Here is a 115,343-nt window from a genome sequence, read left to right as displayed (position 1 = left end):
GCGCAACAGCATTGTTGCTGGCATTGCTGTTTTTTGGAATTGGAGTTCCGGCTATCCATGGGCTGACAAGCGATACAGCCGTACGAACAGTAGCGCAGCAATACCTGCCATATGCCTGCGCTTATATTTTGTTTTCCTTTTATGCCTTCCAGCTAGATGGCGTGTTTATAGGAGCGACTAGAAGCCGTGAGATGCGCAATGCCAGCGTTTTCTCTTTGATGGTATTTATCGCATGCAGTGCCGTATTGACGGCACATTTCGGCAATGCAGGCCTATGGCTGGCATTTATCAGCTATGTGCTGGTTCGTGGGCTCAGTTTGGCGTATTATTTGCCCCGAGTGGCGGCACGCTTTGCAAAACGATTGCGAGACAATTAAAACGTCCATCATTGACGTTTAAAAAACTAATCTGCTAAATATGTTAAATCATACAGTACGAGTATTTCAGAAACCCCCAACTCAACCCTTCCCCAAAAAAGGATTGACTGGAGGCGTCTCGTCTTATCAAATGATATCATTCGGCTTCCAATGTCACCTGTACGTTCGACAACCAGGGTGCTGAACACGTCACGGTGATCGCTCCGGCTTGGCCGGTGGTCATTAGGTAGGCAAGCAACCTGCCGCGGTACGCCCGATGAGTAGCGTCGGTGTAGTCGCTCATGTCGGTATTGTTGCTGCCCTCCAACCCCAGTAGCTGGGCGGGGCCGTCGATTTCAACCGTGATGTTGTCATCGGCAAGGGCCACGGGGACGCCTGCTGCATCGACCACTTCAATGGTGATATGGGCGACTTCACGATTGCGTGTTAGCTGTTGCCGATCGACGGTGGCGAGGAGGCGGGCTGACCGCCCGGACGTCTGGATTGCGTATCGGGCGGCTTCGGCTCCGCTACGAAGGCCCACGGCCTCCAGTTTACCGGGTTGGTAGGGTATATCCCAATAGTGCACACCATTCACGGTATCAAAACCGGCTTCAGCGCTAACCGGTTGACCGTCGAGATACAACTTTACCGCATCGCAATTCGAATAGCTCACGACCCGGATGGTATCGCCAGCAGCGTAGTTCCATACGGGCCAAGCATCTACCGATGCACGTTGCGACGGCCCACGGCCCTGGCGGGGATAGGTGCCGATGTAGACCATCGGTTCGTCCGCCCAGAGTGACTGACGGTAGTAGCCGCGGGGTTTGATGAAACCGCCGAAATCGAGTAAGCCCGAGTAAAAGCCACGGGAGGGCCAACGGCCGGATTCACCGAGGTAATCGATGCCGGTCCATAGAAACTGCCCGAAGATGTATTCGCTGTCACGCACGGCTTTCCATGCGGCCAGGTCATGGCGATTTTCGCTGCCGTAGATAATCCGCTTGGGGTAGCGCTTGTGATCTTCCTGGTAACGAGTTTCGGTATAGTTATATCCGGCGATGTCCAGCGCATCGGGGTAGGCCGTTTCGTTGGACATGGCAACACCCGCCAACCCGGCTGTGACGGGGCGGCTGGTATCGTACTGCTTCACGACGGCCGCCAAGCGCTTGGCGATATCGCCAAGACGCATCGCATCGGGTGCATCGGGTTTGTAGCCACCGAACGTCGCTTGGGTAAAACCACCCTCGCGATGCCCGCCATCCAGGATGGGGTGCGAATACGGGTCATTGGGATAATCGACCTCATTGCCGATACTCCAGGCAAAGATGGAAAGGTGGTTGCGGTCGCGTTTTACCAGATCGGCTAGGTCCCGCTCACCCCATTCGGCAAAGAAATCGTAAGCGCCTTGGAAGCCGGGTGTGCCGACATTCCAACCTTCCAGCCACTTGCGTTTCGGGAATTCCCATTCGTCATACGCTTCATTCATAACCAATAAGCCCAGTTCGTCACAGAGCGCGTAAAGGGAGGTTGCTTGTGGATTGTGGCTGGTGCGGATAGCATTGACACCCAGTTTTTTGAGCGTCAGCAATCGGCGTCGCCACACTTCGGGATACATGGCAGCTCCCAGTACACCGGCATCATGGTGGATACACACACCTTTGACTTTCATCCACTCGCCATTGAGGGCAAAGCCCTTATCGGGATCGAAAGTGAACGTGCGGAACCCGGTCTTCACCGTCGATCGGTCGATCGGTTTGCCTGCTTGCAACACGACGGTTTCCAGCGTATACTGGGTGGGATTATCCAGGCTCCACAAGCGAGGAGCTTTGACATCTAACGCCAGCTGGATTTCGTTGCGATCGTTGGCGGGTACCGAAGCGTTGGTTGTCCGCTGGGCTACGGTTGTGCCCAAGGGATTCTTGAGTGTGGCTTGGATCGAAACTTGGGCTGATGACGTGGTGGAGTTGGCCAATGCAACCTGTACGTGCAGGGTGCCCTTGTTCTTAGCCAACGTGGGATAGGCGTATACGCCCCATTGCTCCAGGTGCACGGGTTCGGCAGGCACGAGCCAGACATTGCGGTAAATCCCCGATCCGGTATACCAACGGGAATCGGCATCCTGGCTGTGGTCTACTTTTACGGCCAGGACATTGTCTTCGCCATACCGGAGGTAGGGGGTAACGTCATACTGGAACGAGATATACCCATTGGGCCGTTTTCCCAGCGAGGTGCCATTGATGAATACTTCACTCCGATTATATACCCCTTCAAAGTAGATGTAGTACGTTTTCCCGTTTGGTGTTTCAGGCACCGTCAGGTGTTTGCGGTACCAGCCGATGCCGCCAGGGAGATAGCCGGTAGCACTGGCGAGTGTGGGGCTAAGCTGGCTTTCCACGCTCCAATCGTGCGGGAGCTGGACGGCCTGCCATTTCGTATCGTCGGTGGCGATAGTAGCTCCATTTTCGAGGTCACCCCGATGGAATTTCCAGCCGTCGTTAAGGAGCGCGGCCTGCTCCGTGGGTTGTCCGTAAAGGAGGTGCATGGCACCGACCACCAGCGCAATTAGGGTGGTAAGGAAGGGCACTTTCTTGATCGTCATGTCGTCGTTTTACGTGTTGGTTTAATGCTTAACTAATAATCGGCGTTCTGTTGCAACTGGTTGTTTGAGGCCAGGATTTCCTCACGCGGAATCGGCAACCAATAGTGCTGGGGCAAGAAGTGTCGGCCATCTAGGGCGACCTTGCGCATGTAAGCTAGCGTATTGCCGTTGCGTGTGATTTCGATGCCGTACGCCGGCACGTTGCCCGTTTCCTCAGCGATAAGCCACCGCCTCACATCATAGAACCGGTGCTCTTCGAAAGCGAGTTCCACCTGCCGTTCGTTGCGGAGCAATGTTCGGAACGCCGCTGCGCTCATCCCTTCAGCCACGGCGGGCATCGCGACACCCGCCCGTGAGCGGATCAGGTTGAGCGCTTCCCGGGCACTCATGGTCGCGCCCGCAGGGGTGGCATCCGGTCCGACCAACTCGTTTGCTGCTTCGGCAAAGTTAAGCAAGATTTCCGCATACCGGAAGTAAATCCAGGGCTGTAGCCCGGCGATGTTCCATGGGTTGTTGATTGGCATATCTTCATCGATAAACTTGTACAGGTAGTAACCCGTCCGGCTCGTGTTCCAGTTATCCGGGCCCTCGCGGCTGTCGCGACCACCCGGAACGAAGGTTTCCAGTGCCCGACCGCGGTAGGTGGCGCCGTTGTACAAGATTGTTTCGTAGAAGCGCGGATCGCGGTTTGCATAAGGATGCTGCGCATCGTACCCTGAGCCTTCTTCATCGATGGCTTTGCCGTTGGTCATCCGATAGGCATCTACCATATTTTGCAAGGGTACGTTGCCACCCCAGCCGCCATGGCCATTGGGCCCGTTGGCAATCTCCATCGGTACGTGGCGTGCGCCGACCGAGTAATAGCGGGCAAAAATAATCTCATTATCAGTAGAAGCCTTGCGGAACAGTGCACCATAGCCGCTTTGCGAAATGCTGTATTTGTTGAGGCTGATGACCGCAACCGCCGCGTTGAGTGCCTGCTCCCAGCTTCCGGCATGGTAGAGCGGGCTGGCCGCATAAAGCGTCAATCGCGATTTCAATGCTAGGGCAGCTCCAGCGGTGGCACGCCCCAATGCCCATGACGAACCGTTGTCGGCCGGCAGACCCGCCACCGCTTCATCCAGCTGAGTCAGCGTATAGGTGATGCAGGTACCGAGGTCCTGACGTTCAAACAAGGCAGGGTCGGCCATATCGTCGTTGAGTCCGTAGACCCTGTCGCCCAGCAGGGGCACACCACCGTAATTGCGGATCAGGTCGTGGTAGCGGAATGCCCGGATGAACTTCAGCTCGGCGATAAGCCGATTTTTGCGTGCAGTACTCATGGGCACCTGCTCGATATTGGCGAGTGCATAGTTGCATTCCCGGATGCTGCGATAACTCCGTTTCCAGATTGTGCCTGCGATTCCGGTGTTTTCCGGCGAGAGTTGCCCACGCTGGACAAGCCAGGTGTTGTCGTCGTTGTTGTACACCGATTCATCGGTGAGGGATGACCACAAGGCGTATTCGAAGCCACGGCCAAAGCCCGGTGGTGTCCCCTCGGCTTCTTTGTCCATGAGCCGCACGCCCATGTAACGATTTACGACGAATGATTCGAATAATATCGAATCGGAGAGGATGGCGGCATCCGACACGCGATCGGTAGGAACCACATCCAAAAAGCCTTTGTTGCATGCGGCGATTGCCGCGAAGCCCAACAGGCCGATCATATAGCGTTTTTTCACGAGTTTCATATGTTGTAATGAGTTAACTAACTGTCCAATGATTTAAAAACCTACGTTTATGCCGAGATTGAAGATGCGCTGCTGGGGGTAGAACTGCCCGCTTTCGCTTGACCCCTCGGGGTCAAAGTCTTTCAATCCCGTCAGGGTAAACACGTTGAAGCCGCTGGCATAGACCCGGAGGCGTCCCAATCCGACACGCTGGATAACCGTTTCGGGTAGGGTATAGCCTAGTTCGATATTCTTCAGGCGTACGAAGGCCGTGTTGAATAGCCAGAAATCATTGCGATAGAGCCCGCCACTGATGGCCGATGAGGCCCGTTCGTTGACTTTCGGGTAGGAGCCGTCGGTATTGGATGGACTCCAGCGGTTTTCTGCCCATGTATTGAAATAGTTGCCGATCGTGCCAGCTTCCGAAAGGATGTATTGCCGCGATTTCCCCTGTCCGGCGAATACGGCCGAGAAATCGAAATTTTTATAGCTTGCATTCAGTGTAAGCCCGAAAGTTAGCTGCGGGATGTTACCCAGATCGGTGCGGACCATGTCGTCTGCCGTGATCTCGCCATCTTGATTGTAGTCTTCGAAAATCAGGTCGCCTAGGCCTGCACCGGGCACGTGCGGGTAATTCGTGAGGTCTTCTGTGGTACGGAAGATACCGAGGGTGCGGTAGAGTAGGTACGTGTTGAGGGGACGGCTGGTTTCGCGCTGATGCGCAGGTATTCCAGGCGCTTCATCCCGGAACACGACATTGCTACGTACTAGGGTAATGTTTCCGGCAATACCGAAATTGACAGGACCGCGATGTTGGTAGCCCACCGTAGCCTCGATGCCTCGGTTGTCTACCTTGCCGATGTTCTCAGAAGGTACCAACGGATTGTTGGCATCGAAGGGGTTTACGATACCGGTGACGCCGGGTATCGAGGCGTTGCGCGGCAGGAGGATTCCCGACCTGTTTTCATTGAAGTAGATAAATTCCAGGTCGAACCGGTTGAACAACCGTGCGTTGAGGCCGACGTCGGTTTTCCGGGATACTTCCCAGGTAATGCTGGGATTGGCCAGCTTGGCGAGATCGATGCCGGCATAAATGCTGTTGCCGATGGTATATGCGTTGTTAAAGACGTAATTGTTGATGAACTGGTTGGCTCCCACGTTGTCGCCGCCCAGTTCGCCGTAAGACGCCCTGAGCTTCAGTTCATCGATAAAGTTCGCATTGAACCAGCTTTCGTCCGAAAGGCGCCAACCGGCAGAAACTCCCGGAAAGTAGCCGAAGCGGCTGTTTTGGGGGAAGATGGACGACCCGTCTACCCGCAGCTGTACTTCCAGCAGGTACCGTTGCTTATAGTCGTAGTTGGCGCGGCTGATAAAACTCACCCGGCTCTCGCGCCAGCTGAGGCCTGCATTCGTGCGGTCTTCGAGTGCTGTACCGCCCTGGGAAAGCTCGGGAGTGAGCGAGGACGGGAAATTACGCCTGCCCGCCTCCATGCGCGCCAGTTCACGCTCGCTTTGTTCGTAGGCAGCAAAAGCCTTGACGTTGTGGTCGCCAAACGACTGTTCGTAGTTGAGCTTGATATGCGCGGTGGTGAGCGACGTGTTTTGCTGGAATTGCTGGAGCTGGGCGCGCGCTTCACCCACGGTCCGGGGGTCGTAAGCGCCGGTGGTGGCATCATGGCTGTAGACCAGGTAGGGCGTGATGAAATTTTTGCCGGATTCTTGCGACCGGTCGACAGCAAGGAAGCCATCTACCATCAATCCCGCAAGGAAGGGCAGCTCGTAAGACGCCCGCAGGATGCCGTTGAAGACTAATTTTGGATTCTGGTTTATACCCCCAGCGTCGGTGACCATCATGACGGGATTGTTGTTTTCAATGCCGGTGCTGGGCAGGCCGTTTGCATAGCGGGCCAGCTGGGTGGGATAGGCGCGGTAGATGCTGCGGAAAATGTCGCCAGCACCTACCGTGGGAAAACGCCTTTTTTCCTCCCTGCCGGCCAGCGAAAGGCCAGCCTTGAACCGTTCGGTCACGTCCATGTCGATATTCGAACGGAAGTTGTATTGGTTGTATTTCGTAACGCCCTCCTTAAACAAGCCATCTTGCATCAGTGTACCGGCGGAAACGAAATAGCGTGTGCGCTCGGTGCCGCCCGAAACGGAGAGGTTGTGCTGGTTTTGGAGTGCCGTGCCGGCGAGGACTTCCTGCTGCCAGTCGGTGTTGGGGTAGCGATCAGGGTCTGAGCCGTCCCGGAATTTCTGGATGTCCGCTTCGCTGTAAAATTGATTCATGCCTCCACTGGGATTACTGTAGTAATCGATCTCGTTGCGGATGGCTGCATAGGTGGCGGCATCGGCCATTGACGGTAGGCGAGTGGGCGATGAAAACCCTTGGTTGAAGGAGTAGGATACGGTGGGTTTGCCCACGTCGCCTTTCCGCGTGGTAACCAAGATCACGCCATTGGCCGCCCGGCTGCCGTATACAGCCGCCGCGGCGTCTTTCAAAATCGTGACGCTTTCGATATCATTCGGGTCGAGCCGTTCTAAACCGCCTACCTGGCCCGGAATACCGTCTACCACTACCAGTACATCCGTGTTGCCGGTCGTAGAGGCCCCCCGGATGCGCAGTTGGGAACCATCGTAGCCGGGCTCACCGCCCCGATTGGTGGCTACGAGTCCCGAAAAGCGGCCAGCCAGTGAGTTGGATAGGTTAGGCTGTGGGCTTTTGACCAGATCGGCGCCTTTGACGTCGGAAACCGACCCGGTAACCGTGGCCCGGCGCTGGGTGCCGTAACCAACGACCACCACCTCGTCCAGCGCTTGGGTGTCTTCCGCCATGATGGCATCTTGGGTGGTTTGGTCGTTGATGGCGATTTCTTGGGTAAGGTAGCCCACAAAGCTGAAGACCAATAGGTCGTTATCCGTGCCCAATGTTAGCTGATATCGGCCGTTATCGTCAGTAGTGGCGGTCGTTCCGGCACGTTTCAGGCGTACGGTGACCCCAGCCATCGGACTCCCATCGGCATCACGCACGATGCCGGAAATGGTGGTTTGTAACCGAACGTCGGCATGCGGACTGGTGTGGGGGGTGGATAATGGGCTGTTGGCCGACGACATTGCCGGAACGACCATGCAGCCCGTGAGCAACAGACTGGTTAGCCGTTTGATGTTGGTGTTGCATCGAAATGCACGCTGTACATGTTGAGCCATAGTGTTTAAAAGACTGGTTAGCAATAGCTCTACTGGAAGTGATTTCCAGCGGATGCGGATTTATAATTCCTTACAAAACTCCGCGTTATCCGACATCAGGCGTGAGGGGTAAAAACGAAAATAAGGGGGGTGATTTTTAAAATTTCGGTGAAATCAATTCGAATGAATCGTTTCGTGGAAGGGTTTGCGGTATTTCCTGACGAATTCCGAAGGATTGAGGCGATAAAGTTTGAAGAACTGCTCGCGGAAATACTTGAGGTCTTTGATACCCACTTGGTAGGCGACTTCGTAAATGGTGGCGTCTGTGGTGAGCAGTAACTGGGCGGCCTTGTGCAGGCGTACCGTGCGGACCAGGATGTTCGGGGTCTGTTGGTTGATTTCCTTGATCCGGTTGGAAAGTGTCGCGTAGGTCATCCCGCATTCACTGGCCAGCACCTGTACGCTAAAGGCGTCGTTATCGAGATGGGATTCGATGATGGTGATGCATTTATCGAGTAGCACTTTGTCTTCTGCTGCGATTTTTTGGTAGCCCATCACGTCCGTGACATGGTTGAAGAAATAATCGCGGAGGTGTCGGCCACGTTGCAGTAGGGCTTTGACTTTGGCCTGCAATATGCCCTTGTCAAACGGTTTGGCAAGAAAATCGTCTGCTCCATTTTCGATACCGTCGATCTGTATTTCATTCCCTTTTGCGGCCGTCATCAGCAGGATGGGAATGTGCTTCCACCGGCTATCTTGCTTTACGGCCTGGCAGAAATGGAGGCCATTTCCGTTGGCCAGTGTGATATCGCACGCAATGATATCGGGCATTTCGTGGGCGACGATTTCCAAGGCTTCGGGTTCATTATCGGTAATCCAGACATCGTGGTCGGCTTCGAATATGGATTTGAGGTATAGGGCAAGGTCCAGATCGTCTTCCACAACCAATATTTTCGAAGATTTGGCGGCATTCATGATTTTTCGGGCCAGTTTATCGGCGGCTAGCACCGGACGGGCTTGCGGCGCAGGTTTGAGAGGCGGCACCACGGGTTTCAGGGGTAATTGGATGGTGAATGTGGTACCATGTCCCTGCTTGCTTTCGTAGGTGATTTCGCCGCCAAGGAGTTCTACCAGTGACTTGACCATCCAGAGGCCTACCCCGAAACCTTTGGGAAGATGCGGGTCCGCGGCAGATAGGTGGTAGTACTGTTCGAAAAGGCGCAAACCTACGGGTGCTGCGATACCGCACCCGGTATCGGCCACAGCGATTTGCAGGCTATCTTGGTGTACTGATCGAATGCGTACGCTGACCCCGCCCGCATCGGTAAATTTGACCGCGTTGAATAGCAAGTTGAACACGATGATTTCCAGCTTTTCGCGATCGGAATGGATCAAGACGTGGTCGTTGTCACTGTGCAGGGTGATTGCAATGTTCTTTTTCGCCGCTTGGTTGGTAAGGCAATCCATCACCTCTCGAGCCAATTGGACGACGTCCAACTCATCCAACGATATGTTTTCGCTGACTAAATCGTCTTTCCGGAGGCTAAGCGCTTGGTCGGCAAGACGCAGCAGCCGCGATGTATTGGCGTGCAGCGTGCTTACATACGGTTCAAGTTGCGGGGAGGGGTTGCTGTCGAGCAAGTCCTTCACGGGGTTGAGGATGAGGGTCAGCGATGACCGGAATTCGTGCGACAACCGCGTGTAGAAGTTATGCTCGATCGTGGCGATGGCCAGTTCGTATTTCAGTTGCTCTTTCTGGCGACGATACCGGCGATAGTGGTAGAAAACAAAAACTAATATCGCCAGGTAGCTTAAATAAGCCCACCATGTACGGTACCAGGGTGGGAGAACGATTACGTTCAGGCTTTTGATGCTATTTTCAGATACGATGCCTCCGTTTTCTATCCCTACGGAAAACGTGTATTCGCCGGGCGATAGGTAGCGGTAAGTCGCTGACCGCTGATTGCCGACCAGGTTCCACTCGGCATCGAGACCCGAGAGCTTGTAGGCGAAGCGGAGTTCATCCGCGTGGCCGTATTCGAGCGACGAATAATTGATGGTAAACGTAGACTGCGAAGGGTTGAGCCGGATGGCATGGGTTTCATTCAGTGCGCGGGCCAAAATTGGGTATTCGGCGGGTTGGCCAACACGTAGGGGTTGGCCGAAGATGTCGATACCCGTAAGGGTCACGGGGCTGGTAAAGGCGTGCTGGGTAACGGTACGGGGGTTGAAGTACGTCAGCCCACCGGTTCCACCGAAAAAGAGCTGGTTGCGATGCTGGCTGAAGAGGGTGGAATTGGGATTGAAGATGCCCGACTGAATGCCCGAGGAATGGGCGTAGTTGAATAGGGTTTCGCTTTGCGTAATGATTTTCGATAGGCCTTTGTTGGTACTTACCCAGCAGTTGGCCGATCCGTCGAACTGGATGCCCAGCACCGTGTTGCTGGATAGCCCGTTGCGCTCGTCAAATAAGTGGATGATCCGACGGCTGGCCAAGTCATAGACAAGCAACCCCATGCTTTCCGTGGCAATCCATAATTTCCGGTCGGCGGTGACGCGAAGTGCGAAGATGACTTCATTCCCTAACCGCTCGTAGAGGTCTTCGTGGTGCGGAAGGCCAAACTGTTCTTTTTGCGGATCGAAAAAGGTGATTCCCGCGCCATAAGTGCCGATGATCAGGTGGCCTTCGCCATCTTCTGCCACAGCGCGGATATCGTTTGCGGGAATATTGCTGTTGGCCTGTAGGTATCGGGTGAATTTGCCGGTGGTTTCATTTAACTTATTCAAACCTCCCCCGTTTGTACCGATCCATAGCAGCCCTGAATGATCCTCGAAGACCACGCGCACGTCGTTTCCACCGGCAAAGCCCTCCTGAGCCGCATCAAATCGGTAAGCCTCGAAATCATCGCTTTTTGGGCGGTAGCGCAACAATCCACCATTGTACGTGCCAAACCAAAGGCGGTTTTCCCGATCGCGGTAGGCATAAAGGATGGCGTTGTCCGTAATACTCCCGTTCCTGCCATCCATGGTATACCGTTTAACGAAGCGGTCTTCCCGGTCAAATTTGAAAAGGCCGTGGCCGTCTGTGCCGATAAATAAGTTTCCTTCGCCGTCTTCCGCAAGGCCATAGTACCTGATGTTGTGGTCAGCACCGGGCCAGGCGTATGCCTGACTGAATTGGGTGAAATTGTATTTAGGCTTCGCCGAAAGGAAAAGCCCTTCACCCGATGTACCTGCCCATAGGTTGCCGGCGCGATCGACAAAAAGGGCAGGGACCGAGCGCTCGGTGAGCTGCTTTTTATAGTTGGCATCGGTGACCAATGGTGTAGGCAGCAAATCCGCCGGGCGTCCGGCGATGATGTTGAAACGGTAGACCCCGCCGTCCTGCATGCCAATATAGAGTTGATGGCTGCCATCTGCGACGACGGTTAGAAACCGGTTGCTGGGCAGGTGGAGCTGGCTAGCGTGAAACCATCGGTGGCTCTTGGTGCGTAGATCGTAGCAAAGCAACCCAGCGTCCGTGGCAACCCATACCCTGTTGGCAGGGTCTTCGTAAATGTGATGTACGCGGGAATAGCGATTTTCATCCTGTAATGTCGCCAGGTGCTCGCTTGGCGAAAGCGTGCTGCCCTGCAAGGTAAATACTTGCACGCCATTATCTTGCGTACCTACCCAAAGCTGGTTGTTGCTGTCTTCGAACACCCGTGTCACCATGTTTGAACCGAGTCCGGGTAGGTTTTCGGTGGTATATCGCTGGAAATCGCCCGACGCAATATGGAAACGATAAAAGCCGAGACCATTCGAGGAAACCCACAATTCCAGGTCGTTTGCCGATCGGCTGATGGAGCTGACATCGGATTTAAACCGGCTGTTGCGGTTGGTTACCAACTCGTGGTGTATGAAAGATTCGCTTGATGCATCATATTTGCTGATGCCATTTCGGGACGTGACCCAAAGATTTCCCCTTGCGTCGGTATGAAGTTGAGCAATGTAGTTTCCCGTCAAACCCTGCGGCGACTGGGCATCGTACTTAATGTTGTGGAAGTTTTTTCCATCGAATCGGCTTAGCCCGTCTTCTGTCGCAATCCAGATAAACCCGGTACGATCTTGCGTAATGCTATTGACATTGTCGAAAATGAGGCCCTGCTGGCTCGTATAGTGATGGGGGATGAGGGGTGCAGGCCGGGCGGTTTCTTTCCCAACGGAGGAGAGCAAGATAGCCGAAAGAAACATGAGTAATGCCATAGCCGCGATTCAAGACAGGCTAAGTTAGTAAAAAATTGCGATGCGCTGTTTTCCAAAAATATGCTAATTTAGGGGATTCATTGACCCTTACCTATGAATGGTACTAAGAAATACCCGACGCTTTCGCTGCTGGTGATGTGCCTGCTGGGCATGCCTATTGTTCGGGCACAGCTGGGCGAAGCCGCGACCATACAGCGGTCGTTGGGCTCGATAAGCGATAGCATAGCTTATGTGGATGCACTCAATCGCCTCGCGATGCTTTCATACGAAATGAGTGCAGATACGACATTTCACTATGCGGTGCGTGCGCGCCAGATTGCGGATCGCCTGCAATACGACAAAGGTAAGGCAGACGCTATTAATAACTTAGGTGTCGTCTATGACATCAAAGGGAACCAACAGTTGGCGCTAAAGTATTACAACGATGCGCATATGGCTTACGGCAGGCTTAATGATACCATGAATCGCGTGCAAACTGCTATGAACATCGCAGGGGTGTATAAGCAATTGGGGAAAGACGAACGATCAGTTGAACAGTTCGATGCTGCACTCAGCTTGGGGCACAAGCTTAGGCACGACTCAATCCTATCATTGGTTATCTATAATTACCTATTGCTATTCCCGGATCGTTTTACTCCTGACGAAACCCTCCGTTATATCCAGGAAGCGAAAATGATCGCAAGCCGGTATGACGATGTACGCACCCTGATTGCCATAGACCACTTGGTGGCCGGAGAGCTCCTCAAACAGGGTGAACGGCAAGCCGGGATTGCGCTGTGGGATAGCACCATTAATTCGGCCGTGCAGAAGCAACTTTATTACGTGAGCATGGATATGCTCATCGGGATTGGCGATTACATGGTGCCCGATGATGTGCAACAGGCTATTGCTTATTACCGCAGGGGCTTGGAAATCGCGGATGAGCATAGTTATCTTTTCTATAGCCGCGTAATGGCACGAAGACTTTTTGACTTGTATACTGCCCGCAATGAGCAGGCAGAGGCGGCGGCTTATGGCCGCATGCTGGTCGAATTGTTTGATGAGCAGGAACACTTGGATAATACCGCTAGTATCGATTACTTGGATTATGCGATAAAAGAACAGCAGGTTGAACGGTTGGCTGAAAAATCCCGCTACCAAACCTTTTTTTTGGTATTGGCGGTATTCGGTTGCTTGTTGGCCGTGGGGATTATCATCATCATCCGGCGGTCGCTGCGGACAACGAGACGGCTGAATGCGCAGATTGTGGAACAAAACCAACAGATGCGCAAAACCCTCGATGCACTGGAGCAAAGCCAAACCGAAAATACCCGGATGATGCAAATCGTGGCACACGACCTGCGTAATCCTATCGGAGCCATCGGGTCGGCGGCTTCCCTGATGCTGGAAGCGGTAAATCGTCCGCCGGTTGAGCAAAAAATGCTGGAACTGATCCGTAAATCGGCGAGGGATTCGCTCGATTTGGTGAGCGATCTCTTGCAGGTGCACAAGCAAGCGGACGATCTACCCAAAGACGTGGTAGACCTGGATCGGATACTGCATAATTGCGTAGACCTGATGGAAAATAAAGCAACGGCCAAAAGTCAGCGGATCGAGCTGCGCAGCCAGCCATCAGTGGTTTTTGCGAATCGTGAGAAATTGTGGCGTGTGGTGAGTAACCTAATCGCCAATGCCATCAAATTCAGTCCAATTGGCGAACGGATTTCCGTGGTGCTTGAGGTCGCGTCCCATCACGTCGTGATCAGTGTAAAGGACCGTGGAATCGGTATACCGGAGTCGCTGGGCACAAAAATATTTGATATGTTTACGGAAGCGCGGCGCCCGGGAACGGATGGAGAACAGCCGTTTGGCCTTGGATTGGCGATCTCCAAGCATATTGTGGAAGCTCACAACGGCCGGATATGGTTTGAAAGCCACCCGGAGCGGACACCGGGTACCACATTTTTCGTGGAGCTGCCTGTGTAGGAACTGCCTGCACCGCAAAAGCAAAAACAATAGGGCCTGGCTGCTGTTAACCCCCCAAAACATGCCGTCCGGATGACCGCGCAGCAGTAGCTCCCTGAGGTCTCCTGAGGCGGCCAACATCATATTAGTTTAAGCAATTAAATACATGGCATATTTGAACGACTTATGGCCTGATGTTCCGGATATCGTTTGGAACGTTACGCTGCTGATGGTGGCTATTTTAGCCGGTTTATTACTCAAATTTATATTGGTTCCGTTCGTCCGGTTGAAGGCGATCGATGATGGAAATTATTCCTTGTTCCGATCTGCCATCAGGCACCTGAATAAGGTGGTGAATGTCGTGTTGCCGGTATTACTTTTCAATGCGCTTATTCCTTTTCTACGGATTACTCCTCGCGTATATCAAGTAATTGGCAAAGTGGTGGAAATTGTATTGATCTGTTGTTTTGCTGTAGTGATTATCCGGATCATCCGGATTGCCGAAGATTATTTGAATCATCAATTCGACTACAATGTAGCGGATAACCTGCGGGCGCGGAAGGTGCGAACGCAGATGCAGTTTATCCGGAAAATATTGGTGGCGATTATCGCTATCATTGCGGTGGCCATCATATTGCTGAGTTTCGATAACCTGCAAAAAATTGGCGCAGGATTGCTCACGGGTGTAGGACTTGGTGGCGTTATCATCGGCTTTGCTGCGCAAAAATCACTTGGAAACCTACTGGCGGGATTCCAAATCGCGTTTACACAGCCTATCCGTATCGACGATGTGGTAATCGTGGAAGGGGAATGGGGAAAAGTTGAGGAGATCAACTTGACTTACGTAGTGGTCAATATCTGGGATAAACGAAGATTAGTTCTTCCCATTCAGTATTTTATTGAAACACCTTTTCAAAATTGGACGCGCACAACGGCTGAAATTTTGGGTACCGTGTTCATTTATACCGATTATACCGTACCTGTGCAAGAATTGCGCGCCGAACTGAGTCGCCTACTTCATGGGCACTCACTCTGGGACGGAAAAGTGGACGTCTTGCAAGTGACCGGCGCGAATGCACAGTCCCTCGAAATACGGGCGCTGATGAGTTGCAGGAACTCGGGCGAGGCATGGGACTTACGGTGTTATATACGTGAGAAATTGGTGGATTTTGTGCAGCGAAACTATCCGGATAGCTTGTCAAAGACACGCGTGGAATTGGCGGAATAATAAAAAGAAAAGATTATATTTCGCTGAAATTTAGGAATAATGACTTAATTATGGTGAAACAGCAAATCACGCATCCTGATAGGGATACAGACTTTATAACGGGCGCCTATTCGGACGGCGTCATCGCTGGCGGTTTTCTCTTCGTAAGCGGCCAGGCATCTGTCGATTTCAAGACCTCACAGTTTGTACTCGGCTCCATCGAGGAGGAGACTCGCCGTACATTGGATAACATCAAAGCAATTGTAGGGGCCGCAGGTGCCGACCTAAGCGATGTGGTGAAGTGCACAGTCCATCTGACGGATATTGGTGAGTTCAGCCGTTTCAATGCGGTGTATGCTACTTATTTTTCCGGTGTGCGGCCCGCGCGGACAACGGTGCAGTCGGCATTGGCCGAAGGTATCCGCGTGGAAATTGACTGCATCGTTAAACTACCATGAATGTGAAATAAATGATGAAAGAGCAAGGGTGCATTTTCTTTGCTATTCGGAGGAAACGGCTTCTTTAAGTGTGGATATCGTGCGTTTCGGGACGTGCATTTTTTTTGTATCCAGCCGTATGCGGTATACCGCGATTAAACCGACGATACCGATAACCAACCAAAGTAAATCAATCAGAAAAATATCGAGTGCACCAGTTAGATACGTTTTCCACATCCAGTTGCCCGTCTTCACACCGTTAACGATCGGAACGCATAACCCCAACAATGCCCCAATCAGTAGTGTTTCTTTATTCGTAACACGCAAATTCCGGCGTGCAACATAAAGCAATGATAATGCCAGCCAGCTATAGAAGTACACGCGATAGATAAACGCTTGGTCTGCCGCGGGATTGAGCTTGATGGCAATGAACGTGAGGGCTGTAACAGGTAGCATGGTGAGGCATATGGCTATGAATACGTTGGATGCCCAAAAATTGAACCGGCGTTTGTGGAGTGGAATATTCTTCTTGTCACGGGCTACCAGCCAGATGAGGATGCCAGAGATAATCACCACGCATCCCATGATGCCGAGTACGAAAAACGTTGCTTTTACAGGATACCCGCCGAAATCGCCGAAATGTAGCCGGTAGATAAGGGCTTTGACACGATCGAGATAAGTAACGGATGTTGTGGGAGACTTTTCGTAAATAATGGATTGCGTAGCGGGATGAAAGGTGATTTTGCCAGAACCGGCAAAGTTCGTTTTGACGCTGGGGACGGCTTCGAGGGTAACGTGCATGCTTTCATCACCGTAGTTTTTGATATAAACGCGGTTGACGCGACTTCCCGGCCAACGCTCGTTAACTTGCTTGAGGTAAGGGTTTAGTGCGACACGATCGCCCAGAGGCTGGTAACGGTATTCGTAAGTACTCGCATCGTTGTAGCCAAGGGCGGCGTAGAGCTTTTCGCTATTTCCGTCGTATAACACTTTGCTGAAGGGAAGGATAAGTGCAGTATTGACAATGAGTACGATACCGGTGACCGCATACATCAGCTGGAAAGGGAAGCCGATGACACCCAGTGCGGTATGCATGTCCGTCCATACGGTTTTCCATTTGCTCCACGGCCGAAATGTGAAGAAATTGGAAACTAGCTTGTCCCAGTGCAACAGCAGGCCGGTAATGAGTGCGAACAGAAACAGAAACGATACGATGCCCGCGACCAGATAGCCAAACGGGGTGCCGATACGAATGGGTACTTGATTGAGCTGTGCGAGAAAATGCAGTCGGTACAGGAATTCGCCCATGTCGTAGGATTCGGCATAAGAGCCGGCTTTATTTTGCTTGAAGTCGTATTGAAAATATGCCGAGTCGTCGTTTCCGCGGCCTCGCCGTCCGCGTCGTTGAACTTGCTGGCCGTTCGCTTTTTTCTTGATTGTGGTATCTTGGGATGTGCCCATACTGACGTAGGCTTGCACGTTGTTATCTTGGACATAAAAGGTGATATCCCTACCCTGGAGGTTATGTGCGACGTGCAACGAATCAAGCAGGTAATCGTAATCATTGGCCGAGGCTTGGTGGGCATAGGCCGACCGATTCTTCTGCCATGCGGATATCTCATCACGGAAAAATGAAAATGAACCGGCAAAGAAAATGACGTAAAGGAGCGCGCAAATAATAATGCCGCTAATGGTATGCGTGTTGAAATAGATGTTGTAGTTTCTGATATTCATGGCTTCAGTGGTTTAGCAAGTGAAAAAGCCCATAGAACGTGATGGATAGCGCGAGATAGATACCCCAGATTTTCCAGCCACTTTTGCACAAGAACGCCAGTAGGAGCAGTACGGCCCAAAGGATGTAGCCGGTGATAAAAGCGGTGATGATAACCTGCTCTTGCCGGAATAAGTAGGTGAGTAGCAGGTGAAGGGAAAGCATGACGAAGTAGCCGCCTACAAAACCTGCGGTGATTTTGAGGAAGCGTTGCACGGGCGTGCTAAGGTATTTTTTATTTGCGGGCATGGATCAGAAGACGAAAATTTCTAAAAGGATTGCCGTGAGGGCAACGATGGCTAGGCGTGTGGCGTTGAAATAGCGCAACGGTCTAAGTAATACCACGAGGCAGTAGCTGGTCATGAGGTAACCCAATAGGGCAAAAGAACCGGAACCAGGACCTTGTAGGTAACTAACGGCGATCCAGCAGATTAAGAAAATTATAGTGCCGAGACTCCGCGCTAGCACCGATTTTTGAGCGAACCGCTGGGCCCATGCGGGTTTGTTCTCAGGTTTTACCTTGTCTGAGGCTGCGTAAAAAAGCAATGTGCCGATGACAATCAGGATGAAGAGCGTAGTGTACATTGATAATTTCTTAAGGCTTCCCAGGAATCAGGATGCGATTCGCCGGGAAGCCGTGACACAGTGTTTCTAATCAAGGTGTTCGATGGCGGTAATGGTACCGCCGTCTACCCGCAGACCCTGTGACGCACTCGCATTATCTGAGTCGATTTTGTAAACATAGCCTACTCCCGATTTCAGGTTAACACCCACGTATCCGTAGCGGCCATCCTCGGCACTGTAATTGCTCATGTTAGTCAACGAATTGATATCATCGACATCCGGCATACCCGTAACCAATTTGAATGACTTGTCTACCACATTGATCACCCCAAGCCTTTTGCCTGCTGCATATTGCCCCTTTTCTCCTTTTGTGGTAACCAGTACAACAAATTTATTGTGCCCCACGTAAAGCCAATCGGTGATATTATAGCCATCGGAAGCCTGTTCTACATTGAAAAAGTAAGACTGGTCGAACTCGGTGGTTCCGGCGGGGATTTTAACCACGGCCGATGGTTTGGTGGACGACATCTTGCCATCGGTAACCGCTACCGATGCGGAGAATGCATACACATCGCCGTTTTCGACTACGCCCAGGCCATCCACGAAATAGCGACCAATGTAACTGGTTCGGTTGTCTTTGATGACCTTTTCCAGTTGCATATCCGGATATGAGTATACCGCAATCCAGGCACTGTCGGGGTAGGCCGTTTCAAACGAAGCGCTGCAGCACGCCTTGATGGAGAAATAAGGGGCAAACACCTTATTACCCACCTGTTTGATCCAGCTGAAATGGGCAAGTTCGCCATTGTTGGATGGTGCGGCCGTATTGACCTTGCCTTCACTTTCAATCTGCAGGGTGTTGGTGTTAATGCGGTACCAGCTTGCAAACGGGTTGGTGATATTGCGCGATATTTTCATCAGCAACAGATCGTTATTTACAGGAGCAAACGCTTGCACGGTCTCCGTTTGGAAATTGGATAGTTTGTTGAGCCTGCCGTCGAGGATGTTGTAGGTAGTTACCGCCCCGGGGTTTCCCTGCCCGTAAAGCATGCTGAAAAATTTATTGTTATGGGTGACGTAATAGCGGTAGGTGCCGTCCTGCTCCACACCTTGCCCTGTCGTCGAAATGCGGCCTGTATCGAGGCCGCTAGCGGTCAAAAGGTAATCGGCCACGCCGGTGCTCGCCGCGGGTGTGACGGCAATGATGAAATTACCTGGATTATCAGGTTCACGGTCGCTTTTGTTGCAAGAAGCCAACAGTGTGGCGGTGGCAATGCCTAGAAATAGGGTGTTTGATTTGATATTCATGTTATTTGATTTTATTTTTTGTTAATGAAATAACGGAGATTGAGGTAAAAGCCCCGACTGGGCTTCTGTAGACTAAAATTGTCATACATCCGGGTATCGGTGAAGTTCTTGGCTTCCAGTGCGATGTTGTATCGGCCGTCCTGTACGGAATAGACTACATTGAAATCATGGCTGAGTTGCTGTGGTATATCGAGCTTGTCTCCACCCCGGCTGGGCCAATAGAGGTAAAAATCATGTACAAACAGTAAGTTGTAGCCGATGTTCAGCGTGTTTCCTTGTCGGCCGACATTCTGGAGCACAACAGCAACATCGGCATTTCCAAAGAGGTAGGGGATATTGGGCATCTGATCCCGGTATACGGGGCTGATTCCGCTATATCCTTCTTCATACTTCTGGGTGTTCATGATGTGCTGATACGTGAGGGTCGCTCCGGCCATCAGCCAGTTTTTGAACGAATACCGCAACTCTGCATCGCCGCCGAAGGTTTCTACGCCATCGCGGTTGTCGGCTACGGTTTTCGATTGGTTATTATTGAGTCGGTAATAAATGTAGTCGTAAGCACGCCGATAGATGAGGTTGGTATGCAATGAAAAGCGGTGATCCTCACGGAGCGCGAAGTCATAGGCCGCCCCAAGGTTCACATTATTGCTTCGCTCCGGGTTGAGTTGGAAATTACCTTCCTGATTTTCTACATCGCCGAATATTTCATAGGCCGTGGGCATCCGGTTGGTCAGTTCATAGGAGGCTTTGAGCTGGAAACGAGGAGTGAGGTAATAGGCTGAAGCAAGGCCATACCCCAATTTGTCCATGGCGTTACGGGCATCTGCACCATCACGGTTATTTTGATGAATGTGTTTAAGGAAGACGGTCGTGCTCCATAGGTCTTCGATGTCGTAATTATAGCCGAAACCCAACACATTTTTATACGTGCGTTTCTGACGTTCGTATTGTGCATTGGTGGGGTTGAGCTCATCGCTGCCCTCGCGGCGGAAGGTAGAAAAATTGTTGTTGAGCGACAAGGAGTGCCTGTTGGCGATGCGGTAGTTGAATGACGCCGTGGAAAGCCCTTCATTATTACGGTATTTGTATAAGCTCCTTGAGCGCTCACCGCTGTTTGTGCCAGTAGGCTTCGAATTGCCAAACCAGTCGAACCGCGCATTGACGGTATCGATATTTTGCTCCGAGCCTAGATTGTAATTGGCATTGACGATTACGTCAAGACCTTTGATGAGGTTCTCTTTCTTATATTTTAATGTCGGCATGATGGTTGTGCCCCGGCGGTGCCATCCACCAAATACAGAAACCATCCGCGCGCCGGTTTGGATTTCTTTGTAATTTTTACCCAGGGTAATGCCGACGAGCAGTTGATCGGCAAAGGACTTATCTACTACCCCGACATTGGTGATGAGAGCTTCGTTGTGATAGGTGTCATGGAATCGACGGATCTTTGTTCCGGGTGCATAAGCGCCGGTATTAATATCCGCAGCATCAACCATGACCTTATAATTATTGTCCGAATAGTTCTGGTAAGCGTTGAGGCGCACGGTAAAACCTCCCTCGCTGGTGTAAGCGGTATTGATGACCGTGCGGTGGGTATTGAACGAACCGTAGGAATAGGAGGCATCGACAAAATTGCGATACCGATCGCCGGTGACGATGTTGATCGCTCCGCCCAACGCATCCGAACCCAACCACATCGGCACGACACCCTTGTAGACCTCTATGCGTTCTGCCGTATTAATGGGAATGTTGTTGATCTGGAAGGAGCTTCCAAAATTATCCATCGGGATGCCATCGATGAAGTAGCGGATATGGTTGCCCGTAAAGCCGTTGAGCGACAGGTTGAAGTTAGAACCAACGCCGCCGGACTCTCGTACTCGGATGCCAGCTACGCGATCCAATGCGCCGGAAATATCCATTGTGGAGTTGTAAAGCTTAGTGGCATCGATTGCCGTGACATTGTATGCCTGCCGGTTTACCTCCTGGGCCTTAGTGAGGCCCATTACCTCGACTGTGGCGAGCTCATTGGTTTGCGGGTTAAGCATAATATTAAGCGTATTTGCACCCTGTGTCAGTGTCCGTGTGCCGGTGTACGATTCAAAGCCCACTGCGGTGACAGCTACCTGCACCTGTCGTTGCCTGATGTCGGGGAAATGATATCGACCGTCTGCATCGGCGATGGCGGTAAGGCTGTTAATCTTGACGGTAGCGCCATGTAGGGGTTGGTGCCCGGCGTCGGTGACGAATCCGCTAAGTTCGAAATGGTCTACTTGGGCGTGGCAGCACAAGGCACCACAAAAAGATAATACGGTTACGTAAAATTTAATATATTGCATTGCTTTTAGTGTTCAATTAAAGGCTGGCCGTTGTACCTGCTAAAGTGATGGCCAAAAGTTTTTGCAGCCAGTTACCGCTGATTGCAAAACGACAACTGCCGCACCTGGAGATTGCCGTCTCAGGTGCGGCCTTTTTTTCTTTTAGTACTTAGTATAACTCATATCAAAACTCATCGGCTGTTTTCGATTAACGTGTTTTTTGCTTTGTTTTCTGTGTCCTGCTTCAAATTGCATATGAAGAATGTTTATTTAGACTTTGTATAAATAAAGTGATGCAAATGTAAAAATAGTATGCACAATTCAACTAAATTATTTTAAAAATATTTGTGCCTAGGATTTAGTTTACACCATAGCTTGACCGCCCGCAATCGTTTATCGACAAAAACCTTGTGAAATTCTGTTGGGGTGATGTGGCTTTTTTCGTTTTTATAAAAATTAGAACAATCGATTGACTAAGCAATTTCCTTGGGGAAAACACGACAATAACCTGTTCACGATCGTGACAAGCTTGCTATCCCATCTTATTTTTTTAATATTTGCGACATATCGCACCAATGATAGCCTTAATGGTCAGTAAGCAATTCGCAAATTATATCCATCCATATGAACTATACAAGAAGACGATTTTTAAAAACCGCCGGACTGACGACGATAGCGGGCGCCGTAGCTGCTGATTACGCGCTGGCGTCCAATTCGATTTGGTCGCTGAATTCAAAAACATTGAAAGTCGGCCTTATCGGCTGCGGAGGTAGGGGCACTGCAGCAGCGATGGAGGCCTTGAACTCCGATCCGAACGTTATACTTTATGCTATGGCTGATGCGTTCGAGGACCACCTCGAACAGTCATTCAATACATTAAAAGAAAATTTCGGCGATAAAATCCAAGTTTCGAAAAGACGCAAATTGGTTGGCTTGGATGCCTATCAGAAATTAGTTGAATTAGACGTTGATGTGGTTTTACTGGCTGCTCCGCCCGCCTTTCGCCCATCACACCTGGAGGCGACAGTGAATGCGGGAAAACACGTATTCTGCGAGAAGCCTTTTGCTGTTGACGGTCCGGGACTACGGCGGGTAATCGAGGCCTCTCAGAAAGCAAAGGCAAAGAATCTTTCCTTGGTATCGGGGTTTTGTTGGCGGTATCATCTTCCGAAGCGCGAAACATTCGGCAGGGTATTGGACGGTCAGATCGGACGGATACTTGCCGCGGAATGCACCTACAATACCGGTGAGCTATGGTATAAAGAACGGCAGCCTAACTGGACAGATTTTGAATACCAATTGAGGAACTGGTTGTATTACAATTGGCTTTCGGGCGATCATATTATTGAGCAGGCAATTCATAGCCTGGATATGTTACAATGGGCGATGGGCGATCAGTTGCCTATAAGCGTGACGGGAAGTGGTGGCCGCCAGAAGCGGGTGGACGAACGATTCGGGAATGTTTACGACCATTTCGCTACGGTTTATCAATATGAGAACGGCACCAAAGCGTATTTTTCATGCAGGCAGCAAAATAATACGGCACCCGCCTATGCTGTGGAACTGGTGGGTGATGAAGGTCGATGTGTGGTGGATTGCCGGACAGGGACACATGATATTACGGGTAAAAAACCATGGAAGTATGATGATACGACTAAGTTTACCGATGAGAACGCCTATAAGGAAAGCAATTCTCGGAGTATGTATCAGCAGGAGCACGATGAGTTGTTCGCATCCATCCGGAAGAATACGCCGATGAACGACGGTGATTGGATGGTAAAATCGAATCTCGTGGCGCTGGCAGGCCGGATGGCTGGTTATACCGGTGCAACGGTCTCCCTGGAGGAAGCGTTGGCTTCCAATGAGGTACTGTTTCCCGAGCAAGTGTCGTGGGATATGAAGTATGACCTTCCGATTGCAATACCGGGAGAGAAAACATTGGTATAGGAAATTATGAACAGGAAAGACTTTATAAAATCCGCGTCATTATTGGCAGGGGGAGCCGCGATCGCTCCCGCAGCGGTCCGCGCAAACCCGGCTTTTGCTAAAATGACTGGCAATGCGATGAAGTTGAAGAAAGGCGTGGGGTTCGGTATGATCAAAGAAGATCTTCCTTTGGTCGATAAATTCAAACTGGCTAAGGATTTGGGTTTTGATGGTATCGAGTTTAACAGCCCGGTTGAATTTTCAATTAAAGAGCTAATGGACGCCAGAGACAAATCGGGTATAGTTATACCTAGTGTCGTGAATAAAGATCACTGGTCGAAGCCGCTGTCCGATCCCGATGCTTCAGTGAGGCAATTTACCATCGATTCAGTCGCTACATCGCTAAATGACGTGAAGGAGTTGGGCGGTGACACCGTACTGGTGGTGCCGGGCGTGGTAAATGAAAAAGTCTCGTACGAAATTGCTCATAAAAACGCATTGGAGTCGGTGCGGAAACTTATTCCGCATGTGGAGAAGACAGGAATGAAGATCGGACTGGAAAATGTCTGGAATAATTTTATACTAAGTCCGATTGAGGCGAAGCAGTTTGTGGACGAAATTGGTCATCCGTTGATTGGATGGTATTTCGATATCGGGAATATATTGCGTTATGGCTGGCCGGAGCACTGGATTGAAACATTGAATACGCGGATTGTAAAGCTACATGCAAAAGAATTCAGCCGGAAGAAAATGAACGACGAGGGGCTTTGGAAAGGATTTGAAGTGGATTTATTGGAAGGTGATAATAACTGGCCGATCGTGATGAAAACGCTGAAGGAGGTCGGCTATAAAGGAGAATGGTTAACCGTTGAATTGAATGGCGGCGACCGGGACTATCTTCAGAAAGTGTCTGGCCAGCTGGATCGGATATTCAGCTTATAGCTGAAACTAAAGGAGCGTTATGACAAGCCATATCCAGCTGGATATGGCTTTGTTTTTGGTTAAAAGGACGGCGTTATCGGTGATAATCCTCGGACACCTAGAATATTGCCAAAATCGACCATGGCTAATCAAACCGACCATACCAAAAGAAAAACCCCTTGTACAAATCGTATAAGGGGTTTCTTGTGGTACCAGCTGGATTCGAACCAGCGACACAAGGATTTTCAGTCCTTTGCTCTACCAACTGAGCTATGGTACCCTGTTTTTAAACAACACAATTCGTTGTTTTGGGAATGCAAATGTAGCGCCTTTTTTCGTTTAAGAAAACTTTTTTTGAAAATTATTGGATAGCAGGACACAAGCGGCTGACTGCGTTGGGAATAAAATGACAGGATAGAAACATGGCGTAATAAAAAATAGCTGTACCTTTGCACTTTTAATCGATACGAATGAGTAAGCGAGATAATAAATGAGTAAGCGAGGAAGAGTATTGGTAGCGATGAGCGGGGGAGTGGATAGCTCGGTTGCAGCAGTGATGCTCTACGAACAGGGATATGAAGTAATCGGTCTAACGATGAAAACCTGGGACTATGCATCTTCGGGCGGATCTTCCAAAGAAACGGGCTGTTGTAGTCTCGATAGCATCAACGACGCACGCGCATTGGCGGTGTCATATGGCTTTCCGCATTATATATTGGACATTCGGGATGAATTCGGTGACTTTGTCATCGATAATTTTGTGGATGAATACTTAGCCGGACGAACGCCGAACCCCTGTGTACTTTGCAATACCCACATCAAGTGGGAAGCATTGTTGAAGCGTGCAAACAAACTGGATTGTGAGTTTATTGCTACAGGCCACTATGCCAACATCCGGCAATTGGAAAGCGGTCGCTATGTAATTTCTAAGGGAAAAGATACGCATAAGGACCAGTCGTATGTGCTGTGGGGAGTATCACAGGATAATTTGGCCCGTACCCAATTCCCATTGGGTAGCTATACCAAAGCGGAAATCAGGGAGATGGCGGCAGCAATGGGGCAGCTGGAACTCGCAAACAAGTCCGAAAGCTATGAGATTTGCTTTGTGCCGGACAATGACTATCGTGCGTTCCTACGCCACCGCGTATCGGATATCGATGAACGTATTGGGCAGGGGAATTTCGTGCTTACAGATGGTACCGTGGTTGGCCGGCACGAAGGATATCCATATTATACCGTAGGCCAGCGAAAGGGACTGGGCATTGCGTTGGGGCGACCGATATTCGTGACTGAAATCTTACCCGAAAGTAATACGGTAGTATTGGGTGACGAACATGAACTGCAACGGCAGGAAGCGTACGTGAAAAACGTGAACCTTGTTAAATATGCTGCCATTGAGCAGCCTATGGAGGTCGTTACAAAAATACGCTATAAAGATGCCGGAATGGCTAGTACCATCGTGCAACAGGATGGAAAAATGAAAGTAGACTTCCATCATGCGGTAAAAGGCATTGCACCGGGACAGTCGGCTGTTTTCTATGAGGGCGAAGACTTACTCGGTGGAGGTTTTTTAATGTAGCAGACCGTTACAAAACAAAAGGCTTCGGTAAACACCGGAGCCTTTTGTTTTGCTCAGTTATTTGTAAGCGAGGGGCGTGTCTTAGACTTTGCCCACCAACTCAACCAAATCCACCAGTTTGTTGGAATAGCCCCATTCGTTGTCATACCACGATACGACCTTAACGAAGTTGTCATTGAGTGAAATACCAGCACCGGCATCGAAGATCGATGTACGGGCATCGCCGCGGAAATCTTCCGATACGACAGCATCTTCAGTATATCCAAGGATGCCCTTCAATTCGCCTTCGGCAGCTTCTTTGTAAGCTTGCTTGATCTCATCGTAAGTAGCAGGCTTTTCGAGCCGTGCAGTAAGGTCTACTACCGAAACGTCAGGCACAGGTACACGGAAAGACATGCCGGTAAGCTTACCTTTTAGCTCAGGTAACACTAAACCGACAGCTTTGGCCGCTCCCGTGGAAGACGGAATGATATTTTGGTAAGCACCACGGCCACCACGCCAGTCCTTTGCCGATGGGCCGTCCACCGTTTTTTGTGTAGCAGTAACCGCATGGATGGTACTCATCAGCCCTTCAACAATGCCGAATTTGTCGTGAAGTACCTTAGCCAGTGGTGCAAGGCAGTTGGTGGTACATGAGGCATTGGACACGATGGTTTGGTCTGCTTTTAGTGCCTTGTGGTTTACACCGATTACGAAGGTGGGGGTGTCGTCTTTTGCCGGAGCAGACATTACCACCTTTTTGGCACCCGCATCGATATGTTTCTGCGCAGTGTCTTTAGTTAAGAACAGTCCGGTGGATTCGATGATAACCTCGGCACCTACATCACCCCATTTAAGGTTAGCGGGATCCCTTTCAGCGGTTACGCGAATGGTTTTTCCATTTACGACAAGATGACCGTCTTTTACTTCAACGGTACCGTCAAATTTTCCATGGGTAGAGTCATATTTCAGCATGTAAGCCATGTAATCGGGCTCCACGAGGTCATTTATCCCAACAATTTCGATACCGGGGCGGTTTACCGCTGCCCTGAATGCTAATCGGCCTATTCGGCCGAAACCATTGATTCCAATTTTCATTTTATATTAGTTTTTATTTAAATAGTATTTCAGTAAGTTATGTATGGGCTCCTTGATTACGGTGCCGATAACGATGTCGTACCGGCTAGCAACATCTCGCAACCATTCTTCATACCCGGCTGCTACGCTTCCTGTAAAGTTAACGGCCATGCCGGGGTATTGTTTTGTGAGTGGCAGCATATACGTTTCGATATACAATTTGAAGCCGTGATATATGATTTTTTTAATGAAACGATGCTTGTGATTTTCCATCACAAAATCTGCAAACGAGGTTAGGAACAATGTTGGGTTTGCTTGATTGTAAACTTTGTCTAGGATGATTTTGCGGTCGAGTGGATAGCGCGCAATGAATTTTTCCTGCAGGTCCTCAGGCATAGTTTCATTGAGAAAGCTTTTCAGTAGCATGCGGCCGATCCAATTGGCGGACCCTTCATCGGCGAGGATGTAGCCCAAGCCGAAATGATTGTCTGCCGTCCGCTTTCCACTGAAATAAGCTGCGTTTGAACCGCTGCCTAATATACCGACTAGCCCTTTTCCATCGCCAAATGTGGAGAGGGCAGAGGCTTTGACATCATGATCTACATTTATCCTTGCATGTTTGAAAAATTGCTTAAAAACCGATGCAATTTTTTCTTTCCGCTCCGGCGAAGATGACCCAGCCCCAAAAAAATAAATCCGGCGGATTTGTTCAGCATAATTGATGAGGTTATTGTTCTTGTTCAATAGTTGAAGGATGAACCGCTCATCGTGCAGGTAGGGGTTGATACCCATCATCCGGAAGCCGGTGATGATTTTCCCCTTCTCTGCCAACCTCCAGTCCGAAAACCTAGAACCGCTGAATACAACCGCTATCATATCGACAACACTTCCATCATTTCGAGCATATCCTCGCTCAGTTTGAATACTTTCTTGTTCAATACTTCTTCGAGGGGTGTGGTCTTGATTTCATTACCCCTTAGTCCTACCATGATGCGCGTTTGGCCGGCCAACAAATGCCGCACGGCAGCGTAACCCAAACGGCTGGCCAATACGCGGTCAAAGCTACTTGGCGACCCGCCCCGTTGTAGGTGCCCCAATATGGTTACCTTCGTGTCGTAAAAATCGAACCTTTGTTTGACTTCCTTGGCCACATTGTATGCGCCGCCGTTTTCCTCGCCTTCGGCGACAATAACGATGGTGGAGGATTTCTTGCTCTTGGCGGCACTCTCGAGTTGACTGCATAGCGCCTGAATACCTGTTGCTTTCTCAGGCAGGAGTATGGCTTCGGCACCTCCTGCGATCCCTGCATTTAACGCGATGCAGCCGGAATCTCGGCCCATCACTTCCACGAAAAAAAGTCGGTCATGCGAAGCCGCAGTATCCCGTATTTTGTCAATGGCTTCAATGACCGTGTTGGTGGCCGTATCAAATCCCAGCGTAAAATCCGATCCATACAGGTCGTTGTCTATTGTGCCGGGTATGCATACCACCGGAATGGTAAACTCGCGCGAAAAAATTTCGGCACCACTGAATGTGCCATCGCCCCCAATAGCTATCAACGCATCGATGCCGGCCGCCTTGACATGATCGTAGGCTTGCTGCCTACCCGCAGCCGTACGAAATGCTTCGCATCTTGCCGTTTTGAGAATGGTACCACCCAGCTGGATGATGTTGCTGACCGATCGGCTGTTCATTTCCTCGAAATTGGCATCAATCATTCCTTGGTAGCCTTGGTATATACCCACCACTGATTTGCCAGCGTGCAGGGCTGTACGAACAACCGCCCGGACACACGCATTCATTCCCGGGGCATCCCCACCTGAAGTAAATATCCCTACTTTCGTTATGCTTTGCACTTTTTTAATAATCTTTTGTAAATTAGCAGCACGAATATAGTGTGTATTTGTTACACTATTAAATTTTTCAAGAATTATTTTTTATACTTGAAAGGTCTAAGTGAGCAAATTTAGCAAATTAAAATCAATTAATAACAAATAACTCAAGGCTTTGCAATCAAGTTTACCACATTTACAATCTACATTTACTACAGACTGCGTGATTTTTGGTTTTCACGAAGGGGAACTGAAAGTGCTGTTAATCGAACGCAATGAATATCCCTTTAAGGGGTGGTGGGCACTTCCGGGATTTTTTGTAGAACATAATGAAACCATCGACGATGCGGTAAAGCGGATTTTGTACGAACACACCGGTTTGCGCGGCATTTACATGGAGCAGTTATATGCCTTCGGCGATCTGAAACGCCATCCTCAAGGTCGCATTATTACAGTAGCGTATTACGCATTGCTGCGGCTGGATGACCTCAAAGATCGACTGGAGCCGATAACAGATTATGCTCGGCAAGCCATATGGCACCCGCTGAATGACTTACCGGAACTCGCTTTTGACCACCGTCATATCATCGATAAGAGTATTTTGAAGGTAAGGCGCAAGATAAGTTATAGCCCTATAGCATTTGAATTATTGCCCGAAAAATTCACCCTTACGCAGTTACAACAGCTCTACGAAGCGATTTGGGCACGGAAGCTGGATAAGCGTAACTTTCGCAAGAAGATGTTGAATTACAATATCCTAAAGGAACTGCCTGAATTTCAGCGTGGCGTGTCTTACCGTGCGGCTAGACTGTATAAGCTTGACAAGCGTAAGTATGCCAAGGTGTTCCAAAATGAGCTCACCTTTAGTAAATGACGCTAAACCGATAAAGTCTAAAATTACAACCCCCTGCCATAGGGTTGTCACCGATGGTCTTTTTCTTTGACTCCGAAAGGAATGGATTTGTAAGCGCTGTGTCATAAGATAGCGGAGCGGCTTGCTTCGGAAGATTTTTTTTTGCGATTTATCAGTTATGCTGTACTTTTGACCAAAATTTTAAAATAGTCAAATAGTAAAAAGGTAAGATGAGTACAGTGGATGACAAACGGAAACAGATTATAGGCGCAGCATTACGGCGATTTTCGCATTTCGGAATTGCTAAAACGGCCATGAGTGAAATAGCGGAAGATCTGAGGTTGTCAAAGGCTAATCTATATTATTATTTTCCGGATAAGTTTTCATTGATCGAGGCGATAGTCTATCAGATTATCGAAGAGACTGATATTGCCATTGGCAATGCCTTGGATAGCATACCTGGTACATTGGATCTGTTGATCCGGATGCTGGATATTAAGAAAGAGTATTTCGAAAAATATTATATGCTGGTGGTTGATCTGCACGAGATGAACATCAATGAGGAGAAATGGGCTGCATTGGCGAAAGCGATGTTTGAACGGGAAGTGGGCACCACTTCGCGGATTTTTGAACATGGAATAAAACGTAACGAACTTGTAACATTTGATGTTCCTGCTACGTCTGAGTTGTACGTTGCCATGATCCGAGGGCTGGCCATGTTTTGTGACCACGCCACACCACACACACTGGTAGATAGGGAAGAGCTGGCACGGATCATTGAAAAACAAAAGCAAGCGGCCACTATCTTTATCAATGGTATCAAAAAATAATATCCCGAAACAAAATAACATGAACATTGCAAAAATGAGTATACGATTAATGATAACGGTGCTGTTCGTTGGCCTGATAGGACCAAATATTGTCACAGCTCAGGAAAAGCTTACCTTGAAGGATGCGCTCGATTATGCGCTTGCGCACAGTGAGTCTATCAAAAAGGCGCAATTGGATATCCAAGGAGGGAAGCATCAGGTAGCTGAAGTACGGGCATCCGCGTTGCCACAAGTTGAGGGTACCGGTGCATTGAATTACAATCCAGTAATCGGTAAGCTGGTATTTGCAGGGCAATCGGTAACAATCGGGCAGCCTTGGGATTCGCGTATTGGGGCCCAACTTAGCCAGCAGGTATTCAATCAACAGGTGTTTACCGGGTTAAGGGCGGCGAAGACAACCAGTGATTTTTACGAAATAAGCGCAGAGCTTACCGAAGAACAGGTCATCGAATTGGTTGCGACTAATTACTATCAAGTATTGGTAAACCGCGAGCAGTTGAACGTGATTGATACCAACCTGAAAAACATTCGGGTAATCAACGAGATTGTATCCAACCAGTACAAAAACGGCCTCGCAAAGAAAATCGATGTGGACCGGATTAAGGTCAATATAACGAATCTGGAAACGCAGCGCCACGAATTGGTGAATGGTATTGTGCTATTGGAAAATCAATTGAAATTTTCGATGGGGATGCCGATTGAAACTGCGATTGTCTTGCCTGACACCGAATTGAAGGAAGTGCCGAACGCGATCGACTTTCCGGACAATCCTGGCCGGATGGAGAATTTGGTGGAGCTGCGATTAATGAACAAGCAATTGGAATTGTTGGACCTCCAACATAAAGCCTATAAGGCCGAGTACTATCCGACGTTATCGTTGGTCAGCAATTACAGCTATACTGCCATGTCGGATCGATTTAATTACCTTTATAAAAGTTCAGAAGATCCGATGGCTGCCCGGTTCGGCTCGATGCTGGTCGGTCTTAATTTGCGTATTCCGATTTTCAACGGGTTTGCCACCCGCGCACGGATGGGAAAAGCCAAGGTGGACTACCTCAAGGCCGAGCAGGATCTTTGGAATACCAAGCAGTCACTCAACCTGGCTAATGAAAATGCAAAAATTCAATTAAAGAATGCGCTGAACACCATTCTATCCCAGCGCGAAAACGTAACGCTGGCACAGGAAGTATACACGAGCACCCAGAATAATTACAATAACGGATTGGCACCATTGACCGATCTGCTGGATACCGAGAATGCATTGACACAGGCTCAAAACAGCTATACACAGGCGTTATTGAACTACAGGATTGCGGAAATCCAACTCAAAAAAGCAAACGGACAAATCAAATCATTAATAAACGAGTAAATCATCATCACCAAATAGTATATGAAACGGATAATTGTTACCATCGTTGTAGTCGCTGGGCTACTCGCCCTCATCGGATGGGTATTAACCAATAACAAAAAGGAGAACGAGGCAAAGACTGCCGTAGTCGCCGAAACAGGTGGAGCGACTGTCGTCAAGGCAGCTACGGTAAGCCGGCAACCGATCGTGCTCGACTTTTCCGCAAACGGAAATTTTGCGGCAAATCAGGATTTGAAACTGCTTTCTGAAGTAAGTGGCCGGATCACCAAATTGTTGGTAAGGGAAGGAGCACGGGTAAACCGTGGGCAGGTACTAGCACTCGTTGATCCTGAATTGACTAATCTGGATAAGCAAGTTGCGGAAGAAAACCTGCAGAAATTAAAGACGGACTATGCCAGGTATAAGAGTTCGTATGAAACTGGTGGGGTAACAAAATCTCAACTGGACGACATCGAATTGCAGCTGCGGAATGCAGAGATCAAGCTGCAGCAAGAAAGCAGACGGGTAGCCGATGCCAATATTAAAGCACCGATAAACGGCACTATCAACAGCCGCAGTGTGGAAATAGGCACTTATTTATCGCCCGGTACGGAACTCTTCGAAATCGTGGATCTTTCTCAGTTGAAGCTGAAAGTTACAGCCAATGAAACACAAGTAGTGAACCTTAACGTTGGCGACGAGGTAACCATCACGAGTACGGTTTTTCCGGCAAAGGAATTTACGGGTAAAGTTAGCTTCATCGCCGCTAAGGCCGACAATACGCTCAATTATCCCGTGGAGATCATTATCAATAACAGCGCTACTTCTGAATTGAGAGCCGGGATGTATGGTACCGCACACTTCAAGTTCCCACAACAAGAACCGACGATATTGATTCCGCGAGGTGCGTTTGTAGGCGGCGTCAACAGTAATCAAGTATACGTCCTTGGAGCTGATAGCGCCGCAGCAATACGCAAGGTGATAGCCGGAAGAATTTTCGGTGAACAGGTGGAAATTGTGAAGGGCCTTGAAGAAGGCGAAACGGTCATTACAAGCGGTCAAATCAATTTGGTAGATGGTGCAAAAGTTGATGCACAGGTTGATTCAACGAATAGCCAAAGATAACGCCTCGGATCCAATGTCTCACATCTCATATCTTAACTAATGAAGATAGCAGAAATATCAATAAAACGCCCATCCATTGTCATCGTGATATTCACCGCGCTGACCTTATTGGGCATCATGAGCTATTTCTCGTTGAACTACGAGTTGCTCCCCAAATTTACGCCCAGCGTGGTGTCGATTACCACGATATACCCTGGTGCGTCACCCAGCGAAGTTGAAAATACCGTAACCAAGAAAATCGAGGATGCGGTAGCTTCGTTGGAAAACATCAAGAAGCTAGATGCGACCTCGTTCGAGAGCCTGTCTATGGTGATTATTGAGTTGAATAGTGGTACCGATGTGGACTATTCGCTCAATGATGCCCAGCGCAAAGTAAATGCAATTTTGTCTGAGCTGCCAGATGATGCCGAGGCTCCGTCTTTGGCTAAATTTTCCATGGATGACTTGCCGATCCTATCGTTAGCCACTACGGCAAATATGGATGATGCAACGTTTTATGATCTGGTTGATAAGCGTATTCAGCCCGTGTTGTCACGCGTGCCGGGAGTAGCACAGGTAAATCTTATCGGCGGACAGGAACGCGAAATCCAGGTCAGTATTGACGCTTCCAAGCTTGAAGGGTATGGATTGTCTATCCTCCAGGTGCAGCAAGCTATTTTAACCTCCAACTTGGATTTTCCGACGGGTAGCGTAAAAACCCAAAACCAAGATATTTTGGTGCGATTGGCAGGCAAGTACAAATCTGTTGACGAACTGCGGAACCTGGTTGTAGCCACAACCCCTACCGGTGCACAGGTTCGAATACGCGACTTCGCCGATGTACAAGATACCCAGAAGGATGTGGAGAAGATTGCTCGTGTAAACCAACGAGGTGCATTGCTTGTACAGGTGCTAAAGCAGTCTGACGCGAATGCCGTGGAGGTAAGTCGCGGTACGCAGGAAATCATTGCCAATTTGATGGAAACCTACAAAAAAGAGAATCTGAATATCGAAATTGCAAATGACAGCTCTACGTATACGCTGGAGTCGGCCAATGCCGTTATATTCGACTTATTCCTAGCCATCGTGCTTGTCGCTGTGGTGATGTTGTTCTTCCTCCACAGCTTGCGTAATGCGGTGATCGTGATGGTGGCGATTCCCGCTTCTCTGATCGCAACGTTTATCGGTATCAGTCTCTTCGGATATACGCTCAACCTGATGTCGCTTCTTGGCCTATCGCTGGTAGTGGGGATCTTGGTGGATGATGCCATTGTAGTGATTGAAAATATCTACCGGCATATGGAGATGGGCAAAAATAAAGTGAGGGCATCTTATGACGGAGCAAAGGAGATTGGATTTACCGTTGTCTCGATCACCATGGTTATTGTGGTCGTTTTCCTTCCCATAGCGATCAGCACGGGCATGGTGTCTGACATCCTACGGGAGTTTTGTGTGGTGGTCGTGATCGCAACGTTACTGAGTTTGGTGGCATCATTTACCATAGTGCCCCTGCTTACGTCACGTTATGGAAAGTTGGAACGGGTGTCAAATAAGAATATTTTCGGGCGATTCGTACTGTGGTTTGAGAATCAGTTACATCGGTTTACGGGCTGGATTACCGGTGTGCTGAAGTGGTCGCTTAACCATAAGATCATTACGCTCGGCGCGATTACTGTGCTGCTATTTTCATCGTTTGGATTAATCATAGGTGGTTTTATTGGGGGTGAGTTCTTTGCCCAGGGCGATCGGGGTGAGTTTCTTGTTCAGATAGAGATGCCGAAAGACGCATCCATTGAACAAACCAACCAGATGACACAAAAGGCGGAAGAATTTCTCAGTACCAAACCCGAAGTGATATCAGTAATCTCAACGGTGGGTCAATCCAGTGATGGTTTTGCCGGTACCCAGGCTACCGCGTATAAGTCTGAGATCACTGTGAAGCTCGTTGGACGGGAAGATCGAGCGGACCCCAGCAACATTTATGCAGCTAAATTGAAGCGGGAGATGGAAAAGGTGTTGGTAGGTGCAAAAATAAAGACTGTACCGATCAGTATTGTGGGGTTTGCTGAGCAGGCACCTTTTGAATTGGTGGTCATCGGATCTGACTTGGATAGTGTAATGACCTACGCTGAAGGAATACTGGATCGTTTACGGAAAATTCCCGGCACTTCAGAATCAAAGCTTTCCGTAGAGGGCGGTACGCCAGAGATCACCGTAGAGGTAGATCGTGACAAGATGGCTGCACTTGGTTTGAACCTGCAGACAGTGGGTGCAAGTATGCAAACTGCCTTTAACGGTAATACAGACGGCAAATTCCGTTCAGGTGAATACGAATATGATATTAACATCCGTTTTGATGATTACGATCGTAAAAATGTGGAGGATGTGAGCAATTTGCAATTTGCGAACAGCGCCGGCCAATTGGTGCGGTTATCGCAATTTGCCTCCATAGGTGAAGGCTCCGGCCCCAGCCAGTTGGAGCGACGCGACAAGAGTACCTCGGTAAAGGTGCAGTCTCAGGTTGTTGGTCGTCCGGTAAGCGCGATAGCGGCAGACTTGGAAGGACAACTCTCCGAGATTCCAGTACCGAGTGGCGTTAGCTATGTGTGGAGCGGCGAGATGGAACAGCAATCCGAGGGTTTCGGTACACTTGGCATCGCATTACTCAGTTCCATTTTGCTGGTATATTTCATCATGGTGGCTCTGTATGACAGCTTTGTGTATCCGCTTGTGGTGATGTTTGCTATCCCATTAGCGGTCATCGGAGCATTTCTTGCGCTGGCACTCACCAATAATACGCTGAATATATTTACGATTCTGGGTCTGATTATGCTAATCGGTTTGGTTGCAAAAAATGCCATTATTCTGGTAGACTTTACCAATCACCTCAAGGCGGAAGGTAAGTCAACGCGGGAAGCGTTGATATTGGCTAACCATGCTCGGTTGCGTCCGATCCTGATGACTACTATCGCCATGGTGTTTGGGATGTTTCCCATCGCTATTGCCACCGGTCCAAGTGCAGAATGGAAGAACGGACTTGCTTGGGTAATCATAGGTGGCTTATTGAGCTCACTGTTCCTTACCCTTATCGTAGTTCCGGTGATCTATCAGATTGTGGATAACATTCTGCATTACTTTGGGCTTGACAAGAAAGGAAAGCCCATTGAGGAATTGATGGTGGAAGAATATGTGCATAAGGAAGTTAAAGAGTATGAGGAAGAGGCTATTTAGTGAGTAACGCCTTTCCTGAAGTAATTGAGGTCTTTTGCCCGCTGGAGTTCAGCGGGCATTTTTTTTAAATGATCCCACTGAAAGAACTGGTATGGTAGTTACTAACATTCTTGTCGGGTGTGGATTTTTTTATCCGCCAACGGCCATGAAATCTATGTATCTTTACTCGCGAAAAGGAAGGATTTACGATGAAGCAATACCTCGATTTGATGCGCCATGTGTATGAAAATGGCACTGATAAGCACGACCGTACAGGTACCGGTACACGTAGCGTTTTTGGCTACCAAATGCGGTTTAACCTAAAGGCTGGTTTTCCGTTGGTGACTACCAAGAAAGTGCACCTGCGCTCCATTATCCATGAATTGATCTGGTTTCTCAGAGGCGATACCAACATCCAATACCTCCAGGAAAATGGAGTGAGCATCTGGGATGAATGGGCCGACGAACAGGGAGATCTCGGTCCGGTATATGGATCGCAATGGCGCTCGTGGCCTACACCCGGCGGGGAACATATTGATCAAATTAAGCAGGTAGTCGAGCAGCTAGAGACTAACCCAGATTCCCGCCGTATCATCGTGTCGGCGTGGAATGTGGCTGAAATCAAACACATGGCGCTACCGCCATGCCATGCGTTTTTCCAGTTTTATGTGGCACCGGCTGATCCCCGAAATGGATTGTATAAACCGCAGCTTTCTTGCCAGCTTTACCAACGTAGTGCCGATATCTTTCTCGGCGTACCCTTTAATATTGCCTCTTACGCGCTGCTTACCATGATGATGGCCCAGGTGTGTAACATGGAGGCCGCAGACTTTGTGCATACATTTGGCGATGCCCACCTCTATAGTAATCACTTCGAACAGGTGGAGCTCCAATTGAGTAGAACACCGCGGCCATTGCCTACCATGACTATTAATCCGACAGTTGCCGATATTTTTTCCTTTCAATACGACGATTTCCAGTTAACGAATTACGATCCCCATCCACGTATAAAAGCGCCCGTGGCGATATAGATCACTAACAGCACCATGGAACGTCCCTTTGTATCGGCCATCGTGGCCGCAGCTGAAAATAATGCGATTGGTAAAGATAACCAGTTGTTGTGGCATTTACCCAACGACCTCCGGTTTTTCAAGCGCACGACGTCGGGCCACCCGATCATCATGGGCCGTAAGACTTTTGAATCGGTCGGAAAACCTTTACCCAACCGTCGTAATATCGTTGTCACGCGCCAGCCCGACTATGCCGTTGAGGGGGGCGACGTTGTCCACTCTATCCAGGCAGCATTGGCGCTGTGCGCCGACAATGCGGAGGTTTTCATTGTAGGTGGTGCGGAAATCTACAAGCAGGCATTGGCGATTCTGGGGCGTATTTACATCACCCGCGTGCATACCGAGGTGGCAGGTGATACCTTTTTTCCGGATATTGATGAACAGGATTGGGTTTTGGTTTCTGAAGAGTTTCACGCGCCCGACGAACGGCATGCATATGCTTATACCTTCATGGTGTACGAGCGTATGTGATCGATTTAGACAGAATTACGTGTTTTACTGCTATGACATATGAGTCTGATATAGCCAAAAGGAAAGCCCTGGGAAGATGGTTTTTTTTCGCCCTGAAAGTAGTGCTTTGGGTTATCATTGCCTATTCTTTTACGTCCAACACCGTGTTGTATCGCGACTATCCTCATTTGGCACAGCTGGCCTATGCGGTCAATACATTTCTTACGGGAAGTATCTTTATCTCGATCGGCCAGTTTATTTTCATAGCGCTGTATCGGAGGCGAAATAAAAAGAATAATCGAGTTAGGGGTAATTATGTGTTGGGAATCAACCAGATTGCTACCTTGCTGAATGTGGTGTTTGCCATCCTTGGGCTGATGCTGGCCTTTGGTATCAATCCAAAGGAGTTTTTGACCAGCATTACCATCGTAGCGATGGCCATTGCCCTATTATTCAAAGATTATATTACCAACATGATCAGCGGGTTGCTGATTATGTTTTCCGACCAATTTACCATCGGTGATACGGTACGCATAGGTGAATACCAAGGCAAAATAATGGATATTACCTTGGCGAATATTATGGTGAAGAACGACGATGATGATGTCGTACTGATTCCGAACAATACCGCATTTACCACGAATATCATCAACCAATCGCTTCAGAACTCCCGAAAGCTCACCATTGAATTTGAGCTCGCGCTGGCCAATGCTTACCAACACGGCGCGTTGGAGAAGCAGCTTCATGCGACTTTGCAGCGACATGGTGCCAATATTGTTCAGGGTAGCTTTCAGCTAAGGGTGGTAGGGATCGGCAAGGATTTCGTTCACTACAAACTGCAGTTCTCAACAGCAAAAAAGGATACACCTTTACGAAGACAATTGCGCAACGAACTCTATTTGCGCATTCTGACTTTTGAGGCTGAACAAGCTGCAGAGCAGCCCGGAAAAAGTTAGACTTTTCTGACTTTTACACTTTTTACGAAATGATGACTGCCCTTTTCGAGGATTAGATCCGCGCGGAATCGGGTCGGCAAGATGTTTTTGATAAGGTTAGGTTTGTTGATTTCATTCCAGATGTTAGCCGCCATTGCGGGGCTCTCTGCTTCGTTGAGATCAGCATAACGATGGAAGTATGAACCAGGGTTTTGAAATGCAGTCTTACGGAGCCATTCGAAACGCTGAGTGTACCACTGTTGAAGATTATCTGGAGAGGCATCTACGTATATGGAATAATCGAAAAAATCCGATACGAAGACCCGCGGACCGCGGTGCTTGCCTTTCACATTCACCTGCAGTACGTTGATGCCCTCCACGATCAATATATCGGGTTGTGCTACCCATTGCAGCTCATCAGGGAGGATATCGTAGGCCAAATGGGAGTACACCGGTGCTGATACCAGTTCCCTGCCCGATTTGATGGCCGATAGAAAGCCGAGCAGTTGCCTCGTATCATAGCTCTCTGGGAATCCTTTGCGATTAAGTATTCCTTTAGACTCCAGGTAGCTGTTCGGGTGTAGGAAGCCATCGGTAGTGATTAAGTCTACCTTTGGCGTGCCGGGTAATAAGGACAATACCTTTTGCAATACCCGTGCCGTGGTACTTTTGCCAGCCGCAACGCTCCCGGCGATGCCGATCACGAAAGGCAGGTGTTTGGTGTGGTTGCTGAAAAAGGAATTAGTCTGTCCGTGCAGTTGCCGGTAATTGTCGATGTGTATGCGTAATAGCTGACTCAATGGGAAATATACCTCCTCGATTTCCTGCATGGTCAGCGGTTCATTTAATGCATTCAGCTTTTGGATATCTTCGTCAGCGATGAGGTAAGATGAATGGCCGTTGAACGCTTTCCATTCCTCGCGCGTCACATGGCGAAAGAGCGAATACGTTATGCCGTTGTCCGTTTTTACCATACCTGTCGGATTGGTGGAAACCGCAAAATTAGATAAAATGCATGGTATTTGCGCATGTGAGTTGAATAAAGTAATAGTTTGGCCAGTTTAAAGTGTGCCTTTTAGGATAAGCTCGCCAGTGGCAGGGTTGGTGGCCAAAGGTACATTGTACACATCGCAGACCCGCATCAGCATTTGGATATCCGGTTCGTGGGCATGTTTGCCCAGTGGATCTCTGAAAAAAATGATGGCGTCGATTTTACCCTCGGCAGCCAATGCAGCTATCTGCGCATCCCCGCCTTTAGGGCCACTCAATTTTAATTCTACATCCAACCCGGTCTGTCTGATGTACGCGCCTGTAGTTCCCGTTGCTACCAGCTTTGCATTTTGCAATAAAGCGATGTTGTCTTTCACGAATCCAACCATCTCGGGTTTTTTACCGTCATGTGCAATTAGTGCTATTGTTTTTTGTTCCATGGATTTATATAAAGTATGAAATTGGATGTTCTGGATTTGTTAAAATTACCCTTTCGAAGACAAAAACCGCCAGGGCCCCTTTGGTAGCGAATTTTCTTTATCGGCTACCAATTGCTTGACGATCCGACTAAGCAACTCATCGTTTTCGCTGACCATTCGGTCGCCCAAGGCGATCAGCTTTTGGATGTTGTTATGACTTGCTGCATCGAGTTCTTCGTGGATGCTATGCAAGCTGCTGGGCTCTATCCGGATGTATTGTTCGGCCTTCCCAGTTGATCGGTACAATTGCTGCAAGAAGAAATCGCTACTTTCGGCAGCTCCGCTCATCATGATGTCGATCAATGCAGGGCCTATGGATATGGCGCGGCTCTCTTTGAAATGTTCGTAGTCATAGGCTTTCCTCGACCGTCCGGTGCCCAACGACAGGATGGAGATGTCATTGATTTTGGTTTGGTTAAAAGCTTTTGTGACTTCCACCAATGCGCTCATGGAAGGGTTTGGTGCAAATACGCCACCATCGAGCAGCGGATAACGTGTGCCGCTCATTGAATAGATCTCGGCGACACTGAAATATGTCGGGGCGGCGGAGGTAGCCCTGCAAACATCGCGCAAATAGAAGTCGCGCGGGTCACCTCGAACAATGGCGGTCTGTTGCCGGAAAAAATGTGTTTTCCGTAGTTCGATGTTATAGGCGGTGATGATGCAGGGTTTTAGCAATTGGCTGAGCTTGTATTCGCCGAAATAACTCTCCAGCACATGTTCGAGGGTCGTGCTTGGGTAGCGTTCACTCAGCAGTCCAAATTTTGCTACGAGTCTTCGGAAGAAGCCTGCCTTGAAGATGTCGCTACCGTGGGTAACATAAATATCCAACGCTTCTTTTGCCGAATACTTGGGACGGGAAGGATCTTGTTCGTGAGGGCATAGCAATAGGCATGTAAGGATGCCACCTGTGCTCGTTCCGGCGAAAAAGTCAAAGTAATCCACTATCGCTGCGTCTGGATTTTCGCTTATGCGTTTCAGTCTCCGTTCCAAAGCCGCCAACAGCATGCCGGGGATAATTCCACGGATACCACCGCCGTCAATCGAAAGAATTTTCTTCATCGTTTCTGCTTTGCCGGTAAAAATAGGTTTTTTTCCGATAAGGATTCACGTAGAGCTATCGAGCCACCCTAATATTTCAATCTTATTGTTAATATTTTTATATTACACGTTAAGGATTCCTGTTGGGTGCTACCTTAAACCAATGCCCACAATCTTTATAGCGATAACAAAATCTTGTTTTAGGTGAATAGATAGTGTTTCTTTTTTATTAAATAATAGATTTAATTTATTTTAGAGGAAATGATGCTATTTTTTATTATAAAATGATGTATTATTATAATTATGATTTAAATATAAGGTATCTGTTAGTATTAGTTTGGTCTTTTTGAATAAATATCATTAATTTATTTGTATTTTTTTGATTTTTTCAATAGAAAAATTGTTTTTATCAAATTTTTATACATATTTGCATTGATGATTGTATTAATGTTAAACTATAACCGCATTTCTAACTAATTTTTGAGTATTATGGAGTTATTTACTTTGGATTTTTCCGTTTTGTCTGATTTATTCGGTGTGGGTTCAGCGCTGCCGCTATTGTCGGTGATGACGCAGGATGCTGTTACCGAGGGGCCAACCATTACCGATGTGTTGTTGACGGCTAACAACATTTGGATGATGTTGGCCGCAGCGTTAGTGTTCATTATGCACTTAGGCTTCGCCAGTGTAGAGGCTGGTTTTACGCAATCCAAGAACACGGTCAATATTTTATTCAAGAATACGTTGACGCCCGTTCTTGGCATTGTAACCTATGCACTATTGGGATTTTCGTTGATGTATCCCGGAGATTTCAATGGATTTCTGGGCTTCAGTATTGAAAGTTGGGACGTGATTTGGCTCAACCCTGGCGCTGCGGACATCAGCGCGGGGTATGCGGATGGGGGATATACGTTTTGGACCGATTTTGTCTACCAGGCGATGTTTGCCGCGACGGCAGCCACCATTGTATCCGGCGCTGTTGCTGAACGCATCAAGTTAAGCGCGTATCTTACGTTTACGTTGTTTTTCGTAGGGTTAGTTTATCCGATTATTGGTAGCTGGAAATGGGGTGGCGGCTTTTTGGATGAATTAGGTTTTGTCGACTTTGCCGGCTCCACATTGGTTCACTCTGTTGGCGGATGGGGTGCTTTGATTGGTATTTGGCTATTAGGCGCGCGTATCGGTAAATACGATAATGGAAAAACAAGTGAAATTGCCGGTCACTCGGTTCCGTTGGCTACAATCGGCGTGTTTTTGCTATGGCTAGGATGGTTTGGTTTCAATGGTGGGTCCGTGCTTTCCGCAAATCCCGGGTTAGTGTCCCTGGTGTTGACCACTACGGTATTGGGGGCCTGCGGTGGGGCCATCGGCGGGCATTTCACGAGTATGCTTGCAATGAAGCGTATTGACTTCGGCATGGTGCTGAATGGCGTATTGGCAGGATTGGTGGGTATTACAGCAAGCGCCGATATCATCACCCCGCTGGAAGCGCTGATTATAGGCGGTGTGGCGGGCGTTTTGGTAGTGTTTTCGGTAATGCTGTTGGATAGATTGAAACTGGATGATTGCGTAGGTGCCGTATCTGTTCATCTTACCTGCGGTGTATGGGGTACATTGGCCACAGGGATTTTTGGTGAAGGAGCCTCATTTATGCCTCAACTCTATGGTGTTTTGGCCTGCGGAGCCGCTGCAGCGGGTGGTGCCTTTATCATCTTTGGCATACTGAAAGCTACGGTGGGTTTGCGTGTCAAACCCGAAATCGAAAAACACGGCCTTGATAGTGAAGAGCACGGTATTCGGGGATATACGATTTTGGTGGAAGACTAATCTAGGTTTTCCCTTTGCACAATAGTGAACTAACTAAGGTTTATATAAAAAGGCTTCCGAGATAACGTGCGTGTTTCCACAACACGTTATCTCCAAAAGCCAATCGTTTCATCACTCTTCCTAAAAAGACTGGAAATCACACTTGGAAGAGGCAAAATTACTACAAATATGAAAAAAATTTTTATCGCAGGAAGTATGCTATTATCAGCGCTGCTGGCCTCTGCCCAGGATGAATCGCTGACGATTTCAGGATCGGTGGATGCCTATTACAAATATGACTTTTCGGGGTATAAGGATGACGCCGGGCTTGGCAACATCCCAACCTCGTTTGCCAATGAGCAAAACTCGGTTTCATTGGGGATGATTAACCTCATTTTAGGAAAGACCGTAGGCAAAGCGTCGTTCGTTGGAGACGTGTCTTTTGGGCCGCGTGGGCAATACCAATCCCTGCTCAACGGACATGACGGCAATACGTTCAACATCCAGAACTTGTACATGAGCTATGCCTTCACCGACAAGTTTTCGATGACCGCGGGTTTTATGGGCACATTTGTCGGTTATGAGATCATCTCACCTACGGGCAATTTCAATTACTCCACTTCATACCTCTTTTCTGCCGGACCGTTCCAGAATGCCGGTATCAAGGCTCAGTACGAGTTTTCAGACAAAGTAGGGCTGATGGTCGGTTTGTTTAACGACTGGAACGTCTACCAAGATTTCAATGGGGTGTCTGATTTCGGCGCGCAGTTGCGTCTTTCGCCAGTTGAAGGCTGGGATGCCTACATCAACTTTCTTGACGGCCACGAAACAGGGATGATTTTTGATTTGACGACCTCCTATCAAATCACCGATGCCTTCAAGCTGGGGTTGAATGCCGCGGATTTCGCTGCTGAAGGGGAAGATGCAGGTGGGTATCAAGGTGGTGCATTATATGCACAGTACGGCTTCACGGATGCCTTTGCACTCGGCGCGCGCGGCGAATACTTTAAATACAAAGATATGGGTAGTGGCGCTGATATGATCGAAGGTAATTCCGTTTTCGGGCTTACGCTTTCTGCAAACGTAAAAGCAGGTCCGCTTACGGTTATTCCTGAGCTTCGTTTTGACAACAATTCGGAAGAAGTGTTCTTCAAAAATACAGATTTGGATCTGTCAAAAAGCGCCTCGCAATTTTCATTGGCATTGGTATACGCGTTTTAACGCCTATCGAATATACTGCAAACACATGGATGAGCTCAACGGGTTGCACAGCCCGTTGGGCTTTTTTGCTTGCGTATATTGCGGCGCTTGTGTGAAAAGCAAGCGTTCCGTTTTGCTGTGGAAGCACGTAGAATCGTTGCACAAACCTAACACAATTGTTGCTTAAAAAGCATGCTTGATTCATAGTAATTTGTTGTAGAATTGGTTTCGATTTCCTATATTTATGGCTGTGGGCTATCTTGGGAGGATAACCCGTATAGTTATGTATTATTAAATTGAAGGAGTTATGGTTAATTTAGTAGCAATTTTTGTTGCGGGTATTGCCATTGGGCATGGCAACCCGGTGAAGGACGATGTGGGTAGGGATGCTGGACAATTTGCAGTGGACCAACGCGGAAAGTTTGTGGTGTATAAATCCAACGCGTTGGCAGACGAAGTCAGTTTTCCTGCTGTGCAGGAGCAGCTGACAGCATTTTTAGATGCAAAAGGGAACGAAACCACAACCAAATCGGCAGGGCGTTTGGAAAGTACAGGTAGCGTTTCGATGAAGAAGCATGCAGGTATAGGCAATTACGTAGCCGGAAAAATCAACTATACCCTAGTACTAGAAAACAGCGAAGGGGAACTAAACTATTGGTTTACCGACCTAAGCTACCAACCGTATCGCAATGATCGCTATGGAAAGCGGATCAAAGCAACGGTCGCTCCCATCCCGTTGGAAGATCAGTTCAGCAAGCTGAACGAACGGATATGGGCAAAACAAAAAAATTACGCTTACGAGGCCCTCGATGAGTTGGCCAACCAGGTGCTTGGTCAGCTGGAGGCAGCAGGAAGGCCGAAGGTCGTAACCACCAATATGGAATGACGGTCGATCGACTGTTTTTAAGAAAAACTACGGCGGGGCGCTTTGGCAAAGCGCTCCTTTTTTTGTCATAATGTCCTGCCATCCTGACGGAACGAGGTATTGGAACGTATATTGTTCACGCTGGACACGACGAAGTATTAGTTAACGTTATACGATTTACATCCTTACAATATGAACGAAAAAGGCAACATATCCATCCATACCGAGAACATATTCCCGGTGATTAAAAAGTTTTTGTATTCAGACAATGAGATTTTCTTGCGGGAGCTGGTTTCGAATGCCGTGGATGCTACCCAGAAAATTAAGCGATTGGCTTCCTTGGGTCAGTATAAAGGCGAATTGGGAGACATAACCATTGACGTGGCGTTTGATGAAGAGGCTAGAACCATCACGATTTCGGACAATGGAATTGGCATGACGGCTGAGGAGGTTAAGAAGTATATTAATCAGATCGCATTTTCCGGAGCTGCGGAATTTGTTGAAAAATTTAAAGAAGCGAAGGATGCCAATGAAATTATCGGGCGTTTCGGGCTGGGTTTCTATTCGGCATTTATGGTTGCCGATCAGGTGGAAATTCAGACGCTGTCTTATCAGGAGGGCGCGGAAGCCACCCGTTGGGTTTGTGATGGTAGTACGTCTTACGAGATTTCTGAAGGAAACCGGACAACGCGCGGCACCGATATTATCCTGCATATCAATAATGATTCGGAAGAGTTTTTAGCTAAAGGAAAGTTGCAGGATATACTGGAAAAGTATGGTAAATTTCTACCGGTACCCATCCGCTTCGGTACGCGTACCACGAGTGAGCCCGATGGAGACGACGACGAGGGAAAGCCAAAGTATAAATCAATCGAGGTAGACAACATCATCAACAACACCACTCCGGCTTGGACGAAATCGCCTTCAGATCTGAAGGATGAAGATTACCTAGCGTTTTATCGGGAGCTATATCCTTACTCGATGGATGAGCCGCTTTTTTGGATACACCTCAATGTCGACTATCCGTTTAACCTGACGGGGATTCTCTATTTTCCGAAAGTCAAAAATGATTTCGAGATTCAGAAGAACAAAATCAAGTTGTATTCGCGTCAAGTATTCATCACGGATGAGGTGAAGGATATCGTTCCGGAATTTTTGATGCTACTTCATGGGGTCATCGATTCCCCGGATATCCCATTGAACGTGTCGAGGAGCTTCCTGCAGGCCGATAGTAACGTAAAGAAGATCAATGCGCATATTACCAAAAAGGTAGCCGATAAGCTGGCTGAGTTATTTAAAGGGGACCGCAAGGGTTTTGAAGAAAAATGGAAAGATATTAGCCTTTTCGTCAAATACGGTATGCTCAGTGATGATAAATTTGCCGAAAAGGCAAATGACTTCTGCTTGGTGAGAAATACCGATCAAGAAGTCTATACGCTTAAGGAGTATGCGGAGAAGGTAAAGGACATTCAACAGGATAAAGACGGAAACGTCGTGTACCTCTACACCAACGATATTGCACAGCAAGACAGCTATATCTCAACGGCCAAAGATCGGGGATATGACGTATTGATGATGGACTCGCCAATAGATGCTCATTTTGTAGGTTATTTGGAGCAGAAGACGGAAAAAACGCAGTTGAAACGTGTGGATGCTGACGTGATTGACAAGTTGATCAAGGCAGCGGATTCCAAAGAGCTGCAATTGACGGAAGACGAAAGCAAAACGGTGGTATCTCTTTTTGAAAAGGCCATCAGTCGCGATAATATGAAAGTGGAAGTGGATGCCCTCGGCGAGAATGAGTTGCCAGTGACAGTGACGATCGATGAATTCATGCGTCGTATGAAAGATATGGCACAAACCGGAGGAGGCATGAGCTTTTATGGTACAATGCCTGACAATTATAAGGTGACGGTAAACGGGAACCATCCGTTAATTAAACGTGTTCTATCGGCTGAAGACGAAGATCAGCGGGAACAACTGGCTAAACAAGCGTTTGATTTAGCGTTGTTATCGAGGGGCTTGCTTACCGGAAACGAACTGACGAATTTCGTGAAACGAAGTGTCAGTTTGATCGGTTAAGGTTTTTTTTAAAATTGTTGTTGGATTGTTGTTTAATTGCTACTTTTGCAATCCCATAACACGGTAGGTATAGCTCAGTTGGTTAGAGCACTAGATTGTGGTTCTAGGGGTCGTGGGTTCGAGTCCCATTACTTACCCAGATAAAGATACAAGGCACTTACAGATTGTAGGTGCCTTGTTTGTTTGATTTATAGTGCGATTTGCGCTGTAGCCTTTTCCAGTCCTTCAAGAAAATCCTTCCCCCAACGTTGTACGTCATAGTGCTTTACGGTTTCAAACAATCGCTGCATGCGGAGCTTCCTTTCCGGGGCTTCCAAAAGTAATGCATTTTGTAAGCTTTCCTTCAGGCTGAACATATCGTAAGGGTTTGTACGAATGGCATGTGGGAGCTCCACGGATACACCTGCAAATTCGGAGATCACCAGTACGCCGACTGGATTCTTTTGTAGTCCTTGCACCGCCACATATTCCTTTGCAACGAGGTTTAGCCCATCGCGTAACGGTGTAATCCATGCGACTTCGGCAATCGCATAGTAGGAGATAACTTCTTCAAAAGGGACGGATCGGAAGAAAAAGCGGATGGGTGTCCAATCCATATCGGCATATTTCCCATTAATCTTTCCAACGGCCTGTTCCAGCTCCTCTTGTATTCGTTCATATACCTTCATGCCTTGGGACGGTGGCGTACAGATATTGATTAACTCGAGTGTGCCATGATACTCGGGGTGTTCTTCCAAAAACTCACCGAAAGCTTGAATTTTCTCCAGCGGACCTTTTACATAGTCCAGCCGTTCCACCGATAATATAATACGCTTTCCTGCGGTCTGTTTACGAAGGGTTTGAATGCGCTTTTTGGTTTCGGAGCTTCGACAAATCCGGCGAATATTATCCATGTTTACCCCAACAGGCTGAGCACCCAGTCTGATGGTTTTTCCACCCACGGCAATTTGTTTGGTCATCTGGTCTATACCAAGCGCGCAGCTGTAGGTTAGAAATTGCTTTGCGGCATTTACACGACTAATAACCTTTACCGGGGCGTGGCTTTTTACTACATCCACAAAATTCTCAACGTAGCGCGGTATGTGGAAACTGATGAAGTCGCATTGCAGCAGACTGCCAATGATTTCATGTCGCCATGGGATAATATTGAAGATATCTGCCGGCGGAAATGCAGTGTGGTGGAAAAATCCGATTTTCAGATCGGGGCGTAGTTGACGCAGGTAGGCAGGTACCATCCACAGATTGTATTCATGTATCCATATATATGCGCCTTGTTCAGCCTCGGCGGCCACACGGTCGGCAAACAGTTCGTTGATGCGAAGGTAGTGCTGCCAGTGATCATGATTAAACTGAGCTTTGTTGATGAATGAGAAAATAGTGGGCCAGAAGGCTTCCTTCGAGAAAACACGGTAGAAAAGATCAATATCCTTTTGCGGTAGAGGAATGATTGATGCTTTCAAGTTGGGGTAGTTTGGTTTGTCAATGTATGGATTGAGTTCTGGGTTTTCGCCCAGTAGTCCAATGGCTTCTTCGCCAACCCATACTCCCGGTCGACCAGTATCGAAGAAACCGAGCAATGAGGGAATAATCCCGTTGGGACTACGTGGCGGGATCCGCTTGGTTTTTCCTTGTGATACCTCGATGTCAAATGGCAGTCGATGGTAAACCATCAGTAGTTGCTTATTATTGATGTCTTTTTTGGCTATTGTTTTTTTCCGTGCAACACGATAACTACGAAAGCATTCAAAATGCTCCATTGCCTCCAATATCCCGCCGGCACCTTCTTCGGTAGCCCGGTAGACGCTGGGCATTTTTTTTACCGCCTCCATCAGGGCGGGCTCCGACTGCCCCACAGCCACCCCCCTGTAGCCTGTTGTAAAAAGGGAATAATCGTTGTAGGTATCGCCCGCAACCAAGATCTTATCTTCTGGAAAACCGATGAATTGGATGAGCTGCATAAGTGTCGTTCCTTTGTTGACGCCCCCGGGTAGTATGTCGAGGTATTTGCCAGCAGATAGCAATACGTCGCACTGGTGTGCATCGGCTATCCCTTTGATGGTGTGCAAATCGGCGCTATCATCGTAATAAAATGAGCAGCGTCGTTGCTGGGGCACTTCTTGGGGATGTAGCCCCGGTATATTGGCGAAGTGTTGTTTGAGTAGGTATTCATCAGGCCATCGCCGCTCAATATCGGACTGGATCGAGACCACGGGTTCCCTAGAGTGGCCATCGACGATAGTTGCTCCCACATCACTGATGATATAGTCGGGAATGGGCATCATCGGATCGTGCAGCAAGGGGAGAACTGTTTCCATCCCCCGGCCGGTTACGAAGACCAGTTTGATATCCCCGCGGTCTCTTATCAAACTATAAAGCTGTTGTTTTTTTGTTAACGAACCTCCTAGAAAGGTGCCGTCAAGGTCAGTAGCCAATAACATCATCGTTTTTTCTTTTTTCAAGCGCACCACATTCAGTCATCTGGCGATGCAGTTACACTTTGTTAGACAAATACGGGAGATTGATATTTACACAGGTGACCCAATACCTGCCCCTTCGCGTTAGGGCATTAAAACCGCATAGAAAGGGATTTTTCAGATCGAGAAGGGACCAATGCTTAATCCCAGGCGGTGCAAAGGTAGTTAAAAAAGGTCGTAAACCCAAATGCTATTAATTCCACATGGGGTTCTGGGGGAAATTTGCGACGTGGGCATATCGAGGTCCTAGTGAAACAATGGCTTCCTTCCATAGGTTTTCGCTGTCGTTGCCAAAGGTAATGTCCGCATTATAGTGATTGCTAACCACCCAGGCATTCTCCTTGAGCTCTTCGTCGAGTTGGCCGGGGCTCCAGCCGGAGTAACCCAAGAAAAATTTAATCTCATCATTTGTGATGCTGCCATTCCGTATTAGGATTTGTAAGCTTTCAAAATTGCCACCCCAGTATATGCCGTTTCCCAAACCTATCCCACTATGCAACTTGTCGTAGCATTTGTGTATGAAGTGGATACTTTCCTGTGCTACGGGCCCGCCGAAAAATAGGGGGAAATCAGCTTCCGGGAAATCAAGCATGACATCGCTAAGCTGTATTGCCGCAGGCTGATTAAGTACATAACCAACAGTGCCGTCTTCGGAATTATGCTCGCACAATAAAACAACCGCGCGTTGGAAGTTGGGGTCGAGCATAAAGGGTTCGGACATTAGCAGGCTTGCTGCTTGGGGAACGTTTTTGTTGAACATAGCGGAACCTCCATTCCTGTTAAGACAGGTAAATATACGAAAAATCAGATGTCATATCCCAATCGGTGCAAAAGTTTGGGGAGGGTGTCACCGGGTGCGAGTAAATGAGCTTGCAGGCCCAGTGTGTTGGCCGCCTCAATGTGTTGGGGACTGTCGTCTATAAACAGGGTTTGTTTCGGGTTCAGTCCGTGTGTGTCCAACACGAACTGGAATATCTCGTTGTCGGGCTTCCGCATCCCCATGAGGTGGGAATAATAATCCTTTTCAAAGAACATCGTATTTCCGACGATGCCGAACTCACGGTCTAGGTAATCCATGATCCAATTGTAGTGGATTTCGTTGTTGTTGCTTAATAAAAATGTACGATAATGCGCTTTTAATTGGTGGAGCAATTCATGGTGGTGTGGCCGCACACCGATAAGTAGGCTGTTCCATGCATTGTCAATGGCCTCATCGGTTAGCTCACCATTACCGGTAGCCTTCCGTATTTCATTACGGAATTGTCCAGCCGTAATGATACCTTTATCAAAGGCATCAAATAGTGCGTGTTGAGCCCGGTGACCATAAAATTTATCCACGTCCTCGATGCCCAATTCAACTAGCGATTGTCTTAATACGGAGAAATCGATATCAAATAACACGTTGCCGTAATCGAGGATAATGTTCTTGATATTTTGCATAAAAATTTCTAAATCTGTATGCAAATATGTACATTTGCACCCGCAAAACAATAATTATTTGCACTGCGCCTATAGCTCAGTTGGTTAGAGTAGAAGACTCATAATCTTTTGGTCCCTGGTTCGAGCCCAGGTGGGCGCACAAAATATGACGAAAGGAGGTATAACAGGATATGATCATTGTGAATGTGAAAGACGGAGAATCGTTGGATCGGGCATTGAAGCGTTTCAAGAAGAAGTTTGAAAAGACCGGGGTATTGAGGGAGCTGCGTTCCCGTCAAGCGTATGAGAAGAAATCCGTTACCCGCCGTACGCAAATTAAAAAGGCAATTTATAAACAAGGCCTTAACCAGGATATCCTCTAAGGATATTTCCAATATAGATAAGCAATTTATTTGTAGCATCGGAAAACTATCCGTATATTCAGCATGTAGAATATATGGATAGTTTTCTATGTTTGTAGACCGGTTTATTCGTTTTATCGCGTATGAAAAGCGCTTTTCTGAACATACACTTACCGCCTATGGTCATGAAGTGCAACAATTTGTTGATTATTTAACAGCACTAGATACCGGTGTTGATAAAGTGACACACCGCCAAGCAAGGGCGTATTTGGCCACGCGATTTGAACGTGGGCGCAGCCCAGCAACAATCAATCGAAGCCTCGCCGCACTCCGTACCTATTATAAATTTCTTATGCGCGAAGGCGCGGTGCTGCAGAATCCCTTTGCATTGGTAAAGGCATTGAAGACACCGAAGAAACTTCCGGTAATTGTAGATAAAGAAAAATTGTCGTTACTGCTGGATGCGGAAAATGTTTTTGCTGATACATTTGAAGGCCTGCGGGACAAAACGGTTTTGGAGCTGTTGTTCGGTACAGGTATCAGGCTTTCAGAGTTATTGCAAATCCGTGATGAACATATCGATTTTTACAATGGGAATATCCTTATCTTTGGTAAGCGGAACAAGGAAAGACTCGTACCGTTGAACAAAGCGTTGATCGTGCTGCTCCAACATTATATCAGTGAAAAAAAAGCACAGCATTTTGACAACAATTCGACCCATCTTATCGTTACTAAAGAAGGGAAGAATGCTTATCCCAAATTGATCTATGACATCGTAACACATTACCTTAGTATTATATCTTCGCAGCGAAAAAAAAGCCCGCATGTGCTGCGGCATACTTTCGCTACTGCGCTGCTCGATAACGGGGCAGACCTGAACGCGATTAAGGAATTACTAGGGCACGCTGGGCTAGCTGCCACCCAGGTGTATACGCACAATTCGGCCGAACGGCTTAAATCGATTTATAAACAAGCCCATCCAAAGGCTTAAAAAAAGGAGGAAACATGAATATTATTGTGCAATCTATTCGTTTTGATGCAGACAAAAAGTTAATCCAATTCATCCAGAAGCGGGTGAACAAACTCGATCAGTTCTTTGATCAAATCATAGACGGGGAGTGTTATCTCAAGGTGGAAAATGTAGAAGATGAAGCAAACAAGGTAACGGAATTCAAACTTAATATTCCGGGTAACCAATTATTTGCAAAGGCACAGGCTAAATCCTTTGAAGAAGCCACAGACCTCGCAGTCGAATCGTTACGTAGGCAAATTAACAAACATAAAACCAAGACACGAGCAAAAGCGAGCAACCACAAAGAATTACTCTCACAAACTGATGAGTATGTAGCATAGCATTGATTTGCTCTGGAAAGATAGTGCTGACCTGGTGGGTAAAACGCCCACCAGGTTTTTTTTGTTATCTTTGAATGCCAGAACCTTAGGAAATGAGATGTATAAATGGTTTGAAAAGTATTTTGCTTTTAGTCGCAGGGAACTAAATGGCATTTGCCTATTAAGTGTGTTCTTGTTGATGCTATGGCTGATTCCTCGTATATATGCTTTACGGGATAACAATGACGGTAGCGATTTGTCGGCACAAATTGCTGATATTGATCATTTTCTGGCTACTGTTGATGCGCGTAGATCAGCGGTGGGTAACAAAAAGCCTGTTTCAATTCCGGAAACGCCGATGGTGGAAGTCGAGTATTTCAGGTTTGATCCAAACGGGCTTGCTGTTGTGGATTGGAAACGGCTGGGGCTTTCCGATAGGCAGATACGGATGATCAAGAATTATGAGGCAAAGGGCGGGCAATTCCGAAAGAAAGAAGACTTCAAAAAGATTTATGCAATCAATGAAGCTGACTATGCCCGTCTCGCGGCGTATATCGATATCGAGGAAATCCATGCCCCCAGCCCTGCAACACCGGGCCGTTCGTCTGATAGAGATGGTAACGCGGTAGTTGAGCGCGAGGAAAGGAGTACATTATTCCTTGACCTGAACACAGCGGATTCACTTGAACTACAATTCCTGCCTGGTATCGGGCCAGTGTTTGCGTCCCGTATCGTTCGATTCAGGGATCTTTTGGGTGGCTTCCACAATATCTCGCAGTTGATGGACGTGTATGGGTTTGACTCCTTGCGGTTTGATGGGGTGAAGACTCAAGTATACGTCGATACGGGAAAAGTAAAGAAAATAGCTGTAAATTCCGCCGACTACGATCATCTGCGGAGCCATCCCTTTATCAGCCATAAACTGGCCAATGCTATTGTACAGTATCGTAAACAACATGGTCCCTACCAATCGCTCACCGATTTATTGGATATCGTCATCATGGATAAGCGTATTTTTCGTAAAATTGTGCCTTATTTAACAGTATCCAATGATTGATCAGCAACTCAAATCCGTCATCCGGGACATTCCTGATTTCCCTAAGCAAGGAGTTGTCTTTAAAGATATTACGCCAATCCTTAAAGACCCGAAGCTATGCGGGGCGGTTGTGGACGGTTTACTAGCGAGCCTACCCGCGAATCCGATCGATGTGGTGGCGGGTATTGAAAGCCGGGGTTTTCTATTTGGTCTGACACTAGCCCAGCGGTTGGGAAAGCCATTTGTTCCGATACGGAAAGTGGGTAAACTGCCCTATCATACGGTCAAACAAGAATACACCCTGGAATACGGCAATGCTACGATTGAAATCCATGAAGACGCTTTTGCGGCAGGGGCGCGGGTACTTGTCCATGATGACTTGCTGGCCACTGGCGGCACGGTAATCGCTACCAGCAAACTCATCCAGAAGCTAGGGGGGAGCATAGCCGGCTATGCTTTTATCATCAGCCTGGATTTCCTTAAGGGTCGGGAACAGCTCCATGCATTCAGCCCGCATATCAGTAGCTTGGTGAGCTACGGCTAAAAAGCAACGGGGGATGCTTGCAACACCCGCGAAGTTAAGGCAAGTTACAGCTTTTGGCCCGTGATGGTGATGTCCGAGACGATAGACATCGGTATTTGCATGCCCTGAATTTCTAAACTCCCGCTGATATCTTGCTTCAGCTTGGTTTGAACGGGTAAGCCCGACGCAATATCCACTTCCATGGTACCCTGCTGTGTGCCGTTGAGGTTGAATTCTGCGCCTTGCAACATTGGGTTGCCGCCGCCGGTGAGTTTCGAAAACTTCATCTGGCCATCTACTTCCAATACGGCAACGTCACCCGTTACTTGTGAAAGTGCAAAGTTGGACGTGGCTTCCGATTGCATCATGCCCGCGATAGGGCCGGAAAAAGTCTTTACCCATGTGTCGCCGATATTTACCTTTTGATTTGGGTAGATATTTGTGATTTGACTCATGTTCTGGATCATGGACGAATCGCCGAAACTTTGCTTAAGCAATTCGGATTGCGGACCTTCCACACCGCCGATGATTTCGGCAAGACCTTCCACTTTTTTCACACTCCCCTCTTCGTTGATATACATCAGGAATGATTTGCCTATTAAGTTGGACATTACCTTCAGTTCGTTCGTTCCGGCATCGGGATTGGCTGAGTCGTATGATAGCTGCTGCATACCTGCAACATCTGTGTCCATTTTTACGGCGCTGAATGTAACATTGATTGTTGTGACGCCCTCTTCCACGGATTTGACATCGTAGATGTAATCTGTTGCGATATCTTGCGTGGTGGTTATTTGCTGACCCATTGCTTCTTGGACAATGTGTTGCTTTACCACAGAAGAAAAGCGATATTGATCTCCTGGCTTGAGGTTGAATTTCAGAAAGACTTCCTGTTTGTATGAAAAAGAATCTTTCTCTTTGCGTGGGGGTTTTTCAGCGACTGCCGGGCCCGATACCAAGAAGAGGACAGACAAAAGTCCCAATGCGATCGTGTGCTTCATTTCCGTACTTTTTTAGCGTGCTTATGTTTCTTCCAAAGGTAGGTTTTGCAATGAATTAGGTGTAGATTTTTTAAAAAATATTTTATTGTACATTAAAATTGAAAAATGCGGGCAAGACGAATTAACCGAATAGAAATTCATACTAAAAACCATTTTATTCTATATTATGCGATATTTTGTTTGGTTGTTATTGCTATTCGCTTTGCTTATAATTGTGAAAAACCAATTGGTTATGCACACTGAATTGACAACAATGGGGGATGAAAACCGCGAAATGATGCGACAGATGGTTCGCGAATTTGTGGAAAAACAGGTCTGTCCACATGTAATGGAATGGGATGAAGCGCAAGTTTTTCCCGTCGATACATTCAAAGCCATGGGACAGCTAGGTCTTATGGGGGTTCTCGTGCCGGAGGAGTATGGTGGAGCGGGATTGGGTTATGATGAATATGTCGATGTTATTGTCGAGGTAGCGCGTGTTTGCGGGTCGGTAGGTCTTTCGTTGGCCGCCCATAATTCGTTATGCTCCGGACACATCCTGGCATTCGGTAATGACGAACAGAAGCAGCGCTGGTTACCGAAGCTTGCTACCGCTGAATGGATAGGTGCATGGGCACTTACCGAAGCAAACACCGGATCTGATGCGCTGCGTATGGGCACCGCGGCGGTATTGGATGGTGATGAATACGTGGTAAACGGGGCGAAGAATTGGATTACCCACGGTAAAAGCGGCGATATTGCCGTGGTGATGGTGCGCACGGGTGAAAAGGCCCGTTCCCACGGCGTGTCGGCCTTAGTGATTAAAAAAGGTACACCGGGGTTTACGCACGGAAAAAAGGAGAATAAACTGGGTATGCGGGCTTCAGAGACAACGGAGCTCATCTTTGATAATTGTCGGGTACCCCGAGAAAATCTGCTCGGCGAAGAAGGTGATGGATTCAGGCAAGCGATGAAGGTATTGGATGGAGGACGTATTTCCATCGCCGCATTAGCGTTGGGTATTGCTAAGGGTGCATTAGCCGCAGCAACCAAATATGCAAAGGAGCGCCACCAATTCGGGCAGCCGATCGCTAATTTCCAAGGAATATCATTTAAGTTGGCAGACATGGCTACCGAGGTTGAAGCCGCGGAGTTATTGATCCGGCAGGCTTGCGCATTGAAGAACCGCGGGGAGGATGTAACCAAGAATTCCGCAATGGCCAAATATTACGCGTCGGAAGTAGCCGTGCGATGCGCTACCGAAGCGGTACAGATTTTTGGCGGCTACGGGTACACCAAGGATTTTCCGGTCGAGAAGTATTACCGCGATTCCAAGTTATGCACCATCGGCGAGGGCACCTCGGAAATCCAAAAACTGGTAATCGCGCGGGAAGTGCTGAAGTAAATTAAAGTGAATTGATCAGCGCCCAATAACGGAACCCTAAGATGGCTTGCTGCCCCTTGGTAAGTGTAGCCGGATCTTTGCCGGTATAACTCGGCAAGAGTTTGTTGTTGACCTTGACAAGTAATTTGAATATTCTTTTCTTCATAAGCCGTTGAGTTTGCTCGGCAACCGGGGCTTCCATACCCACAAATATTTCATAGATTTGTACGTCGCCGATTTTGTTCACAACTTCATAGTCAAAAATAACATGGCAAAGGCAAAAAAAGAAGAGAAAAAGCATATTCCTGTCGTCACTCCCAAATCGCTTAATTTTTTTGAGCGGTATATAAACAACCCTTCTCCCACTGGTTTTGAATGGAGTGGGCAGCGTTTGTGGTTAGACTACCTGAAACCCTATGTAGACGACACCTTTACCGATCACTACGGGACGGCTGTTGCCGTCATCAATCCCAATGCCGAGTTTAAGGTGGTTATTGAGGCACATGCGGATGAAATATCGTGGTTTGTGAATTATATTACGAAAGACGGGCTGATTTACGTCATCCGAAATGGCGGCTCAGATCATCAGATAGCGCCTTCTAAACGTGTAGATATCCACACGGACAAAGGCGTGGTAAAAGCTGTGTTCGGATGGCCGGCCATACATACGCGCTCTGGCGAGAAAGAGGAAGCTCCGACATTAAAGAATATCTTTTTAGACTGTGGCTGTACCAGCAAGGAGGAAGTAGAAGCGCTTGGGGTCCATGTTGGTTCTGTGGTGACATACGAGGACCAATTTATGGTGTTGAATGACCGTTATTACGTGGGTCGCGCGCTCGATAATAGGGCAGGGGGATTCATGATCGCCGAAGTCGCACGATTGCTCAAAGAAACTAAGAAAAAATTACCCTTCGGCTTGTACATTGTTAATTCGGTTCAGGAGGAAATCGGTTTGCGGGGAGCAGAAATGATTGCACACCGCATCAAACCCAATCTGGCTATCGTGACAGATGTAACCCACGACACGCAAACGCCGATGATTAACAAGATTACGCAGGGTGATCTGGCGTGTGGCAAAGGTCCAGTAGTATCATATGCACCTTCTGTACAGATTAACTTCAACAAACTGCTGATCGATACGGCATTGAAAAAAGAAATCCCTTTCCAGCGGCAGGCTTCTTCACGCTGGACAGGTACTGATACCGATGCATTTGCTTATTCGAATGAGGGCGTACCTTCCGTGCTGATATCACTGCCGTTACGTTATATGCACACCACTGTTGAAATGATCCACAAGGAGGATGTCGACAATGTTATCCGCCTGATATACGAAACGTTGCTGGCTATCAAATCCGGGCACGATTTCCGGTCATTTGCAAAATAATAAACGGAGTAGTATATTGCCATTATGCTGCGCCATACCGGTCCAAAACGGACATATGCCCATAATCTTCGCTTGGCGATATTGCTTTGCCTTACGGCCGGTTTTGTCAATGTGGCTGGGTTATTGGCGTTTTCGATCCTGACGACCAACGTTACGGGGCATGCGGCGTTGTTGGCCATAGACCTCGAGAGCGGGGATGTGAAGGAAGCATTCGTTGCTTTGGGATGGCTACTTCTGTTTTTATTCGGTGCCACGTTTTCAGGATGGTATATCGGATTTATGGGTAAACATAGGCGATACGTGTATACGATTCCGCTTTTTATTGAACTTAGTGTCCTCTGCTTTGTTGCTTACTATGGGGCATCATCTGACGAATATACGGGACAGGCTCCTTATTTTGCCGGCAGTTTGTTGTTTGTAATGGGTATGCAAAATGCACTGGTAACAATGATCTCCAAGTCGGTAGTGCGTACCACGCATCTGACCGGATTAATGACGGATTTAGGAATATCGCTGTCCAGCGTTATTCGTGCAAATTTTCGGTTGAATAAAGGGTTAAGCGAACGGCTGATTTTACAAGGAAGTATTGTGCTGTTTTTTCTAATCGGCGGCATACTCGGCGCGTTCTGTTTCCAACATTATCGACACTACTCTTTTTTTGTACCGGCCGCACTTTTAGTGGTGACTATTTTTTTTGATGCATTCCGAATGGAATACTTAAAAATAAGGCACCGTTATAAGGGATGGAGTTAAATAATCGATAATCGAAAATTTCTTCGCACATTTGCGAAAAGTGAAATGCTTCCGAGTCCCAATATAAAGTATACGGATCAAGAAAACGAATAATGGCAGACAAGAATGAAAATCAATTAAATATCGAGCTCGCTGAGGATGTGGCCGAAGGTACCTACTCTAACTTGGCTATTATCACCCACTCCAATACGGAATTTGTGCTCGATTTTATACGAGTGATGCCCGGTATCCCAAAGGCGAAAGTTAAATCAAGAATAATCCTTACTCCCGAACATGCCAAACGGTTACTGCACGCGTTGGATGACAATATTGCCAAATACGAATCCGCGAATGGCAAAATCGATGCGCACGATGAACCGCCGTTTCCCATGAATTTTGGTGGTCCGACAGCTCAGGCGTAAATCAAGTTCTTCGAGGCCTATTGAAAATGGCAATAATGAACGCAATGGCGGCTAAAACAACAACGATGTTGAATAAACCCTTCAATGCATAAAAAAATACACCGATTCCCCAACCAACTAACAGGACCAAGGCTAAGATAAAAAGAAAGCTTCTCATTTAGTTTTTCATAGAATAACCCATAGCCGGCCATTTTGTTTGCCGGGGTAGAAACGTCGCGGAAAAAACGACCAAATCCCCGGATTTCTCTAAGGCTTTTTGAACCTGCTGATACGGAATTCGAACCTTTGGGTTGTAAGATTTGAACCAACAGCTCGCCGTCCAGCATCGATTCCAGCAGATGTTTCATCAGTGGTGCGAAAACTCCGTCAATGCCGCCGGCCTTCTTGCCGGCGTACAAACCTTCCATCGCTTCCTGTTTGAAGCGCTCAAAGTCAAATGGTTCTTTCTCTTTCATTTGTCACTCGGATTTACGAATCTATTGTTTTTTATCCGTTTATCCAGTGACACAGTTAAAGTTACACTCTCTCAAAAACACGTTTTTAAGCCATTCGAATTAATTACTCCATCCAAATCTTTCATTGTACTCTTTTAGGTCGGTAAGATTGATACATTTGACACGGTCAAAACTGTTTCGAATTTTTAAATAACATTCTTCATCACAAACGAGATCGTGAACCGCGATATCTTTTAACTTAAAGATGTTAAAATCTACCTTTTCCTCCTTTAGGGCTATTTTTTCATAAGCTTTAATATTTCCAAAATAGTCTCCTGTACTTTTAACCTGTTCGATGGTCAACCCTCTCATTTTTATCATATCTTCATTTAAAAAGAACAATGACTTTGGATAATCCACAACATCCTGAACGGAATGACGCATATCAAGGAAAAAATACTCGCCCTCATTAGAAATCCGTTCCCCTTTTATGTTGAGTACATTCAGGCGGACTGATTTGTATACAGGGCACCGCAAGATATCTATTAATTCTTTAAATTCTCTGCTAACAATGTAGCCATCCCAAAAACTTGCGTAATCCAGTTTAAAAATGCCTCCCTTAAAAATATAATTTAATTCCGATGGATAAACACGGTTTAAATCTCTCGGTTTTGTCCAGGAATATTTCATGGGAGGAAAAGGATTTTTCTGATCATACCCTTCTGCTAAAACACCATCAGAGGTAAAGGTGGTTTGTAATCGATAGTTATTAGATAAAATATAATAGTTCATTGTAAAAATTTTTTTAGTGAAGATGAGCTACTTATATACTCAACCCAAGATTTTATGATTTCCTTTAACCATTTAAGAATCACGTTATCTACCTTCGAAATGATGGGTGTCTTACTGTTGTTAGTATTTATTCGGCGATTCATTTTTAATTTTCCAATATCTTTTGTGTAGCATCTAAGGTGCTTTAATCTAATTCAGCTCTTGAAAATACATCCTGTATTAAAGTTTCGTTTTCGCAAGCTTCTTTAAATGCGATTATAAAAGTTTTCAGCGCATCGGGATCTGAAGAATACGCACAGAACATAGCGGCTTCAGGATCAAATTTGACTTTATCCGTCAGATCAGCATACCGCTCATCCAAAAATACTTTTGCTAAGGATGTCCAGTCATAACCGTTTCCTTCAAAGCCTTCATCTGCTCTTGTTTCGAAAATCTCCGGCTTAAATGAACCTGTATTCAGGCATACGGACGTACTGCTTATGTTTTCTACCCAAAAGAACGGTTTGATATTTTCTTTGAAATCTCCCATTGGTCTACGCTATATTTTTAGTCCTCCAAAAAATCAATTGAGCGCTTCAATCACTTCTCCTCAATTTTTTTTTTGCAATTACCCTTATAAAAGCATATTCATTTTAATGTAACATGATGCTGATAACTGCTCCTGTTTGTAAATCAAATTTCCTTTTTTCTGCCCTATCTATTAATTGCGCTTTCAATGGGAGTTTTCTCTTTTAAATTACGGTTTCCAGTATTTTTTTAAACCTTCGAGAATCTTAATCCCCGATTCCTTTATTTCTTCACGGAATTTGGCTGGTATTTTAGCGCTATTGCGTTCATGCCAAGCTAAAAATATTGTCCTGATATTTTCCAGATCTAGTTTGTATATCCTGTCCTCGGCTACGGAGGGATATCTTTCAGACAATAGCAATAATACGTCCAGATGAACCAAAAGCGGCTGAGTTGGTCCTTTGGCATCTTTCATCCATTCGATTATCTGCTCCACCTGTTCTATGCCAAGATTAAAGAACCTTGCAGGTTCCAGACTTGCCATTTCGTTTCCTTCCGGAAGTGCATTGTATATTTTCATTCTTCTAGCTTTTAATTGCCATTTTTGTTTTTACCAATCCCTGTTACTTTTCATAAATCCTTTGAAATGCTACTTCATCCTCAATATTCCAAAACGTGCATTATAAAAATAGTTTGGGTTACTATTGATCCGGTAACATTCACTGTCGAAGCTTTTGAACTTTTGTCCATCCAATTCATAGTAATAGATCTTATCAAAATTGGGAAGCCGTCCATTGGTCCATTGGTAAACAATACTTTCATCAAATTCGGGTAGCTCATTTTTTAGTTCTACTGCCACTTCTCCGATCTCGGTAAATCCTTTTTCCGATGCTGCGCTATCGATCTTCTGCTTAACAGCATAGTCAGGTGCAGCATATAGAAAACCGCCTGCAATTATATTCCGATTTTTATCCATTAAAATCTTTGAGTCGGAACTGACCGTATCCGCCACATATGTTTTACCATTAAAGAGGTTTTTTAGCTGAAACTCGTTTCCGATACGGTATTCGGCTGCATTCTTTTGGGGTTCTTTATTGTTTGAGTCCTGAAAAAAATGAAGCTGTTTTTTCGAATAATAAAGCGAATCATCTAACATTTTTACCGTATGCATAACTGTCGGATCCAATGCTTCTACCTGTATCACTTTTTTCGTCCTGACCAATTCTTCCAATGTAGGAATATCGGGGTGCTGATCTTCTTTTGTAGCAAGAGAACAAGAATGGAGGGATATTATAATCAAAACCCCAAAGATGGAATGGATTAGCTCTTTCATCGGTTATATTATATGTTACTATCTAATTTAATCCTTTTTAACCACATATTGAATTGCTACTGTTTGAAACTCAATCTTTCTAGCTAATTTTTAGCCTGTAATAATCATATTCATTACCGGCCTCATTATATTGCGTCACCAGTCCAAAATAGAGTGTATGATCGTCCGTCCAGAATTCCCCTTCAATTACGCAAAGCCACTTGTTGGTTTTCTTTTCAAAAATTTCATTAAGTCCCGCTACTTTCTGAAATTTACCGTTTTTCTTTTCCTGAATGAAATGATAAAAACATTCTTGCCCTTCAAACACCTTGTTCAACCGATATTTTCCAGCCAGAGAGGTCGTCATCAATTCGGGATTTCCTGCATCGTAAGTCCCTTGACCTGTTGACAGATCGAAGCTGGCTCAGTGGTATGACCTCCTTCGAGTAGAAGAATATCTTCTGTCGGAAAATAAGCCACAAATCCACATTCACTCAGTAGATCACTGTTTGCCATCGAAATCCCGTTTCTGAAATGGATCTGGGTAATTCCTAAATTATTATCGTCTATTTATCGATATATTTAAAGTCTTTTTTTATTGGAGGAATATGTTTTCCAAGCGCATGTCTTATTCCGGTTCGTCCGGACACGAACCAAGGCAGAGAACATCCCATCTCTAAATAGGTTGAACTTGGATGATCCCTCCTGATTTATATAGTCTTTCTTTAAAAGTTAGAATATCATTTGACCAATAATATTCATTTAAATACCTATTATATTCAACATAGGTTTTATCAACTACTTCTACTCCCTTATTAAACTTTTTACTTATTGATTTCTTTATCATATTTCCAACTTTACGAGCATCTTTATTAGTTGTTTTCCAATAAACTGTAAAATTTACCAACTTGTCAGGATCAGATGGAGTTCTATAATTTACAAACACCAAACTCATAGGGTCCAAATTATCTAAAACAGAGTCATCCTTTAATGAGCTTACCATATTACTCGTCCCTATACCGACAACAAGATTCTTTTCTTCTAATTTATCATTGGTTAAGTGTGTCGTGTATAAATATTGGTTATTCTTTAACTCAAAAAATAATGTAAGGTTATTGTCTTCAAGAAATGAATTAATATAATCCTTGAAAAGTCTTTTTGTTATGAATAATTCTAATTGCATGGTCGTAATGTTTTTTATAGCTAGTTGTTTCATCCCTGTTTATCAACCCTATTATAGAAACCAAAGCTGCTAAAATCCATAATGCGCAATATATGTTTCCCTGAACATAAAAGCTTCAATACCAACGGCAAAGCGAACAATAACGCTATGGTCTGCCACAGCTTTGGCGTTTTCCTGCTTTTCAGTGTCACAACAGGTAGCGAACCAAAAGCCAGCACGATATTAAATGCTATCGACAGCCCATAGGCTAGACCAACCATATCACTTGCGGGGTGATGTCGTACCTGTTGGGAATGCAACACTACCAATCCTGATAGTACCATAATGCACCCGATAATAAAGCTCAAGAAAATGATTTTCCAATATTTCATTTACAAGTCGGTATTAATCTGTCTCAGTTAGCTGTATTTCAAATTTACCATTCTGTTGCACAGCGTAGGTTCTACGTTCATCGACATGGGGTTCACCAGTCATCCAGTTCCAGTCCGTTATTATTATTTTGTTCTTTTCAATGCTACTCGATTTCGCAAACGCAGACTCAGCTATCTCGTCATAAGCGATCTCCAGACTGTCGATTATTTTGTCTTCTTTACTCAGGGTAATCAATGTGGTAAACAGTTCGTGCTCGCCGCTCTGATAGGTGATCACCAGCGAGGTAAAGTTTTCGGAAAAAGGTATGGTGTAGTTCAACCTGAAATTTTTCGCATCTGTATGTTCAGGATTAAATTGAATTCGCTTTAAAAATCCGTTATCCGGAATGCCTATCTTTTCAAAATCGTCAAAGCGCGTACTGTCTGTAATCGGCAAATCCCGGACAGGAAGCGTTTTCAACAAACGGATTGCAGCAGAGGGAACCTCTTCATGAGTATCTGAAGGAACGGTATCGTTGATGGCGGATTCCGTTTTTGGCTGTGCTACCCTGGTTTCCTTTTGCGTTTTGTTACCACAAGACACGAGGAAAAATGGCGGTATCAAAAAAAGTACAGTTAGTCTCTTCATTTTTTTCTAAGTTAGGTTTAACAGGGTAACCACCAATGCATAAAATAAACCCTGTCGTTTTTAAAAAACAGTTTGATGTGCCCATAAGTAACATCGCTCTTTAGCTTAACGACCCACAGTTCGCCCTCTTTATCAAGGCCCAACCTTCCTCTTACAGCGGCAGGAAACAGTTGTTGTATATCGTCCATGGTTGTCCCTTCATCTATCTTGATGCCTTTGTACGTGATAAAATTTCCGTTCAGGAACCAGTATTCATCCATCGCTACACTGTCCTTACTGGATTCAAAACGTGAACCGTTCTTATACAGGTATTTATCGTCCGGCGCTTCTGTACCAAAGATGGTAACACAGGGCGCCTCATCCTTCAGCAGTCTGACGCTATCGGGTTGGCCATAGACCTGTTCAAACTCGGCAAGGGTGAAAAATCGCTTCAATTTACCGTTGAACCGGATATCTTTTTCGAGCATGACGTCCCTTGACTCATAATCGGTGCCGGGCTTGGCAGCCGCAACCACGGGACTGCATAGGATGAAAATATCGTGCCCTTTAAGGGTATTTTTGTCGTAACGTAGTTCCTCCCGTCGATCAGGATCGTTTGTGATATCCATAAGCCTGCCGCTTGTCCTATAAAATTCCAGCCAGCCTATGGCCTGCTCCGTCAGTCGCCTTTCCGCCGCATTCTCGGAAACATCCTGGATAACGTATAGCTTGATTGTGGCTTTGTCAGGAGTCATAGAAGCTATTCGGATCCTTACCGTTGTATCACCAAAATGCTTAAATGCGGTAGCATTACTGGAACGGACTAAATCCGACACCAGTCTTTCACAGGATACTTCTTTACTATGTCCTTCAAAAGCCCTTATTTCTGTTCCGGTTGTATCAGCAATCTTTGAAACTTTATCGGATCTTCCATGACATGAACTCAATAAAAATGTAACAAGAACCAGAATCCTGCACATAGCACTTCGTATTAGGGATGACACCTGTAATTGTTGCTGCTCCCTTTTCATTATTTTAAATGCTCAATACTATTTTTTTGTTCTTTTCATTTATCATACCAATATACAAAAAGACAGATTGATACTCCGCTATCATTTTACGATTGCAGCAGATGACTCATCCTTCAGGTTGCTGTACTCTTAATTCGTGTGCCAGTCCTTCATTCCTCTTTGATCCCTTGTTCCGGGAATAATATTGCCCAGCAACAGCATCCATATCCCAGACACCATCATGGGTTTGCCCAGCACTACGTTGATAAAAACAGACAAGGAACTATTGGGATTCTTTTCGATGTAAGAGGGCAAGGAAAGCCCCAGGCTATAGAACAGCCATTGGATTTATAATACCTGAGAACAAGATGATGTTGGCGTTTTATCTTGCCGCTTCCGAAGTGGAGCATGACCGTCGGTCATTAAATGTTTTCTATGGGATGAGAAGAACAAGAAAAGAGGGACGTATAATGGGATTAGCACCGGTGGGATATGTGAATAAAGTATATGAAAATGGACCAAAATATGTTGCACGTAAAGCACCCGAAGCAAGTATTGTTATTTGGGCATTCAATGAGATTGCGAAAGGAATTTTTAGTACGGAACAAATCTGGAAGACCGCTCGAAATATGGGTTTAAAATGCAAAAAAAATACTTTTTGGCATATGATAAGAAATCCCCTTTATTGTGGAAAGTTATTTATTCCTCAACATAAAGATGAAGAAAGTCATTTTGTTTCGGGAAAACATGAACCAGACACTATTCTTATTGTCATTGAGTGAAGGGCTGCAAGCATAGAGCTTCTGCTGAAATAGTAATCGTGAAATATTAAAAGATATGGAGAGCTTCTTTGAAGATAGCGTGGTTCGAACCGCTCGAAGGAATTAATTTATTCAATATATCAATCTGATTAACAAGGGGTTGAGGAGGTGTAAAAAAAGGGACAAAGACAGATTTTTCTGCTTTGTCCCAAGAGGTGAACCCGCTGGGATTCGAACCCAGGACCCATACATTAAAAGTGTATTGCTCTACCAGCTGAGCTACGGATTCATTGCTTTTGCCTGTCGCAGGAACGCCTTTCCTGTTTTGGAAAGTGGTGCAAAGATAGAATTATCAGCAGTATCGTCCAAAAGAAATTTCAGATAATTTCATATTAATGATTAAGGCCTTTTGTTTCAGTAACTAAGCGTTTCAACGTGCTCTGATTACCTAGCCTACTATTCTTTTTGATATACCGTTTCACCCGCTATCACGGTTTGCATCACCTCAACGCTACGCAACTCGCCTATCGCCGCCGTCATGATATCTTTTTCTAATCTGACAAAATCGGCTTTTTTCCCGACTTCGATACTTCCCTTGGTGTTTTCTTCGAAGACCGCGTAGGCGGCCCATATCGTCATGCCCCGCAAGGCGGCTTCGCGGTCTATGGCATTTTCCGGCTGGAAGCCGCCCTCAGGATAACCATCCTCATCTACACGGGCCACAGCTGCATGAAAACCGTAGAGTGGATTGATATGCTCTACAGGAAAGTCACTGCCCAAAGCCAATATTCCCGATTGGTCGAGCAAATGCTTGTATGCATAGCCGCCTTTTAAACGGTCGGGTCCGACCCGGTCGCCAGCCCAATACATATCCGAAGTGGCATGCGTGGGTTGTACCGAAGGAATAATGGAGTGCCTGCCAAATTTTTCGAAGTCTTGCGGCGATACGATTTGGGCATGTTCAATACGCCACCTACGGTCGTTCTTACCGCCGAGATGCTTTCCGTATATATCCAGTATCAGGCGGTTGGTGGAATCGCCAATAGCGTGTGTGGCAACCTGGAATTCGCTGGAAGCAATGCGAGCGATTGCTGAGTCGATGGTCTGTGGGCTTGACAGGAGGAAGCCAGCGGTGCGGGCGTCCGAATAAGGATGCAACAAGCAGGCACCGCGCGATCCAAGGGCGCCATCGGCCAATATTTTGAAAGTGTGAGCAGTGAACCGCTCACTCACATAGGGACCTGCTGCGAGATAGTAATCGAGGTTTTCATCCGATAATCCGATCATAGCATTGTTGCGGATACGGAGTCGCCCTTTTTTGTACAAGCTGTCCAGTAAGTTGATTGCGGGTCGGTCAAGGCCGGCGTCACTCACTGTGGTAAGGCCAACAGCCAAGCAGGCGGCCTCTGCCTTTATCAATAACTGCACGAGTTCTGAGACAGTTGGGTGCGGGACGTTAGCCACTACAAGTTCCATGGCGTTGTCAACCAAAATGCCGGTTGGCTGTCCGTTTCTCACTTCCACCAAACCGCCTTCAACGGTGACGGGACCAACAATGCCTGCCAGATCCAGTGCCTTTCCATTGGCCAACGCAGCGTGTCCGTCAATGCGCACTAGGTACACTGGGATATCTGGAAACTCAGTATCCAGAGCCTCCCTGTCGGGGAACGCCCGGCTTACCCAGAGGTTTTGATCCCATCCCCGTCCCAACAGCCACGGCGCTTCGGGATGTTCGGCCCTGAATGCCTTGAGTCGGTCGATAATTTCAGTGAACGAGGTGGCGCCGGCTAGATCGGCTTGGGCCAGTGTCTGTGCGAAGCCAAAAAAATGAGCATGAGCGTCATAAAACCCCGGGTATACTGGCTGTCCGTATGCATTCAACGTTTCCTCGGCGTCGTACCGAGATAGGATTTCAGCGGACGTACCGACAGCAATAAATTCGCCGTTCCGCACCGCAAATGCTTCGGCTTTTGTAAACGCCGAATCGACTGTGTAAACCAGGGCATTGTGTACAATCAGATCGACATGCTTGGATCCATCGCATGAAAGCACCGCCCCGGTTAAGCTAATCATCAGGTAAGATAATTTCCTGCCCATGGGTTATTAAGGATTGGTTATAGACTTTTTAGCATGGACCATACGATCAGCACCCTGTATATCTTGATGGAGTGCTACGTCATTAAACCCTTTCTTATGCAGGAGATCGCACAAGGCTTGTCCATAGTCACGATTAATTTCAAAATATAGGCCACCTCCGGTCCGCAAGTGCTCGGTGGCAAACGCCGCAATGCGCTCATAATACAAAAGGGGCGCATTTCCCTGTACAAAAAGGGCCATGTGCGGTTCATGGTTGAGCACATTCCGGTGCATATCATTTTGCTCGGTGGCGGTAATATAGGGTGGATTGCTGACCACGATATCAAATGTCGATGTGTGATCGAAAACCGTATCCCATTCCAAAATATCCGCATTGATGAATTCAATGTCGACTGATTGGCTTGCCGCATTTTGCCGGGCAGTATGCAAGGCATCTGCCGAGATGTCAACCGCATATACCGCAGCTTGTGGCAGCGCTTTTTTCAGCGCGATGGCAATGCAACCGCTTCCGGTACCGATATCGATGATGCGTAAAGAAAGGGTTTTTGCATCCCCGTGTTGCCTGATGATGAGGTCTACCAGTTCCTCCGTTTCGGGCCTGGGTATTAACACGGTCTCGTTGACCGTCAGTCTCATTCCCATAAACCATGCATGGCCAAGAATGTACTGAATTGGTCTGGCCTTTTTCAAAGACGACAGCATGGTGTTAAGCCAGGTGATGTCCTGTTGGTCTACCGATGCCTGTCGGTTGAGTAGATAATTCGTTTTGGACCACCCATATCGATCTTCAAAAAGCAGATAACAGAGTTGCCGGACTTCACTGGCATCATACAGGTCTGCCAGTTCGTTAGCGAACTGCTGCTCGATTGCTGCGATGGATTGCATGAATACAAACATACGCTATACATCCGGGTTGGCCAAACGATTTTCCCTACCTTTTGCTTACCAAGTGCTTACTTCTCGCTTAATATTGCCTTACTTCTCACTTACCTTTTCTTTACCCTTTGTTTACCTATTCCTTACCTATTCCTTACCAAAGCGTTACCAACTCCTTACCAATTCTTTACCATTTCCCTACCAACGAGGTAAAAAATGTGTAAACGAAGTGTAGAAAAGGGGTAGGCAAGGGGTTAATGAGGACTAAGCTTGGAAAGTAGGCCATAAAAAGAGAACATTTTTAAGTATGTTTGCGTCATGCAGGAACATGAACTTTACATGCGACGCTGCCTGGAATTGGCCCGGCTGGGTATGGGATCGGTGAGCCCTAACCCGATGGTTGGGGCATTATTGTTACATGAAGGAAAGATCATTGCCGAAAATTACCACCAACGATTTGGAGGTCCGCATGCAGAGGCGCTGGTCATAGAAGAGACCCTTCGCAAGTTTGGCGATCGTGCTGCAGACATATTCCGCAATTCAACCATGTATGTGAGTTTGGAACCGTGCGCCCACTATGGGAAAACGCCTCCCTGCGCGAAGTTGTTGGTCGAACATCAAGTAGACGAGGTGGTCATCGCATGCCGCGATCCTTTTGGTCAGGTAAATGGTCAGGGAATCGAAATCCTGAAAAAGGCTGGAATTCGAGTGATAGAGGGAATATTGGCCGACGAAGCACTGTGGTTAAATCGTCGGTTTACCACCCGGGTAAGACACCAGCGCCCTTATGTCATTCTTAAATGGGCACAAACTGCCGACGGATATATGGCGCCCGAAGGCGGTGCGCAAAGGTGGATCACTGGTGCGGAGGCCAAGCAATTGGTACATCGTTGGCGCAGTGAAGAAGACGCGGTATTGGTAGGGGCGAAAACTGCGTTGGTTGACAATCCGCAGCTGACGGTACGGGAATGGCGCGGCAGGAATCCGAAACGTATACTCATTGATAAGCAGCTGGCCGTTTCGGCCGACGCTAATTTATTCGATAGCAGTGTCGAAACCCTCGTTTTCAATGCGTCAAAGACGGACTGGATAGGGAGTGTCAAATATTTCGCTCTGGAAAATTTCGATTGGTATTTGCCACAAAATATTCTCTATCAACTTTATTTAATGGACATTCAATCGATTATTGTAGAAGGGGGACGCAAGACGCTTGATTTATTTATCGATGCAGGATTATGGGATGAAGCCCGCATATTTACGTCACCAGAAGCTTGGGGTGGTGGCATCGCAGCGCCGGTATGGCATGCAGCCAGTGCGAGGAGCCAGCTCGTGGGCCACGACCGATTGGATAGCTATTATCGTATTCATAGTAACAATAGTTAATGGACTTTTATGTAGCCGCAATCATTCAGGCGTTGTGTTTTGGCCCGTTGGTAATCGGGCTTTTTCTGTCAATGAAAATATTCAACATCCCGGATATCACCACGGATGGGAGCTATACGTTGGGTGCGGTGATCACGGCCGTGGGGCTTTCAAATGGTTATCCGCCACTTGTTACATTGTTTTTGGCGATGTTGGGAGGCGCGTTTGCAGGAGGTTGTACCGCGTTGATCCATACAGGATTGCGTATCCATGCACTCTTGGCCGGTATTTTGGTGATGACTGCGCTGTATTCGGTCAATTTGGTGCTTTTGGGGCGATCGAACCTGCCATTGTTGGGATTTGCAGATATTTTTGCAGGATTGGGCCTGTTTACACGCACGGATGATAATACGTTGTTTGTATTGGTGTTATTTGTTGTCATCTTATTGTTCGCTATGAGTTACCTATTACGCAGCGACTTCGGTATCGCGCTACGTGCTACCGGAGATAGTGAACCGATGATTCGTGCACAGGGAGTAAATACGACGCGGATGAAGGTTTATGGTTTGGCTATGTCCAATGCGCTGGTTGCGTGGAGTGGGTCGCTGATGGCCCAGTTTCAGGGATTTGTAGATATTAATATGGGGATTGGTATTGTGATCAGTGGCTTGGGGGCCGTCATTATTGGCGATACGCTGATAAATTTCCTAAAAGTACGCGCCATTCCACCCATGTTGTGCTGGGTGCTTTTCGGCGTGATTACCTTTCAGTTGATGTTGGCATTAGCGTTGGATGCCGGGGTAGACGCAAACCTACTCAAGCTCACTACTTCGGTGTTGGTATTGGTCATTGTAGCCCTGCCACGGTTTGGAGGGATTTTAGAATTCAATAGGCGATAGGTATATACAGATATCGGCATGCTACAACTTCAGCATATCACCAAAATATTTAACACGGGAAAGGCAACTGAGGTGACCGCTGTTCAGGATGTGACGCTGCAACTGGAGGATGGGAGTTATACAGTACTCATCGGAGCTAATGGGTCGGGAAAAAGCACGTTGCTCAACCTGATTGCAGGTACCGCTTACCCAGATAGGGGTAAAATGCTATTGGGGGCGCAGGAGATCCAGCGATTACCCGATTACCGGCGAAGCCAATGGATTGCGCGCGTGTTTCAGAATCCATTAACGGGCACGGCTGCTTCGTTAAGCATTCTGGACAATTTCAGGATGGCCGCCTTACGCAAATCGCCTAAATTGGCGAGATTGGGTGTGGATGGCACATTTCGCAAGTTGGTCGCCGAAAAAGTAGCAACCTTGGAGATGGGACTAGAGCATAAGCTTGCGCAGCCCATGGGCACCCTGAGTGGTGGGCAGCGGCAAGCGCTTACGCTATTGATGACTGTGATGGCTGGCGTAGACGTGCTATTGCTCGATGAACCGTCGGCTGCGTTGGACCCCCGGTCTGCAAGAGAGGTAATGGAAATTGCCAATAGAATTATCAGGGACCATAAACTTACGGCCTTGTTGGTTACCCATAACATTGGTGAAGCGCTTCACTACGGAACACGCCTTATCCAAATGGAAACTGGTAGGGTTATTAGGGACTTTGATGCGGTCGCGAAGTCAGCACTTGATCATGCCGAAGTCGTGTCGTGGTTTGATTATTATTGAGAGATTCATATATTTGGCCTTGCTTACCTATGACCAAGTTATATGACCTTGTCCGAAGATATATTGCATTTTGTCTGGAAATACCGCCTATATGATATACGGCGGTTGAATACGATGTCGGGCAAAACACTGAGAATACTCGATACGGGCATACACAATCACGATGCAGGCGCTGATTTCTTAGCTGCTCGCGCCGTTATCGCGGATGTCGAATGGGTGGGCAATGTGGAAATCCATATACGGGCCTCGGATTGGGAGCGGCACCAGCACCATAAGGATAAAGCCTACAATAACGTGATTGTGCATGTGGTGTATGAGTATGATGAGGCGGTATACCGTGAGGATGGCACGCTGGTTGAGGCGTTGGAACTGAAGTCGTTGATGCCCCATCATATTCTTCCGAAATACCGGGAGTTGATGAGTGGCATGTATTGGATTCCCTGCGAAAGACTTATTCATCTTACCCCGCCATTCCATTTGTCACAATGGCTATCTCGCTTGCTGGTGGAACGCTTCGAATATAAAGTTTCTTCGATTTATGCATTATTAGCTGAACAGCGAGGGAGCTGGGAGGACACGTGCTATATATGGATGGCCCGTTGCTTTGGGTTTAAAGTGAACGCTTTGGCATTTGAACAACTCGCCCGAAGCTTACCACAATTGATACTTGCAAAGTACAAGCGTAACCCTTTGGCTATCGAGGCGCTTTTTTTTGGACAAGCAGGCATGTTGGAAAATGTCGATTTTGAGGATGACTATCCCCGAGAATTGCAACGGGAATACAGCCATCTACGAAGGCTCCACTCACTGCGACCTATGGATGCTTCAATGTGGAAATTTATGCGTACGCGTCCTGGCAACTTTCCATCTATTCGCATCGCACAGTTGGCGGCGCTTTGCAAGCGAACCGTACAGCTTTTTTCAACCATCGTCGAAATGAAGGATCCCCCTGCCTTGAAAGCGTTGTTTGACGATCTTCCCATCAATTCCTATTGGGAGAAACGTTATCGCTTTGACGGTACATTATCTCGCCACGGAAGCCAATTGGGTGGTCGATCTATTGATACATTGCTGATTAATGCCGTGGCTGGTATATTATTTGCTTATGGTAAATATATTGGTAAAGAAACGTATATTTACCGGGCTATAGCCTTGTTGGAAAATCTGAAAGCGGAGGATAATGCCGTGTTGAAGCGTTTTTCGACGTTGGGTGTACAGGTGCAGCAGGCGGCCGAGTCACAAGCGTTGTTACAAATGAAAGCGTTTTACTGTGATAAAAGAAAATGCTTGGATTGTGGAGTGGGCTTGCAGTTAATCAAACACAATGAATGATGGTAAACCGGATTCTCTTGTTTTTCGAAAAGCGTTCCTTTGGCGTATGTACCTATATCGGTGAGCGCTTAGGTATCTCCATTTCTAAGCTTCGCCTATTCTTCATCTATACCTCTTTTTTGGCTGTTGGCTTTCCGATTATCTTTTATTTTCTAGCCGGGATCGTATTGGACTTCCGGAATTATATTAAACGCATGCGTCATCGGCTTTGGGACGTTTGAGAAGAAAGGTGATCACGCTTTCAGGATTGCTGCGATTTCTGTATGTCCCTTTTCTGCTGCAAGGTCTGACGCCGTTTTGCCCATATCATTTTTAATAGCTATAAGCGCGCCATTTTCCAGTAATAGGATGATAAGGTCAATATTGCCATTTTGCGCTGCAAGATGCAATGGACTCGCCCGTGATGTCTGCAGTACATTTACCTCTGCTCCGGCTTCAACAAGCATTTTGGCGATGCTATCAAACCCCGATCCGATGGCTGCATGAAGTGGGTACACGTTATAGCCGTTTTGGGATTGGATATTGGGGTCGGCGCCCGCGGATAATAAAAACCGGACAATATCTTCATTCCCGAAATGAGTTGCCATGCCCAATGGGGTAAAGCCATGATCAGAGACGTCATCCAATAAGTCAGACTTGTCTTCAATCATTGCCTGTACCTGCTCCAATAGGTTGGCAGCGGCAGCTTCATGAATTGTGAGCTCATCGATGTGTTTAAGGAGCGCCTTGACAATTTGTGGCTTATTATAATAGCAGGCTAACAAAAGAGGAGAGATGTCGTGACTGGTCTTCTGTTTGCTTAACCCCGGGTTTCCATTCAACAAATCTTCGATGGCCATACTGTTGCCGGTTTCGATATATTCTTCCAATAGACTAAGACTCATTTTTTCAATTTGGGTGGTCAACGCTTACAAATACTGGGACGAATTAACTAAAAAATTATCAAAAAAAGTTAAACCTTCGTGTTCTTGTAGTATTACGTCTACAAAAACGTTTTTTAAGCTACTAATTGTTTTGTATCATCAATCTTAGCTGTACTTTTGTAATGCCCTCCCAAAGGGCATGTTTTTCATAGGTAGATGTAGGGTCGAATATTCACTTATTCGGCCCTTTTTTTTTCGACGGGTTTTAGGGTGTAAAAATGTTAAAAAATATGATTCTTTTTGATTTTTTATTGAATTTCTAATTTAACCAACACTGTTTTCTTACGAAGCTTGGGGCCCTTGACTGTCATACACGTCATTCACGCGAAGGGAAACACGATCGCGATGAACGCCTGGTTCGAACCGACGATTTGTATTTGAATGGTGATTTATCTAAGTTTGGCAAATATTCAAAATATGCCAAGGAAGATTGTAGTTGCCATAACCGGAGCTAGTGGTGCTATCTACGCGAAAGTGCTGCTTGATAAATTGTCGGCACTCGGATCGCAGTTGGAGGCGGTGGGAGTCGTCATGTCAGACAATGCCAAAGATGTGTGGCGATTCGAATTGGGAAATGATGATTATGCGAAATATCCCTTTACTTGCTATGAAAAGAACGATTTCTATGCACCGTTCGCCTCTGGATCTGCTAAATTCGATACGATGATTGTGTGCCCATGCTCTATGGGTACATTGGCACGGATAGCGAATGGGACATCATCCGATTTGACGACGCGTGCAGCGGATGTGATAATTAAAGAGCGACGGAAGCTCATCGTAGTGCCTCGAGAAACACCGTTGAGTTTGATCCATATCCGGAATATGTTGGCGGTGACCGAAGCAGGGGGCATCATTTGCCCAGCCAGCCCATCATTTTATAGCTTGCCGGCAAACTTTGAGGAAATCGCAGCGACGGTTGTTGACCGTGTATTAGGGTTGGCTGGGCTGGAGGTTAGTGGTTATGAATGGGGGACGGATGATAAAATCTCAAAATAAACATTGCCATTGCGACGGATTTTGTACTTTTGTTCTTTAATGAGTGTGCGCGCCGCTATAATACCATTGAAAATCAGCTTACCGGTTCGATTAACGCCTTTTTCTTCGTTTCATATACATGGATAACTTACTTATCAAATCTGCTAAAGTTGCTTTTCCCGGTACGCCTTACCACGATAGAGAAGTGGATGTACTGTTAGAAAAAGGCATAATTGCTAAGATAGCTGCCCGGATCAAGGTTGATGGCGACAAAGTAGCTACTTTTGATGCAAAGGGGCAGTGTCTTGCCCCTGGTTTTTTTGATATGAATGTCAATTTCGGGGAGCCGGGATTGGAGACTAAGGAAGATATCTTGTCCGGATGTACTGCTGCAGTGGCCGGAGGGTTTACGGGAGTGGCAGTACAACCCAATACATATCCTGCTGTGCATAGTCATTCGGAAGTGGCCTTGATTGTAAGTCGTGCAAAGACACTACCTGTCGATGTTTTTCCGATAGGCACCATCAGCAAGAAGCGGGAGGGTGGGGAGTTGGCCGAACTGTATGACATGAAGTTGGCGGGGGCTATAGCCTTTAGTGATGGTAATAAACCGGTGCAACAGGCAGGCTTGATGAGCAGGGCGTTATTATACAGTAAGGGTTTTGGCGGTCTGATCGTGTCTTATGCGGAGGATGCATCTGTGGCTGCTGGGGCCAAGATGAATGAAGGTGTTACCAGCACATATTTGGGTATGAGAGGTAATCCCAACCTCGCGGAAACGCTCATGGTAGCCCGTGATTTGTATCTTGCGGAATACAACGACGCAACCATTCATTTCACTACCATCAGTACAGCAGAGAGCGTTGACCTTATTCGTAAGGCTAAAGCAAAAGGGATCAAGGTGACCTGTGATGTGGCTGCTCACCACTTGGTCATGACGGATGAGTTGGTTGCTGGTTTTGATAGCAATTATAAAGTGAGTCCACCGTTGCGGACACCAAACGATCGGAAGGCACTGCTTAAAGGGCTCAAAGATGGTACGATTGATGCTGTTGTATCGCAGCATACCCCGCATGAAATCGAATTTAAGAATGTAGAATACCAGATTGCCGCCGAAGGGATTATCGCCTTGCAGACAGTATTGCCATTCGTGTTGGAAGCGGGATTGACAACAGATCAATTGATAGAAAAGCTGGCCATTGGTCCTAGGCGTATATTTGGATTACCGGTCCCCGAGTTTCGGGAACAAGCGGTTGCAAATTTTGTGTTGTTTGACACGGAACTGAAATGGCGTTTTGACCAGCAGACAAACCGCTCAAAATCAAGTAATAGCCCCCTCATGGGGAGTGTGTTGAAAGGTAAAGTAACCATGGTGATCAACAAGCACCAAATCGTAAATATACAATAAGCGCTATGGACCAGCACGTACAACAGGCACTTGTGGCCAGCCTGCAGGCATACACTGAGGCGACAGCATACCAGGCGCATAATCTTCAGGTGCGGCTTACGAAGGTGTTTGAAGGGGATGCGCCCTATTTGGAAAAGGTATCTGATTTGGATGCGGTGTTTGATGATCAGCCACAACTTGAGGAATTACGAGAAATCGCCTTTGATTTGTTGTTGATGAATTTCTTCGCTGCTGATGTAGAAAAATTGGAGAACGACTATTTGGAATCTGAAGAATGGGAGATGATTGAAAATGACACCATCGATCGAGGTACAGAGCTGTTGAATCTACTGCTTTATTTTCGGGAGTGTGCTGATGAGGCGATCGAGCCACAATTAGATGACTACCTCAAGGAATTTCTGTTGGTAGATGAAGATGAATTTCAGGATGAGTACCGAATTTATGAACCGGTGATTGCCAATCAGTTATTGCTGGATAGCTCGTATGTGGAAATCGCCAAAGTGGCCTCGAAAATTCCAGCAGACCAAGAGCTGTCGGAATTGTTTTATCCAATAATGAGTTTTTTTTATGAACAACAGCCTACTGCCAGTGATATGGAGGAATATGCCCATTCCAGTGTAAATCCTGCTTTCGATGTCGCAGTGTACACCTTGTTAGTTGCTTATAATCGTTAATCAAACACACATAGCCATGACAACAAATCTAAACAGCGAGGAAAAAACAAAAGTAAAGAGAATAGCAATCACCAATGCATTTCTTTGGGCGGTAATTAACATTATCATTTTTTTGTTAGTCTATTACGCGGCCCCTACGTTGATGGCCAACCCTACCTTTGGATTCATTACGATAGCCATAGGAATTGGGTTAGCAATCTATTTCATACTTGATCTTCGTAAGAAAGTCGGTGGTTATTGGTCTTTTCGGGAGGCATTGGGGAATATTTTTCTGATGTTCTTCGTCCAAGTGGTCGTTTACACAATTTTTACGACAGCGTTTGCCAAATGGATAGAACCCGAATATGCCAATATGATGCGAGATGCGACATTGAATGCTACTACAAAAATGGCTGAGACATTTAGTTCGGATCAGGAGGTGATAGATAAAATGATCGAGGAGGCGGAGAAAAGTATCGAAAAGCAAGTCAACCCCGGTTTCATGGATTTCGTCCAGGGACTGGCAATAGCTGCGATTTTCTATTTTATTGGTGCGCTTATATTTGCGGCTATTTTTAAGCGGGAGCGACCTGTTTTTGCTCCTGCCGAGGAGGAGCAATAGCTAATAGTGAATATGGATATTTCCGTCGTCATCCCGTTATTTAACGAAGCTGAGTCATTGCCGGAACTGACTGCATGGATACGTCGTGTAATGGATGACCATCGGTTTAGTTATGAGATCATCTTGGTGGATGATGGTAGTACGGACGGGTCATGGATGGTCATTGAGGGGTTGAAAGCAATGAACTCCAAAATCACGGCAGTGAAGTTCAGGCGGAACTACGGCAAATCAGCCGCGTTAAATGTAGGGTTTGCTGCTGCGCAGGGTAATGTAGTGATTACGATGGATGCTGATTTGCAAGATAGCCCTGATGAAATCCCCGAGCTGTATAGGCGGATAATCCAAGATGACTTTGACCTGGTATCGGGATGGAAACAACAACGGCAAGATCCACCAAGCAAGACAATCCCCACTAAGCTTTTTAATTCGGTAACGCGAGGGATGTCGGGTATTCATAACCTACACGATTTCAATTGCGGCCTAAAAGCCTACAAGCGGGAAGTAGTGAAAAGTATTGAAGTGTATGGAGAGATGCATCGCTACATTCCCGTAATCGCTAAATGGGCGGGATTTAGACGCATAGATGAACAGGTTGTGCAACACTATCCTCGCAAATATGGGAAGACGAAGTTTGGTGCGGGGAGGTTTGTTAAGGGTTTTTTGGATCTATTGTCTATTTTTTTCGTCGGGAAATTCGGGAAACGCCCCATGCATTTTTTTGGTACAATGGGTGTGTTGAGTTTTCTTGCAGGGTTTATCATAGCGGTGTGGCTTATCGTGGAAAAATTAGTCAGCATCGCCAATCAAAGTCCCTATCGGAACGTGACGGAGCAACCCTTGTTTTTCTTTGCACTGATCGCTATCATTATCGGTACGCAGCTTTTTTTGACTGGATTTATAGCCGAGCTGGTTTCCCGTAGTGGCCCGGATCGGAATAACTATCAAATAGAGCAGGTCATTTGATTTACGGTTTTGAATGTATTGATTTCAAGTTTACCTTTATTGGACTCAATGGGGATTTTGGCGTTTAGATTCAGGATGTCGGATTTGTGGAGATGTTCATGTTGTTCTCGATAATCATCCCGCTTTATAACCGACCGCAGGAGATTGACGAGTTGTTGGAGAGCCTCACCCATCAAACGTATCCTTCTTTTGAGGTGTTGGTGATTGAGGACGGTTCAACACGCGATGCACGGGCGATTGTGGCTCGCTATCGCGATACGTTGGATGTACAATATTTTTTTAAGGATAACGAAGGGCAGGGGTTTGCGAGAAACTTCGGTTTTGAACAGGCCAAAGGGGATTATTTCATCATTTTCGATTCCGATTGCCTAATCCCACCGGATTATCTTACGCATGTTGCGACCTTTTTAGAGCGTGAAGGATTGGATGCCTATGGCGGACCAGATGCTGCTCACGATTCGTTTACGCCTATACAGAAGGCGATCAGTTACGCAATGACCTCGCCTTTCACTACTGGGGGGATAAGGGGAAATAGGAAGCACATTGGCAAGTTTCATCCACGTAGTTTCAATATGGGGGTTTCAAGAAAGGTATGGGAGCAAGTAGGAGGATTCAAGCTTACCCGTCTTGGTGAAGATATTGAATACAGTATCCGCATTCAAGCATCGGGATTTCATATCGGATTGATTCCTAATGCGGTGGTATACCATAAAAGACGTACCGATTTTTGGCAATTTTACAAACAACTGCATTTTTTTGGTCGGGCTCGGATTAATATTTATAAACATTTCCCTAACGAATTGAAAGCAGTACATTTTATGCCAGCGGCATTCGTGGTTTTTGTGACGGCGTTGATACTTTTGAATATGTGGTCGGCGTTGATTGCTAACCATTGGTTACCTATTGCGGTCATCGGTAATATCATGTTTGGTGGCTATATCTTAACCCTTTTTTTTCATTCGTTGGCCAAAACACGTCGCTTCGAGGTTGCAGTACTAAGTGTTGTGGCGTCATGTATTCAATTGGTTGCCTACGGATTGGGATTCATACAAGATTTTTGGAGACGATTGGTGCTGAAACGCAGCTAATTAGTAAAAAGTCGTTCAAACAATCATCGTGTGGATAAAACACTTTTGCGTTTTCATGGAATGAATTGTATTTTGGCGGGACCAAATTTAAATACCATTGTTGCCCAATACACAACATAGCTTGGATAAACTGGAATCCCTATTGAAGGATTTGGGGTATAAGGTGCGGTACGAGAAAGGAAACTTCAAGACAGCGGCGTGCATACTTGAGCACAGCAACGTGGTAGTGGTTAACAGGTTTTCTAATTTGGAAACTAAAATTAGCGCACTGGTAGGTATCTTGCGTGATATGCAGACGGATGGTGCTACGCTTGATGAAAAGAAGCGGCAGCTTTTAAGGAGTATCAAACAAACTAAACTAACGATTTGATCATAAGATTTTTAGGTACAGGCACATCTCAAGGTGTTCCGGTAATCGCATGCGATTGTCCGATATGCACTTCTCCAAATGCTAAAGACAGGCGTTTGCGTTCATCGGTATTAATTGAGTTGGGTGGCAGGAACATCGTTATCGATACTGGGCCGGATTTTCGGTATCAAATGTTACGTGAGCATGTTACGCATCTGGATGCTGTGCTATTTACACATGCTCATAAAGACCATTTGGCCGGGCTGGATGATGTGCGCGCTTTTAATCGGCAACAAGGTGCGGCTATTGATATCTATGGTACAACGGACGTTCACGAAGCGTTGAAACGTGAATTTTACTATGCTTTTTCTGCTAAAAAATACCCAGGTGTTCCATTACTTGATTTACATGAAATCACGTCTGCGCCGTTCACCTTATTTGGACGGGAAATAACGCCGATTGAGGTGATGCATTACATGATGCCTGTTCTGGGCTTTAGGATCGGTGAATTCACCTATATCACCGATGCGAAGACGGTGAATGATACCGAAATCAGAAAGATTACGGGTACAAAAATTTTGGTGGTCAATGCGCTGCAACGTGATTCCCATATCTCGCACTTTACGTTGGACGAAGCCATTGCCTTTGCGCGACGTATTGGCGCAGAGCAAACCTATTTTACACATATCAGTCATCGGCTTGGACTGCATAATGAGGTTCAGCAGGAATTGCCGGCCGGTATTTTCTTAGCTTATGATGGGTTGACACTAGACATTCATGAGGCTTTGGATGAATCATCCTGAAACATTTTTCAGCTCTTGCTGTTATTGTAGGTAATTGTTAATCATTAACCTCAATAGGTATGGGAAATTTACTTTATGTGATCGCCGTAATCTTAGTAATAGCCTGGGCGATAAGTTATTTTGGAGGCTATTATACAGGGGGGATTATCCACATTTTGTTGGTAATCGCGATAGTGGCAATTTTATTGCGTGTTATCCGAAGCGCCGCCTAAATGTATGGTCTCCCAGGAGCATTTCCGCTATGCGTAAATCTCCAGGAAAGGTTATTTTAATATTAAGGGTATCACCATCGATCAAAACGATGGGATACCCTTTTTTTTCAACCACTGAGGCGTCATCAGTGTACGTTTTATCATCGGGCTGCTCGTAGGCTTCGGATAAAATCGCACCGTTGAATGTCTGGGGTGTTTGCATCAGATAGACGAGTTCCCTGGGGTACGCATTGTTTTTCAATCCATTCTTGCTTCTCAGCCGTATTGAATCGGTGCTTTTTATCGCCAATGCAGCGGCGCCCGTAAGTGCAGCTTGATTATAGGTGCCATCGATGAGCTCTGGAGATATCAATGGCCGGGCAGCATCGTGGACGGCAATGAGACTTTGCTTCAAATCCGCGCTCATGGATTTGATCGTATCCAATCCGCTTTTCACACTTTCGAACCGACTTTGGCCACCGTATGCGATAGTGTGCGGCACTCCAAAGTGGTGTGCTTCGCACAGCGCTGACCAATGATTATGCAGGGATGAGGGAATAACCACTACGATATGAGGCGAACTGCTGCTCCGATAGAACGCGTTGATGGTATGCATCATCACTGGAAGCCCACTTAACAGCAAGAACTGTTTTGGAGTATCGGAACCCATACGGACACCCATGCCGCCGGCAACGATGATAACATAATTCATTTAGCTATCAAACAAGAGATAACAAATTATTAAAGACTATATGCGCCAAGCAAATAGCGATATCTGCCAAAATCAAATAATTAGCATGGCATCTCCATAGCTGTAAAAGCGATATCCCTCTTTCACAGCAATTTCATAAGCATTCATTACATGTTCATATCCCCCGAAAGCAGCGATCATTACCAATAATGTAGATTCAGGCGTATGGAAATTAGTAACCATGCTATTGGCGATACTGAAATCGTATGGGGGGTAGATAAATTTGCTCGTCCACTCATTTGCTGGTTTCAGGTGCTTGTCAGCAGAGACAGCAGACTCGATGGCTCTCATAGAAGTGGTGCCGACAGCACATACCCTGCGCTTAGCATCAATAGCGGTATTGACGATTTTGGATGCCTCCTCGGATATAATGAACTGCTCAGAATCCATTTTGTGTTTAGTGAGGTCTTCTACCTCTACTTGCCTAAAGGTGCCCAAACCTACATGAAGTGTGATTTCGGCAAAATCCACACCCCTTAACTCGAGACGTTTCATCAATTCGCGGCTGAAATGGAGTCCGGCGGTAGGCGCGGCCACAGCACCTTCATGCTTTGCAAATATCGTTTGATATCGGAACTTATCCTCGGGGGTGGCTTTACGCTTGATGTATTTGGGGAGGGGGGTCTCGCCGAGTATTTCGATATTCCGGCGAAATTCCTCATCTGTACCATCAAATAAAAAGCGAATCGTGCGACCACGAGATGTGGTATTATCGACTACCTCAGCCACCAAAAGGTCGTCGTCACCAAAGTATAGTTTATTACCCACTCGTATTTTCCGCGCGGGATCTACCAATACATCCCAAAGCCTAAGCTCTTTATTTAACTCACGTAAAAGGAATACTTCAATAGTAGCGCCAGTTTTTTCCTTATTGCCGTACATCCGGGCGGGAAACACTTTGGTGTTATTAAGGATCATCACATCTTTATCATCGAAGTAATTCAGGATATCCTTGAATATTTTGTGCTCTATTTTGCCGGTTTTGCGGTCGAGCACCATCAATCGGGAGTCGTCTCGGTTTTCGGTTGGCTCGTATGCAATAAGGGATTCAGGTAAATTGAACTTAAATTGTGATAGCTTCATTGTTGATGTGAAATTTTAGATAGCGGCACAAAATATATGCCCAACGTATAAATTAGCGTGCAAAGTTATGAAATTTTTTAATATTTAATGTGTATTATTGGGGTTTATTGTTCAGGTGAAATTTGTTTACATCAGGTGTGTAACTTACTGGTTTTTTTGTCGTCATAACATAGTATGATGTTATTCCTGAGATTAATCGGCGAGAGTTTTGGATTTGCATTTTCGGCACTGCGTGAAAATCGAACCAGGACATTGTTGTCTTTGCTCGGTGTCACCATTGGTATCCTGATTATCATTGGTGTATTCTCGGCAGTTGATACCCTACGAGCGAATTTAGAAAGCAGCGTCGAAAAATTGGGCAGCAAGACGATTTACGTGATGAAATGGCCTTGGGATGGCGGGCCCGATTTCCCTTGGTGGAAATATGTAAATCGTCCTGAACCGGATATTCGCGACTATGAGGCGCTAAAAGCGAGAATGACTACGGCTGAAGCGATTTCATTTTCGATTGACATCGGTGGCCGGACTGCACAATATTTGAACAATAACGTTTCGGGCATCACCGTTACAGCTACATCACATGAGCTTTATGACATCCGGGAGCTGGAAATTGTGGACGGCCGGTATTTTACGGAATCCGAATCGAATCGTGGAAGCAATGTGGCTGTAATCGGGGCTACTATTGCTGAAGGGTTGTTTCCCAATACCGATCCCATCGGCAAGTCCGTTTCTGTTTTGGGTCGGAAAATCACGGTGATCGGCGTGTTCAAAAAAGAAGGGGAGGGTATGATCTTTGACGTATCGATGGATAATGTTATTATGATCCCATTGAATCTTGGTCGTAATTTGGTAAATATCAGGAGCTACGGCCCAGCCATTATGGTGAGCGCGGCCCCAAATGTATCCTTGGAGGAAACCGAGAGTGAATTGCGGGGGGTAATGCGTTCAATCCACCGGCTGAGTCCACAGGAGGAAGATGATTTTTCACTTAATAAAACCACCATTATCACGGCCCAATTGGATGCGATGTTTAAAGTCATCAATACTGCGGGTGGTTTTATCGGTATATTTTCTATTTTAGTCGGTGGGTTTGGCATCGCCAATATCATGTTTGTGTCGGTCAAAGAGCGTACACACATCATTGGCATCCAGAAGTCGTTGGGAGCGAAGAATTATTTTATATTGTCTCAGTTCCTTATTGAAGCTATCGCATTATGCATTATTGGCGGGTTGATGGGGTTGTCCATTGTCTATCTACTTGCGTTTTTGGTAAAGCTCGCCTTTGATTTGGCAATAGTTGTCAATATGGGGATGGTCATCCTTACAATTGTGCTGTCTACGTTAATTGGACTTATTGCAGGTATTGTACCTGCCGCGATGGCCGCAAGATTGGATCCGGTGGAGGCTATACGGAGTAAATAATTTGAAGATGGTGTTGATTTGAAATTGATAAATCTCGAATCAACACCCCATTAAAATCTTCTTCAAATTAATTAATCCATCAAATTAGTTTTCCTAACGCTTCTTTTATTCTCCGGAGCGCTTCTGTCAGGTTCTCATCGGATGCCGCGTAGGATAGCCGAATGTAATTGTTGTTGCCAAAGGAATCTCCACCTACGGTGGCTACGTGCCCTTCATTTAGTAAATAAAGCGATAAATCCGCCGAATTATGAATGATGTTTCCCTGACTGTCTTTTTTTCCAAAGAACGAGCTGATGTCGGGAAAAAAATAGAACGCACCTTCTGGAAGGTTGGTCTTTACGCCAGGGATGTCTTTCAATAAGTTATACACGAGCTCACGCCGGCGTAGAAATGCCTCTTTCATGGCCAGTACGCTTTCCAATCCCTGCTCATAAGCCGCGATGCCCGCACGCTGGGCAATGGAGCAAGTGCCAGATGTCGTCTGTCCTTGCAATTTATCATTCGCATCCGCAATTTCCTTGCTCGCTGCTAGGTAGCCCAATCGCCATCCCGTCATCGCAAAAGCCTTTGAAAACCCATTGATGAGGATAACGCGGTCCTTTATGCTTTCAAACTGTGCGATGGACTCGTGTTTGCCCACGAAATTGATATGCTCATAAATCTCATCGGAAATAATATAGATGCCTGGATGTTTTTCAAATACGCGCACCAATCCCTCTAGTTCGCTCTTGCTATAGACGCTCCCCGTCGGATTGCACGGAGAAGAGAACATAAACAGTTTACTTTTCGGAGTAATTGCTGCCTCCAGCTCTGCGGGTGTGATCTTAAAATCGCTATCGATGGTCGTATTGATAAATACAGATTTGCCTTCTGCCAATGTTACCATCTCCGAATAGGATACCCAATAAGGTGTAGGGATGATGACTTCGTCACCGGGGTTAATGAGTGTAAGGATGGCGTTGGAAAGCGACTGCTTCGCACCGGTTGAAACCACGATTTGAGACGCATCGTAGTCGAGGTTGTTTTCGGTTTTCAATTTGGTTACGATGGCCTTTCGCAATTCAGGATACCCCGGCACCGGTGAATATCGAGTATAGTTGTCGTCAAGCCCCTGCTTCGCGGCTTGTTTGACATGCTCGGGCGTGTTGAAGTCAGGCTCGCCTACACTTAAACTGATTACATTGATACCTTTTGCGGCTAACTCGCGACCCAATTTGGTCATTTTCAGGGTGGCGGATTCCGACAGGTTATTGATCCTGTCAGAAAGTATAGATGGTGTACTCATGGAAGGCAAACTTAGGTAAATTTGCGGATTCCGCAAACAAAAATGTTCGCGAAAACGATCATGCAAGGCGATATGTTACATATTGTGTATCTTTGCCCCATTACCTCGAACGCATCAGTTTTGAACAAGCAGAAAAACATTATTCTTTTCGCATTGACCGCTGGTATTCTGTTGATGTTAATCAAATTTACCGCCTATTTGCTGACCAGTTCGAATGCTATTTTGACGGATGCGATGGAAAGCATTGTCAACGTAGTCGCTTCTGGTTTTGCTTTTTACAGCATTCACTTGTCGGCGCGACCAAAAGATCAAAACCATCCTTACGGTCATGGAAAAGTAGAGTTTTTCTCTGTTTTCTTGGAGGGAGGATTGATTTTTATTGCAGGGGTACTCATTCTCGGGAAGGCTTGTTATAATATATTTTTTCCGGAGACCGTTGGTAATTTGCTGGGGGGGATGGGGCTGATTGGATTTACCGGTATAGTCAATTGGGCTTTAGGGACTTATATGGTGAAACAGGGTAAAGCGTTAAACTCGCTGACCCTACACGCAGATGGCAAACACTTGCAAACAGATGCATATAGTACGGTCGGTTTGCTTGCCGGGCTTTCTGTGATGTATTGGACAGGATTTGCCTGGATTGATATTGTTTTATCCATCGGTCTTGGTCTATATATCCTCTTTAGTGGATACAAATTGCTCCGCAAATCGATTGCGGGATTGATGGACGAATCGGATACGAAATTGGTTGGTCAAATCGCAGCTATCCTGCAAAGGCATCGCGAGAATGACTGGATCGACGTACACAATCTTCGGGTACAACGTTATGGGCACGAGCTGCATATCGATTGTCATGTAACATTGCCGAACTACTATGACCTAAATAAAGTGCATGATGAGGTTTCTGCTATTGATTCGCTGATAAATAGTTATTTACATGCAAATACGGAGCTTTTTATCCATGCGGATCCCTGCATCCCTGCATGTTGCCACTATTGTCGGATGAACGATTGTCCGATACGCAGCGAAGCATATCAACGCGATGTGGTATGGGATAAAAAAATCATCAGTAAAAATGAAAAACACATTTAGTCGTGGGGCTCGTTGGCAAGTTTATCCTTGTAGATTTTGAGCTTGGCGCGCTGATCTGCCGGCAACTCCGGAAATTCGGGTTCCATGGCCGTTAGCGTCTCCACGATGATTTTGCCGACAGCATAGCGAGCAAACCACTTTTTGTCGGCTGGGATGATATACCAGGGTGAAGATGGTGTAGCTGTGGCGGCGATCGCTTCCTCGTAGGCAGCCATGTAATCATCCCAGTACGCCCGCTCCTCGATGTCTGCAGATGAAAATTTCCAGTTTTTGTATTTATCTTCGATACGGTCGAGAAATCGTTTTTTTTGCTCATCCCTGGATACATGGAGGAAGAATTTGATGATTTTTGTGCCATTGCGCTGAAGGTGGGCTTCAAATTGCCGGATACTTTCATAACGGTTTTCCCAAAACCCGTTATCGAATTGCTTTACTTCCCGGTATCCGGGTATCCGCTCGGATAAGTTGTATTCGGGGTGCACTTTGCATACGAGCACATATTCGTAATGCGAGCGGTTATGAATCCCGATGCGGCCACGCTCAGGCAAGGCCTTATAGTGCCGCCAAAGGAAATCATGTTCGTAATCCTTACTGGTGGGCTGCTTGAAACTGAATACCTGGCATCCTTGCGGATTAACCCCGCTCATTACGTGCTCGATTGCACCATCCTTGCCAGCGGCATCCATCGCTTGGAAAACGATCAGTAGACTCTGGGAATCCTCGGCATATAGTCGCTCCTGGTGCTCCTTGAGCTTCGCTTGGAAGTCTGCTAGATCTTCAAGGGCGTCGTCTTTTTTCATGGAGCCCGGATCATTGGTTCGATAATTTTCTAGTTTGAATGACTCGCTGGAAGTCACCCCGAATTTTTCAACAACGCCTGCCATTGTATCAATGATTGAGTGATAAGATAAGTTGTCGCAAAATAGAATTTATTGCGTTAATATCACACAAGTTGTAGCGTAAATCGTTTATCAAACGTATGCTATGTCAAAACATTTATTCATCTTTACCCGATGTTTAAAGAGATACGAAGCCGCTATATACGCTATTTGGTAATCATCATTTTTATGATTGTCCTGTTCGTGTGCATGGTGGAGGTGAATTTCCTGTGGCTGTTTGGTTATTCTCCCACGGCTAAGGATATCCGCCAACCGATCCAAAGTGTGGCGTCTGAGGTATATACGGCTGACAGTGTGCTCATTGGTCGATACTTCAAGGAAGATCGTTCTCCCGTATCTTATGATAGCATCTCATCCGATGTGGTCAACGCGTTGGTCGCCACCGAAGATATTCGCTTTTTCCAGCACAGCGGTGTGGATTTCCGTGCTATTTTTTCCAGCATTGTAGCTACCGTACAGGGTGATCCAAGGGGTGGCAGTACCATCACCCAACAACTGGCAAAAAATTTGTATCGGACGCGTTATAACCATGCTGTTGGACTTTTGGACAAGATACCCGGCATACGCATCCTTGTGGTGAAGTTTAAGGAGTGGATGACAGCTTATAAGCTCGAAGGTAATTACAGCAAAAAGGACATCCTTGCGATGTACCTGAATACGGTGTCGTTCAGCAATAATGCCTACGGCATAAAAACCGTAGCCAGGCTATATTTCAACAAAGAAACACAAGCGATAAATGCAGCCGAGGCGGCCGTGCTAATTGGCATGTTGAAAGGTACAACACTCTATAATCCGATACGCAATCCGGAACGCTCGCTAGAAAGACGAAACGTGGTCTTGGGGCAGATGTATAAAGCTGGATTTCTGTCCGAGACGGCTTATCAAACGGCCAATGCGTCGGGACTTGGTCTACGTTTGGGTGAAACCGAAGAGTTGGGTAGCGGAGATTCGTATTTGCGTACGGCGGTGGAGCGATGGCTTACCGTTTGGTGCGAGGAGAATGGGTATGATATTTATGTAGATGGACTAAAAATCTATACGACCATTGATTCGCGCGTACAGCGGCATGCAGAGGAGGTCATTGCCGGACAAATGAAACCGCTGCAACAGCGGTTGGAAAACGCTTGGCGCGGTGAAATCCCTTGGCGAGATTCGGAAGGAAAGGTAATCGAAGGTTTTCTGGAAAATTTGGCCGAACGGACCACTTATTATAAGCTGCTAAACGAGAAATATAAGGGGGATAAGGATAGTATTTTTCATTACCTTAATCTTCCGAAGACAATGGAAGTGTTTACGTGGGATGGCCTCAGGGAGGTTCAATATTCCAGTATGGATTCCCTAGCTCACTATGCCATGATGCTTAACGCAGGACTAATGACGATGGATCCTTATAATGGTGAGATCAAAGCTTGGGTGGGCGGAATCAATCACAAATATTATAAATACGATCACGTATTTCAGGCGAAGCGGCAAGCCGGTTCGACATTTAAGCCCTTTGCGTACTTGGCGGCTCTAGAAGCAGGCATGTCGCCTTGCGATAAATACACGGATGAATTTGTCCGTATTACTTATACCGAAAACGGGGAAGAGAAGGTTTGGGAGCCCAAGAATGCCGATTGGGTATTCAGCGGACGGGAAATGTCACTTCGATGGGCAATGGGAAGGTCTGTCAATTCGATCACCGCCCAAATTACAGAAGAAATAGGGTGGGACAAGGTTGTAGATGCGGCCCATCGCTGCGGGATTACAAGTTCGCTGGCATCCGTGCCTTCCGTAAGCCTTGGTTCCAATGACGTCAGTGTCTTTGAAATGGTCAATGCATATGCAACCTTTATGAACAAAGGGAAAAAGGTGCAGCCGGTTCTCGTTTCGAAGATTTTTGATTATCATGGAAACACCCTGGCAACGTTTAAGACAACCACTAAACAAGCTATCAGTGAAGAAGTGGCTTGGCTAATGGGGTATATGCTTCGGGGTACGATGGAAGAACCGGAAGGCACGTCTCAGGGTCTTTGGGAATGGGATCTGTGGAAGGATAAGAATCAGATTGGAGGGAAGACCGGAACATCGTCGGATTATGTGGATGGCTGGTATATGGGGGTAACAAAGGATTTGGTTACGGGTGTCTGGGTTGGCTGTGACGAGCGGAGTATACATTTCAGGAATTCGCAAACAGGTGAGGGGTCACGAACCGCCTTACCGGTCTTTGGCAGGTTTATGGAGCAGCTCTATCATGACGATTCGCTTCATTACGATTATGGCCCGTTTCCGGATCCGGAAGTGGAGATAAATAGGAAGTATAATTGTCCGAGCCCTCGCATTGTAAGGCCTGATAGTACATTGCTGGATAGCATTGTTCCACTGCGGTTGCCAGAGAGGCCGTTGGAAATCCCAGTGGATGTCGAAGAGCTAAGAGAGCAATTGGAGACCAATATCCCAGCTGTGGAGGAGCCGCAGGAAAACCAGGAGCAGGCCGCTGCAATTGAGCGGCAGCCGAACAGTAAAATTCGGATCAGGTATCCGTTAAAAAAATAATATGTTTGTAGATAATTAAACTTTTTCACCGATATTCGTTCTAATTAGACATTGTACCATACACCCATTTTTCCATGACTTACCTTAATCGATTTGTCAAGCTTTCATTGCTAAATATCTGCTGTTTATTGCTGTTTAGCTCGATTGCCGTGCATGTGCAGGCCCAATATTTTGGGCAGAATAAAATGCGATATAAATCGCTTAAATTCAAGGTGTATGAGACCCCGCATTTCAACCTGCACTATTATCTGGAAAACGACACACTGGTGAGGTGGTTGGCTAAGGAAAGTGAAGTCTGGTATGAATTACATCAGCAGGTTTTCCGGGATACTTTTTTGCGTAAGAATCCGATCATTCTGTATAGCAATCACCCAGAGTTTCAGCAGACCACTACGGTGCAAGGGGAGATCGGTGTAGGTACGGGCGGTGTCACCGAGGCATTTAAGACGCGTGTGGTGATGCCAGTGATGCAAATCAATCATCAAACGCGGCATGTACTTGGGCACGAGTTGGTCCACGCATTTCAATACCGCATACTGATGGAAGGTGGGGATTCTACCCGCTTGGAGAACATCGGGAATATTCCGCTGTGGATGGTAGAGGGAATGGCAGAATATTTTTCTATCGGTAAAAAGGACGCATTTACGGCCATGTGGATGCGGGATGCATACCTGAATAACGATATCCCTTCACTGAAGGCCATGACTGAAAATATGAATCGGTATTTCCCTTATCGATACGGGCAGGCTTTTTGGTCCTACATTGGGTCTACTTACGGTGATACGGTTATCATGCCGTTATTTAAGGCAACGGCGATGTACGGCTATGAAATGGGGATCAGGCGCGTATTCGGTTACGATTCACAGACACTCTCCAACCTTTGGAAGAACAGCATGATTAATGCTTATCGCAGTCTGCCGGTAGACACCGCTGTAAAGCCAGTGGGGAGGTCCATCATCAATACGGGTAATTCCGGTCGGATGAATGTTTCGCCTGCAATTTCACCGGATGGTAAGCACATCGCGTTTCTTTCGGAAAAAAGCCTGTTTAGTATAGACCTATTCTTAGCTGATGCGGAAACTGGTGGAAATATCAGGCGATTGAGTAGTAAGCTGACCAATGAGGATATCGATGAATATAGCTTTATCGAATCGTCGGGCGCGTTTTCACCGGATAGCCGCAAGTTTGCCTTCAGCGTTTTTAGTCGTGGCAAAAGCCGACTTATGGTAGTGGATGTGCAGACGGGCAAGCAATTGCTATTGGAGGCGATGGGTGACATTTCGGAATTTGCCAATATTGCATGGTCACCCGATGGGGAGACCGTTGCGTTTTCAGGGTTGAAAAATGGCCACAGTGATATTTACCTCTATAACATCGCGACCAAAGTACTTACCCAGTTAACCAACGATAGTTATTCTGATTATCAGCCTGCGTTCTCGCGCGATGGCAAGCGCATCGTATTTAGTACGGATCGGGTATCGCTTCAATCGGATTCGAGAAGTGTTGATATTCCGATGAATATTGCAGTAATCGATGTGGAGACACGGGCAATTTCGAATATCAACGTGTTTCAGGGGGCCAATAACCTGAACCCTCAATTTTCGGCGGATGATAGCCAGGTTTATTTTCTTTCCAACAGTGATGGTTTCCGAAACATGTACCGGTACACCCTCAAAGGCGGCAAAGTAGAGCGATTGACTCAGTATTTTACTGGAATCAGCGGCATTACAGAGTATTCGCCCGCATTGAGCCTATCGTCCAAGGGTGACGTGTTGTACTCATACTTCCGCAATAATGGTTATTCACTTTACAACGCCAAAGAAGCCGAATTTAAAGGCGTGGAAGTGGATCCTTATGTGGTGAATTTTGACGCCGCAATGCTACCCCCGCCTGAAAATCTCGGCGTAGATGTCGTCAATGCCAATCTCAGTAATTTCAACCTATTTCAGCGAATTGGGGATGGTCGTATTTCGTCGGTTTCCTATAAGCCCAATTTTAAGTTGGATTATTTAGCGAACAGCGGAATGGGATTGGCAGTGGGTAGCCGCTACGGGGCGGGTATATCCAGCGGTATCCAGGGGATGTTTTCGGATATCCTTGGGCACAATCAGATTTTTGCCGCATTGTCCATCAACGGCGAAATCTACGATTTTGGCGGCCAAGTTGCGTATATTAATCAGAAGAGTCGGATCAATTGGGGCGGTGCCATTTCGCATATCCCGTATATGTCTGGATTTTCCTTTTACGATGTAAGGGACGTAGGCAATGGTGAGGAGACAATTTTGGATACCTATATCATTCGTACGTTTCAGCAACAAGCTGAGGCATTTGGGGCCTATCCGTTTTCGCGGCACCATCGTTTTGAATTGGGGGGTGCTATCGCGCGATACAGTTACCGCGTAGATCGATGGTGGCAAAGCTACTACTATGGCTACGGGGGTAGAGATAAAGTATCCAATGAAGAGGCTAGTCAGGCTTTCGGTGGTAATTTTAATGCCTTCACCATCCAACAGGTAAATACATCATTTGTGGGTGATAATGCGGTATTCGGTATAGCAGCGCCTTTGCAGGGGTACCGTTACCGGGTTGGAGCGGAGCAGTACTTCGGCGACTACAACTTTACCGCTTATACGTTCGATGTGCGCAAGTATAATCGGTATCAGCCCGTTACGATCGCCGCTAGGGCATACACATACATGAGGGCCGGTAAACATGAAAATGCATTGTATCCCTTGTTTTTGGGTTATCCGCACCTCATACGTGGCTATGAGAGCTCCTCATTTCGTAACAGTACCGGACGTTTCAATTTCAATAGTCTGATGGGTACCCGTATTGCAGTGCTCAATCTCGAACTCCGGCTACCTTTTACCGGGCCTGAAAAACTTGCGGTTATACGATCTGGTATGCTGTTCTCTGATCTGAATTTATTTTTTGATGCTGGTTTGGCTTGGAATAGCGATTCTAAAGTTGCCTTTAGAAGTACGCCCCGTCTAATCGAATCGAGTCCCAATCCCAATGATCCCAATTTACCGCCGATTGAAGTTTACGAGCGAATTCCTGCATTGAGTGCCGGCGTTTCCCTGCGCGTCAATCTTTTTGGGGCTATGATACTTGAGCCGTATTATGCGTTTCCTTTTCAACGTTCGGACGTACGCTTTGGCACATTTGGGCTGAATTTTGCTCCTGGTTGGTAGCATCGTACGGATATCCCGTGCGGCGTGATTAGTTAGGGGCGCAAGCTGGTGTTCAGCAACGTCGTGGGTCGCGCGCTATGGAGCGGTCTGACCGATCCTAAATCTGACCAATTGGGGTTGTGCTTCCGTATTAGCTTTTCTTTTTGCATACGGGTATACCTAGTCAATTCCTTAAACCGGCGCGCGGCGGCTTCTTCCGTAGGAAGCGTCTCATGGTACACTAATCTGGATACTTTTGCACAGGTGTCTAAAAAAATGCCAGATAACTCTTTGTAGGTGTTTACCGCCTTTTGGAGGCTATCTGTCATGCCTACATGCAGGCAAGTTCGGTTGCAATCGGTCAGTACATAGATGTAATTGCTCATGATGTTGAAAATTATTTAACGTTTATATTTTGCAGCTCTAAAAAAATTACTAACTTTATTGGCACAATAATACTAACTTATTTAGTCTATTCAAATTTATTTTTATTTTTATGTCGAATATTGCTAATAACCTTAAATACCTCCGCAAGAAAAAGCGGCTTACCCAACAACAATTTGCGGATGAAATGGCCATCAAGCGCGCTTCCGTCGGTGCTTATGAAGAGAGTCGGGCGGAGCCGAAATACGAATTGCTAAAGAAAATTGCCGATTTCTATGAGTTGACAATGGATGAGCTTGCGAACGATACGATCAATGACAAGTGGAAGCCTACTCCTCGGGGCAATGCGGCCAGCGTCCGAGTGCTAAGCATTACGGTAGACGGCGATGACAAGGAAAACATTGAATTGGTGCCGGTAAAAGCCAGTGCGGGATATCTAAACGGGTACGCCGATCCAGAGTATATTTCTGATCTTCCAAAGTTTAGTTTGCCGATGTTTAGACAGGGTACGTACCGGGCTTTTGAAATCAAGGGGGATTCCATGTTGCCTTTGCAGCCCGGTAGTATTGTGATTGCGGAGTACGTTGAAAACTGGAATGAAGTGAAGCCGGGCCAGACCTATGTAATCATTTCGAACAACGAGGGCGTAGTCTACAAACGGGTGGCTTTCAAATATAAGGATGATAAGGGATTGAAGCTGGTTTCCGACAATAAGAGTTATGAACCGTATTGGGTGCCCTCTGACGATATCCTGGAGGTATGGAGAGCTAAGGCATATATCAGTACACAGCTGCCGGAGCCAAATCCGGAGCCCACTATGGAAACACTTACTGCTATGATGGCCCAAATGCAAAAAACGATAAGTACTGTGGTGGAAAAGCGATAGGAATTGGAGTGAGCAGAATTTTGATTTTCAAAGATTTTATTTATCTTTGCATCATCTTGAAAAAGAGGGGACAGCTTTAGTCCCCTTTTTTCATGGTTACTAGTTCATAAAGCGTGGCATTTTCAATAGAAGACAGAGTTACCGCATTGGTTGAAGAAAAAATTGCCGACAGGGAAGACCTGTTTTTAGTGGGTGTAAAAATGCACCCAAGTGGCAAATTAGAGGTGTTGGTTGATGGTGATAATGGTGTGAGTATCGAAGACTGTGTAGCAATAAGCCGTTATGTGGGTTTCCAATTGGAAGAGGAGGATGCGATTTCCCATGCTTACCGATTGGAGGTGTCATCACCGGGGGTAGATACGGCGCTTACCTCGACGAGGCAATATCGAAAGAACATTGGAAGGTTTATCCAGGTTGGATTGCAGGATGGGGTGACAAAGGAGGGCAAATTGCTCGAAGTAACGGAAGCGTACATTGCCATCGCTGAAAAAATAAAAGAGAAGGGGAAGAAGGCTGTTGAAAGTCAACGTAATATTCCCTTTGAAAACATCACAACAATAAAGGTGTTAATTTCATTTAAGTAAAATGAGCAACAATATCAATCTCATTGACTCTTTTCAAGAATTTAAAGAGTTCAAAAACATCGACCGCCCTACGGTCATCAGTGTGCTGGAAGAGGTGTTCCGTAGCATGATCCGTAGGAAGTATGGTACCGATGAAAATTGCGACGTTATTGTCAATCCAGACAACGGCGATTTGGAAATTTGGCGTACACGCGTAGTCGTGGAAGATGAGTTTTCCGAAGATGACGATTTGGAAATCGAATTGACTGATGCGCGGAAATTTGATCCGGATCTTGAGGTGGGCGATGACTACATCGAGGAAATCACGTTGGAGAGCTTTGGACGCAGGGCAATCTTAGCCGCGAGGCAGACCTTGGTTTCCAAAATCCTGGAATTAGAGAAAGACGAAGTATTTAAGAAATATAAAGACAGGGAAGGTGAATTAATTACCGGAGAGGTGTACCAAATATGGAAAAAGGAAACCTTGGTACTCGATGACGATGGCAATGAACTGATTTTGCCTAAGACAGAACAGATTCCTGCCGACTATTTCAAAAAAGGTGATACCATCCGGGCGGTGGTTGATAAAGTCGAAATGGTCAATGCCAATCCACGGATTATTATTTCACGCACGGCTCCGGCGTTTTTACAGCGCCTTTTTGAGCTGGAAGTGCCCGAGATATTCGACGGGCTGATTACCATCAGGAAGATTGTCCGTGAGCCGGGTGAGCGCGCTAAAGTGGCCGTTGAATCTTATGACGACCGCATTGACCCAGTGGGTGCTTGTGTCGGCATGAAAGGTTCCCGCATCCACGGTATTGTCCGTGAGCTTCGCAATGAAAACATCGACGTTATTAATTATACGAATAATACCCAATTGTATATTCAAAGGGCATTAAGTCCGGCTCGCATCGGATCGATAAAGTTGGATGACGAGCATAAGACCGCGGCGGTCTATCTTAAATCTGACCAAGTGTCATTAGCCATTGGACGTGGGGGGCACAATATCAAGCTTGCCGGTAAGCTTACAGGCTATGAAATAGATGTTTATCGCGAGGCAGAAGAGATAGAGGAGGATGTGGATATTGAAGAATTTGCAGATGAAATTGATGGTTGGATCATCGATGAACTGAAACGGGTAGGCTTGGATACGGCAAAATCGGTGCTAGCGCTTTCGGTAGAAGATTTAGCGAGACGTACCGATTTGGAGGAAAATACCATCCAAGAAATCATTCAAGTGTTGCAGGCTGAATTTGAGTAAAGTTGTCGACAGGATACGCCTACGGCCACGCTTTTTTAATTCTTTGCCGATAAACGCTTAAAAAAATATACTTTTGTATCAGCACAAAAAACGAGAGGTAAATAAATTAAATGTCAGAAGGTAAGAGCATAACATTACTGAAAGCAGCAAAGGAACTGAACATTGGTATAGGCACTGCTGTCGATTTTTTGGCCAAAAGCGGTTATGAAATCGAATCCAAGCCAGGAACCAAGTTGGACAGCGACACCTATGATGTTCTTTTACGGGAGTTTCAAGGTGACAAGATTGTGAAGGAAGAAGCCAACCAAATTATCATTGGTAAAATCCGTCGTGATGAGTCACCTTCGGAGAGCGTTGTGCAAAAACCACAGAGAGACAGTGATACAGAAGAAATTCTGATCAAGAATACTGGTGCATTTACTCCGGAAGAGCGCCAGGTGCCCACACCTGATCAAGATAAGGATAAAGATCAAGAAAAAGATGAGGTATCGCAAGTAGAAGAAAAGCCGCATGTATCGGGCATGAAGATCGTCGGCAAGATAGATTTGGCAAATCTCAAGGGCGGGAAACCTCAGAAGGAAACGCCTAAGGAAGAAATAACGGAGAAAGGGGTTCCTTTGCCTTCGGAAGCTGATGTGCAGAAAGAACCTGTAAATATACAGGAGGAACCTGTGCCTGCAGAAACAAAGGTTCCGGAAGTGGAGGAGTCAAGTAAAGAACCCGTTGAAGAGAAGCCGGAACAACAACCCGTTGTTGCTGAAACAACAGCAGTTGAGCCTATACCGGAAGTACCACAGGTTGCGGCTAAGCAGGAAGAAGGAAAAGCTGACATTAAAGAAAATGTACGCCAACCCCATAGTGACGTAATACGGGCACGAGCACAGCGTCTAACCGGGCCTAACGTGGTTGGCCGTATTGACTTGGCCGCGCATCAGCCAAAAGAAAAGCCGGTTGCTTCTTCCAGTTCTTCTGGCATTTCATCCCAGGATCAGAAGCGCAAGCGCAAACGTAAAGATAAGCCGACAACTCAACAACGTCCGGGAACCACTACTCCCGGCCAGCATGGAGGGCCCAAAGGACGCCCGGACTTCAAGGGCAAACCCCGGCATACCACTGAGAATAGGGAAGAGCCAACCGAAAAGGAAATACAGGATCAAATAAAGGCAACGCTTGCACGTCTTAGTGGCGCAGGTAAATCCGGTAAATTTGCGCAGCGAGCGAAACTTCGTCGTCAGAAGCGCGATGATATTGCTCAATCGGCAGAAGAGGCGGCTTTGGAACAGGAAATGATGTCCAAGGTACTGAGGGTCACTGAGTTTGTAACAGCAAATGACCTAGCCAATATGATGGGTGTGCAAGTGACGCAGATCATAGCTACCTGTATGAGCTTGGGGCTTTTTGTCTCAATCAATCAGCGGCTGGATGCTGAAACTATTGCGATTGTTGCTGATGAATTTGGTTATGAAATCGAGTTTGTGAAGCCGGAGGATGAAGAAAACACCGAACTCGAGGAGTCCGATAACCCAGAGAATCTTATACCCCGTGCACCTATTGTGACGGTAATGGGCCACGTAGACCACGGTAAGACTTCCCTACTTGACTATGTCCGTAAGACGAATGTGATCGGTGGCGAAGCAGGGGGAATAACCCAACATATTGGCGCCTATGAGGTGACCCTTGATGATGGGCGTAAACTGACGTTTTTGGATACGCCTGGCCACGAAGCCTTTACGGCGATGCGTGCTCGCGGTGCAAAAGTAACAGATATCGCAATCATCGTAATCGCCGCTGATGACAGTGTGATGCCCCAGACAAAGGAAGCGATCAATCACGCACAGGCGGCAGGTGTGCCTATCGTATTTGCCTTTACTAAAATAGACAAACCCGGTGCAAGTGCTGACAAGATTCGTGAGCAGTTGTCTACGATGAATATTCTGGTTGAAGATTGGGGTGGTAAATACCAATGCCAGGAAATATCTGGTAAAACAGGTGAGAATGTAGATTTATTGCTGGAAAAAGTTCTGCTTGAAGCCGAGATGCTCGAATTGACGGCAGATCCCGGTAAGCGCGCTGTTGGTTCGGTAATTGAGGCAAGCCTCGATAAAGGCAGGGGTATCGTTACCACTGTATTGATTCAATCGGGAACACTTAGGGTGGGAGCACCTATATTAGCAGGATCCCATAGCGGAAAGGTGAAGGCGCTATACAATGAGCGCGGGCAGAAGGTGACAGAAGCTGGGCCTGCAACCCCGGTACAAATACTGGGGATGTCTGGTGCACCTACGGCCGGAGATAAGTTTTATGAAATGGAAAGTGAGGTGGAGGCACGACAGGTAGCTAACAAAAGATTACAGCTGCAACGTGAACAGGGCTTGCGTACCCAAAAGCATATCACGTTGGATGAAATCGGAAGACGACTGGCCATTGGGAACTTCAAGGAACTTAATGTTATTGTCAAAGGCGACGTGGATGGTTCCATTGAAGCGTTGTCGGATTCCCTGCTCAAATTGTCAACGGAGGAAATCCAAGTTAACGTTATCCATAAATCGGTCGGCCAGATCTCTGAATCGGATGTCTTGTTAGCCTCAGCTTCTGATGCCATAATCATTGGTTTCCAGGTGAGACCTTCTACAAGTGCCCGGAAACTGGCCGAGCAAGAGCAGATCGATATCAGGCTATATTCGATTATCTACGACGCGATCGAGGAGGTTAAGGCAGCGATGGAAGGTATGTTGGAGCCGAAATATGAAGAGAAAATTGTGGCGAATGTGGAAATTCGGGAGACCTTTAAGATCACCAAAGTAGGTACGATTGCCGGCTGTATGGTGCTGGACGGAAAAATCAACCGCAATCACAGTATCCGTGTGATTCGAGATGGTGTAGTTGTACATACCGGACAGTTGGCGTCGCTCAAACGATTTAAGGACGACGTGAAGGAAGTTTCCACTGGTTACGAATGTGGATTAAATATTCAGAACTTCAACGATATCAAAGAGGGCGATATTATCGAGGCATATGAACAAGTGGAAGTTAAACGTAAACTCTAGCAACGTTAGCTATGCCAAGTATGTGGAAGAACATCATCAAACAACCGTCATAGCTGAATGTTGAAATTTTCGCGGCCTGCTTTTAATAAAGCGGGCCGCGTTGTTTTTTCAGTTTATCTATACGTAATGTTTAATGTTTTTTCGCATGAATACGATCATCGAACCTTTTAAGATTAAAACAGTAGAGCCGATTTATTTTACCACACGTGACGAACGTGCCCATATTTTAAGGCAGGCCCATTATAATCCCTTTTTAATTAAAGCTAGGGATGTAATCATCGATTTGTTAACGGACAGCGGTACCAGCGCTATGAGCAGCGAACAATGGGCCGGTGTCATGCGCGGGGACGAAAGTTACGCAGGGAGCGACAGCTTCTTTCGTTTTGAAGAGGTTGTCAAACAGATTACCGGCATGCCGTTTATCATCCCGACACATCAAGGCCGAGCTTCAGAGAAAATCCTGTTTACAATAGTGGGGGGTATTGGTAAATATGTACTTAGCAATACACTGTTTGATACGACTCGGGCCAACGTAGAATTTTCGGGAGCAGAGGGAGTTGACTTCCGTTGTACGGAAGGTATGGATCCGGCATTGGACGCTCCGTTTAAAGGCAATTTAGACATTTCGGCGTTGCAGTCTTTCATCGTCGACAAGGGCATTGCCGATAGCTCGATGGTGATGCTCACCGTAACCAACAACTCGGGCGGTGGCCAGCCGGTGAGCATGCGTAATATTCGCGAAGTGAGTGCACTATGCAAGCAATATCAGATACCACTATTTATTGATGCATCTAGGTTTGCTGAGAACGCCTATTTTATTAAGCTACGTGAAGCGGGTTACGAAACAAAAAGTATCCTGGAAATTGCGCAGGAGATGTTTTCCCATACAGACGGTTGCATAATGAGTGCAAAAAAGGATGCTTTTGCAAACATTGGTGGATTCATTGGGATACGGGATGAGCAATTGGCCGAAAAGTGCAAGAATCTGTTGATTATGACAGAAGGATTCCTCACCTACGGTGGGCTGGCCGGTCGCGATTTGGAGGCCATAGCCATTGGCTTACGAGAGGTAATGGAAGAGGATTACCTGACGTATCGGATCAGAAGTATCAAGTATATAGGTGATAAGCTTGATGTATTCGGTATCCCCTATATTAAACCCACGGGAGGTCATGCTGTATACCTCGATGCAAAGCGATTCATGGATCATATCCCCGTATGCCAATATCCTGGTCAAGCCTTGAGTAATGCATTGTATTTAGAAGGCGGGATAAGAGGCGTGGAGATTGGATCCGTGATGTTTGGTAAATATGCGATCGACGGTAGTTTGATCCCACCATCCATGGAATTGGTAAGGCTTGCTATTCCCCGAAGGGTATATACACAAAGCCACATCGACTATGTAGCAGAAGTCATCGTGGAAGTCTACAAGAAAAGACGTGAATTTAATGGGTACCAAATAATTTTTGAATCCCCCTCACTCCGACATTTTACAGCGAGATTTGACCCGGTGTTGTTTTAAGGTATTCTTTTAGTCAGAAAAGTTTTCCACATCCGGATTTCCTTCCCTAGTGTATTAATCACACACTGCAGGCGATTTTTTTACGTCAAGATGCAAGTGTTTGCCGAAAGCATAGGATTAGGCGATTGTTAAAATGCCGGGTATATTTTGGATTTAAATAAAAAGGCAGTAAATTCAGCCACCAATTTTTTATTGATTATAGCTGAGATGTCTGTTAATTCTGTATTTTTTACCAGCCTATTGTTGCTGAACGTTGCCGTAGCTCAAGAAGATTTCAAACCGTATACCCAACAAATAGCGGGCACTGCCCTTAAATTTACGATGCAGCCGATTTCCGGAGGGGAGTACGCTATGGGGAGCATACATGGTAATGCAGATGAGCAACCGGTACATCAGGTAAAAATAGATCCATTCTGGATGGGTACTTACGAAGTAACCTGGGATTTGTATGAACCGTTTGTTTACAAAGATCTCGAATTGTCGCGCAGCGGAGGTAGTATCGAATCGGAGGTGGACGCAGTAACCCGGCCTACGAAACCTTATCTGGACATGACCTTCGGCATGGGTAAGGAAGGACATCCGGCCCTGGCGATGACCCAATATAATGCTATTCAGTTTTGTAAATGGTTGTATGTGCGTACAGGTGTATTCTATCGCTTGCCTACAGAAGCGGAGTGGGAATATGCATGCCGCGCGGGTAGCGAAACCGAATACTATTTTGGGGACGATGAAGCTGAGTTGGGCGACTACGCGTGGTACGCAGCAAACAGTGGCAACAAAACCCACAAAGTAGGCCAAAAAAAGCCTAACGCTTGGGGACTGTATGACATGCATGGCAATGTGGCCGAGTGGACATATGATCAATATATAGTAGATTTCTATAGCCATTTCGAGGATACTATGGCGGACAATCCGGTGGCCACACCGGAAAAACTATACCCGCATAGTATCCGGGGTGGATCGTTCGAGGATGCCGTCGGGGACCTTCGGTCTGCATCACGTCTGCCTTCCGACCCGTCATGGAAGCAACTTGATCCGCAGATACCGAAAAGCAACTGGTGGTTTCCCGAAGCTCCGTTTATCGGTGTCCGGTTAGTGCGGCCGTTGAATCCGCCGACTGACGCGGAAATCGAAGCCTATTTCGAACGGGCACCGATAGAAGATTATTGATTTAATACCCTATGAATTTTTTAACCATAAGATAGACTAAAGCAAATGGATACAACAAATTTGGGTGGACAACGCCGAGAATTTCTGAAGACGTCGGCGCTATTAGCAGGCGGCGCAATGTTAAGTAGTGTGCCATTTATGGGCGCACATGCAAGTGTGGACGATACGATCAAGGTTGTCGTTATTGGTTGCGGCGGCAGGGGCACAGGTGCTGCTTTTGATGCAATCGCATCGGGTGCCAATATTAAGATCGTCGCATTGGCCGACGCTTTCCGCGACAGGTTGGACGAGGCTTATACCAAACTGTCGGAGCGCCATGCGGACAAATTAGATGTGCCTGAAGATCGGAAATTCGTTGGTTTTGATGCCTATAAACAGGCCATTCCATTAGCCGATGTGGTCATTTTAGCTACCTCACCAGGATTCAGGCCAATCCACTTTGAAGAGGCGGTGCGGCAGAGCAAGCATGTCTTCATGGAAAAGCCGGTCGCCGTAGACATCCCGGGCATCCGCAGGGTATTGGTTGCCGCAGAGGAGGCTAAACGGAAGAAACTGAATGTAGTGGTAGGGCTACAGCGCCGTTACCAGGCCAACTACAGGGAAACGATCCGACGAATTCAAGATGGTGCAATCGGTGATATTGTATCAGGCCAGGTTTATTGGAACAGCGGTGGCGTTTGGGTGCGCCCGCGCCAGCCCGGTCAAACAGAAATGGAATACCAGATGCGCAATTGGTATTATTTCAATTGGCTATGCGGCGACCATATTGTAGAGCAACACGTTCACCAAATTGACGTGGTTAATTGGGTAAAGGGTAGTTATCCGGTATCCATACAGGGTACGGGAAGCCGTGCATGGCGTACAGGCAAGGAATATGGCGAGATTTATGACAACCACGCCGTCGAGCTCACTTATGCAGACGGATCGGTTATTTATAGCCAGTGCCGACATTTCGAAGGAACCGCCAATCGGGTAGACGAAACGTTTCAGGGCACTAAAGGGCGAGTATATCTTTCTGCCGGGAATGACGGTGTCCTTTGGGATCATAAAGGTAATGAGCTATTCAGCCATCCCAAGCGCGGCCAAGCCAATCCTTACCAACACGAACATGTGGAACTTTTCGAGGCGATAGCAAAAGGAGAGTACAAATTTGATAACGCCGAATACGGGGCATACAGCACGCTCACGGGTATCATCGGTAGATTGGCGACTTACTCCGGTCAGGTAATCAAATGGGAGGACGCACTGAAGTCTAACATCGATCTGATGCCCGAGCGTTTTGCTTGGGATGCCATGCCGAAGGTGTTGCCTGACGAGCGTGGTATTTATCCGTATGCCATACCCGGACAGACTGTTGTGGTATAGTGGGCATGTGGAAAAGATCGGTGCCGCTCGCCGCGATAGCCTGTTGGGTTATATCGATAAGCGCTACTGATTCCGGTTTAAGACGATATCAGATTGCGGGGTATGCCCAGGGTACGGACTACACCATTACTTATTATGCAGAAGATCGTGTAGTTTCAAAAGAAGCTGTTGATAGTATACTCGTAGTAATTGATAGCTCCATGTCGTTATATAAACCTTATTCGCTGATCAATAAGATCAATGGTGGCATTGGAGAGGAAGTGATGGTTGACGAGCATTTCTATCGGGTGCTTAAGCGATCATTCGAAATATACCGCGACAGCAGGGGTGTTTTTGATCCGACGGTAGCGCCATTGGTCCAACTTTGGGGCTTTGGTGTGGAAGCAATAAACCATTTCCCGGATAGTGCGGCGATACATGATGCGCTTGCTTGCGTGGGGATGGATATGATTCGGTTGAAAGGCCGCCGGTTGACGAAAAAGAAGCCGTGTATCAAGTTGGATATGAATGGCGTGGCGCAGGGATATAGTGTTGACGTGCTGGCAGATCATCTGGAACGCAACGGAATAATTCATTACATCGTGGAATTGGGGGGCGAATTGCGGGTGAGGGGACCTAAGCCTGATGGCGAGCCGATGCGTATTGGAATTGAGCGTCCTGCACGCAATGGTGACGAGCATGTGGTCATCCAGGATGTGATAACGGTGAGGATAGGTGCGATCACTACGGCGGGCAATTACCGTAAGTTTTTGCAGGAGGGGACGCGGCGGGTATCGCATCATATCGATCCAAAAACCGGATATCCCTTTGATACAGGTATCATCAGTGCGACCATTTACGCAAAAGATGCCATCACGGCTGACGGATATGATAACGTAATCATGGCTATGAAGGCCGATGAGGCAATAACGTTTGCGAACAAACGTAAAGACATGGATGTCTTTGTAGTTTATCGGGATGGAACTGGCGCCATAAGGGATACCATGAGTGTTGGATTTAAAAAGTTGATTAACTAATTATTAAGATGTGTCGGCTATGCGCGGTGAGGGCACCGACGCAGGTTGCATAAGGCTTTTAAGAACAATTATTATGATGAGAAGGAGTCAATTTATCCGTAACTCGCTGTTAGCGACGGGAGCGGTCGTCAGCAATGGTTCGTTATCCGCTTTTTCTGAAGAAAGACGGAATAGACAAGAAAACAGACCGTTCAATCTAAACTATGGCCCCCATCAAGGCCAGTTTGAGAATCATGCGGGAAAGAATATCCTCGACCAAATCCAGTTTGCATACGATAAGGGGTTCCGAAGTATAGAAGACAACGGTTTCTCAGGGCGGTCGGTCGAAGAGCAGGAGCGTATAGGTGCTTTATTGGCTAAGCTAGGCATGGATATGGGGGTTTTCGTACTGGATAAGGGCGGAAACGGAGCAAACACGCTGGCAGCGGGCAAACAGGAGCATGTTGATGTTTTCATCAAAGGTTGCCGGCAAGCCATTGAGCTTGCCAAACGGTGTGGAGGCAAATTCACGACCGTGGTTCCAGGCGATTTTGCCAGAAATCTACCATTAGATATTCAGACAGCAAATGTCATCGAGGCGTTGCGTCGGGGAGCGGAAATTTTAGAACCGCATGGAATCATCATGGTACTGGAACCACTGAGTGATACGCCGGACCTGTTTTTGAGAACCGCTACCCAAACTTACCTGATTTGCAAAGGGGTAAATAGTCCTTCTTGCAAGATCCTTTACGATGTGTACCATATGCAACGCAACGAAGGCGATCTGATTGCCAACATTGACCGGTGTTGGGATGAAATCGCATACTTCCAAACCGGTGACAATCCGGGAAGGCGGGAGCCTACAACCGGTGAAATTAATTACAAAAACCTATTCAGGCATATATATGACAAGGGATACCGTGGAGTTGTGGGTATGGAACATGGTAAATCGGTGGGTGGTAAGGAAGGTGAGGTGAAGTTAATCGCTGCCTATCGTGAAGTGGATAACTTTATCGATTGATTGATTAACAGTCAAGTATGAACTTCACAGCCCATTATGAATATAATCACCAGAATTAAACTGTCTTTCATGATGTTCCTTGAATTTTTTATTTGGGGAGCATGGTTTGTGACACTGGGGACATTTCTGAGCCAGAACCTGAACGCCGACGGTCTGGAAACAGCTAATGTTTTTTCCACACAGTCTTGGGGCGCCATAATCGCACCTTTTATTATCGGTTTGATTGCGGATAAGTATTTCAATGCGGAGCGTATACTTGGCATTTTGCATTTGGTCGGAGCGGTTTTAATGTTCCAGATGTACAGCGCAACCCATGTGGGCGTTTTTTATCCCTATGTGTTGACGTACATGGTATTGTATATGCCGACGCTGGCCTTGGTCAATTCGGTTTCGTTCAGGCAAATGTCGAATCCCGAAAAGGAATTTTCTACAATAAGGGTTTGGGGTACGATAGGATGGATTGTCGCCGGTCTAACGATTAGTTACGTATTTAAATGGGATACAGGTGAAGGGATGCTTCAAAACACGTTCTTAATGGCGGCTGTTGCTTCATTCGTTCTGGGGTTATTTAGCTTCTGGCTGCCCAAGACCCCACCGGTCAAAAAAGCTACAGTAGAAAAGCGTAGTCTTTCAGAAATATTAGGACTGGATGCCATCAAATTACTCAATAATAAGAATTTTTTGGTGTTTTTCGTATCCTCTATTCTCATTTGTATTCCACTTGCCTTTTACTACCAAAATGCGAATTTATTCCTTACTGAAATTGGTTTGACGAACCCCACGGGTAAAATGACGATCGGACAATTGTCGGAGGCTTTTTTCCTGTTGTTGTTGCCCGTGTTTTTCTCCCGATTCGGATTCAAGAACACCATTATGTTAGGGATGTTTGCTTGGGCGATACGTTATTTGCTATTTGCCTATGGGGATGCAGGTGAGCTTGCCTACATGCTAATCGTTGGCATTGCATTGCATGGCATATGCTACGATTTTTTCTTCGTGTCCGGCCAGATATATACCGATGCGAAGGCCGGTGAAAAACATAAGAGCTCGGCGCAGGGTTTGATTACGCTGGCTACGTATGGGGTAGGGCAACTGATCGGATTTTGGGTAGCCGGTTTTGCCAGCGAATATTACAAAGTAAATCATACGAGTGACCCTTTTTGGCAAAATGTATGGCTGGTGCCCGCTGGAATCGCAGCAGTAGTGCTTTTTTTATTCGCCGTTTTTTTTAAAGATGAAAAAGCCCGTACGGCTCTATAATGAGCATGTGGATAATAAAACGCAATTAATAACGTCATAATAATAGCGTTAGCGGGCTAACGTAATATAACTAAACAAAACTATATAATAAACTATGGCAGACAATGTATATGATGCGATCGTAATCGGATCGGGTATCAGCGGTGGCTGGGCTGCAAAGGAATTGACCCAAAAAGGGTTGAAAACCATCATGCTTGAACGTGGCCGCAATGTGGAGCACGTAAAAGATTATCCAGCTGCGACCAAACATCCTTGGGAATTCCCGCATCGTGGCGGACGCACCCAGCAGATGATTGAAGACTATCCGGTATTGAGCAGGGATTACCCACTCAATGAAAAAAACCTCGATTTTTGGGTGAATGAAAAGGAAAGCCCATATGTGGAAGTGAAACGTTTTGATTGGTATCGCGGATACCACGTCGGTGGGCGCTCGTTGATGTGGGGGCGCCAGAGTTACCGGTTCAGTGATTTGGATTTTGAGGCAAACCTGAAGGATGGGCATGGTGTGGATTGGCCGATCCGATACGCCGATATCGCTCCGTGGTATAGTTATGCCGAGAAATGGGCGGGTATCAGTGGCAACCGGGACGGTTTGGCTGTGTTGCCGGACGGCGATTTCCTTCCGCCCATGGAGATGAATGTGGTTGAAAAGGATTTGGCCGCGCGCATCAAAACACACTATGGCGGCAAGCGGCATTTTATTATGGGCCGGGTTGCCAATCTTACCGCACCACACGAAGGTCGGGTAAATTGCCAGTACCAGAACCAGTGCTGGCTTGGCTGTAATTTTGGTGCCTATTTCAGTACACAATCGTCTACTCTACCGGCTGCCGTGGCAACGGGCAACCTCACGCTTCGACCTTTTTCGATCGTTACCCGGATTCTTTATGATAAAGATACCAAGAAGGCTAAAGGCGTAGAGATCGTGGACGCGGAGAATAATCAAACCTACGAATATTTCGCTAAAGTAGTCTTCGTATGTGCATCTGCATTCAATTCTACATGGGTATTGATGAATTCAGCTACAGATGTCTGGGAAGGCGGATTAGGCAGCAGCAGCGGGGAACTAGGACACAATGCGATGGACCATCACTTCCGTTGCGGAGCACGGGGAAGGGTTGAAGGCTACGAAGACAAGTACTACTTCGGGCGTAGGGCCAATGGACTCTATATTCCCCGTTTTCGAAATGTGGGCGATGATAAGCGGGATTATGTGCGCGGATTCGGCTATCAGGGAGCTGCCAGCAGGGGGCGTTGGGGTGGCGAGATCGCCGAGATGAGTATTGGGGGCGCGTGGAAAGATGCCATGTGCGAGCCTGGCGAATGGTCTGTCAATTTTACGGCTTTCGGCGAAACATTGCCTTATCATGAAAATCGGATTTCCTTAGATAAGAAAGTGAAGGACAAATGGGGGTTACCTGTGTTGGCTATGGATATGGAAATCAAAGAAAACGAACTCAAGATGCGTAAGGATATGATGGAAGATGGAAAGGAAATGCTTGAGGCAGCTGGTGTCAAAGACGTTTCTACGTATGATAGTGGCTACGGTTTCGGGCAAGGGATCCATGAAATGGGGACCGCGCGGATGGGAAGGGACCCCAAGAGTTCCGTGCTGAATGCGAATAACCAGGTATGGGATGCACTGAACGTGTTCGTCACAGACGGAGCATGTATGACCTCCGCGGCATGTGTAAACCCATCGCTTACCTATATGGCATTAACGGCGCGTGCAGTAGATTTTGCTACGGAAGAGTTGAAAAAGGGAAATTTATAATGAGCTTTAATAGCTAAATAACTAAGATAGACATGAACAGAAGAGAAGCTTTGGCGCGGGTCGCATGGATAATGGGCGGAACCGTTGTTGGTGCCAATCTATTTTTGGAAGGATGTACCCGGAAAGCCACGAATAGCGTCGAAAGCCTATTCGAGCCAGCTAATATAGATTTGCTCGGCGATATCTCGGATACGATATTGCCCCCTACGAGTAGCCCTGGTGCAAAGGAAGCCGGGGTGGGGGCGTTTATCCCGGTAATGGTGAAAGATTGTTATACAGCAGATGACCAAAAGACGTTTGTCGAAGGACTGGCAAAGTTAGAAGATGCTGCAAAGGAAAAATTCGGCCGTAAATTCCAGGAATTAGAAGCAACGGAACGCACCGAACTTTTAGCTGCCATCGACAAAGAAGCCAAAGAGCATCAACGGAATAGAACGGACGAAGATCCTAATCATTACTTCCACTTGTTTAAACAACTGACGTTGCTTGGATTTTTTACCTCGGAGCTGGGTGCTACGAAGGCATTACGCTACGTGCAGATTCCAGGTAAGTATGAGGGGGACTATCCTTATAAAAAGGGCGATAAAGCGTGGGCTACATAGCCGAATTCCGGGTTTTCAGTAAGTCGGCATTCCGATTGATCCTTTCCACAATATCCCGTATTGTTAAGACGGCATTGTAGAAAAAGTCAGGCTGGATATGTTCATAGGTGTCATTGGGCGTATGGTAATCGGGATGATCCTCAACACCGAAGTAAATGAACGGGATGCCCACACGATGGAAAGCTGCATGGTCACTTTGGGTTGTCCAATCTTGATGTCCGCTTCCGGGTTCATCATGCCCCGTTTTGAGTGTGACGACTGGATTGTCAGTGTTGATAAATGGCAATAGGTGGGGATAATGATAGGTGCCGCAAGCATAAAGTTCGTTACGGTCGCTGCGGCTTACCATATCCATGTTAATGTTCAGTAGGATGTGTTCCAAAGGAATGGGTGGGTTATTTACGAATGCATTTGCACCTCGTAAGCCCATCTCTTCGGCATCAAATGCGACAAAAATCAAGGTGTACGCTGGGGTATGCTCGCTGAAATATGCCGCCAATGCTAACAACGCCGATACGCCGCTGGCATTATCATCCGCACCAAGATAGCGTTTCCCGTCGCGCTCTCCTAAGTGATCATAATGCGCGGAAACGACAATGGTTTCTCTGCGCTGACCGGGTATGTATCCAATGACGTTATATCCTTTAAGACGGTCTTCTATTTCGAAGGTATCAAGATAACCTTGACGGAAATCTTTCAAATCCAGCGCACGAAATCGAGCAGTCAGGTAGTTCATTGCCCGTTGGTGGCCTTGAGTACCTGGCTTTCGCCCTGCGAAGGTATCGGATGATAATGTTTTGATGTCATTCAATAGTAATTCCTTGTCTATTTCCTGAGCCTCGACACCAGCGCCGACCAGGCAAAAGAAGAGGGCAATGGATAAAATTCTAACTCCCATGGTTTGCTTTGCATTATATTAAGAAATGCAAATGAGCAAAATAAATCGTTGACATCGCTTATGTAACCGCAATTTTTCACATCTACGGTTGTGATTCCGGGAGTATTTCAGTAGTATTGTTTATCCAAATCAATAATATGGCAACCGGAGAATTAATACCCAAGGAGGACATTCCTAAATACAAGTTGGCTAGGGCTTCAGAAGACCATGTGATGGAATTACGCCCTAAACTGCGGAGTGCATTGCGGCTTGGCAATGAATTTAAGGCCAAAGCGATAATTACATTTCAGACCGTTGAGGGGCCAAAGCGTGTCGAAACGACTGTTTGGACGCTCACCGAAGATGCACTGCAAATCAAGAATGGCGTGGTGCTGCCACTGGGTAGTTTGTTGGATATCGATTATTGATTTCAGTTCGTTATGAATATTCATTGTCTCCAGCACGTGCATTTTGAAGGAATGGGATATATCCAGACGTGGGCAAATGAGCAAGGTCATCAAGTGACTGCCACACGTTTTTTTGAACAGGAACACCGATTGCCAACGATGTCAGCTATCGATGCACTAATTGTATTGGGCGGACCGATGAGTGTATTCGACGAAGCCCAATATGAATGGTTAGTCGATGAAAAGCGGTTTATCAGGGAGGCCATTGATGCTGGGAAAAAAATACTCGGAATCTGTCTCGGTGCTCAATTAGTAGCTCATGTGTTGGGGGCTGCCGTGAAGCCGGCACTCAACAAGGAAATAGGCTGGTTTCCCGTATTTGCCACCGAGGAGTCAAAAGCGCTGCCATGGTTTTACGAGCTTTTTTCTGCCGGCCCTACGGTATTCCATTGGCATGCAGACAAATTCGAGATACCCTATGGTGCCATCAATTTAGCATCGTCTGATGCAAATAAAAACCAAGCTTTTGCTGTTGGAAATCAGCTATTGGGTTTACAATTTCATGTGGAAACTACGCAGGTTGACGTAAGCGCGTTGATTGAAAACATGAATGCGGATATCATACCCGGCAACTTCGTGCAACATGAAACGGAATTGATAACCGGCATAGAACATAGCGAGGACCAAAGCATTTGCAAGGGCTTGCTTAGCTGTTTCTTTCATTAAATTGCGATATGATATAAAAGAAAAATTCATTACATTTTGTTTTCACCGCGCTTCCCAAAGGCGCGGTTTTTTTGTCGTTCATATACATTTTTGCGGCGTTTACATGCAATCATTTTCAATTACCTGTTTAACCAACTAACTTTGACTGAGCAAATTGAATAGAAGGATTACCACGATATCAGCATGGGAAGTAACTTAGCAAACGTTCAACACCATATTTTCCTGACCTATTGCCATGAAATTGTAGGGATAGCAATGAAATGGTTGGTGCAACAGCATTTTCCGAAATCGGCCATTAGTGAGGCACAAAATTTTCAGAAAACTTTGAGTGATTTGCCAAAGAAAGCTTATGATTTGGTGGTGCTCGACGCTGAGATCGGAGACAGCGCGCATGTATTGGGCACGCTTGAACATATTAAATCGATAAGCCCACAAACCCGTATACTAATTTTCTCTGAATTGGACGAGACAATATACGGTCCGAAATACTTAGCCTTCGGGACAAATGGATTTCTGGCCAAGAACACCGATGTAAGTAATATCGTGTTGGCGATAGAGACCGCATTGAACGGAGAGGTCTTTCAAGGTGAAATGATACACTCGACTGCTCCGTCAAAGCAACAACCATTAAAACCAAGCGTATTCAATGAACTATCCCGCCGCGAGTTCCAAATTGCGGATTTATTGATAAGAGGAGTGCCATTGACGGAGATTGGAAGGGAAGCGAACCTGAAAGAAACCACTGTAAGTACCTACAAGAAGCGGATATTCAATAAACTTGGTGTTAATACCTTGTCGGACCTTATCGCTGTATGGAAGATTTGCCGATAACACGCTTCCATACTCATCTTTAGACCTGTTCCAAATCTCCTTTCCCTCGTTGAACATGATGTAGTTTTTCTTCTACATGAATTCCTGTTCAAATACATTTTCCTGTCGTTCGTATACACCAAGTTGACTGAATAGGGCGAAATAATTCACTTTGTGTCCATTACTTGTGAAGAATGAATATCTCACGTTGAACAATTCAACAAGAACAAATGACCTTTTTATTAAAAGATAGATGAAAAATTTCGACCCACGATCTGTACTAACAACATATTTGCTTGTGTGTATGTTGATTCTTTTTGTGATTCCCACCGCATTGCGGGCCCAAGTTCGGAATGATTTCGAGCCGAAATATAAGTCGCCAACAGCAATAAGGGGTAACTTCGCTATGCTTGGTAATACCGTTGTGGAGCTCGCGGACAATCCTTATGGCGGGAAAGTTGGTCATAATGGCGACGGAGTTACATTTGTAGATGTAGACAATGATGTTGCGACGATTAATTCGTCGGCTGCGACGTTGGTATTTTCCAATGAAAACGGGGCGGTTAATTCGTGTACCCAAATCTTGTATGCGGGGTTGTATTGGACAGGGCGATCTTCTTCGGAAAATAACTTTGTTGATGCTGTGCTGCCGGACGGCAGTACGATCGAAAACAGATTTCAAAAGGACAGAATCAAGTTTAAAAAGGACGGTAGTGCTTATGAGGAGTTTACTGCGGATGGCGTTCTTATTCCCGAAGGTGATCCCAATGACGTGGAGAACAACCGTGGCATGTATGTCGCATATGCAGATATCACGGATTACGTCACATCGCATCGCGACGGTGTTTATTATGCCGCAGACATCGCTACAACTGCCACTAGTGATGTTGGCGGATTAGGGATTGGGTATTTCGGCGGATGGGGACTGGTTGTGGTATACGAAAATCCGTTGATGAAGACCCGTCACGTAATTGTTTACGACGGCTATGCATTTGTTCGCGGCGCGAACTCCCCGGAAAATAATTTCGAAATTGAAATTGATGAGTTCCAGTCCATAAAAAGCGGACCGGTGAACTTTACCTTAGGAGTGATGGCCGGAGAAGGTGATAAAGTGGATTTGGGTGACTACTTTGGCATGATGAATCGCTCTACCAATTCCTATGAGCGGCTGCAACATGAAAATAGTGATGTTAATAATTTCTTCAACTCTTCCATCGTTACGCAGGGACAGCGATGGCCAGAACTCGAAGATAACGCAGGGCTAGATATTGCGACGTTCGACGTTGCTAATGATAACAATAAGTTTATTGGTAATAATCAAACGACTACAAGTTTTGAGTATGGAACAAATGGAGATAACTATGTTATCTTCAATTTGACGTTTGCAGTAGATGCCTATGAGCCAGAAGTACATCCATTGAATAGTCTTATAACGCCAATACCGCCGTCAGGAACATTTGCTCCCGGAACAACAGTTGATTTCTTGTTAGAAGTTCGAAATACTGGAAGCGAGGAGGTGGTTGATGGGCGTATAGAGATACCGATTCCCAATACCGTGACGATGCAGGTATCCAATGTTTCGCAAGGACAGACGAATATAGTAGATAACGTATTGGTATGGGAAATCGGAGATCTAATTCTCCCCGACAATCAATTAGACGTGGTAGCGACGATGGAGTACAGTGTCACGATTAATGATTGTGTGCAAATACAGAGTGACGATTGCAATCCCCAAGTATCGCTCAATGGAAACCTTAGTGGAAAGGGGAAGCTGACCGGCGAGGAACTTGATGTTTCCTTTATAAAAGCGTATTTAGATGGCGATGACGAATGTGATGTGACAGGTGTACCTGTATTCGGGGGTGTAGATTTCGATATAGACCTCAGTGGCTGCTTTAAGTTCACTGGAGCAGATGATTTGGAGGTTTGTGTAGACGAGGAAGTTGAAGTGGTATTCAGTGATGAACTGGGGACTATAGCGGAATACAACTGGAGCATAGATAATACTGAAATCGGCTTGGACGGAGCGGGGCAGGGCAGTCTCAATTTCGTCGCAATCAATTCTACAGACCAAATTCAAACGGCTACGGTAACCGTTGTGCCAGTCAGTCTATCCGGCTGTGAGGGAACCCCGGTATCGTTTACGATTACAGTTTACCCGGCGCCAAATGCCATATTTGAAGGAGGGGATGAACTGTGCCCGGGTTCTACGACGCTTATGCAGGCAGAACAGTCGGGCGGTACGTGGAGTAGCAGTGACGAATCCGTTGCGGCGGTGGATGCCAATGGCAGGGTCACAGCAATAGCTCCCGGAACAGTAGAAATCAATTATGCCGTTGTCAATGACAATGCATGTGAGGCTACTTATTCGAAGACAATAACAGTAAAAGATGATTGCCTGGTGATGAGTGAAAAAGAGGTCTCAGATGAAAGTGGCGATCAGCTTGCACAGGCCGGGGAAGAACTTCGCTATACAATCAGGCTTACGAGCTCATTTGACCGAGTGGTGGATCGTACGATAACCGACGTGATTCCGTTGAATACAACGTTTATTGAAGGTAGTATTACAAATAACGGGGTTTACGACGCGGCAACGAATTCGATCACGTGGATCAATGTTGCTGTTCCGGTGGGCGGAGAGATTACCGTTTCGTTCGCGGTGAAAGTCAACGACAATCTTACTGACATAGCTGAAATTGTAAATATAGCCAAGGTTACGGGCGACGATCCGGAAACACCGGAGGAGCCCGAGGTGGAAATACCGACGGATCCCACCAAGTCATTTACTTCCACGAAGGCTGCAGATAAGGTGTCGGTGAAGGCTGGCGATGAGCTGACGTATACGATCACGGTGACCAACACGGGTGACGTGGACTAC

Annotated in this window: 101 protein-coding genes, 4 tRNA genes and 2 pseudogenes (1 of these 107 running past the window's edge); 65 read left to right on the top strand and 42 right to left on the bottom strand. The window is 46.6% G+C overall.

Annotation, left to right across the window (positions count from 1 at the left end):
* Nucleotides 1–377: the final stretch of an MATE family efflux transporter gene (locus IEV98_RS12370; protein ID WP_188506320.1), read on the top strand. 949 nt of this gene lie to the left of the window's left edge; only the last 377 of its 1,326 coding nucleotides appear in the window; its start codon lies beyond the left edge, outside the window; the stop codon is at nucleotides 375–377.
* 136 nt (nucleotides 378–513) lie between these two features.
* Here IEV98_RS12370 and IEV98_RS12365 read toward each other — a convergent pair whose 3' ends face one another.
* The 4 genes from IEV98_RS12365 to IEV98_RS12350 form a co-directional block, all read right to left on the bottom strand.
* Complete coding sequence (locus IEV98_RS12365) at nucleotides 514–2,958, bottom strand: glycoside hydrolase family 2 TIM barrel-domain containing protein (RefSeq protein ID WP_229738723.1); 2,445 nt, start codon at nucleotides 2,956–2,958, stop codon at nucleotides 514–516.
* Nucleotides 2,959–2,990: 32 nt separating this feature from the next.
* Nucleotides 2,991–4,688 (bottom strand): RagB/SusD family nutrient uptake outer membrane protein, encoded by a 1,698-nt coding sequence (locus IEV98_RS12360; RefSeq protein WP_188506319.1) that lies wholly within the window; start codon nucleotides 4,686–4,688, stop codon nucleotides 2,991–2,993.
* A 33-nt stretch (nucleotides 4,689–4,721) separates the two neighbouring features.
* Nucleotides 4,722–7,871, bottom strand: coding sequence for a SusC/RagA family TonB-linked outer membrane protein (locus IEV98_RS12355; RefSeq protein WP_229738722.1), 3,150 nt, complete (start codon nucleotides 7,869–7,871; stop codon nucleotides 4,722–4,724).
* 153 nt (nucleotides 7,872–8,024) lie between these two features.
* Entirely contained in the window at nucleotides 8,025–12,095 is a 4,071-nt protein-coding gene (locus IEV98_RS12350) for a hybrid sensor histidine kinase/response regulator transcription factor (protein WP_188506318.1), read from the bottom strand.
* A 93-nt stretch (nucleotides 12,096–12,188) separates the two neighbouring features.
* Between IEV98_RS12350 and IEV98_RS12345 the strand changes: the two genes are divergently transcribed.
* The 3 genes from IEV98_RS12345 (at nucleotide 12,189) to IEV98_RS12335 (ending at nucleotide 15,704) form a co-directional block, all read left to right on the top strand.
* Nucleotides 12,189–14,060 carry an ATP-binding protein gene (locus tag IEV98_RS12345; RefSeq protein WP_188506317.1) on the top strand — a complete coding sequence of 624 codons (1,872 nt, stop codon included), beginning with the start codon at nucleotides 12,189–12,191 and terminating at the stop codon, nucleotides 14,058–14,060.
* A gap of 145 nt (nucleotides 14,061–14,205) precedes the next feature.
* Entirely contained in the window at nucleotides 14,206–15,267 is a 1,062-nt protein-coding gene (locus IEV98_RS12340; protein ID WP_188506316.1) for a mechanosensitive ion channel family protein, read from the top strand.
* 50 nt (nucleotides 15,268–15,317) lie between these two features.
* Nucleotides 15,318–15,704, top strand: coding sequence for a RidA family protein (locus tag IEV98_RS12335; protein ID WP_188506315.1), 387 nt, complete (start codon nucleotides 15,318–15,320; stop codon nucleotides 15,702–15,704).
* Nucleotides 15,705–15,746: 42 nt separating this feature from the next.
* Here the strand turns inward: IEV98_RS12335 and IEV98_RS12330 are convergent, their stop codons facing one another.
* The 5 genes from IEV98_RS12330 to IEV98_RS12310 form a co-directional block, all read right to left on the bottom strand.
* The gene (locus IEV98_RS12330) at nucleotides 15,747–17,417 is read right to left on the bottom strand and encodes a PepSY-associated TM helix domain-containing protein (RefSeq protein ID WP_188506314.1); all 1,671 of its coding nucleotides are present in this window, start codon (nucleotides 17,415–17,417) and stop codon (nucleotides 15,747–15,749) included.
* A gap of 4 nt (nucleotides 17,418–17,421) precedes the next feature.
* Nucleotides 17,422–17,703 (bottom strand): hypothetical protein, encoded by a 282-nt coding sequence (locus tag IEV98_RS12325; protein WP_188506313.1) that lies wholly within the window; start codon nucleotides 17,701–17,703, stop codon nucleotides 17,422–17,424.
* A 3-nt stretch (nucleotides 17,704–17,706) separates the two neighbouring features.
* On the bottom strand, nucleotides 17,707–18,039 hold the full coding sequence (locus tag IEV98_RS12320) for a hypothetical protein (protein WP_188506312.1): 333 nt from the start codon (nucleotides 18,037–18,039) through the stop codon (nucleotides 17,707–17,709).
* 66 nt (nucleotides 18,040–18,105) lie between these two features.
* Nucleotides 18,106–19,326, bottom strand: coding sequence for a DUF4374 domain-containing protein (locus tag IEV98_RS12315; RefSeq protein ID WP_188506311.1), 1,221 nt, complete (start codon nucleotides 19,324–19,326; stop codon nucleotides 18,106–18,108).
* 11 nt (nucleotides 19,327–19,337) lie between these two features.
* Entirely contained in the window at nucleotides 19,338–21,662 is a 2,325-nt protein-coding gene (locus IEV98_RS12310) for a TonB-dependent receptor (protein WP_188506310.1), read from the bottom strand.
* Nucleotides 21,663–22,265: 603 nt separating this feature from the next.
* Here IEV98_RS12310 and IEV98_RS12305 point away from each other — a divergent pair.
* Both IEV98_RS12305 and IEV98_RS12300 read left to right on the top strand, forming a co-directional pair.
* The gene (locus IEV98_RS12305) at nucleotides 22,266–23,588 is read left to right on the top strand and encodes a Gfo/Idh/MocA family protein (protein WP_188506309.1); all 1,323 of its coding nucleotides are present in this window, start codon (nucleotides 22,266–22,268) and stop codon (nucleotides 23,586–23,588) included.
* Nucleotides 23,589–23,594: 6 nt separating this feature from the next.
* Complete coding sequence (locus IEV98_RS12300; protein WP_188506308.1) at nucleotides 23,595–24,509, top strand: sugar phosphate isomerase/epimerase family protein; 915 nt, start codon at nucleotides 23,595–23,597, stop codon at nucleotides 24,507–24,509.
* 186 nt (nucleotides 24,510–24,695) lie between these two features.
* On the opposite strand, the gene IEV98_RS12295 is transcribed toward IEV98_RS12300, so the two are convergent.
* Nucleotides 24,696–24,768 (bottom strand) — tRNA-Phe (locus IEV98_RS12295).
* Between the two features lie 210 nt (nucleotides 24,769–24,978).
* On the opposite strand from IEV98_RS12295, the gene mnmA reads away from it, so the two are divergent.
* Nucleotides 24,979–26,067, top strand: coding sequence for a tRNA 2-thiouridine(34) synthase MnmA (mnmA, locus tag IEV98_RS12290; protein ID WP_188506307.1), 1,089 nt, complete (start codon nucleotides 24,979–24,981; stop codon nucleotides 26,065–26,067).
* An 81-nt stretch (nucleotides 26,068–26,148) separates the two neighbouring features.
* Here the strand turns inward: mnmA and gap are convergent, their stop codons facing one another.
* The 3 genes from gap to pfkA are packed head-to-tail and all read right to left on the bottom strand — an operon-like array spanning nucleotide 26,149 to nucleotide 28,979.
* The gene (gene gap, locus IEV98_RS12285; protein ID WP_188506306.1) at nucleotides 26,149–27,144 is read right to left on the bottom strand and encodes a type I glyceraldehyde-3-phosphate dehydrogenase; all 996 of its coding nucleotides are present in this window, start codon (nucleotides 27,142–27,144) and stop codon (nucleotides 26,149–26,151) included.
* 6 nt (nucleotides 27,145–27,150) lie between these two features.
* Nucleotides 27,151–27,999, bottom strand: coding sequence for a hypothetical protein (locus tag IEV98_RS12280; RefSeq protein ID WP_188506305.1), 849 nt, complete (start codon nucleotides 27,997–27,999; stop codon nucleotides 27,151–27,153).
* On the bottom strand, nucleotides 27,996–28,979 hold the full coding sequence (pfkA, locus tag IEV98_RS12275; RefSeq protein ID WP_188506304.1) for a 6-phosphofructokinase: 984 nt from the start codon (nucleotides 28,977–28,979) through the stop codon (nucleotides 27,996–27,998). Before pfkA ends, IEV98_RS12280 begins: the two co-directional genes overlap by 4 nt.
* 151 nt (nucleotides 28,980–29,130) lie before the next feature.
* Here pfkA and IEV98_RS12270 point away from each other — a divergent pair, with 151 nt between their 5' ends.
* From IEV98_RS12270 to IEV98_RS12235, 8 genes are all read left to right on the top strand, one after another.
* Complete coding sequence (locus tag IEV98_RS12270; protein ID WP_188506303.1) at nucleotides 29,131–29,829, top strand: NUDIX hydrolase; 699 nt, start codon at nucleotides 29,131–29,133, stop codon at nucleotides 29,827–29,829.
* Nucleotides 29,830–30,038: 209 nt separating this feature from the next.
* A complete protein-coding gene (locus tag IEV98_RS12265; RefSeq protein WP_188506302.1) occupies nucleotides 30,039–30,638 on the top strand; it encodes a TetR/AcrR family transcriptional regulator in 600 nt (199 codons plus the stop codon).
* A 34-nt stretch (nucleotides 30,639–30,672) separates the two neighbouring features.
* Nucleotides 30,673–32,007: a TolC family protein gene (locus IEV98_RS12260; protein WP_229738721.1), complete on the top strand. Its 1,335-nt coding sequence runs from the start codon at nucleotides 30,673–30,675 to the stop codon at nucleotides 32,005–32,007.
* 21 nt (nucleotides 32,008–32,028) lie between these two features.
* Nucleotides 32,029–33,111 (top strand): efflux RND transporter periplasmic adaptor subunit, encoded by a 1,083-nt coding sequence (locus IEV98_RS12255; RefSeq protein ID WP_188506300.1) that lies wholly within the window; start codon nucleotides 32,029–32,031, stop codon nucleotides 33,109–33,111.
* A gap of 39 nt (nucleotides 33,112–33,150) precedes the next feature.
* A complete protein-coding gene (locus IEV98_RS12250) occupies nucleotides 33,151–36,321 on the top strand; it encodes an efflux RND transporter permease subunit (protein ID WP_188506299.1) in 3,171 nt (1,056 codons plus the stop codon).
* Between the two features lie 188 nt (nucleotides 36,322–36,509).
* Nucleotides 36,510–37,331: a thymidylate synthase gene (locus tag IEV98_RS12245; RefSeq protein ID WP_188506298.1), complete on the top strand. Its 822-nt coding sequence runs from the start codon at nucleotides 36,510–36,512 to the stop codon at nucleotides 37,329–37,331.
* Between the two features lie 15 nt (nucleotides 37,332–37,346).
* A complete protein-coding gene (locus IEV98_RS12240) occupies nucleotides 37,347–37,841 on the top strand; it encodes a dihydrofolate reductase (protein WP_188506297.1) in 495 nt (164 codons plus the stop codon).
* Between the two features lie 32 nt (nucleotides 37,842–37,873).
* Nucleotides 37,874–38,776, top strand: a complete 903-nt coding sequence (locus IEV98_RS12235; RefSeq protein ID WP_188506296.1) for a mechanosensitive ion channel family protein — start codon at nucleotides 37,874–37,876, stop codon at nucleotides 38,774–38,776.
* Here the strand turns inward: IEV98_RS12235 and coaA are convergent.
* The 3 genes from coaA to IEV98_RS12220 all read right to left on the bottom strand — a co-directional run bounded on the left by coaA (nucleotide 38,773) and on the right by IEV98_RS12220 (nucleotide 41,286).
* Nucleotides 38,773–39,729, bottom strand: coding sequence for a type I pantothenate kinase (gene coaA / locus IEV98_RS12230; protein WP_188506295.1), 957 nt, complete (start codon nucleotides 39,727–39,729; stop codon nucleotides 38,773–38,775). The two genes, IEV98_RS12235 and coaA, sit on opposite strands and share 4 nt — an antisense overlap.
* Nucleotides 39,730–39,816: 87 nt before the next feature.
* Nucleotides 39,817–40,185 carry a methylglyoxal synthase gene (locus IEV98_RS12225; protein WP_188506294.1) on the bottom strand — a complete coding sequence of 123 codons (369 nt, stop codon included), beginning with the start codon at nucleotides 40,183–40,185 and terminating at the stop codon, nucleotides 39,817–39,819.
* A gap of 45 nt (nucleotides 40,186–40,230) precedes the next feature.
* Complete coding sequence (locus tag IEV98_RS12220; RefSeq protein WP_188506293.1) at nucleotides 40,231–41,286, bottom strand: patatin-like phospholipase family protein; 1,056 nt, start codon at nucleotides 41,284–41,286, stop codon at nucleotides 40,231–40,233.
* 468 nt (nucleotides 41,287–41,754) lie between these two features.
* Between IEV98_RS12220 and IEV98_RS12215 the strand changes: the two genes are divergently transcribed.
* From IEV98_RS12215 to IEV98_RS12195, 5 genes are all read left to right on the top strand, one after another.
* On the top strand, nucleotides 41,755–43,092 hold the full coding sequence (locus IEV98_RS12215) for an ammonium transporter (protein ID WP_188506292.1): 1,338 nt from the start codon (nucleotides 41,755–41,757) through the stop codon (nucleotides 43,090–43,092).
* A 168-nt stretch (nucleotides 43,093–43,260) separates the two neighbouring features.
* On the top strand, nucleotides 43,261–44,292 hold the full coding sequence (locus tag IEV98_RS12210) for a porin (RefSeq protein ID WP_188506291.1): 1,032 nt from the start codon (nucleotides 43,261–43,263) through the stop codon (nucleotides 44,290–44,292).
* A gap of 286 nt (nucleotides 44,293–44,578) precedes the next feature.
* On the top strand, nucleotides 44,579–45,157 hold the full coding sequence (locus IEV98_RS12205) for a hypothetical protein (RefSeq protein WP_188506290.1): 579 nt from the start codon (nucleotides 44,579–44,581) through the stop codon (nucleotides 45,155–45,157).
* Between the two features lie 171 nt (nucleotides 45,158–45,328).
* Entirely contained in the window at nucleotides 45,329–47,218 is a 1,890-nt protein-coding gene (htpG, locus tag IEV98_RS12200; RefSeq protein ID WP_188506289.1) for a molecular chaperone HtpG, read from the top strand.
* A gap of 63 nt (nucleotides 47,219–47,281) precedes the next feature.
* Nucleotides 47,282–47,355 (top strand) — tRNA-His (locus tag IEV98_RS12195).
* 51 nt (nucleotides 47,356–47,406) lie between these two features.
* Here the strand turns inward: IEV98_RS12195 and ggpS are convergent.
* The 3 genes from ggpS to IEV98_RS12180 form a co-directional block, all read right to left on the bottom strand.
* Nucleotides 47,407–49,659 (bottom strand): glucosylglycerol-phosphate synthase, encoded by a 2,253-nt coding sequence (ggpS, locus tag IEV98_RS12190; protein ID WP_229738720.1) that lies wholly within the window; start codon nucleotides 49,657–49,659, stop codon nucleotides 47,407–47,409.
* A 226-nt stretch (nucleotides 49,660–49,885) separates the two neighbouring features.
* Nucleotides 49,886–50,452, bottom strand: coding sequence for a YqgE/AlgH family protein (locus IEV98_RS12185; RefSeq protein WP_188506288.1), 567 nt, complete (start codon nucleotides 50,450–50,452; stop codon nucleotides 49,886–49,888).
* Nucleotides 50,453–50,496: 44 nt separating this feature from the next.
* Entirely contained in the window at nucleotides 50,497–51,132 is a 636-nt protein-coding gene (locus IEV98_RS12180; protein ID WP_188506287.1) for an HAD family hydrolase, read from the bottom strand.
* Nucleotides 51,133–51,197: 65 nt separating this feature from the next.
* On the opposite strand from IEV98_RS12180, the gene IEV98_RS12175 reads away from it, so the two are divergent.
* The 6 genes from IEV98_RS12175 (at nucleotide 51,198) to IEV98_RS12150 (ending at nucleotide 54,385) form a co-directional block, all read left to right on the top strand.
* Nucleotides 51,198–51,271, top strand: a tRNA-Ile gene (locus tag IEV98_RS12175).
* A gap of 31 nt (nucleotides 51,272–51,302) precedes the next feature.
* The gene (rpsU, locus tag IEV98_RS12170) at nucleotides 51,303–51,494 is read left to right on the top strand and encodes a 30S ribosomal protein S21 (RefSeq protein WP_188506286.1); all 192 of its coding nucleotides are present in this window, start codon (nucleotides 51,303–51,305) and stop codon (nucleotides 51,492–51,494) included.
* Nucleotides 51,495–51,582: 88 nt separating this feature from the next.
* The gene (locus IEV98_RS12165; RefSeq protein ID WP_188506285.1) at nucleotides 51,583–52,464 is read left to right on the top strand and encodes a tyrosine-type recombinase/integrase; all 882 of its coding nucleotides are present in this window, start codon (nucleotides 51,583–51,585) and stop codon (nucleotides 52,462–52,464) included.
* A 14-nt stretch (nucleotides 52,465–52,478) separates the two neighbouring features.
* Entirely contained in the window at nucleotides 52,479–52,826 is a 348-nt protein-coding gene (hpf, locus tag IEV98_RS12160; RefSeq protein ID WP_188506284.1) for a ribosome hibernation-promoting factor, HPF/YfiA family, read from the top strand.
* Nucleotides 52,827–52,923: 97 nt separating this feature from the next.
* Complete coding sequence (locus IEV98_RS12155) at nucleotides 52,924–53,862, top strand: helix-hairpin-helix domain-containing protein (RefSeq protein WP_229738719.1); 939 nt, start codon at nucleotides 52,924–52,926, stop codon at nucleotides 53,860–53,862.
* Entirely contained in the window at nucleotides 53,855–54,385 is a 531-nt protein-coding gene (locus IEV98_RS12150; RefSeq protein WP_188506282.1) for an adenine phosphoribosyltransferase, read from the top strand. The genes IEV98_RS12155 and IEV98_RS12150 overlap by 8 nt, the downstream gene beginning before the upstream one ends.
* Nucleotides 54,386–54,429: 44 nt before the next feature.
* Here the strand turns inward: IEV98_RS12150 and IEV98_RS12145 are convergent, their stop codons facing one another.
* Entirely contained in the window at nucleotides 54,430–55,362 is a 933-nt protein-coding gene (locus tag IEV98_RS12145; RefSeq protein WP_188506281.1) for a DUF6263 family protein, read from the bottom strand.
* Nucleotides 55,363–55,594: 232 nt separating this feature from the next.
* Between IEV98_RS12145 and IEV98_RS12140 the strand changes: the two genes are divergently transcribed.
* Nucleotides 55,595–56,746, top strand: a complete 1,152-nt coding sequence (locus IEV98_RS12140; RefSeq protein WP_188506280.1) for an acyl-CoA dehydrogenase — start codon at nucleotides 55,595–55,597, stop codon at nucleotides 56,744–56,746.
* A 1-nt stretch (nucleotide 56,747) separates the two neighbouring features.
* Here the strand turns inward: IEV98_RS12140 and IEV98_RS12135 are convergent, their stop codons facing one another.
* Entirely contained in the window at nucleotides 56,748–56,891 is a 144-nt protein-coding gene (locus tag IEV98_RS12135; protein WP_188506279.1) for a hypothetical protein, read from the bottom strand.
* A gap of 102 nt (nucleotides 56,892–56,993) precedes the next feature.
* On the opposite strand from IEV98_RS12135, the gene IEV98_RS12130 reads away from it, so the two are divergent.
* The 3 genes from IEV98_RS12130 (at nucleotide 56,994) to IEV98_RS12120 (ending at nucleotide 59,263) form a co-directional block, all read left to right on the top strand.
* The gene (locus IEV98_RS12130) at nucleotides 56,994–58,109 is read left to right on the top strand and encodes a M42 family metallopeptidase (protein WP_188506278.1); all 1,116 of its coding nucleotides are present in this window, start codon (nucleotides 56,994–56,996) and stop codon (nucleotides 58,107–58,109) included.
* A gap of 24 nt (nucleotides 58,110–58,133) precedes the next feature.
* Nucleotides 58,134–58,862, top strand: a complete 729-nt coding sequence (locus IEV98_RS12125) for a YoaK family protein (protein WP_188506277.1) — start codon at nucleotides 58,134–58,136, stop codon at nucleotides 58,860–58,862.
* A gap of 92 nt (nucleotides 58,863–58,954) precedes the next feature.
* Nucleotides 58,955–59,263, top strand: a complete 309-nt coding sequence (locus IEV98_RS12120; protein ID WP_188506276.1) for a DUF3467 domain-containing protein — start codon at nucleotides 58,955–58,957, stop codon at nucleotides 59,261–59,263.
* 1 nt (nucleotide 59,264) lies between these two features.
* Here IEV98_RS12120 and IEV98_RS24720 read toward each other — a convergent pair whose 3' ends face one another.
* The 11 genes and pseudogenes from IEV98_RS24720 to IEV98_RS12070 form a co-directional block, all read right to left on the bottom strand.
* Nucleotides 59,265–59,420 carry a DUF5670 family protein gene (locus tag IEV98_RS24720; protein ID WP_353130580.1) on the bottom strand — a complete coding sequence of 52 codons (156 nt, stop codon included), beginning with the start codon at nucleotides 59,418–59,420 and terminating at the stop codon, nucleotides 59,265–59,267.
* 121 nt (nucleotides 59,421–59,541) lie between these two features.
* A pseudogene (locus IEV98_RS24780) lies at nucleotides 59,542–59,718 on the bottom strand (IS256 family transposase); the annotation flags it as partial.
* Between the two features lie 99 nt (nucleotides 59,719–59,817).
* Complete coding sequence (locus IEV98_RS12110; RefSeq protein WP_188506274.1) at nucleotides 59,818–60,489, bottom strand: Imm43 family immunity protein; 672 nt, start codon at nucleotides 60,487–60,489, stop codon at nucleotides 59,818–59,820.
* Between the two features lie 184 nt (nucleotides 60,490–60,673).
* On the bottom strand, nucleotides 60,674–61,018 hold the full coding sequence (locus IEV98_RS12105) for an immunity 51 family protein (RefSeq protein WP_188506273.1): 345 nt from the start codon (nucleotides 61,016–61,018) through the stop codon (nucleotides 60,674–60,676).
* 207 nt (nucleotides 61,019–61,225) lie between these two features.
* On the bottom strand, nucleotides 61,226–61,576 hold the full coding sequence (locus tag IEV98_RS12100) for a hypothetical protein (protein WP_188506272.1): 351 nt from the start codon (nucleotides 61,574–61,576) through the stop codon (nucleotides 61,226–61,228).
* Nucleotides 61,577–61,645: 69 nt separating this feature from the next.
* Nucleotides 61,646–62,329, bottom strand: a complete 684-nt coding sequence (locus IEV98_RS12095) for a hypothetical protein (RefSeq protein WP_188506271.1) — start codon at nucleotides 62,327–62,329, stop codon at nucleotides 61,646–61,648.
* Between the two features lie 79 nt (nucleotides 62,330–62,408).
* A complete protein-coding gene (locus IEV98_RS12090; RefSeq protein WP_188506270.1) occupies nucleotides 62,409–62,675 on the bottom strand; it encodes a hypothetical protein in 267 nt (88 codons plus the stop codon).
* Nucleotides 62,675–62,824: a hypothetical protein gene (locus IEV98_RS12085; protein WP_188506269.1), complete on the bottom strand. Its 150-nt coding sequence runs from the start codon at nucleotides 62,822–62,824 to the stop codon at nucleotides 62,675–62,677. Before IEV98_RS12085 ends, IEV98_RS12090 begins: the two co-directional genes overlap by 1 nt.
* A gap of 160 nt (nucleotides 62,825–62,984) precedes the next feature.
* On the bottom strand, nucleotides 62,985–63,524 hold the full coding sequence (locus tag IEV98_RS12080; RefSeq protein ID WP_229738718.1) for a hypothetical protein: 540 nt from the start codon (nucleotides 63,522–63,524) through the stop codon (nucleotides 62,985–62,987).
* Nucleotides 63,525–63,875: 351 nt separating this feature from the next.
* Nucleotides 63,876–64,490 (bottom strand): hypothetical protein, encoded by a 615-nt coding sequence (locus IEV98_RS12075; RefSeq protein WP_188506267.1) that lies wholly within the window; start codon nucleotides 64,488–64,490, stop codon nucleotides 63,876–63,878.
* 17 nt (nucleotides 64,491–64,507) lie between these two features.
* Complete coding sequence (locus IEV98_RS12070) at nucleotides 64,508–65,224, bottom strand: hypothetical protein (RefSeq protein ID WP_188506266.1); 717 nt, start codon at nucleotides 65,222–65,224, stop codon at nucleotides 64,508–64,510.
* 573 nt (nucleotides 65,225–65,797) lie between these two features.
* Between IEV98_RS12070 and IEV98_RS12065 the strand changes: the two are divergent.
* A pseudogene (locus IEV98_RS12065) lies at nucleotides 65,798–66,231 on the top strand (recombinase family protein); the annotation flags it as partial.
* A 225-nt stretch (nucleotides 66,232–66,456) separates the two neighbouring features.
* Here IEV98_RS12065 and IEV98_RS12060 read toward each other — a convergent pair.
* The 3 genes from IEV98_RS12060 to prmC all read right to left on the bottom strand — a co-directional run bounded on the left by IEV98_RS12060 (nucleotide 66,457) and on the right by prmC (nucleotide 69,222).
* A tRNA-Lys gene (locus IEV98_RS12060) sits at nucleotides 66,457–66,529 on the bottom strand.
* A gap of 167 nt (nucleotides 66,530–66,696) precedes the next feature.
* Entirely contained in the window at nucleotides 66,697–68,337 is a 1,641-nt protein-coding gene (locus tag IEV98_RS12055) for an amidohydrolase (protein ID WP_188506264.1), read from the bottom strand.
* Nucleotides 68,338–68,343: 6 nt separating this feature from the next.
* Nucleotides 68,344–69,222 (bottom strand): peptide chain release factor N(5)-glutamine methyltransferase, encoded by an 879-nt coding sequence (gene prmC, locus IEV98_RS12050; protein ID WP_188506741.1) that lies wholly within the window; start codon nucleotides 69,220–69,222, stop codon nucleotides 68,344–68,346.
* A gap of 309 nt (nucleotides 69,223–69,531) precedes the next feature.
* Between prmC and ribD the strand changes: the two genes are divergently transcribed.
* The 5 genes from ribD to IEV98_RS12025 are packed head-to-tail and all read left to right on the top strand — an operon-like array spanning nucleotide 69,532 to nucleotide 73,801.
* Nucleotides 69,532–70,596, top strand: a complete 1,065-nt coding sequence (gene ribD / locus IEV98_RS12045; RefSeq protein WP_188506263.1) for a bifunctional diaminohydroxyphosphoribosylaminopyrimidine deaminase/5-amino-6-(5-phosphoribosylamino)uracil reductase RibD — start codon at nucleotides 69,532–69,534, stop codon at nucleotides 70,594–70,596.
* Entirely contained in the window at nucleotides 70,596–71,474 is an 879-nt protein-coding gene (locus IEV98_RS12040) for an ABC transporter permease (RefSeq protein WP_188506262.1), read from the top strand. The genes ribD and IEV98_RS12040 overlap by 1 nt, the downstream gene beginning before the upstream one ends.
* Before the next feature lie 18 nt (nucleotides 71,475–71,492).
* On the top strand, nucleotides 71,493–72,248 hold the full coding sequence (locus tag IEV98_RS12035) for an ABC transporter ATP-binding protein (RefSeq protein WP_188506261.1): 756 nt from the start codon (nucleotides 71,493–71,495) through the stop codon (nucleotides 72,246–72,248).
* Between the two features lie 42 nt (nucleotides 72,249–72,290).
* The gene (locus IEV98_RS12030) at nucleotides 72,291–73,580 is read left to right on the top strand and encodes a DUF2851 family protein (RefSeq protein WP_188506260.1); all 1,290 of its coding nucleotides are present in this window, start codon (nucleotides 72,291–72,293) and stop codon (nucleotides 73,578–73,580) included.
* On the top strand, nucleotides 73,580–73,801 hold the full coding sequence (locus IEV98_RS12025; RefSeq protein ID WP_188506740.1) for a PspC domain-containing protein: 222 nt from the start codon (nucleotides 73,580–73,582) through the stop codon (nucleotides 73,799–73,801). The genes IEV98_RS12030 and IEV98_RS12025 overlap by 1 nt, the downstream gene beginning before the upstream one ends.
* A 12-nt stretch (nucleotides 73,802–73,813) precedes the next feature.
* On the opposite strand, the gene IEV98_RS12020 is transcribed toward IEV98_RS12025, so the two are convergent.
* Nucleotides 73,814–74,464, bottom strand: coding sequence for an ankyrin repeat domain-containing protein (locus IEV98_RS12020; RefSeq protein ID WP_188506259.1), 651 nt, complete (start codon nucleotides 74,462–74,464; stop codon nucleotides 73,814–73,816).
* A 456-nt stretch (nucleotides 74,465–74,920) separates the two neighbouring features.
* On the opposite strand from IEV98_RS12020, the gene IEV98_RS12015 reads away from it, so the two are divergent.
* The 9 genes from IEV98_RS12015 (at nucleotide 74,921) to IEV98_RS11975 (ending at nucleotide 81,576) form a co-directional block, all read left to right on the top strand.
* A complete protein-coding gene (locus IEV98_RS12015) occupies nucleotides 74,921–75,499 on the top strand; it encodes a UbiX family flavin prenyltransferase (protein WP_188506258.1) in 579 nt (192 codons plus the stop codon).
* A gap of 118 nt (nucleotides 75,500–75,617) precedes the next feature.
* Nucleotides 75,618–76,886 carry a dihydroorotase gene (locus tag IEV98_RS12010; RefSeq protein WP_188506257.1) on the top strand — a complete coding sequence of 423 codons (1,269 nt, stop codon included), beginning with the start codon at nucleotides 75,618–75,620 and terminating at the stop codon, nucleotides 76,884–76,886.
* Nucleotides 76,887–76,891: 5 nt separating this feature from the next.
* The gene (locus tag IEV98_RS12005) at nucleotides 76,892–77,560 is read left to right on the top strand and encodes a hypothetical protein (RefSeq protein WP_188506256.1); all 669 of its coding nucleotides are present in this window, start codon (nucleotides 76,892–76,894) and stop codon (nucleotides 77,558–77,560) included.
* 16 nt (nucleotides 77,561–77,576) lie between these two features.
* Complete coding sequence (locus IEV98_RS12000; RefSeq protein ID WP_188506255.1) at nucleotides 77,577–78,161, top strand: DUF4199 domain-containing protein; 585 nt, start codon at nucleotides 77,577–77,579, stop codon at nucleotides 78,159–78,161.
* A 12-nt stretch (nucleotides 78,162–78,173) separates the two neighbouring features.
* Nucleotides 78,174–79,124, top strand: a complete 951-nt coding sequence (locus IEV98_RS11995) for a glycosyltransferase family 2 protein (protein WP_188506254.1) — start codon at nucleotides 78,174–78,176, stop codon at nucleotides 79,122–79,124.
* Nucleotides 79,125–79,222: 98 nt separating this feature from the next.
* Nucleotides 79,223–80,212 carry a glycosyltransferase family 2 protein gene (locus IEV98_RS11990; RefSeq protein ID WP_188506253.1) on the top strand — a complete coding sequence of 330 codons (990 nt, stop codon included), beginning with the start codon at nucleotides 79,223–79,225 and terminating at the stop codon, nucleotides 80,210–80,212.
* Between the two features lie 121 nt (nucleotides 80,213–80,333).
* Entirely contained in the window at nucleotides 80,334–80,582 is a 249-nt protein-coding gene (locus tag IEV98_RS11985; RefSeq protein WP_229738717.1) for a hypothetical protein, read from the top strand.
* On the top strand, nucleotides 80,579–81,364 hold the full coding sequence (locus tag IEV98_RS11980) for an MBL fold metallo-hydrolase (RefSeq protein WP_188506251.1): 786 nt from the start codon (nucleotides 80,579–80,581) through the stop codon (nucleotides 81,362–81,364). The genes IEV98_RS11985 and IEV98_RS11980 overlap by 4 nt, the downstream gene beginning before the upstream one ends.
* A gap of 59 nt (nucleotides 81,365–81,423) precedes the next feature.
* Complete coding sequence (locus IEV98_RS11975) at nucleotides 81,424–81,576, top strand: lmo0937 family membrane protein (protein WP_188506250.1); 153 nt, start codon at nucleotides 81,424–81,426, stop codon at nucleotides 81,574–81,576.
* Here IEV98_RS11975 and IEV98_RS11970 read toward each other — a convergent pair.
* Nucleotides 81,557–82,267: a 2-C-methyl-D-erythritol 4-phosphate cytidylyltransferase gene (locus IEV98_RS11970; RefSeq protein ID WP_188506249.1), complete on the bottom strand. Its 711-nt coding sequence runs from the start codon at nucleotides 82,265–82,267 to the stop codon at nucleotides 81,557–81,559. The genes IEV98_RS11975 and IEV98_RS11970 overlap by 20 nt on opposite strands.
* Before the next feature lie 72 nt (nucleotides 82,268–82,339).
* Nucleotides 82,340–83,389 carry a tRNA preQ1(34) S-adenosylmethionine ribosyltransferase-isomerase QueA gene (gene queA / locus IEV98_RS11965; protein WP_188506248.1) on the bottom strand — a complete coding sequence of 350 codons (1,050 nt, stop codon included), beginning with the start codon at nucleotides 83,387–83,389 and terminating at the stop codon, nucleotides 82,340–82,342.
* Nucleotides 83,390–83,566: 177 nt separating this feature from the next.
* Between queA and IEV98_RS11960 the strand changes: the two genes are divergently transcribed.
* Nucleotides 83,567–84,811: an ABC transporter permease gene (locus IEV98_RS11960; RefSeq protein ID WP_188506739.1), complete on the top strand. Its 1,245-nt coding sequence runs from the start codon at nucleotides 83,567–83,569 to the stop codon at nucleotides 84,809–84,811.
* A 79-nt stretch (nucleotides 84,812–84,890) separates the two neighbouring features.
* On the opposite strand, the gene IEV98_RS11955 is transcribed toward IEV98_RS11960, so the two are convergent.
* Nucleotides 84,891–86,096 carry a pyridoxal phosphate-dependent aminotransferase gene (locus IEV98_RS11955; RefSeq protein ID WP_188506247.1) on the bottom strand — a complete coding sequence of 402 codons (1,206 nt, stop codon included), beginning with the start codon at nucleotides 86,094–86,096 and terminating at the stop codon, nucleotides 84,891–84,893.
* A gap of 60 nt (nucleotides 86,097–86,156) precedes the next feature.
* On the opposite strand from IEV98_RS11955, the gene IEV98_RS11950 reads away from it, so the two are divergent.
* Complete coding sequence (locus tag IEV98_RS11950; protein WP_229738716.1) at nucleotides 86,157–87,188, top strand: cation diffusion facilitator family transporter; 1,032 nt, start codon at nucleotides 86,157–86,159, stop codon at nucleotides 87,186–87,188.
* On the opposite strand, the gene IEV98_RS11945 is transcribed toward IEV98_RS11950, so the two are convergent.
* Complete coding sequence (locus IEV98_RS11945; RefSeq protein WP_188506246.1) at nucleotides 87,185–88,072, bottom strand: polyphosphate kinase 2 family protein; 888 nt, start codon at nucleotides 88,070–88,072, stop codon at nucleotides 87,185–87,187. The genes IEV98_RS11950 and IEV98_RS11945 overlap by 4 nt on opposite strands.
* A gap of 129 nt (nucleotides 88,073–88,201) precedes the next feature.
* Between IEV98_RS11945 and IEV98_RS11940 the strand changes: the two genes are divergently transcribed.
* Nucleotides 88,202–90,622, top strand: coding sequence for a transglycosylase domain-containing protein (locus tag IEV98_RS11940; RefSeq protein ID WP_188506245.1), 2,421 nt, complete (start codon nucleotides 88,202–88,204; stop codon nucleotides 90,620–90,622).
* A gap of 74 nt (nucleotides 90,623–90,696) precedes the next feature.
* On the top strand, nucleotides 90,697–93,816 hold the full coding sequence (locus tag IEV98_RS11935) for a DPP IV N-terminal domain-containing protein (RefSeq protein ID WP_188506244.1): 3,120 nt from the start codon (nucleotides 90,697–90,699) through the stop codon (nucleotides 93,814–93,816).
* Between the two features lie 32 nt (nucleotides 93,817–93,848).
* Here IEV98_RS11935 and IEV98_RS11930 read toward each other — a convergent pair whose 3' ends face one another.
* Nucleotides 93,849–94,181 (bottom strand): GIY-YIG nuclease family protein, encoded by a 333-nt coding sequence (locus tag IEV98_RS11930; protein WP_188506243.1) that lies wholly within the window; start codon nucleotides 94,179–94,181, stop codon nucleotides 93,849–93,851.
* A gap of 110 nt (nucleotides 94,182–94,291) precedes the next feature.
* Between IEV98_RS11930 and IEV98_RS11925 the strand changes: the two genes are divergently transcribed.
* The 12 genes from IEV98_RS11925 (at nucleotide 94,292) to IEV98_RS11870 (ending at nucleotide 109,645) form a co-directional block, all read left to right on the top strand.
* Entirely contained in the window at nucleotides 94,292–95,065 is a 774-nt protein-coding gene (locus tag IEV98_RS11925) for a LexA family transcriptional regulator (protein ID WP_188506242.1), read from the top strand.
* A gap of 113 nt (nucleotides 95,066–95,178) precedes the next feature.
* Nucleotides 95,179–95,649, top strand: coding sequence for a ribosome assembly cofactor RimP (rimP, locus tag IEV98_RS11920; protein ID WP_188506241.1), 471 nt, complete (start codon nucleotides 95,179–95,181; stop codon nucleotides 95,647–95,649).
* 1 nt (nucleotide 95,650) lies between these two features.
* Nucleotides 95,651–96,889 (top strand): transcription termination factor NusA, encoded by a 1,239-nt coding sequence (gene nusA, locus IEV98_RS11915; RefSeq protein ID WP_188506240.1) that lies wholly within the window; start codon nucleotides 95,651–95,653, stop codon nucleotides 96,887–96,889.
* 110 nt (nucleotides 96,890–96,999) lie between these two features.
* Nucleotides 97,000–99,936: a translation initiation factor IF-2 gene (gene infB / locus IEV98_RS11910; RefSeq protein ID WP_188506239.1), complete on the top strand. Its 2,937-nt coding sequence runs from the start codon at nucleotides 97,000–97,002 to the stop codon at nucleotides 99,934–99,936.
* A gap of 145 nt (nucleotides 99,937–100,081) precedes the next feature.
* Entirely contained in the window at nucleotides 100,082–101,458 is a 1,377-nt protein-coding gene (locus IEV98_RS11905) for a tryptophanase (protein WP_188506238.1), read from the top strand.
* 207 nt (nucleotides 101,459–101,665) lie between these two features.
* Nucleotides 101,666–102,628, top strand: a complete 963-nt coding sequence (locus IEV98_RS11900; RefSeq protein ID WP_188506237.1) for a formylglycine-generating enzyme family protein — start codon at nucleotides 101,666–101,668, stop codon at nucleotides 102,626–102,628.
* A gap of 45 nt (nucleotides 102,629–102,673) precedes the next feature.
* Nucleotides 102,674–103,993, top strand: coding sequence for a Gfo/Idh/MocA family protein (locus IEV98_RS11895; RefSeq protein WP_188506236.1), 1,320 nt, complete (start codon nucleotides 102,674–102,676; stop codon nucleotides 103,991–103,993).
* A 5-nt stretch (nucleotides 103,994–103,998) separates the two neighbouring features.
* Nucleotides 103,999–105,009, top strand: coding sequence for an FAD:protein FMN transferase (locus tag IEV98_RS11890; RefSeq protein ID WP_188506235.1), 1,011 nt, complete (start codon nucleotides 103,999–104,001; stop codon nucleotides 105,007–105,009).
* A gap of 73 nt (nucleotides 105,010–105,082) precedes the next feature.
* Nucleotides 105,083–106,009, top strand: coding sequence for a hydroxypyruvate isomerase family protein (locus IEV98_RS11885; RefSeq protein ID WP_307726855.1), 927 nt, complete (start codon nucleotides 105,083–105,085; stop codon nucleotides 106,007–106,009).
* Between the two features lie 36 nt (nucleotides 106,010–106,045).
* Complete coding sequence (locus IEV98_RS11880) at nucleotides 106,046–107,269, top strand: MFS transporter (RefSeq protein ID WP_188506234.1); 1,224 nt, start codon at nucleotides 106,046–106,048, stop codon at nucleotides 107,267–107,269.
* Nucleotides 107,270–107,363: 94 nt separating this feature from the next.
* Nucleotides 107,364–109,043: a GMC oxidoreductase gene (locus tag IEV98_RS11875; protein WP_188506233.1), complete on the top strand. Its 1,680-nt coding sequence runs from the start codon at nucleotides 107,364–107,366 to the stop codon at nucleotides 109,041–109,043.
* Between the two features lie 32 nt (nucleotides 109,044–109,075).
* Entirely contained in the window at nucleotides 109,076–109,645 is a 570-nt protein-coding gene (locus tag IEV98_RS11870; RefSeq protein ID WP_188506232.1) for a gluconate 2-dehydrogenase subunit 3 family protein, read from the top strand.
* Here the strand turns inward: IEV98_RS11870 and IEV98_RS11865 are convergent.
* Complete coding sequence (locus IEV98_RS11865) at nucleotides 109,638–110,543, bottom strand: M28 family peptidase (RefSeq protein ID WP_188506231.1); 906 nt, start codon at nucleotides 110,541–110,543, stop codon at nucleotides 109,638–109,640. The genes IEV98_RS11870 and IEV98_RS11865 overlap by 8 nt on opposite strands.
* A gap of 137 nt (nucleotides 110,544–110,680) precedes the next feature.
* Here IEV98_RS11865 and IEV98_RS11860 point away from each other — a divergent pair, with 137 nt between their 5' ends.
* From IEV98_RS11860 to IEV98_RS11845, 4 genes are all read left to right on the top strand, one after another.
* Nucleotides 110,681–110,950 (top strand): hypothetical protein, encoded by a 270-nt coding sequence (locus IEV98_RS11860; RefSeq protein ID WP_188506230.1) that lies wholly within the window; start codon nucleotides 110,681–110,683, stop codon nucleotides 110,948–110,950.
* A gap of 12 nt (nucleotides 110,951–110,962) precedes the next feature.
* Nucleotides 110,963–111,655: a type 1 glutamine amidotransferase gene (locus tag IEV98_RS11855; RefSeq protein WP_188506229.1), complete on the top strand. Its 693-nt coding sequence runs from the start codon at nucleotides 110,963–110,965 to the stop codon at nucleotides 111,653–111,655.
* A 183-nt stretch (nucleotides 111,656–111,838) separates the two neighbouring features.
* A complete protein-coding gene (locus IEV98_RS11850; protein ID WP_188506228.1) occupies nucleotides 111,839–112,486 on the top strand; it encodes a response regulator transcription factor in 648 nt (215 codons plus the stop codon).
* A 283-nt stretch (nucleotides 112,487–112,769) separates the two neighbouring features.
* A partial coding sequence (locus IEV98_RS11845) for an Ig-like domain-containing protein (RefSeq protein ID WP_188506227.1) occupies nucleotides 112,770–115,343 on the top strand: 2,574 nt, incomplete at its 3' end.

This window comes from Parapedobacter pyrenivorans (assembly GCF_014636865.1).
Taxonomy (GTDB): Bacteria; Bacteroidota; Bacteroidia; order Sphingobacteriales; family Sphingobacteriaceae; genus Parapedobacter; species Parapedobacter pyrenivorans.
Note: the sequence above shows the minus strand (reverse complement) of the source record. Positions and strands in the feature narration are given on the sequence as shown.

Coding starts and splice junctions, on each gene's coding strand:
- IEV98_RS12365 (WP_229738723.1), bottom strand. CDS start 2,958: ATGACGATCAAGAAAGTGCCCTTCCTTACCACCCTAATTGCGCTGGTG.
- IEV98_RS12360 (WP_188506319.1), bottom strand. CDS start 4,688: ATGAAACTCGTGAAAAAACGCTATATGATCGGCCTGTTGGGCTTCGCG.
- IEV98_RS12355 (WP_229738722.1), bottom strand. CDS start 7,871: ATGGCTCAACATGTACAGCGTGCATTTCGATGCAACACCAACATCAAA.
- IEV98_RS12350 (WP_188506318.1), bottom strand. CDS start 12,095: ATGGCATTACTCATGTTTCTTTCGGCTATCTTGCTCTCCTCCGTTGGG.
- IEV98_RS12345 (WP_188506317.1), top strand. CDS start 12,189: ATGAATGGTACTAAGAAATACCCGACGCTTTCGCTGCTGGTGATGTGC.
- IEV98_RS12340 (WP_188506316.1), top strand. CDS start 14,206: ATGGCATATTTGAACGACTTATGGCCTGATGTTCCGGATATCGTTTGG.
- IEV98_RS12335 (WP_188506315.1), top strand. CDS start 15,318: ATGGTGAAACAGCAAATCACGCATCCTGATAGGGATACAGACTTTATA.
- IEV98_RS12330 (WP_188506314.1), bottom strand. CDS start 17,417: ATGAATATCAGAAACTACAACATCTATTTCAACACGCATACCATTAGC.
- IEV98_RS12325 (WP_188506313.1), bottom strand. CDS start 17,703: ATGCCCGCAAATAAAAAATACCTTAGCACGCCCGTGCAACGCTTCCTC.
- IEV98_RS12320 (WP_188506312.1), bottom strand. CDS start 18,039: ATGTACACTACGCTCTTCATCCTGATTGTCATCGGCACATTGCTTTTT.
- IEV98_RS12315 (WP_188506311.1), bottom strand. CDS start 19,326: ATGAATATCAAATCAAACACCCTATTTCTAGGCATTGCCACCGCCACA.
- IEV98_RS12310 (WP_188506310.1), bottom strand. CDS start 21,662: ATGCAATATATTAAATTTTACGTAACCGTATTATCTTTTTGTGGTGCC.
- IEV98_RS12305 (WP_188506309.1), top strand. CDS start 22,266: ATGAACTATACAAGAAGACGATTTTTAAAAACCGCCGGACTGACGACG.
- IEV98_RS12300 (WP_188506308.1), top strand. CDS start 23,595: ATGAACAGGAAAGACTTTATAAAATCCGCGTCATTATTGGCAGGGGGA.
- mnmA (WP_188506307.1), top strand. CDS start 24,979: ATGAGTAAGCGAGGAAGAGTATTGGTAGCGATGAGCGGGGGAGTGGAT.
- gap (WP_188506306.1), bottom strand. CDS start 27,144: ATGAAAATTGGAATCAATGGTTTCGGCCGAATAGGCCGATTAGCATTC.
- IEV98_RS12280 (WP_188506305.1), bottom strand. CDS start 27,999: ATGATAGCGGTTGTATTCAGCGGTTCTAGGTTTTCGGACTGGAGGTTG.
- IEV98_RS12265 (WP_188506302.1), top strand. CDS start 30,039: ATGAGTACAGTGGATGACAAACGGAAACAGATTATAGGCGCAGCATTA.
- IEV98_RS12260 (WP_229738721.1), top strand. CDS start 30,673: ATGAGTATACGATTAATGATAACGGTGCTGTTCGTTGGCCTGATAGGA.
- IEV98_RS12255 (WP_188506300.1), top strand. CDS start 32,029: ATGAAACGGATAATTGTTACCATCGTTGTAGTCGCTGGGCTACTCGCC.
- IEV98_RS12250 (WP_188506299.1), top strand. CDS start 33,151: ATGAAGATAGCAGAAATATCAATAAAACGCCCATCCATTGTCATCGTG.
- IEV98_RS12245 (WP_188506298.1), top strand. CDS start 36,510: ATGAAGCAATACCTCGATTTGATGCGCCATGTGTATGAAAATGGCACT.
- IEV98_RS12240 (WP_188506297.1), top strand. CDS start 37,347: ATGGAACGTCCCTTTGTATCGGCCATCGTGGCCGCAGCTGAAAATAAT.
- IEV98_RS12235 (WP_188506296.1), top strand. CDS start 37,874: ATGACATATGAGTCTGATATAGCCAAAAGGAAAGCCCTGGGAAGATGG.
- coaA (WP_188506295.1), bottom strand. CDS start 39,729: ATGGTAAAAACGGACAACGGCATAACGTATTCGCTCTTTCGCCATGTG.
- IEV98_RS12225 (WP_188506294.1), bottom strand. CDS start 40,185: ATGGAACAAAAAACAATAGCACTAATTGCACATGACGGTAAAAAACCC.
- IEV98_RS12220 (WP_188506293.1), bottom strand. CDS start 41,286: ATGAAGAAAATTCTTTCGATTGACGGCGGTGGTATCCGTGGAATTATC.
- IEV98_RS12215 (WP_188506292.1), top strand. CDS start 41,755: ATGGAGTTATTTACTTTGGATTTTTCCGTTTTGTCTGATTTATTCGGT.
- IEV98_RS12210 (WP_188506291.1), top strand. CDS start 43,261: ATGAAAAAAATTTTTATCGCAGGAAGTATGCTATTATCAGCGCTGCTG.
- IEV98_RS12205 (WP_188506290.1), top strand. CDS start 44,579: ATGGTTAATTTAGTAGCAATTTTTGTTGCGGGTATTGCCATTGGGCAT.
- htpG (WP_188506289.1), top strand. CDS start 45,329: ATGAACGAAAAAGGCAACATATCCATCCATACCGAGAACATATTCCCG.
- ggpS (WP_229738720.1), bottom strand. CDS start 49,659: ATGATGTTATTGGCTACTGACCTTGACGGCACCTTTCTAGGAGGTTCG.
- IEV98_RS12185 (WP_188506288.1), bottom strand. CDS start 50,452: ATGTTCAACAAAAACGTTCCCCAAGCAGCAAGCCTGCTAATGTCCGAA.
- IEV98_RS12180 (WP_188506287.1), bottom strand. CDS start 51,132: ATGCAAAATATCAAGAACATTATCCTCGATTACGGCAACGTGTTATTT.
- rpsU (WP_188506286.1), top strand. CDS start 51,303: ATGATCATTGTGAATGTGAAAGACGGAGAATCGTTGGATCGGGCATTG.
- IEV98_RS12165 (WP_188506285.1), top strand. CDS start 51,583: ATGTTTGTAGACCGGTTTATTCGTTTTATCGCGTATGAAAAGCGCTTT.
- hpf (WP_188506284.1), top strand. CDS start 52,479: ATGAATATTATTGTGCAATCTATTCGTTTTGATGCAGACAAAAAGTTA.
- IEV98_RS12155 (WP_229738719.1), top strand. CDS start 52,924: ATGTATAAATGGTTTGAAAAGTATTTTGCTTTTAGTCGCAGGGAACTA.
- IEV98_RS12150 (WP_188506282.1), top strand. CDS start 53,855: ATGATTGATCAGCAACTCAAATCCGTCATCCGGGACATTCCTGATTTC.
- IEV98_RS12145 (WP_188506281.1), bottom strand. CDS start 55,362: ATGAAGCACACGATCGCATTGGGACTTTTGTCTGTCCTCTTCTTGGTA.
- IEV98_RS12140 (WP_188506280.1), top strand. CDS start 55,595: ATGCACACTGAATTGACAACAATGGGGGATGAAAACCGCGAAATGATG.
- IEV98_RS12135 (WP_188506279.1), bottom strand. CDS start 56,891: ATGAAGAAAAGAATATTCAAATTACTTGTCAAGGTCAACAACAAACTC.
- IEV98_RS12130 (WP_188506278.1), top strand. CDS start 56,994: ATGGCAAAGGCAAAAAAAGAAGAGAAAAAGCATATTCCTGTCGTCACT.
- IEV98_RS12125 (WP_188506277.1), top strand. CDS start 58,134: ATGCTGCGCCATACCGGTCCAAAACGGACATATGCCCATAATCTTCGC.
- IEV98_RS12120 (WP_188506276.1), top strand. CDS start 58,955: ATGGCAGACAAGAATGAAAATCAATTAAATATCGAGCTCGCTGAGGAT.
- IEV98_RS24720 (WP_353130580.1), bottom strand. CDS start 59,420: ATGAGAAGCTTTCTTTTTATCTTAGCCTTGGTCCTGTTAGTTGGTTGG.
- IEV98_RS12110 (WP_188506274.1), bottom strand. CDS start 60,489: ATGAACTATTATATTTTATCTAATAACTATCGATTACAAACCACCTTT.
- IEV98_RS12105 (WP_188506273.1), bottom strand. CDS start 61,018: ATGGGAGATTTCAAAGAAAATATCAAACCGTTCTTTTGGGTAGAAAAC.
- IEV98_RS12100 (WP_188506272.1), bottom strand. CDS start 61,576: ATGAAAATATACAATGCACTTCCGGAAGGAAACGAAATGGCAAGTCTG.
- IEV98_RS12095 (WP_188506271.1), bottom strand. CDS start 62,329: ATGAAAGAGCTAATCCATTCCATCTTTGGGGTTTTGATTATAATATCC.
- IEV98_RS12090 (WP_188506270.1), bottom strand. CDS start 62,675: ATGACGACCTCTCTGGCTGGAAAATATCGGTTGAACAAGGTGTTTGAA.
- IEV98_RS12085 (WP_188506269.1), bottom strand. CDS start 62,824: ATGGCAAACAGTGATCTACTGAGTGAATGTGGATTTGTGGCTTATTTT.
- IEV98_RS12080 (WP_229738718.1), bottom strand. CDS start 63,524: ATGAAACAACTAGCTATAAAAAACATTACGACCATGCAATTAGAATTA.
- IEV98_RS12075 (WP_188506267.1), bottom strand. CDS start 64,490: ATGAAGAGACTAACTGTACTTTTTTTGATACCGCCATTTTTCCTCGTG.
- IEV98_RS12070 (WP_188506266.1), bottom strand. CDS start 65,224: ATGACTCCTGACAAAGCCACAATCAAGCTATACGTTATCCAGGATGTT.
- IEV98_RS12055 (WP_188506264.1), bottom strand. CDS start 68,337: ATGGGCAGGAAATTATCTTACCTGATGATTAGCTTAACCGGGGCGGTG.
- prmC (WP_188506741.1), bottom strand. CDS start 69,222: ATGCAATCCATCGCAGCAATCGAGCAGCAGTTCGCTAACGAACTGGCA.
- ribD (WP_188506263.1), top strand. CDS start 69,532: ATGCAGGAACATGAACTTTACATGCGACGCTGCCTGGAATTGGCCCGG.
- IEV98_RS12040 (WP_188506262.1), top strand. CDS start 70,596: ATGGACTTTTATGTAGCCGCAATCATTCAGGCGTTGTGTTTTGGCCCG.
- IEV98_RS12035 (WP_188506261.1), top strand. CDS start 71,493: ATGCTACAACTTCAGCATATCACCAAAATATTTAACACGGGAAAGGCA.
- IEV98_RS12030 (WP_188506260.1), top strand. CDS start 72,291: ATGACCTTGTCCGAAGATATATTGCATTTTGTCTGGAAATACCGCCTA.
- IEV98_RS12025 (WP_188506740.1), top strand. CDS start 73,580: ATGGTAAACCGGATTCTCTTGTTTTTCGAAAAGCGTTCCTTTGGCGTA.
- IEV98_RS12020 (WP_188506259.1), bottom strand. CDS start 74,464: ATGAGTCTTAGTCTATTGGAAGAATATATCGAAACCGGCAACAGTATG.
- IEV98_RS12015 (WP_188506258.1), top strand. CDS start 74,921: ATGCCAAGGAAGATTGTAGTTGCCATAACCGGAGCTAGTGGTGCTATC.
- IEV98_RS12010 (WP_188506257.1), top strand. CDS start 75,618: ATGGATAACTTACTTATCAAATCTGCTAAAGTTGCTTTTCCCGGTACG.
- IEV98_RS12005 (WP_188506256.1), top strand. CDS start 76,892: ATGGACCAGCACGTACAACAGGCACTTGTGGCCAGCCTGCAGGCATAC.
- IEV98_RS12000 (WP_188506255.1), top strand. CDS start 77,577: ATGACAACAAATCTAAACAGCGAGGAAAAAACAAAAGTAAAGAGAATA.
- IEV98_RS11995 (WP_188506254.1), top strand. CDS start 78,174: ATGGATATTTCCGTCGTCATCCCGTTATTTAACGAAGCTGAGTCATTG.
- IEV98_RS11990 (WP_188506253.1), top strand. CDS start 79,223: ATGTTGTTCTCGATAATCATCCCGCTTTATAACCGACCGCAGGAGATT.
- IEV98_RS11975 (WP_188506250.1), top strand. CDS start 81,424: ATGGGAAATTTACTTTATGTGATCGCCGTAATCTTAGTAATAGCCTGG.
- IEV98_RS11970 (WP_188506249.1), bottom strand. CDS start 82,267: ATGAATTATGTTATCATCGTTGCCGGCGGCATGGGTGTCCGTATGGGT.
- queA (WP_188506248.1), bottom strand. CDS start 83,389: ATGAAGCTATCACAATTTAAGTTCAATTTACCTGAATCCCTTATTGCA.
- IEV98_RS11960 (WP_188506739.1), top strand. CDS start 83,567: ATGTTATTCCTGAGATTAATCGGCGAGAGTTTTGGATTTGCATTTTCG.
- IEV98_RS11955 (WP_188506247.1), bottom strand. CDS start 86,096: ATGAGTACACCATCTATACTTTCTGACAGGATCAATAACCTGTCGGAA.
- IEV98_RS11950 (WP_229738716.1), top strand. CDS start 86,157: ATGCAAGGCGATATGTTACATATTGTGTATCTTTGCCCCATTACCTCG.
- IEV98_RS11945 (WP_188506246.1), bottom strand. CDS start 88,072: ATGGCAGGCGTTGTTGAAAAATTCGGGGTGACTTCCAGCGAGTCATTC.
- IEV98_RS11940 (WP_188506245.1), top strand. CDS start 88,202: ATGTTTAAAGAGATACGAAGCCGCTATATACGCTATTTGGTAATCATC.
- IEV98_RS11935 (WP_188506244.1), top strand. CDS start 90,697: ATGACTTACCTTAATCGATTTGTCAAGCTTTCATTGCTAAATATCTGC.
- IEV98_RS11930 (WP_188506243.1), bottom strand. CDS start 94,181: ATGAGCAATTACATCTATGTACTGACCGATTGCAACCGAACTTGCCTG.
- IEV98_RS11925 (WP_188506242.1), top strand. CDS start 94,292: ATGTCGAATATTGCTAATAACCTTAAATACCTCCGCAAGAAAAAGCGG.
- nusA (WP_188506240.1), top strand. CDS start 95,651: ATGAGCAACAATATCAATCTCATTGACTCTTTTCAAGAATTTAAAGAG.
- infB (WP_188506239.1), top strand. CDS start 97,000: ATGTCAGAAGGTAAGAGCATAACATTACTGAAAGCAGCAAAGGAACTG.
- IEV98_RS11905 (WP_188506238.1), top strand. CDS start 100,082: ATGAATACGATCATCGAACCTTTTAAGATTAAAACAGTAGAGCCGATT.
- IEV98_RS11900 (WP_188506237.1), top strand. CDS start 101,666: ATGTCTGTTAATTCTGTATTTTTTACCAGCCTATTGTTGCTGAACGTT.
- IEV98_RS11895 (WP_188506236.1), top strand. CDS start 102,674: ATGGATACAACAAATTTGGGTGGACAACGCCGAGAATTTCTGAAGACG.
- IEV98_RS11890 (WP_188506235.1), top strand. CDS start 103,999: ATGTGGAAAAGATCGGTGCCGCTCGCCGCGATAGCCTGTTGGGTTATA.
- IEV98_RS11885 (WP_307726855.1), top strand. CDS start 105,083: ATGATGAGAAGGAGTCAATTTATCCGTAACTCGCTGTTAGCGACGGGA.
- IEV98_RS11880 (WP_188506234.1), top strand. CDS start 106,046: ATGAATATAATCACCAGAATTAAACTGTCTTTCATGATGTTCCTTGAA.
- IEV98_RS11875 (WP_188506233.1), top strand. CDS start 107,364: ATGGCAGACAATGTATATGATGCGATCGTAATCGGATCGGGTATCAGC.
- IEV98_RS11870 (WP_188506232.1), top strand. CDS start 109,076: ATGAACAGAAGAGAAGCTTTGGCGCGGGTCGCATGGATAATGGGCGGA.
- IEV98_RS11865 (WP_188506231.1), bottom strand. CDS start 110,543: ATGGGAGTTAGAATTTTATCCATTGCCCTCTTCTTTTGCCTGGTCGGC.
- IEV98_RS11860 (WP_188506230.1), top strand. CDS start 110,681: ATGGCAACCGGAGAATTAATACCCAAGGAGGACATTCCTAAATACAAG.
- IEV98_RS11855 (WP_188506229.1), top strand. CDS start 110,963: ATGAATATTCATTGTCTCCAGCACGTGCATTTTGAAGGAATGGGATAT.
- IEV98_RS11850 (WP_188506228.1), top strand. CDS start 111,839: ATGGGAAGTAACTTAGCAAACGTTCAACACCATATTTTCCTGACCTAT.